The sequence below is a fragment of the Candidatus Poriferisodalis sp. genome (assembly GCF_965208555.1).
GTDB lineage: Bacteria > Actinomycetota > Acidimicrobiia > Acidimicrobiales > Poriferisodalaceae > Poriferisodalis.
The window spans coordinates 2,973,046-3,087,199 of record NZ_OZ242342.1 but is presented as its reverse complement, the minus strand read 5'-3'; the positions used below and the strand labels follow the sequence as shown (position 1 = coordinate 3,087,199).

Here is a 114,154-nt window from a genome sequence, read left to right as displayed (position 1 = left end):
ACAGCGACACCGTGTCGTTGCGGTGGGAGCTGTTGTACGCGGCGGCTGCGAGCAGGCCGGGGAGCAGCGATGGGCGCAGGATCGATTCCTCGGTTGCGAGGGGGTTCAGCAGCCTCACCGGTTCGGCATCGTCGATGCCAGCACGCCGCACGGCATCGGGTGCGAGGAAGGGATTGGGCATCGCCTCGGAGAGGCCCGCGCCGACGAGCACGCGGCGCAGGTCGCGGCGCAAGCCCTGAACTGGTGTGAGGCGCCCGGGCTCGGGTGAGCGGGGCACGGTCCGGCCGAGCCGCCCGTAGCCGTAGTGGCGGGCGACTTCCTCGGCCACATCGGTTTCAGTCTCGACATCCGGGCGGAAGCTCGGGATCGTCACCTCGAGGGTGCCTTCGTCTCCTTCAGCGGTGTCATCGGACGCAGCGCTCGTCATGCCGATCGGGTTGAGCAGGTCCCCGAGGTCGGTGGCGGTGAAGGGTCGCCCGAGCAGGTGGCCCATCCGGGCTGGACGCACCGCGACGTTCCTGTGTCCCGGCAGATCGCCGCGGGCGTCGAGGCGACCGCGGCACACCGACACACCGCCGGGCGTCACTCGGTCCAGCAGTTCGCAGAACCGGTCCAGTGCAATCGGCACCAGCTCGTAGTCGGTGCCGCGCTCGAAACGCATCGAGGCCTCCGAACGCAGGCCCAGCCGTTGGGAGGTGCGGCTGATCGACAGGCGATCCCACCATGCGAGTTCGAGCAGCACCGTTGTCGTGTCGTCGCTGATCTCGGTGTTCTCGCCGCCCATCACTCCCGAGATGCCGATGGGCCGGTCGTCCCGATCGACGATCAGGCCGTCGCCGGGGAGCATCTCGCGTTCTGTGCCGTCGAGCGTGACGAGACGCTCTCCCCCTGTACTGCGGCGTGTCCCCAGGTGGCCGCCGGGCACGAGCGCCAGGTCGTAGGTGTGGTTCGGCGTGCCCAGCTCGAGCATCACGTAGTTCGATACGTCCACCACGGAGTTGATCGGGCGCATGCCGCACAGGGTGAGCCGGGCCTGCATCCACAGCGGCGACTGGCCGATGGAGACGTCGGAGATGACGCGCACGCCGAATCGTCCGCAGAGATCGGCGTCGATGATCTCCACCGATGCCACCGACGAGATGTCCTGGCCGGTCTCGCTGAGGGACGGCTCAGGAATCTGGAACGGCACACCCAGGCGGGCTGCCAGATCGCGCGCGACCCCTGCCACCGACATCGCATCGGGACGGTTCGGGTTGACCTCGAGGTCGTACAGCACATCGCCGGCCAGGCCGAGCTGGGACATGAGCGGAGCGCCGATCTCCATGTCACCGGGCAAAATCATGATGCCGTCGGCATCGGCGCCCAGTTCGAGCTCCGCAGCGGAGCAGCACATGCCCTCGGAGGCCTCGCCGCGCATGCGCCGCTCACTGACCTGCAGGCCGTCCGGCAGCGTGGCACCGATGGTGGCGAGCGGCACGAGGTCGCCCACGGACATATTGAACGCGCCGCAGCACACCTGCAGCGCGCCGTCGGCCCCCTCACCGGAAAAGCCGGGCAGCTCGACGTCCACGAGCTGGATGCGGTCGGCCTCAGGGTGAGGCCGCAGGCCGGCCACACGAGCCACGACGACCCCGTCCAGCGACGGCAGGGTCCGCATCTCCTCCACCGCCATGCCGAGGTCGCTCAGGTGGTCGGCTAGCTCGGCAGGGTCGCCCTCGATGGGCGCGAACTCGCGCAGCCAGCTCAGCAGCACCTTCATGACGTCACGACTCCCTGCATCAGAACTGGCTGAGGAAGCGGATGTCGTTGGTGTACATGTCGCGCAGGTCGTCGATGCCGTGGCGCATCAGCGCCAGCCGGTCGATGCCGAAGCCGAACGCGAACCCGGTCCATTCCTCGAAGTCGATACCGCAGTTCGTCAGCACGTTGGGGTGCACCATGCCGCAGCCGCCCAGCTCGATCCAGCCGGTGCGCTGGCAGGTCTGGCAACCAGCGCCCTCGCAGATCACGCAGTTGATGTCGAACTCGGCCGACGGCTCGGTGAACGGGAAATAGGACGGTCGCAACCGCGACGAGATCGCCTTGCCGAAGTAGGCAGAGGTGAACTCTTCGAGCGTGCCCGCCAGGTCGGTGAACGAGATGCCTCGATCCACGACGAGGCCCTCGATCTGGTGGAAGACCGGCATGTGGCTGGCATCCGCGGTGTCACGCCGGAACACCCGGCCGGGGCAGATGGTGTAGATCGGCGGCGGCTGGGACTCCATGACCCGGATCTGCACCGGCGAAGTGTGGGTCCGCAGCACGACGTTGGTTGCCTCACCGCCCTCGCCGTCGCCGAGTTCGGTGCGCTCGCCCATGTCCAGATAGAGCGTGTCCCACATGGAGCGTGCGGGATGCGCGGCCGGCAGATTCAGCGCTTCGAAGTTGTACCAGTCGGTCTCGGCCTGGGGCCCCTCAGAGACCGTGAAGCCCATGCCCACGAACACGTCCTCAAGACGCTCCGTGGTCTGGGTGACCAGGTGAAGGTGGCCACGGCCCGGTCCGGACGGCGTCTCGGTGAGGTCCAGCCACTCACGCTGCAGCTGCTCCCGGCGTGCCGACGCGGCCAGCTCGTCGGCCGCCGCGGCGTGGGCTGCGCGCAGCTCCTGCTGCGCCTCGTTGAGCGCACGCCCGACTGCGGCTCGCTGCTGCGGCTCCAGCGTTCCCAGACCCTGCTTGATCCGCCCCAGTGCCGACTTGCGCCCGAACAGCGTTGATTCGATCCCTGCGAGCTCGTCTGCTGTTGACGCGTTGGTCACTGACAGCAGGCCGAGCGTGCGCGCCTCAGCGATCTCAGCGAGCAGCGCTTCGGGCGATGCCTCAGAGGAGGGGTTGGCGGCTGGGCCGTTCACGGCAGGCAGGGTACGAGCCTTCTGCGACGAACGGCAGGGATTCTCAGGCGTCGGCCCGCATCGCGTACATCAGCACGGCGGCGGCAACGCCGACGTTGAGCGAGTCCACCGGATGCTGCATGGGAATCGCGACGGCCACATCGGTGCCGCCGACCGCCTCGGCCGAAGGCCCATGCGCTTCGTTGCCCACCACGAGCGCCATGTGCTCGGCGGAGCGCAGTTCGTCCACCCCGACATCGCCGTCGGGAGCCGCACGCACACGCACATGGCCGGCATCGGCAAGGGCGTCGAGCACCTGGGCAGTGGGATGCCCGCGGCACACCAGCGGCCCGAAGGTCAGCCCTGCCGCACCGCGCAGCGCTTTCGGGCTCCACAGGTCGGTCGAACCGTGCGTGGCGATGACCGCATCGAAGCCTGCGGCGACAGCGCTTCGCACTACAGCGCCGGCATTGCCGGGGTCACGCACTGCTTCGAGCACCACCACCCGTGCTGCAGTTGCCGCCTCGTCAAGCGGCGCGTCGGCGAAGCGTGCGATTGCCAGCACGCCTTGGGGGTTCATGGCGTCGGCAAGCGGGTCCAGCACGTCTGCGGGCACCGGGTGGATCGCTCCGATCCGCTCCCGGTAGCCGGCGCCTAGGCGCGAAGCGTCGGGATGCTCATCGGGAGCGCCCGCCGGCGCATACCGGTCGACCAGCTCGGGGCGCGCGAACACGGCCTCGAGCGTGGCCCCGCTGGCCAGCGCCCCGTCGACCGCCCTGGGCCCCTCGACGACGGCCAGGCCTGAGGCGTCTCGCTGGCGCCGGTCGCGCACCAAGCGCGACAGCCGCGACAGCGCGGCCTTGGACGGAGGGTCGGGATCTGCGCCTGCTCGTTGCATCACCTGATGCTTGTCGCTCTTGTTCGCTGCGCTCACGGGGCCGCTGGGCCCCCCGATGGCGCAGTCGGCTCAGGAGTGCTCAGGCGGCTGTGTCCACTGCGCCGCCGGCAAGTGCAGTTTCGGCGCGCTCGGCGATCGCGGCGAACGCTTGGGGGTCGCTCACGGCCAGGTCGGCCAGGTTCTTGCGGTCGACGGCGACGCCTGCAACATCCAGCCCGTGCATGAGCCGGCTGTAGGTGGTGCCGTTCTGGCGCGCCGCAGCGTTGATGCGCTGGATCCACAGGCGCCGGAACTCGCCCTTGCGGGCCCGGCGGTCGCGGAACGCGTACTGCCCGCTGTGCATGACCTGCTCATTGGCCGCCCGGAACGATCTGCTCTTGTTGCCGTAGTAGCCCTTCGCCTTCTGGAGCGTCGCCTTGCGGCGGGTGCGACTCGCTACGGATCGCTTGACTCGTGCCACGGTGGTGTGTCCTTGCTAGTTCGGGATTGCCTGCGGTTGGTGTGGCTGGAGGCGCCGCTCAGCGGCCCAGCATGCGGTTGACCCGCTTGCGGTCAGCCGCCGACACCTCGCCCTCGAGCGCCAGCCACCGCTTGCGTGCAGATGACTTCTTCTCGAGCAGGTGGTTGCGGTTGCGCTTGCGCCGCACGAGCTTGCCGGAACCGGTGGTCTTGAAGCGCTTCTTGGCTCCGCTGTGGGTCTTCATCTTGGGCATGGTCTTGCTGCCTTGCTTGTGGGTTTCGATGGATGTGGCGCTGCGCGGCGGGTTGCACGCGCTCGCCGCAGCTCAGTCGCTGGGCGGGTCTGCGGCCTTGCGACGCTGGCGTGAAGCACGATCCGGGCTCAGCAACATCGTCATGTTGCGCCCGTCGAGGCGGGGGAACTGGTCGACCTTCCCGACATCGGCAACCGCTTCGGCCACCCGTTCGAGAATCTGGCCGCCGAGCTCGGGATGAAACACCTCACGTCCCCTGAACATGACGGTGACCTTCACCTTGTGGCCGTCCTCGAGGAACTTGCAGACCTTGGACGTCTTGGTGCCGAAGTCGCCGGTCCCGATCTTGGGCCGGTACTTCATCTCCTTCAGTCCGGCATGGGTCGCCTTGCGCCGCGACTCCTTTGCTCGCTGCGCCGCCTCGTACTTGTACTTGCCGTAATCCATGATCCGGCAGACCGGCGGGGCGGCGTTCGGCGCCACCTCGACGAGGTCCAAGTCCATATTGCGGGCGATTTGCAGAGCCTCGGGAACCGACTTGATGCCGATCTGCTCGCCGTCGGGTGCGACCAAGCGGACCTCGCGGACCCTGATGTCCTCGTTGATCCGGGCGTCACCGTCACTTGCGCGTGCTATGGCCGTACTCGCTTGTCCAAAGGACGCTCCTCGTCCACGCGGCGCCCTGTGCGAGCCCAGTACCGGAACGCGCCCTGCGGCGGTTCGGTGGGGGTCAGACCCCGCTTGTTCCAGTTGTAGGGGCCGTAGGGTAACAGCGCCGGAGAAAGCCAGCACAGCCGATCCGAGCGGGGAGATCAGCGATGAGCACGTTGTGGACACCGGAGGGTGAGCATCGCGTGCCCCGCGAGAACGCCGACGCGCCGCCGGCGCCGCCGGCCGACGAAGGAGGCGCCTTCAATACGGCCGACGAGGCAGAGGGCGGTGCCTTCGCCGGCGAACTCGACATCGATCCAGAGACCGGGCTGCCGATCGACCCGCGCACCGGCGAGCCGTTCGACCCCGAAGAGCTGGCCGAGATGCAGGAGCAGCTGCGCGAGGCCCAGGAACAGCTCGTCTCGGTGCCCGCGGCAGAGATCGTGCAGAACCACATGATGGGGCTGTTCGAGCTGGCCGCGCTGCACCTGCGGCGGGACCCGCCCGATCTCCCCGAGGCGCGGCTGCCGATTGACGCCCTGGGCCTGCTGGTGGACAACCTCGCCGACCAGCTGCCTGCGGGCGAGACGCTGCGGGGGGCGCTGCAGCAGATCCGGCTGGCCTACGTGGAGCTTCACAAGCGCCAGACGGCAGCCGAATAGGAACGGGACCCGAGACAGCCCGGCCTGACGGCACAGAAAATCGGCAGGGCACCGCAGGGCACCGCAGGTACCGTTACCGCCCGTGCTCAAGCTCGTACTCCCGAAGGGTTCGCTCGAAGAAGCGACCCTGCAGCTGTTCTCAGACGCCGATCTGCCGGTGCGCCGGAGCTCGGCGGTGGACTACCGCGCCACTGTCGACGACCCTCGCATCGACGACGTGCGCATCCTGCGGCCCCAGGAGATCCCGTCATATGTGGCCGACGGCCTGTTCGACTTGGGCATCGCCGGGCGGGACTGGATCGAAGAGACCAGCAGCGATGTGGTCTCGCTGGGCGAGCTTCGCTACTCCAAGGCCACCTCGCGGCCGGTGCGCATCGTCGTGGCGGTACCGCAGGACAGCGCCTTCGCTTCGCTTTCGGACTTGCCGGACGGTGTACGCGTGTCGAGCGAGTATCCCGAGCTGACCCGGCGCTTCTTCGCCGACCGCGGTGTCAACGCCGACGTTCGATTGAGCTATGGCGCGACCGAGGCCAAGGCCCCCGACATTGTGGATGCCGTGGTGGACCTGACCGAGACCGGGCGCGCGCTGCGCGCCGCCGGCCTGCGAATCATCGACGAGATCCTCACGAGCTACACCGAGATCTTCACCAACCGTGCCGCGTACGAAGACCCAGCCAAGCGCCGGGCGATGACGCAGATCAAGACCCTGCTGGACGGGGTGCTGGACGCTCGCGGCCGCGTGCTGGTGAAGCTGAACGTCGGGCGCGAGCATCTCGACGCCGTGGTGAATCTGCTGCCCTCGATGAAGGCCCCGACGGTGAACGAGCTGTGGGGCGGCGAGGCCTACGCGGTGGAGACCGTCGTGCCGAAGAACCAGATCAACGTGCTCATTCCCGAGCTGCTGGAACGAGGCGCGACCGACATCATCGAGATGCCGATCTCCAAGATCGTCCCCTAGTCGGCGAGCGGGGGCGCCTCTTCGAGTTCTTCGGCGACTTCGACTGCGCCGTCGGCCGCGTCGTCCATGAGGTGGCCCAAGCGCATCTTCTTGGTGCGCAGGTAGGCCCGGTTGTAGGGATTCGCGTTCGACGACGTCGGCACTCGCTCGACGACTTCCAGCCCGTAGCCCGACAGCCCGCCGATCTTGTTGGGGTTGTTGGTCATCAGCCGCATCCGCTGCACACCGAGCTCGGCCAAGATCTGCGCCCCGATGCCGTACTCCCTGCTGTCCACCGGCAGGCCCAGCTCCAGGTTGGCGTCGACCGTGTCGCGGCCAGCATCCTGCAGCGAGTACGCCGCAATCTTGTGACCGATGCCGATGCCGCGGCCCTCGTGGCCCCGCAGGTACACCAGCACGCCTGCGCCGGCTTCGGCGATGGCCTCGAGCGCACTGTGCAGCTGCGATCCGCAATCGCAGCGCATCGACGCCAGGATGTCGCCGGTCAGGCATTCGCTGTGAACGCGCACCAGCACAGGTTCTGCGCCCATCACGGATCCGTACGTCAACGCCAGGTGTTCGGTGTCGTCGAAGTCGCGGAAGACGTGGCCGGTGAACTCGCCGTAGATGGTGGGGATGCGGGCCTGCGAGATCGGGTCGACCAAGCGCTCGTTGACGCGCCGGTAACGGATGAGGTCGGCAATCGAGATGAGCAGCAGCCCGTGACGCTCGCAGAATTCGATGAGATCGGGCACGCGGGCCATGGTCCCGTCGTCGTTGACCACCTCGCAGAGCACTCCCGCCGGGTGGCAACCGGCCAGCCGGGCGAGGTCCACTGCGGCTTCGGTGTGCCCGGCCCGCTTCAGCACGCCGCCCGGCCGGTAGCGCAGCGGCAGCACGTGACCGGGACGGTTGAAGTCGTTCGCGTTGGACTTGGGGTCTGCCAGCAGGTTGAGCGTGCGTGAGCGGTCTGCAGCCGAGATCCCGGTAGTGGTGCCCTCCGCGGCATCGACCGTGACCGTGTAGGCGGTGCGCATGGACTCGGTGTTGACCGTCACCATGAGCGGAAGCGCCAGATCGTCGAGGCGCTCCCCCATCAGGGGCGCGCAGATGACACCCGACGTGTAGCGCACGAAGAACGCCATCGCCTCGGGTGTGGCGTGCTCGGCCGCCATGATGAGGTCGCCCTCGTTCTCGCGGTCCTCGTCGTCGACCACCACCACGATCTCTCCCCGACCGATCGCGTCGATCGCGTCGGGAATGGCAGCGAACGGCGACGCAGGAGGCGCGTCGTCGGCTGCGTTGCGGTCGGTCATGCCGGACTCACTTGCCTTCTGATGCGCCGACGCCGAGTGCGTCGGCTGGTGCGGTTGCTGCACCATTCTGCCCGAGCAGGCGCTCGACGTAACGGGCGAGGACGTCGACCTCCAGGTTGACGAGGTCGCCGGCCTGCGCGGTGCCCATGGTGGTCATGGCCATGGTGTGCGGGATGAGCGCCACCGAGAACTCGCATCCGCCCTCGTCGTCGTCGGTGATGTCGAAGCAGGTCAGGCTGATGCCGTTGAGGGTCACCGAGCCTTTCTCCACCAGGTAGCGGCGCAAGCTGCCCTCGGGCGGCACTGCGACGCGAAGGTCGGGGGCTGGGTGGACAATGGTCGCCACCCCGTCGACGTGGCCCTGCACGAGGTGCCCGCCGAGCCGGTCGGCGTAGCGCATGCAGCGCTCGAGGTTCACGGGGTCACCTTCCGCCAGTGCGCCCAGCGCAGTTCGCTTGACAGTCTCAGCGCTGACGTCGGCCTCCCACCAGCCGTCCCCCATCTCGACCACTGTCAGGCAGCAGCCATTCACCGCGATCGAGTCGTCGACAGCGGCGTCGGTGAGCACGAGCGCGGCAGTGAACCGGTACCGCTCGCCGTCGCGGCCGGCAAAGCTGCCGAGTTCTTCGACGAGTCCTGTGTACATCGCCCGTCCTTCCAGCGATCCGTTATCAGCTTGCCGGATGCCCGGCGGCGGGATCTGAAACGACGGTACCGGCCGCATGCCCGGCTGCCAGCATCGTGATGCGCACATCGGGCCCGACCTGCCGAAGCTCAGCGATGTCGCCGCGCCACAGCTCTCCGATGGTGGGCGCACCCTCGCCCGTCAGCATGGGCAGCCCGTCGTGGCCGCCCATGAGCGCCGGCGCCAGATAGATGACGTACTCGTCAACCAAGCCGGCCCGATGGAACTTTCCGGCAACACCGGCGCCGCCCTCCACCAGCAGCTCCACCACACCGTCAGCCGCCAGCCTGGCCAGCACCTCGCCTGGCGGCCCGCTCACCTCGGTGCACGGGTGGACGTTTGCCCCGGCCGGTACCGCGCCCAGCACGAAGCGTCTCGGATCGGCGCCCGGCGCATCCCGCACGGTGAGCGATGGGTTGTCGGCACGCACGGTTCCCGCGCCGACGAGCACAGCGTCGCAACGGGCGCGCAAGGCGTGCGCATCGGCACGGGCCTCGGGCGAGGTGATCCACTGCGACGTGCCGTCAGCGGCCGCAACCCGCCCGTCCATGGTGGCTGCCAGCTTCAGCACGACCCACGGCCGGCCCTCGCGCCGCTGGTGCAGGTACGGCCGAAGCGAGCATTCGACGGCGGCAGCGCCGACGCCATCATCGACCTCGATGCCTGCTGCCCGCAGCGCCTCGATGCCGCTGCCGGCCACGTTGGGATCTGGGTCGGTCACGCCGACGGCGACCCGGGCGATGCCGGCTGAGATGACCGCCTCGACGCACGGCGCTGTGCGGCCCGTGTGCGAGCACGGTTCGAGCGTGGTGGACAGGGTCCCGCCGGCTGGGTCGGCACCCGCGTCGCGGGCTGCATCCAGCGCAACAATCTCGGCGTGCCTGCCCGGTGGTGGCTCAGTGGCGCCCTCGAACGTCTGCCCATCGGCCGTGACGAGCACGGCGCCCACCCACGGATTCGGTGCCGTCGTGCCGCGCACGCTCTCCCCCAGCTCCACCGCACGATTCATGCGCGTGATGCCGTCGGCCGGCATCAGTGCAGCCGTTCGCCGGCCAGCAATGCGAGTGCGTGCGGGAGCACGTCGGCCACGGCCTCGAAGCACTCGACGCAGCCCTTGGTGGAGCCGGGCGTGTTCAGCACGATCGCGTGCCCGATGATGCCCGCGACGCCTCGGGAGAGCCGGCCCAACGGGTTCACCAGCCGCATCGCCTCGGCCAGGCCCGGGGCTTCCCGCTCGATGACGGCACGGGTGCCTTCTGGCGTGAGATCCCGCTCGGTGAAGCCGGTCCCGCCGGTCGAGACAATGAGGCCCTCGAACCGGTCCGACATCGACCGCAGGGCATCGGCCACCGTGTCGACGCCGTCGGCCACGACGCGTCGCTCGACCACCTCGTATCCGGCGCCAGCCAGCGCTTCGCCCAGCGCCTCGCCGCTGCGATCATCACGCGTTCCGGCGATCACGCCGTCGGAGACTGTGAGCACCTTGGCGGCGAGCTGGTGCTCGCCGTCGGGCGGGCTGTGAGCGTGATGATGTGCCGCATGCGATCCGGCCATCGCGGCAGGCTACCGACGCTCATGTGAGCGTTCCCCTGGCCGACTCGCTGCACCCGTCGGCAGACCCGGCGGCTCGCTTCGCCCCGTCACTAACCTGCGGTCATGGCATATGCGAGCGGCCGGACCTACCTCGATGCCGACAGCCACCTCATGGAGCTGCCGGACTTCCTGCAGTCACACGCTGAGAGCGACATGGCGGACCGTCTCCCGCTGATCGAATTCTCCAGCGCAGGCGAATCGGTGAACAACTTCGAGGCGGCGGGCGGCAGCCGTTCGCACACGCCCGAGACCGTGGCCGATCTTGTCGCGATGGGAGACGACCTGATCCGGGGACCGAAGGGGTACCACGCGCTCGGAGCGTTCAACTCCGCCGAACGCACGACGGCGCTGGACCTGCTGGGCTTCGACCGGCAGTTCGTGTTCGCCACCTTCAGCGCCGGCGTGGTGTTCGACCCCAAGCTGGACCACGACGTCCGCTACGGCGCGGCTCGTGCGCACAACCGCGGCATGGCTGAGTTCTGCGCCGACGACGACCGCATGATCGGCGTGGCGTTGCTGCCGCTCGACGACCCCCAGATGGCGATGGACGAGATGTCGTTTGCCCTCGAGGCGGGGCTGGGTGCCATGTGGGTGCCGCACCGTCCTGCCGGTGGCAGGTCACCGGGTCACGACGACCTCGACCCGGTCTGGGCGCAGATGGCTGAAGCCGGTGTGCCGTTCCTGCTGCATGTCGGCGGGAACCCGCTGCAGATCGCGCCGGAGTGGATGAACACGGGTCGCCCCACGCCGACGGATTGGCTGGGCGGCGGCGAGAACGTCCGCGGCAAGGACATGGTCGCGCTCCACCATGCAGCCGAGACATTCGTGGGGGTGCTGGTGCTCGACGGCGTGCTGAGCCGGCACCCGAACCTGCGCGGCGGGGTCGTGGAGCTCGGCGCAGCCTGGGTGCCCCAGATGCTGCGCCGGCTGGACGTGACCGTGGAGACCTGGAAGCGCTCCGAGCCTGAGCTCGCTGCGTTCAGCGAGCTGCCGTCGGAACAGGTCACGCGGCAGATGGCTTTCACGCCCTACCCCATCGAGGACGTCGGCGCGATGATCCGCGAGTCCAACGAGCACCTGTACATGTTCTCGAGCGACTACCCCCACATCGAGGGAGGCCGGAACCCGCTGGGCCGCTTCAACGCCTCGCTCGAAGGCTTCGACGGCGGTGTGCTGGACCGGTTCTTTGCCGACAACATGGCAGAGCTGATCGGCGATCGGTCCTGACCCCGGACGTCCGCCGATCCGTGGTATCCCCGCGGCAGGAACCGTTCCGGCCCCGAGGAGGAATCGAGGTCACCTATGACAGCAATCAGTGAAGTGAGCCGCGTCGTCACGTTCGATCTCGACACCGTCCGCGTTGTGCTGCACGTGCTGGCGGTGACGGTGTGGATCGGCGGCCAGATCGTTGTCGGGGCGGTGGTGCCGGTCGTCGGGCGTGCCTTCCCGGGCTCGGGCAAGGTGGCAGCGAAGGCCTTCTCACGCGTGGCGTGGCCCGCATTCGGCATCGCCGTGGCGACCGGACTGTGGGGCATGCTGGCCATCCCCAGCGAGGAGACGAGCACCGGCTGGTCGATGCTGCTCGGCATCAAGATGCTGCTCGTGCTGATCTCCGGCGTGGGTGCGCTGGTGCATCAGAACGCCGGCGACAACGTGGCCAAGCGGGGCGCCGGCGCCGGCGTGTCACTGCTGTGCGGCCTGACGGCGCTGCTGTTCGGCGTGATGCTGTAACGCTGGCACCCGGGGACGAGCGCGGCTACCAGACGGCGCCGGCGACTCGCAGGTCGAGCACTTCGTCGTCGCTGTAGCCCAGTTCGCACAGGATTTCGTCGGTGTGCTCGCCGTAGTCGGCGGTACCGCCGCGCACACCCCGGAAGTCGTCCACATCGAACATGGCCGGCGGGCCGACGAAGCCGTCGTCGAAGGTCACCATGTACTCGTTGGCCAGGATGTCCGGGTTGTTCGCGATGTCCGTGACGCGATTCACCGGCGACACCCAGGCCCCGCATCCCCGGATCGTGCGCCACCAGACCTCGGTGGTGTCGGTCTTCATGTGCTCGGCGAACAGCGGCGTGAAGTCGTCACGGTTGGCGATCACGTCCTCGAAGGTCGCAAACCGCGGATCGTCCAGCCACGACTCGATGCCGACGGCGTGGGCCAGCCCCTCCCACTGCGCCTCCTGCAACACGGCAAGCGCGATCCAGCCGTCCGCCGTCTCGTACACCGTGAACAGCGGGTTCCAGGCTCCGGAGACATCGAAGCGATCCATGCGCTGACCCACGTTCGCAGCGACGCCCACGGCCTGGCTGGTCAGCCAGAGCAGCGCCTGGGTCTGCGAGGTGCCCACCACGCAGCCCTTGCCGGTGCGCGCACGCTTGATCAGCCCGGCCATCACGGCCGAGGCCATGTTGGATCCCGTCAGGATGTCGCTGAGCGCGCCCGGCGGATAGGTGGGTTCGTCGGTGGGCGCGATCGCATCCATGAAGCCGGCGTGCGCCATGCCCACGGTGTCCTGGCAGAGGTCTTCGGCCAGCTCGCCTCGCAGACCGAACCCGCCGCCCCGGCAGTACACCAGCTGGGGATTGATCGCGAGCAGCGTGTCGGCATCTGCGCCGTAGCGGGCGAGACCGGCGGCCCGCAAGTTGGTGATGAATGCATCGGCGCCGCCGATCAAGCGCTCGAATACCGGGCGGCCTGCTTCCGAAGCAATGTCCAGCACCAAAGATCGCTTGTTCCGGTTGACGGATCCGTACAGCCATTCTTGGCCGCGTTCGTCGAAGGTCACGCCGAACAGGCTGGTGAAGCTGCGCAAGTAGTCGGCCTGGCCCACCTGCTCGATCTTGATGACGTCCGCGCCGAGCGATGCCAAGGTGAGGCCGCTTGTCGGGCCTTGCACGTACATCGTCATCTCGACGACCTGTATGCCGGCGAGCGGCGCCTCTGCGGCAGTCTCGTCGTGCATCGACCCTCCAGCCCAGCCTGCATATCGAAGCAGGCTCGCCGTTCACGCGCTTGACTTGTGCGAGCTCGAACTGCGAGCACGACCGGAGGGACGAGCCAATGACCGGATCCGACTACACCTGCTTCGACGTCGAGGTGAGCGACCACATCGCTCGCCTGGTCATGAAGCGCCCCGAGAAGGCCAACTCGATGATCCTGGAGTTCTGGAGGGAGCTGCCCCAGATCACCGACGAGATCTCCTCCGGCACAGACGCTCGGGTTGTAGTGCTCTCGGCGATCGGTCGCCACTTCTGCTCGGGCATGGATCTCGCAGTGTTCGGCGATTTCGACGAACCATCCAGCGGCGTCGGCGGCGGGCACAGCAGCCGGACACGAGCGCAGTTCCGCGACACCGCGTTGCGTGCGCAGCAGACGTTCAACGCCTTCGAGCAGAGCCGGCTGCCGGTCATTGCCGCCATTCAGGGTGCGTGCGTCGGCGGCGGGGTGGACATGGTTTCGGCCTGCGATCTTCGCTACGCCACCCAGGACGCGTTCTTCTCGATCCAGGAGATCAACATCGGCATGACCGCCGACGTGGGAACGCTGCAGCGCATGCCCAAGCTGGTGCCGGAGGGCGTCGTGCGCGAGCTGGCCTTCACCGGTCGTCGCATGAGCGCCGAAGAGGCGCTCGACCGGGGCTTCGTGAACGCCGTGTACGACGACCACGACTCGATGATGAAAGCGGTCGACGACATCGCAGCGGAGATCGCCTCGAAGAGCCCGATGGCGATCTGGGGCACGAAGCAGTCGATGAACTTCAGCCGCGATCACTCAGTGGCTGACGGGCTCGAGTACATCGCCACCTGGAACGCCGCGATGTTCGACACCGACGACATGGGAGAAGCCTTCCGGGCCCAGATGGAACAGCGCGACCCCGACTTCCCCGATCACCGTCCCATGAGCAAGGGCTTCGGCGCCTGACAAGGCGCGAATGAGATACAGCGCCTGAGGTGGCGCGAAGGAGACACAGCGCATGACTCAGCTCTCGCTGGTGCCGCTCGAATGCGGCTGGTTGTCGACCGCGACGGCGTCTGTCATCGCCGATGCCCCCGGCAATGTGCGGCTGCCGATTCCGAGCTGGCTGGTACGCCATCCCAGCGGCCAGACGCTGGTGTTCGACACCGGCATGCACCCACAGGTGCAGGACGGCGTCGGCACCCGCTACCCGCTGCTCGCGAAGTCCTTTGAGGCGGACTACTCATCAGACGACGAAGTGTCGGCCCGGCTGCGCAGCGTCGATGTCGACCCGGACGAGCTGACGTTCGCCATCTTCAGCCACCTGCACTTCGACCACTGCGGCGGCACCGAGCTGCTGCCCAACGCCCGGCTGATCTGCCAGCGGGCCGAGTGGGAGTCGGGGCATCACCCCAAGCTCATCGAGTACGAGGTGTACAAGCCCGAAGACTTCGACCTCGGCCACGACGTGCTGCTCATCGACGGTGAGCACGACGTGTTCGGCGACGGTTCGGTGACCTGCATCCCCACGCCGGGGCACACCGCCGGCCACCAGTCACTGCGCGTGGAATTGGACAGCGGCCCTGTGGTGCTCACCGGCGACTGCGTCTACTGGGAGGACGTGCTGGACCGGATGCTGCTGCCGCCGTTCGGGTTCAACCACGACATGCAGCTCGAATCGATGCAACGCCTGAAGTCGATGCGCGACGACGAGGGCTGCCGCTTGCTGTACGGGCACGACGACACCCAGTGGGCGACGCTGCCCCACGAAGGCGTCGGCCTGACCTAGCTCGCTCCCAGATCGGGCTGCCGGACTACGCCGGCGGATCGACGCGGTAGGAGCGGCGGGCGGTGCCCGCAAACAAGTCGGCACGTTCTGAGGGCGTGTAGCCGGCCTGGTCGCAGATTCGCTGGAAGGCGTTGAACAGCACGGTGTACGAGCAGCCCTGCTTGTCGACCGGGAAGTTGCTCTCGAACATGCAGCGATCCGGCCCGAAGGTCTCGATGGCGTGGCGAATGTCGTCGCTCCAGGTTGCTGCGACGTGCTCCGACGAGGGCGCTTGGGGCAGCCGCTTGAAGCCGACGCCGTAGATGCTCATGCCGATGCCGCCCACCTTGACGGTGACCTGGGAGTGGCGGGCGAGCGCCTCGAGCGCCGGCCGCACCACAGCGCGCACCTCATCACGGCGGTCGGCGTAGGGGCCGATGCCCAACGGCCCGCCGAGGTGATCCAGCACGACGGGCGTGTCGGGCACGGCGTGAACGAGCCCAACAAGCTCAGCGACCTGCGGGTGGAACATCCAGCCGTCGAAGCTGAAGCCCATCCGGCCCAGCGTTGCGTAGCCCGCCCGGAAGTCCGGGTCCGCCAGCAGCTCGGGCGGCGGTTTGGTGTGGCTCTCGCGGATCTGGTCGCTGCCGTCCCAGGCGCTGGCGTGACGGATGCCGCGGAACAGCCCCTCGCCTGCCTCGTCGTGTGCGGCCAGCACCTCTTCGACGGCGTTGCCGAGCGTCAGGTCGGCGAAGCTGACGATGGCCGAGATCGTCGCGCCGTCGGCCTCGGCAGAGATCGCCGCCTGTTCCCGCACGAACTCGGTCTCGCCGACCGGTCGCAGGTGCTCAGGACCGCTCGTGTAGTAGCCAGCAGCGCACTCCACAAACACCGTCTGGGTGACGTTGTGGCCCGCGCCGGTGTCAGCGTGCAGTTCGGGCACCAAGTAGGTGCCCGCCGGGAAGTCCCACAGGTGGTGATGCGGATCGACGATCTCCTCGTCGGCGTCGATCGGCTGCTCGATGGTGGCTGCGAGCCATGCGTCCTTGTCGCTTGCAGAGTCGTCGGCCATTGATGCGTCCCCTTCGCCTTCGCCCAGACTCGCCGCACACTACTTGCGCCCGCGAAAACGTCGCTCTGGCCCCGATCTGCAGTCGGGCCCCGTTGGCGTCTAGACGTAGTCCCAGGACTCGGTGGGCTCGAGGCCGTCGGGGGTGAGCTGCCACAGCGAGGGCGTGGCGATGCCGTCGGCGATGTCGAGATAGCCGACCGTGCCGAGCTGCGCACTGAGATTGCGGGGGAACGTCGGCGAGCCGGGGTTCACGCACAGCACGCCCGACAGCGTGTCGATGCGATGGACGTGCGTGTCTCCGTACACGCACACGTCGAGCCGCTCGTCGGCACCGAAATGCCGCTCGATGGCGTCGGCCACGGAATAGAACGACAGCTCCGGCACCGGCAGGTGGTGGGTGAGGCCGATGCGCACGCCGTCGAAGGTGTGCGCCCAGGCGTTGGCCAGCAGCGGATGGTCGGGCTGGACGTCACGGCCCGACGAGCCGTCGTCGCCGTTGCCGCGGGCCGCCCAGGTAGGAGCGATCTCGTTGAGCCGGTCGACGACAGAGATGTCGTAGATGTCCCCCGCATGCAGGATGGCGTCGCACCCGTCCATTGCTGCGTACGCCTCGGGCCACAGCTCCGGCGCGGCCTCGGGGATGTGCGTGTCCGAGATCAAGCCGATGCGCATCCGGTCACGCTACGGGACCGACCGCCGAGGCGGCGGGCCTGCCCTCGCTGCTCAATCGAAGCGGGCACCGTCGGGCAGGCGGGCGCCACGCAGCCAGGCGTGCGCGTCGATGGCGCCTCGGCCGGCGGGCTGAACAGTCGCCAAGCGGATGAGCCCGTGGCCGGTCGCTACAGCGTCGCCGGCGAGCGTGCCCGGCGGGCCATCGTGAGCAGCGGCGCTCTCGGGCGGGGCATCGTGGACTGCGTCTCGCGACGAATCGGCCGGTCGGCCCGCACGGATGATGAAGCGCTCGCCGTCGAGCGTGGTCCATGCGCCGCCGACCCGGATCTGGCGGTCGATGAAGACCGCCGGCTGTGACCAGTCGATCCGCCGATCCTCCGTCGTGAGCTTGCGGGCGTAGGTCGGGGTGCCCGACTGGGGCTGCGGTGTGGGCAGCCCCTCTGCCAGCGATGCCGCGAGACGGTCTGCCCCCTCGCTGGCGAGACGCCCGCGCAGGCCCGCCGCTGTGTCGGCGAGGCCGATGGGCGCCTCGTGCTGCCAGTAGACGGGCCCCGTGTCGAGCGAGGGCTCCAGCGCCATGAGCGACACACCCGTGCGATCGTCGCCCGCCAGCAGCGCCCGCTCAATCGGGGCGGCGCCGCGCCAGCGAGGCAGCAGCGAGAAGTGCAGGTTGAGCATCGGCGTCACCGCGAGCAGCTCGGCGGCGATGAGCTGCCCGAAGGCGACCACGACGGCGCAGTCGGCGCCACAGCTCACGAGATCTGCCGGCTCGTGACTCACCGCCAGCCCGATCTCTGCCGCGGCTGCGCCCACAGGGCTCGGCGCATCGCTGCCTCGGCGGCTGCGGCGACGCGGGGCGCCGGTGACTACGACGGGGATCTCGAAGCCCGCCCCGGCGAGCGCTCGCAGCGTCGGCACGGCGTCGTCGGGTGTGCCCGCGAACGCCACGCGGCGAGGACACGGCGGGACGGAGGGCGGCTGCCGGGTCTGCGGGGCCTCGCTGTCCACGTAGACGGTCTGCTTCGGCTCGAACTGCTTCAGCCGTCTGCCGTGCTGCGGCCCACGAGCGGGACGGGACCGTTCGACGCTGGTCCGTTCACGCCGGACTGCAGCTGCGCGAGCTGGGTGCGCCAGTCGCGCAGGGCTTCCTTGCGCTCGGCCTTGGTGAGATGATCGACGAGCAGCACGCCGTCGAGGTGGTCGAGCTCGTGCTGGAACAGCCGGGCCAGCAGCTCGTCGGCCTCGATGCTGACCTCATTGCCATCGAGGTCACGCCCGACGATGTGCACCTGCTTCGGCCGCACGATCTCGAAGGTCAGGCCCGGCACCGACAGGCATCCCTCGGTGTAGGTCCACTCGCCATCGCTCTCGACTATCTCGGGATTGATGAGCGTCTGGGGGCCGTCGCCTTCATAGAGGTCGAAGACGAACAGCCGACGCTGGATGCCCACCTGCGGCGCCGCGAGGCCGATGCCCTCGGCGTCGTACATCGCAGGCAGCATGTCGTCCACCATGCGCGCCACACGACCGTCGATGTCGGTGATCTCGGCGGCCCGCTGGCGCAGTACGGGGTCGCCCATCAGCCGGATCTCGAAAGCGCCTCCCATCGATTTCGCAGGCTACCGCTGCGCTCGCGGGCCCATTCGGCGCTCGATCCCGGAGGCTGAGTCCTAGGCTCGGCCGCCGTTGTGATGTCCGAGCAAGTCAGGGCGGAGGGCCGATGGCGGAGATCCTGAAAGAGGCAACATCCAAGGGCGCCCACGGAGCCGATCCTGCACTGGCCGAGCGTGTCAGCTCCCTGATCGACACCATCGCAGAACGAGGCGAGCAGGCGGTGCGCGAGATGTCGGAGGAATTCGACGGTTGGTCGCCCGGGGAGTTCCGCCTGAGTGCTGAGCAGATCGACGAGATCATCCACGGTGTCGACCCCGGCACTCTTGGCGACATTCGCTTCGCCCAGACCCAGATCCGCAACTTCGCCGAAGCCCAGCTCGCATCGCTGGGCGATGTCGAGGTGGAGACGCTGCCGGGCGTGATGCTGGGCCACAAGCACATACCGGTGGGTTCCGTGGGGGCGTACGTGCCCGGCGGGCGGTACCCGATGGTGGCCTCTGCACACATGAGCGTGCTGACCGCGAAGGTGGCCGGAGTGCCGAGAGTGGCAGCCTGCACTCCCCCGCTGAACGGCGGCGTTCCCGCGGAGACCGTCGCGGCGATGCACCTTGCAGGTGCCGATGAGATCTACCTGCTGGGCGGTGTGCAGGCCGTGGCCTCGTTGGCGCTCGGCACCGAGTTCGTCGACAAGACCGATGTGCTGGTCGGGCCGGGCAATGCGTTCGTGGCCGAGGCCAAGCGGCAGCTGTACGGGCGCGTCGGCATCGATCTGCTCGCCGGGCCGACTGAGACGCTGCTGCTGGCCGACGAGACGGTGGACGGCGAGATGTGCGCCACCGACCTGCTTGGTCAGGCCGAGCATGGTCCCACGTCGCCGGCCGTGCTGCTGACGACATCCCGGCAGCTGGGCATCGACACGCTCGCCGAGGTGGAGCGACAGCTCAGCACCCTGCCGACTGCAGACATCGCATCGGTGGCGTGGGCCGACTACGGCCGGGTCATCGTGTGCGGCGACGCCCGGGAAATGCTGGATCTGGCCAACGAGCTGGCGTTCGAGCATGTGCAGGTCATGACCGGAGACGACGATTTCTTCTTGGAGAACCTGACGAACTACGGAGCGCTGTTCCTGGGACCGATGACGAACGTGTCGTTCGGCGACAAGGTGATCGGCACCAATCACACCCTGCCGACTCAGGGAGCGGCCCGCTACACGGGCGGACTGTGGGTCGGCAAGTTCCTCAAGACCGTGACCTACCAGCGGGTGACGGATCCGGCGTCAAGCGTGCTGATCGGCGAGTACTGCAGCCGCTTGTGCGCCATCGAGAACTTCGCGGGCCATCAGGCGCAGGCCGACATCCGGGTGCGTCGGTACGGCGACTTGGCCGCGGCTCGGGCGTGAGCACGGTGGGCGATCCGGGCATCGCCGTTGTCACCGGTGCCAGCGGCGGCATCGGCTCAGCGATTGCGGTGCGGCTGGCGGCGGATGGCCTGTGTGTCGTTGCCGGCTATCACTCGGCCGCTGAGCGGGCCACCCAGCTGGTCGCCGGGCTCGCGGGCAGCGGGCACCGTGCCGCGCAGATCTCGGTGCTCGAACCCACATCGCTCGCTGCTCTCGCAAATCTGCTCGCCGACGGCCCGGGCCGTGTAGATGTGCTCGTCAACTGTGCCGGGGTGACGCGACCGGTACCGCACGATGATCTGGACGACCTCGACGACGAGTTGATCGACCGCATCTTCGCGACCAACTGGCGTGGCCCGTTCGCCACCGTCCGCGCGCTGCGACCCCTGCTCGAGGCCGCGCCCAGCCCGGTGGTCGTGAACATCTCGTCGGTGTCGGCGGTCACCGGACAGGGCTCCAATGTCGCCTATTGCGCCTCGAAGGCTGCGCTGGACAGCATGACGCGCTCGCTTGGTCGGGCGCTGGCGCCGCAGATCCGGATGGTCTCGGTGTCTCCCGGATGGGTGCTGGGCGAGTACGCGAGCCGCATGCCCGCCGGCGTGCTCGACGTGCAACGCGACGCCACCCCGCTGGGCCGGCTCGCGACGCCCGACGATGTGGCCGCGGCAGTGAGCGCGGTGGTGCATGACCTGCCGCTCACCACCGGAGCAGTGATTCCCGTGGACGGGGGACGGCCACTCGGAACGCACTGAGCAGCGCTGCAGCGTGATCCGCCCGGTCACGCTCGCATCGGGTCCACAGCGACCCGCAACCGCCCGCTGGGGCGCTCGGCATCGACCAAGGCATCCAGCAGCGCAGCGCGATCGTCGCTGCGGATGCGCCACGTCCCGTCGGCTGGTCCGGCGATGTCGAGCGCTCCCGCTTGCGGGCTGGCCGACAGGTTCTCGATGTAGCCGGGCGCCGCGACGCCGGACACGAGCGCCCACGCTGAGGCCGGCGGCTGGCGCATCTGAGCCCTGCGCTCGTACTCGCTGCGGATCCAGTCGCCCGGATCGGAATCGGCCGCGGCGACGAGCACCGGGTGAGCGGGCAGGCGGGTCTGCACGAGGATCCGGCCGCCGGCCGAACGCGGTCCGACCAGCCGCGCAGCGCGCACCAGCAACGCGAATGCCTCCTCAGCGGCTCGGTAGCGGGGTGCCATCAGTTCTTGGTCGAAGTCCACGAAGGCCACGGTGTCCGCCGAGCGCACGCGGTGGAGTGCCGCTTCGGTGCCGATGTACAGCGCTGCTTCGGTGCTGGTCGGCAGACCCGCCTGGGGTCCGCCGTCACCAGTGTCCGACTCGCGTCGAACGCCCTCGCCGATCACCTGTACGACACGACGCTGCGTGAGGCGCTCCATCTCGGCAGCCACGCCCTTGACGCCGACCCGGGCGCGCCGGAATCTCGTCGCACCGCACGACTCGCACACCGCCGGCCGGGTCTCGCCCGAGTCGGGATCGGTGAACTGCTGCTTGTCCAGCCGCAACGCGCGACCGGTAGCGCGCGAGCGCGCCAACTCGCCGCAAGAGTTGCAGTAGGCCAAGCGCGCACGTCCCGTGCGGTTCAGCACGCATACGACGCGGCTGCCAGCGCGCAGCAGATCGGCGAGGGCTTCGCCGCACCACTCCCCCGTTGCGGGGTCGTCGCGCCGGCGATCGGCGATCTGCACCCGCGGCCAGGCGTCACGCTCGGCCGGACGCGCCGCGGTGATGACCGCCAGCTCAGCCTTTCCAGCGGCTTGTCCGCAATGTGCAAGAGCATCGGGCGAGGGCATCGGCCCGGCAAGCAGGCAGCGAGCGCCATCGCGGCGGGCTCGCTCGATGGCCACCTCTCGGGCATTCCATGTGGGCGCAGCCTCAGACTGGTAGGCCTCGTCATGCTCGTCGAGCACCAGCACCGCGTCGAGTCGACCGCACGGGGCCCAGGCCGCCGAACGCGTGCCGACGACGGCATGCGCCACGGCTGCCCGTGCCCAGTCGCGCGGCGCCAGTGCAGTCTCCACGCCCGCCCGGCGCAACCGGCCCGCGAGCTTGGCAGCCCACGCCACAGTAGGAACGAGCACCAGCAAGCGGCCATGCCGCAGTGCCTCGGTGACCAGCGGCCACTCGTCGGCACACGGTCCCAACCGGACCGCCCCCGGAACCGGCTGGTCCCTCGCCCAGGCCAGCTGTGCCCACTCGGGCGTGCTGATGCCATCGGGCCTGCCTGATCCCGCGGGCCCGCCGGCGACTGCGGCCGAGCCATCGTCTGCGAGCCCGCCTGACGAGAGAGACGGTGGGATCGCCGGCCAGCTTGCAGGCTCGTTCGGCACTCCGGCGACGACGCGGTCGGAGCTGGCAGTTCGCATGAAGTGGGCCCGGGTGCCTGCCCAGCGCCACGCTGCCCATCCGGCCAATTCGACCACGTGCGGCGGCGGGCCGACACCGACGACGCCGCTGATCGGCACCAGTTCGCGACCCGTGGGTGCTGCCGCATGGAGCGCCGTCACCCAGCCACGCAGGCGGCGACGATTGAGCACCACCCGCACGACGGTGCCGACGGTGACCTTCACACGGCCCGAGGCGAGTTCCGGCGGCAGCAAATACGTGAACTCGCGATCGATGGCCGGCTCGTCGACCAGCACCCGCACCGCCTGCTGCATCGTTGCAGTCTGCCCCGCCCCGCCCAGAGGCCGAGCGTCGCTCCCCCAACCCCGCAGCCAGTGCGGGAACCGGTGGTGCCTCGGCTGGGCGCAGTCGCGCCTCTGGGTTACAGGCCCAGCGCGGACTTGAGATCGTCGACGCGGTTGAGCTGCTCCCAGGGGAACGTCAGGCCATCAGAAGGCCGGCCGAAGTGGCCGTAGGCGGCCGTGGTCTTGTAGATGGGCTGGCGCAGATTCAAGTCGGCCAGCAGCGCCGCAGGCCGCAGATCGAACACTTCGGTCACTGCCGAGGCGATGGCATCGGGGTCCACATGGGATGTCCCGAACGTCTCGGTGAGCAGCGAGACCGGCTCCGCACGACCGATGGCGTACGCCACCTGGATCTCGCATCGATCAGCCGCGCCGGAGGCCACGATGTTCTTCGCGACCCAGCGAGCGCCGTACGCCGCCGACCGGTCCACCTTGGAAGGGTCTTTGCCGCTGAACGCTCCCCCGCCGTGACGGGCGTAGCCGCCGTAGGTGTCGACGATGATCTTGCGCCCGGTCAGTCCGGCGTCGGCGACCGGCCCCCCGCTGACGAAGCTGCCGGACGGATTCACCAGCAGCTCGAATTCATCGTCCGCGAACTGGGCGGGCAGCGTGGGACCGATGACGTGCTCGAGCAAGTCGGGGCGCATCATTCCGTCGATCTCGATGCCGTCCCGGTGCTGGGCGGAAACGACAACCGTGCGAAGCCCGATCGGCTCGCCGTCGCGGTACTCGAAGCTCACCTGCGTCTTGCCGTCCGGGCGCAGGTACGGGATGCGCCCCGACCGGCGCGCCTCGGTGAGCTGCTCGGCCATGCGGTGAGCCACATGGATCGGCAGGGGCATGAACGCATCGGTTTCCCGGCAGGCGTAGCCGAACATCATTCCTTGGTCGCCCGCGCCCTGCTCGGGAATGACGTCCTCGGTCGCCGCTGCTTCCGAGCTTCCGAAGACCCCCGTGGTGATCTCGGGCGATTGCTCGTCCAGGGCGATCATCACACCGCAGGTGTTGCCGTCGAATCCCAGTTCCCCGTGGTCGTAACCGATGCCGGTAATCGTCGACCGCACGACCTTCGGGATGTCGACGTACGCCTCGGTGGACACCTCGCCGGCCACCACGACGAGACCGGTAGTGACCAGCGTCTCGACGGCGACGCGGGCGTGCCGATCTTCAGCGATCAGCGCATCCAGGATGGCGTCGGAGATCTGGTCGGCCATCTTGTCGGGATGGCCTTCGGTCACCGATTCTGAGGTGAAGGTCCACTGGCTCACCGAGGCTCCAGATTCGATCGTGATCGGCCAGTCGTGCAGGCCTGCCGCACTGCTGTATGCAGCAGCGCGGCAAGGCTAGACGGACGGAGCCGAAACCCTGCGGCCAGTCAGGTACGGAGTTCGACCACCGTGTCGAGCACAGCGTCGGCCACCTCGCGCTTGGAGCAGATCGGCAGCGGTCGCATGGTGCCGTCGGCCAGCAGGATGGTCACGATGTTGGTGTCGTGAGCGAATCCTGCGCCGGCCGCCGAGACGTCGTTCGCCACCATCACGTCAAGGTTCTTGCGAGACAGCTTCTGCCCCGCGTTCTCGAGCACGTCAGCGGTCTCGGCCGCGAAGCCGACCAGGATCTGTCCGTGCGGTTTGCTGGCCCCCAGGCCAGCGAGGATGTCCTTGGTGTGCTCGAGCACGATGACCGGCGCCTGCTCACCCTCGCCCGCACTGCCCTTCTTGATCTTCTGCGGGGCCGCCTCCGCAGGACGGAAATCGGCCACTGCCGCTGCCATGACGATCACGTCCGCGTCCGCGTGTGCCGCCACAGCGGCGTCCATCTCGGCCGCCGAGGTGACGCGCACCTCACGTATGCCCTCGGGCGGCGGCAGCGGGGCGCTGGTCACCAAGGTGACGTCTGCGCCGCGATCCCGGGCAGCGGTGGCGATGGCGTAACCCTGCTTGCCCGACGACCGGTTGGCGATGAAGCGAACCGGGTCGATGGCCTCGCGGGTGCCGCCGGCAGTGACGGTCACGCTGACGCCCGCGAAGTCGCGGCGTGGCGACGGCGGCTGGTGGGCGGGATCGGGCTCGGGCAGCCCGGCGAGCACGGCCTCCACAGCCGCGAAGATCGTGGCCGGCTCGGCGAGGCGGCCGGTGCCGACATCCCCGCCGGCGAGCCGGCCCGCTTCGGGCACGACGATGTGGGTGCCCCGCTTGGTGAGCACCTCGATGTTGTGCTGCACCGCATCGTGCTCCCACATCTCGGTGTGCATGGCCGGGCACACCACGACCGGCGCCCGCGTGGCGAGCAGCGTGGCGGTGAGCAAGCCGTCGGATATGCCCGCGGCGTAGCTCCCGATGACCCGCGCCGTCGCGGGTGCCACGACGATCACATCGGCCGTCTGGCCCAGGGTCGTGTGCGGGATGGGGTCGTCCTCGCCGAAGATCGATGTCTGGACGCGCTCGCTGGCCAGGGCATCGAACGTGGCCCTGCCCACGAAACGCTGCGCCGCGGCGGTCATCACGGGGACGACGTGGGCGCCGGCGTCCATCATCAGCCTGCACAGAATGACGGCCTTGTACGCGGCGATGCCGCCGCTGACGCCGAGTACCACGCGGCGCCCGGCAAAGGGCGACGACGCAGGGGCAGGCAAGCTAGTCCTCGATGTCGGGAACGACCTCGAGCATCGCGGCATCAGCCTCCGCGGCCGCGAGCGCTTCGGCTTCCAGCCGTGCCCGCTCCTCGGGGTCGAATCGCTCGAACGTGATCTTGTCGGCGTCGATCTCCTCGAAGGCGATGGACAGCGGCTTGCGAGCAACCGACGCCACCTGCGGCGGCACAACCGAGCCGATTCCGCCGTCGAGCTGGTTGTAGTACGAGTTGATCTGCCGCGACCGCATGGCCGCCAGGCTCACCAAGGTGAACTTGGAGTCGACCTTGGAGAGCAGGTCTTCGAGACCTGGTGTGATCATGGTGTCGGTTGACTCAGTCATCGCAGCGTGAAGGCTACCGGCGGGACCGGGTGCGGTCCACGAATGCGGCGATCTCGCCCACCGTGCTGGAGATGTCCCGGTTCACCACGATCAGGTCGGCCATGCGGTAACCGACCGGCAGTTCTTCGTCGGCCTTGGCGAGCCGGCGCGCCACTTCTGAGTCGGGGTCGCCCCGGCGGCGCATGCGTCGTTCCTGCTCGGCGCGGCTCGGCGGCAGCACCATGATGACCAAGGCCGACGGATCGCGGTTGCGCACCGACACCGCTCCCTGCACGTCGATCTCGAGCACCAGATCGCGGTCGAGATCGGGAGGCGGCATGGGGGTGCCGTAGCGGTACTCGAAGAAGTCCGCCCACTCCAGGAACCCGCCGGCAGAGATGCGGGCTTCGAAGTCGTCGGCCGTCACGAACGTGTAGGCCTCGGCCGGCTCGCCGACCCGGCGGGGGCGTGTCGTCCAGGACCGGCTCAGCAGCAGCGTCGGGTCCCGCGCCACCAGCTCGGCCACAATCGTGCCCTTGCCGGCCCCGCCCGGTCCGCACACCACGTACAGCGTGACGTCCCAAGACGCGGTGGAATTCGCAGCGCCGGTGGGCGCCGGGTCGGTCATGCGACGGTATTCACGCGTCCGGGGCGGAATCCTGTGCGAAATGCTCGCTCAAACGGCGCCGCTGTGTCTCGCCGAGACCTCGCAGCCGCCGGTTGTCGGCGATGCCAATCTCAGCCATCAGGCGGCGAGCCTTGACCTTGCCGAGACCGGGCATCGACTCCAAGGCAGCCAGTGCCTTGAGCTTGCCGACGTTCTCGACACGGTCAGCTTCGGCCAGCAACTCGTCGAAGGTGAGCAAGCCCATCTTCAACCGATGCTTGACGTTTGCGCGGACCTCGCGGGCCTCCTTGGCCTTGGCCAGCGCCTCGGCACGCTGCTCGTCACTCAGTTCAGGCAGCGGACTCATTGTGGTGCAGTGTAGCTACGCGGCAGATAGCCCCTAGGGACACCGGGCTCAGCAGGGACTGAGTGCTACGACGCACCCAGCTCGGCGGTCACTTCGGCAACGATGGCTGCCGCCGCAGCGTCCGGATCGGGCGCAGCCGTGACGGCCCGGCCGATGACGAGCACGTCGGCACCGGCGGCAATGGCCGCAGCGGGGGTGGCGACACGGCGCTGATCTGCCTGCGCCGCCCCGGCAGGACGGATGCCGGGGACGACACGGAGCAGTCCGGGAGCCGCCGCCGAGACAGCGGGCAGGTCCGGAGCGGCGCACACGAGGCCGCCACAACCGGCTCGCTGGGCCAGCAGCGCGCGCTCCTTCAGCACCTCCGGCGGGGCGTCCGCGTCTGATGTGAGCACGGTGACGCCGAGTGCGATCGGCGCATCGGCGTTCGGACCCGCGCCGCCAGCGCCCGAGCCCTCAGCAGCGGCACCGCGGCGTGCACTGGCAGCGCCCTCGCGCAGGCCCCGGGCGCCCGCGGCCAGCATGTCCGGACCGCCCTGGGTGTGCAGGGTGAGCAGCCACACCCCCAGCTCGCCGGCGCGTCGCGCTGCCTGCTCCACAGTGTTGGGGATGTCGTGCAGCTTGATGTCCAGGAACACGCGGTTGCCCGCTGCCACGATGTCGCGGACGAGGGCGGGACCCTCGGCGGTGAACAGCTCCAGGCCGACCTTCATGACGCCGAAGTCGGAAGCGAAGCGCTCCACCAGCGCCATGGCAGCCGCCCGGTCGGGCACATCGAGCGCCAGGGCCAGCCGCTCGCGCGCGGTCATGGTGTGCGGTCGTCGCCCGACCGGTGCGCGCGCCCCGTCAGCTCAGCGGCAGCGCCGATGCCGTGCCGCTCGCACCAGCGCCGCAGCTCGTTGAGCACGCTGCTGGGCGCTCGCGGGTCCCAGAACGACGCCGTCCCCACCTGGACCGCACAGGCGCCCGCCGCCATGAGCTCCACGGCGTGCTCGCCCTTCGCCACCCCGCCGACGCCCACGATCGGCACGTCGCCGAGCGCCGCGCGGACGTCGTAGATGGCTCTCACCGCCACGGGCCGGATGGCCGGGCCCGACAGCCCGCCGCCGCCGTTGCCGAGCGTGGGCTGTGCAGTGGCTGGGTCGATGGACATCCCGAAAACGGTGTTGATGAGCGTGAGCGCGTGGGCCCCCGCGCCCAGAGCCGCTTCGGCGATCTCGACCAGGTCCGTCACATTCGGCGTCAGCTTGGCCCACACGGGCACACCCGCAGCAGTTGAGGCGCTGACAGCCTCGGCGGTTGCGACGGCATCGCAAGCGAACATCTGGCCTCTGCCCTCGAGGTTCGGGCAGCTCACGTTCGCCTCCAGTGCCGTGAGGCCGGCACCGGCGAGCGTCGCCGCCGCGGAGGCGTAGTCGGCCACGGTGCGGCCCCAGATGCTGGCCACCACGCGGGCGCCGGTGCGACGCAGGCGCGGCAGTTCGCTGTCGAGCCACGCCCCCGCCCCGGGGTTCTGCAGGCCCACTGCATTGAGCATCCCAGCGGGCGTGCCCACCACGCGCGGCGCCGGGTTGCCGGCCCACTCGAACGGCGACAGGGACTTGGTCACCACGGCGCCCAGCGAGGCAAGGTCGACGTACGCGCCGATCTCGGTGCCGTAGCCGGCCGTGCCGGACGCCGTCATCACCGGATTGGGCAGCTCCACGCCGCCGACTCGCACGGTCATGTCGACGCCCCCGCGCGGCACAGCCCGGGGCGGCGATTCAGACACGGCTGCGTCGCATCGACGCATCGAGCTCTGCGTGGAACTCCTGCAGCGGGCGCACCTGCAGTTCGCTGGCGAGCCACTCGCGCAGGCCCGTCGCGGCAGCGCGTGCGGCGGCCACCGTGGTCAGGCACGGGATGTGATGCGCCCGGGCGGCCGCCCGGATGTGACGGCCGTCGAGCACCGCACCCCGCCCCCGCGGGGTGTTGACGACCAGGTCGATCCGCCCTGCGGCGATGAGCTGCACGGAGTCCTCGCCGGGCGATGTCTCGCGGCCGTCGACGGACAGTTTCGCCACCTCGACCGCGACAGCCACGTCGCGGGCGCGCAGGTACTCCGCAGTGCCCGCAGTCGCCGCAATCTCGAAGCCCAGCCCTCTCAGCACGCGCGCTGCTTCGAGCCCCTCGGGCTTGTCGCGGTCGGCGAGCGTGAGCAGCACAGTGCCGCCCGACGGCAGCGCGTCTCCCGCCGCAATCTGGCTCTTGGCGAATGCCAGCCCGAAGGTGGCGTCGATGCCCATGACCTCGCCGGTCGAGCGCATCTCGGGACCGAGCACGGTGTCCACCGAGGGGAACCGGCCGAACGGCAGCACGGCTTCCTTCACCGAGACATGGCGCGGCATGCTCGCCGTGGCGGGCAGCTGGCCATTGCAGGCCCACCCGGGCAGCATCCCGGCGGCTACCAGCTCGTCCAGTGTCTCGCCCGCCATCACGCGCGAAGCAGCCTTCGCGAGCGACACGCCGGTCGCCTTGGCGACGAACGGGACCGTGCGCGAGGCCCGCGGGTTGGCCTCGATCACGAAGACCTCGCCGGACTTCACGGCGAACTGCACGTTCAGCAGCCCGATGACGCCCAGCGCCTCGGCCAGCCGGCGGGTGTAGGACACGATCGTCTGCTGGGTCTCGGTGCTCAGGCTCGGCGGCGGGATCGCACACGCGCTGTCGCCCGAGTGCACGCCTGCCTGCTCGACGTGCTCCATGATGCCGCCGAGCATCCAATCCCCCGTGCGGTCCCGCAGCGAGTCGACGTCCACCTCGATGGCGTCTTCGAGGAAGCGGTCGACCAGCACGGGCCGCTCGGCCGACAGCCCGCCCTCGCGCCCCAGCGAGGAGAACTGCGCCAGCTCGGCCATGGCCGCGGCCAGCTCGTCCTGGTCGTACACGACGGTCATGGCACGGCCGCCCAGCACGTAGCTGGGCCGCACCAGTGCCGGGAAGCCGATCTGCTCGCAGATTGCCGCCGCCTCGGCCGGGTCGGCGGCGGTGCCGCCCGGCGGCTGCGGGATGGCGAGCTCGGCGCACAGCGCGTTCCAGCGCTCGCGGTCCTCGGCCAGGTCGATGGAGTCCGCCGGCGTTCCGCACACCAGTTCCTCAGGCAGCTCAGACGCCAGCTTCAGCGGGGTCTGCCCGCCGAGGCTGACGATGACGCCGACCGGATCCTCGGCGTCGATGATGTTGAGGACGTCCTCGGTGGTGAGCGGCTCGAAGTACAGGCGGTCGGAGGTGTCGTAGTCGGTGGAGACCGTCTCGGGGTTGCAGTTGACCATCACGGTCTCGTAGCCGGCGTCGCGCAGGGCGAAGCTGGCATGCACGCAGCAGTAGTCGAACTCGATGCCCTGGCCGATGCGGTTGGGGCCCGAGCCCAGGATGATCATGCGCGGGCGGGTGCCGGGGCGGATCTCGTCCTCGTCCTCGTAGGTGGAGTAGTGGTACGGCGTGCGGGCGTCGAATTCGGCGGCGCAGGTATCCACCGTCTTGAATGTGGCGCGCACGCCCTCGTGCAGGCGGGCTGCCCTGATCTCAGACTCGCTCACCCCCCACAGCCATGCGAGCTGGGCGTCAGCAAAGCCCAGCTGCTTGGCCCGGCGCCAGGCGCGGCGGCCGAGCTTGCTGGGCCCGCCGGCCGCCTCCAGCGCCTCCCGCTCGTCGACGACCGCGAGCATCTGGTCCACGAACCACGGGTCCACGCCGGTGGCGGCGCTGATCTCGTCGACCGCGGTGCCCCTGCGCAGCAGCTCGCCCATCTCGAAGATGCGCTCGGGCGTGGGCACGCCAACGGCCTCGAGCAGCTCGACGGTGGAACGCTGCGCGTACTGCGCCTCGCCCGGGTCGGCGTTCAGGCCGAACCGGCCCTGCTCCAGGCTGCGCAGCGCTTTCTGCAGGCTCTCGGGGAAGGTGCGGCCGATAGCCATCACCTCGCCGACCGACTGCATCTGCGGCCCGAGCACCGGCGCCGCTCCGGGCAGCTTCTCAAAGGCCCAGCGGGGGATCTTGGTGACCACATAGTCGATGGTCGGCTCGAAGCTGGCGGGGGTCTCGCCGGTGATGTCGTTGGTGATCTCGTCCAGCGTGTAGCCCACGGCGAGCCGGGCGGCGATCTTGGCGATCGGGAAGCCGGTGGCTTTCGACGCGAGCGCCGAGCTGCGGCTGACGCGGGGATTCATCTCGATGATGATCTGCTCGCCGTTGTCGGGGTTGACGGCGAACTGCACGTTCGAGCCGCCGGTCTCGACGCCGATGCGGCGCATGCAGGCGAATGCCGCGTCGCGCATCTGCTGGTACTCCACGTCGGACAGCGTCTGGGTGGGAGCCACGGTGATCGAGTCGCCGGTGTGGACGCCCATCGCGTCGAAGTTCTCGATGGAGCAGATGACCACGCAGTTGTCGGCGTGGTCGCGCATCACCTCGAGCTCGAACTCCTTCCAGCCCTGCACCGACTGCTCGATGAGGATCTCGCTGATCGGGCTGGCATCGAGACCCTTGGCGGCGGCTGCTTCGAACTCCTCAGCGGTGTTGGCGAAGCCGGTCCCCTCGCCGCCCAGGATGTAGGCGGGGCGGATGATGACCGGCAGGCCGATCTCGCCGATTGCCTGGTGGGCCTCTTCGATGGTGTGCGCGATGGCCGAGCGCGCGCAGCGCAGACCGATCTCGGTCATCGCCTGGCGGAAGCGGTCACGGTCCTCGGCGGTGGCGATGGCCTGCTCCGATGCGCCGATCATCTCGACGCTGTAGCGGTCGAGCACGCCGCTGTGGCTGAGCTCGGTGGCCAGGTTGAGCGCGGTCTGCCCGCCGAGCGTGGGCAGCAGGGCGTCGGGGCGCTCGCGGGCGATGATCGCCTCGAGCACCGCTGCGTCGAGCGGCTCGACGTAGGTGGCGTCTGCGAACTCGGGGTCGGTCATGATCGTGGCCGGGTTCGAGTTGGCCAGGATCACCCGGTAGCCCTCCTCGCGCAGCACCCGGCAGGCCTGGGTTCCCGAGTAGTCGAACTCGCAGGCTTGACCGATCACGATGGGGCCCGAGCCGATGATGAGGATCGAGCTGATGTCGTCGCGGCGCGGCATCAGCCCCCTCCTCCGCAGCCAGTGCCTGCGCCGTGGCCGCCGCTGCCGTTGCGCATGCGGGGGCCTCCATGGAAGCTCGCCATGAGATCGGCGAAACGGTCGAAGAGGTAGCGCGAGTCGTGCGGACCGGGGCTGGCCTCGGGGTGGTACTGCACGGCGAACGCCGGCAGGTCGCGGCAGGCGAAACCCTCCAGCGAGCCGTCGTTGAGGCAGATGTGGGTTTCGTCCACGCCGGGCACCGAGCCGGACTCGATGGCAAAGTTGTGGTTCTGGCTGGTGATCTCGATGCGGCCGCTGGCCTCGTCACGCACCGGCACGTTGCCGCCGTGGTGGCCGAAGGGCAGCTTGTAGGACCGGCCGCCGAGCGCCAGGCCGAGCACCTGCTGGCCGAGACAGATGCCGAAGATGGGCACCCGGCCGAGCAGGTCGCTCAGCGCACCGGTGACGTCGCCGGCCATCTGCGGGTCACCGGGACCGTTGGACAGGAACACGCCGTCGGGCTCGCGCGCGAGCACATCAGCCGCAGTGGTGTGCGCCGGGACGACCTCGACGGTGGCGATGCGCCCGAGGTTGGCGGTGATGGCGCGCTTGATGCCCAAGTCGTAGGCCACTACCCGCCATGGCCCGCGGCCTGTGGTGTAGGGCTCGGCGGTAGTGACCTCGCTGACCAGATCGACGCCGGCGGTGCCGGGCTCGGCCCGGGCTGCTGCTGCGAGGCGCCTCAGTGCCTCGTCGTCGGAGGCGGGGCCGAACGCGCCCGGCATGGCGCCGTAGTCGCGCACGTGGCGGGTCAGGCGACGGGTGTCCACCCCGGCGATGCCGGCGATGCCGTGGCGGGCGAGAAAGGCGTCGAGGCTGGCATCGGAGCGCCAGTTGGATCGGCGGCGGGCAAGGTCGCGTATGACCACGCCGCGACAGAACGGCCGGCGTGACTCGGCGTCGGTCGGCGTGGTGCCGTAGTTGCCGATGTGGGGATAGGTGAACGCGATGATCTGGCCGGCATAGGACGGGTCGGTGATGACCTCCTGGTAGCCGGTCATCACGGTGTTGAACACGACTTCGCCCGAGGCAATGCCGTGCGGAGCCCCTGAGTTCCCGGCCATGGGCGCGCCGATCATCTCGCCCTCGAAGGTCGTGCCATCGGTGAGCACGAGCGCCCCGGGGACAGGGGCCACGGAGTCGTCTGAGGATGTGGTCATGGGGTCGTTCCTGCGGCGAGCGCAGCGACGGTACCGGCAGCGCTGCGCAGCGCGCCGTCGGCTACGACCAGGCGACCGTCCACCACCGTCGCCGTCACCATCGCGCTCATCTCGCGATGACGGTGAGGCGTGTTGCGCGCCATCGAGACCGAGCCGCGTTCGGCCAGTGTCCACGGTCGGTCGAGGTCGAAGACCACCAGGTTCGCCGGCTGGCCGGGCTCGATCGCCCCACCGCCGAGGTGCGTGACGCCTGCCAGTTCGGCAGGTCGCCAGGCCAGCGCGTCCAGCGCCGCTTCCAGGCTGATGTCCGGGTGACCGAGCACGATGGCAGCGCAGGTCTCCAGCGCCGCCACGCCGGGCAGCGCCTCGTCGAATGGCAGATCCTTCGCCTGCGGCGGCACCGGCGAGTGTCCGCTGACGACGGCGTCGATGGTGCGGTCGTTGACGCCGGCCAGCAGTGCAGTCCGGTCGGCTGCGGTGCGGTACGGCGGATCGGCCCGCATGAGCGTGTCGTAACCGTCTGCGTCGGCATCGGTGAAGAGGAGGTGCTCGGCGGCAACGGACGCGGAGACGTCCAGGCCTTCCGCCTTGGCGGCGGCCACCAGCTCCACCGTGCGAGCCGCGCTGATGCGGTCCAGGTGCAGCCGTCCGCCGGTGAGCCGTGCAGTGCCGATCGCCGCGCCGGCCGCCAGTTCCTCGGAGGCTGCCGGTTCCCCGGCCAGGCCCATGCGTGCAGACACCGCGCCTTCGGCCATGGCAGCGGTCCCGCCCAGATCTGCGGTGGCCGGGCGCACCGACACGGTGCCGCCCAGCGGCCCGGCGTACTGTAGGGCTCGGCGCAGCAGCCCGGTGTCCGCCAGCGGCCCCACGTCAGTGAACCAGCGGACGCCGGCATCGGCCAGCTCGGCCATGGGCGACAGGCGCTTGCCTGCCCGGTCGGCGGTGATCGTGGCGGCGGCGATCACAACGCAGCACCCGCCTGCGGCGTTGCGACGCAGCTCGGCGAGCTGGCCCAGCCGGTCGAGCGGCGGGTCGGTGTCGGGCTGTGCAAGCACTGCAGTGAAGCCGCCGAGCGCCGCTGCTGCGGTGGCAGTGGCGACGGTCTCGGCCTCCTCATTGCCGGGCTCGCCGAGGCGGCCGAAAAGGTCCACGAGCCCGGAGGCGACCACGCATCCTCTGGCGTCGAGGATGTGCGCCGAGCCGTTGCGGCTGGTGCCGGGCGGGTCCACGGCGGTGATCTCGCCGTCGAGCACGGTGATGTCCGCGTGCCGGCGGCCGGCGCGGTCGATGATCTCGCCGCCTGCGAGCACCAATGGCTCCCTTGCGGCCGGCAACTGCTGGTCGGCCATCTCAGGCACCGCCTCGCGGCGCCGATTCTGGGCCAGGCGCGTCATCGGCGGGCGTCTCTGGGTTCGGCAGCGCTGTGCCCGATCCGATCAGTCGGAACAGCACCGCCATGCGAGCGGCCACGCCATGCGACACCTGCTGGGTGACCAGCACCCGGCTGGCGGCAAGGTCCTCGAACACCGCGCCCGCTATCTCGATGCCGCGGTTCATCGGCCCGGGATGGGTGATGACCGCGTCGGGGCGCAGGCGCCGGGCTCGCTCAGCGGTGAGGCCGTAACGTGCCACGTACTCGGGGACCGATCCGATGAGCCCGTCCGCCATGCGCTCGCGCTGGCAGCGCAGCAGCCCCACCACATCGAGCTCGTCGAGCACGTCGTCGAGGCTGTGGGAGATCTCGACGCGCTTGGCCGCGTCGGGCGGGAGCCACGCGTCGATCCACTCCCGGGGCTGCGCGGGCAGCAGTGTGGGCGGCGCGACCAGCACGATGCTCGCGCCCAGCGCTGTGTAGGCCTCGATGTCGCTGCGGGCGACGCGGCTGTGGACGATGTCGCCGACGATGGCGATGCGACGCCCTGCCAGCGTCGGCTCATCGGCCGTGTCGGCGCCGGGCTGGCCGTCGCTCATCGGGTTGAAGTGCCGCCACAGCGTGTAGGCATCCTGCAGGCCCTGGGTGGGGTGTGCATGCCAGCCGTCGCCGCCGTTGAGGATCGCGACGCCGTCGTCGGCCCAGCGGGCGATCTGGGCGGGCACACCGGCACTGCGATGGCGGACGACCGCGGCATGGATGCCCATGGCCTGGACGGTCTCGAACGTGTCGCGCAGCGACTCGCCCTTGGCCAGCGACGATGAGGCAGCGGAGAAGTTGAGCACGTCGGCCGAGAGCCGTTTGGCGGCGGTCTCGAAGGCCAGCCGGGTGCGGGTGGATTCTTCGAAGAACAGCGTGGCCACGGTGCGCCCGCGCAGGGCAGGCACCCTGGGGATCGGCCGCCGGCCGACCTCCACGAAGCGGTCGGTGAGCGACAGCAGCTCGGCGATGCCCTCGGTGCCGAGCTCCTCCAGCGTCAGCAGGTGCCCGCTCATTTGCGCATCTCCCCCAGCAGCACGCCCTCGAGCGTGACGTCCACCATCTCCTCGCGGCTGGTGGGCAGGTTCTTGCCCACGAAGTCGGGACGGATGGGCAGCTCGCGGTGGCCGCGGTCGATCACCACGGCGAGCTGCACGGCTCGCGGCCGTCCGAAGTCGTTGAGTGCGTCGAGCGCCGCCCGGATGGTGCGGCCGGTGAACAGCACGTCGTCGACGAGCACCACGGTCATGCCGTCGAGGTCGAAGGGAATGTCGGTGACGGCTTCGGCCATGACCGGGCGCAGGCCGATGTCGTCGCGGTGCATGACCACGTCCAGCGTCCCGAAGGGCACATCGGTGCCGTCGATCTCGAACAGGAGGCGCACGATGCGCAGCGCTATCTGCACGCCGCCGGTCTGCAGGCCCACCACCACGACGTTGTCGAGACCCTGGTTGCGCTCGATGATCTCGTGGCCGATGCGGGTGAGCGCCCGGTGGACCCCGCTGGAGTCGAGAATGGTGGTCCGGGCAACGAAAACGCCCCCGTACGGGGGCGTCATGCGTCGCTCGCGGTCTGCCACGCGCAGGTCCTTCCTGTCCGTACGAGCCTCACCGGACCCGCTTCACGGTCAGAACCGCACCCTAGCGCGGGCCTGCCGCGACCCGGCGGGATTTTTCCTGTCCGTCGAGAGCTTCAGGTGCAGGCGGGAAGGGTGGTTCCGGCCAGGTCGGCGATGTCGAGCACATCGAGGCTGAGCGCATGGCGACCGTGTGCCGGGGCGAGGCCCTGAAGCAGCACGGGAGACCAGTCCAGCGATACGTCGGCTTGGACCGCATCACCCCGACGGCACACGGCGCAGGTCGGCGCGGCGCATCCCGGCGGCAGCGCGCAATGCTGGGACGCGTCGCTGCCGATGGCGCATGAGTCGAGCGTGCTGGTGGCGACCCGCCGGGCCTCGCTCGCAGCATGGTTGCGCAAACCGATGACCTGGGCGGTATCGGCAGCCGCCGCGCTGAACAACGCGCACATCGCGGCCAATGCGAGCGCAACCAGCGGGGTGCTCATGGCACGTTGCCCGATGCTGCGGGTATCGGCACGGCCGTCTGGAAACGAACAGTGTGGGCGAACAACGGCGAGACGGCCAATGGGCAAGTCACCTGCACGCTGACCGCCGCTGGCTGGGTGCCGGCGGACAAGCGATGCACCGATGCCAAGACGTCGTAGCGGGGATCCAAGGTGTCGCAATCGGAGATCGCCGCTGCGCCGACGACGCGCTCGGCGATGCCTGCGGCATGACCGTCCAGCGCAGCGTCGGTGGTGCCCGACGGAGGCGACGCGAGCGCGCTGGCGGCGTAGTGGGCAGCCTCGACGCCTGCGGTTCGGACGTTGGCTGAAGCTCGGGCGGCGTCGCCCGAATAGTCGACGAGCCATATGCCGAACACGAGGACCACCGCCACGCTGAGCATCCCGACGGTCTCATCCATATGCCGGCCTCCCCCACCCGAACACCGTGGTGCTCAGCACGGCGGTGCCACCGGTGCTCGCAGCGCCGCGCCTTCCGCTGTCGGCGGGCGGCGGCAGGCCACGCCGAGCGCGTTGCCTGCCCCCAACCAGCCGTCGGATTCGACGCGCACCGACACGATCACCGAACACGTCGGGTCCGCCCGCACCGCGACGGCCGTGGGCTGGACTGCGGCAAGCTGCACGGTGCGGTCCACGGCTGCCCTCGCTGCGGTGGCTGCCGCGCCGATCGGGAGACCCGCCTCGGTGCAGTCCCAGCCCGGCGGCACGAGGTCGGTGACGGCGATGGCCGCGGCGTCGGCCGCTCCCTGCGCCGCAGCGGCTCCGACCTGGCGGGTGAACAGCGAGATCACCAACGCCATGAACACCGTCAGCACACTGAACAGCCGCAGGACCGAGATCGAGCCATCCACGTCGGCCTACTGGTGCCCCGGGTCAGGCAGTGGTGCTCGTGCGCGCTGCGCCGCAAGCACCCGCTGGGGCGGCACTACGACGTCTTCGCCGTGCAGGCGCCGCTCGCCCACTGGCCGCCGACGGCCTTGCACAAGTTCTCGGTTTGGATCTTCGAGTACTCGACTGTGCCGTCGGTCTGAGGGGCATTTCTGCCGAGGGTGGTCCACATGACCGTCACCACCAGCACCGAGGCGGCGACGGCGGCGGCGATGAAGATCAGCTTGGTGACCGGTGAATCCATGTTTCTGCTCCTTGCCCGTTCGTGCGGGCGGTCGGGTTCGGGGCGTTGGGGGCCTCGCATGCGGCGCTCATCGGCTGCCTCACACCGAGGGCAAAGTCATGACGATGGTCACCATGACCACGGCGGACGCCACTACGGCGAGCAGCGAGGCGGAGGTGCCGACCGAGCGGCCGAGGCGGTCGATGGACTCGCGGCGGCGATCGTCCATGGCTCGCACGACACGATCCAGCACACGGTCCAACAGTTGCGATGCCGCAGCGCCCGAGCGCTCGGCAGCGTCCACCGTCCGCAGCAGCGATGCGGTCGGCGAGTCGGCCAGTTGCGCCGCGACAGCCGACAGCGGGTCACGCCCGCCGAGCACCGCCGCGTTGACGGCACCCGCCGCCGGTGCGAACGCAGGATCGCTGACGCGCTCGGCCGCGTCGAGCACCGCGACGCTGATCGGGTGCCCTGCCGCCACGAACAGCCGGATGCGGCGAAGCCACAGCAGCACCGCACCATCCAGCCGGCGACGATTGCCCGAGAGCGCCGAGCTCGCCACCAGCCCTGGTACTGCCCAGGCGACCGCAATCGCTGCCAGCAGCGACCATGCCAGCGCCAGCGCGGGCGACGCAGCGGCCTCTGAGGAGAATCGGCTGCTGGCAACGAAGGCGATGCCGACCGCGCTCACGGCGACCACCGCCGCCAGCATGGCCAATCGTGGCATCGTCCAGCCCAGCGCGGCCAGCCGCCGACGGTTGCGGCGACGCCGCTCGCTGTCTGCAGCCAATCCCATCGCCGCGGCGGCACCCAGCCCCGCGAGAGTCCAGAACACGAGCACCCCCAGCGACGACGGAGCCGCGCTCACCGGATCAGCTCCCAAGCCGACGCCAGCGGGCGGGCGCAGATGGCCGCTGCGATGGTGACTGCCGCGAGGCCGACCCGTTGGCCTTGAGGCCCGATCAGCCACGCCCACGCCTCGGGACTGACCAGGGCACTGCCGAGGGCGACGGCCGAGCCCAGTGCGGCCGACAGGCCGAGCTGGGGCAGGTTCGCTGCGACGTGGCGGTGGAAGTGGCGCGCGGTGGCCGCGTCCTCAGATGCTTCGGACTCGAGCACACCCAGGATGGGCACCCATTCGCCTCCGCTCGACGCGGCAACGGCAACGGCGTCGGCAAGCCACGCAGCGACAGCGCCCTCGGTGCCCGTCGCGAATCGCTGCGCGGCGGCCTCCACACCCGCGCTGCGGCACTCTGAGACGAACCGGGCAGCCGTATCGGCAATGGGGCCGGTAGCGAGTGGTGCCGCAGTCTCGAGCGCATCGACGACGGTGCGCGAGACCTGCGCTTGATTGGACAGGATCGACGCGAACTGCGCCACCGATTCCGCCGCGGCGACGCGGCGGCGACTGCGGACGATGACCGCCGCGCACCAGGCACAGATGCCGGCGACTCCACCCGCGAGGCCGGCGGCGCCGGGTCCGAACGCCACTCCGGCGACGAAGGCTGCAAGGCCGGTCACCGCCCACGGCCAGCGTGTCGGGCTGCCGTCGCGGCGGCCGGCCGCGGCGGCATCGGCGAGCACCAACCACAGCGCCGCAGCGCAGCCGGCCGCCCCGAACGCCGCGAGCCTCAGCATGCGCCGTCCTCGGCGACGAGCGCCTCGTACGGCGGCGGATCGTCGATCGGCACAAGCGGGCCCGGATCCCAGAGGACGCCACTCCGCTGTGCGCCGCCGCACGGTGCCGGGTCGAATGCAGGCGCATCGTCCTGCGGCATGAGCGACGCAGGGACGGCCGTCGACACGGCGGTCTTCTGCGGCGCCGCGGGTGCCTGAACCGCAGGCGCGGTCGATGACGGCACCGCTGCGGGGGCGGGCGCAGGCATGGGGCTCTCGTCGGATGCGCGAGCCGCCGGAGGCGATGCGGTTCCGGCGGGCGCGGGCGCCGCGAGGCTGGGTGTCAACGGAACATCGACGATCTGGGAGTACACGGTCGGCAGCTCCGCGAAGCCGCCTGTTTCAGGGAGACCGGCGGACGCATACACCTCGGCCACGCGGCCCTCGGGACGGCCGGCCGGGGTGGACCAGCGGTCGCCCGGCCGCAGCGCCCACAGGCAGGTCGTGGAGATCACGCCGGTGAGATCGTCGATGCCGGTGAGCTGGGTCACATCGGCAACCACCCGCTCCCCGGCATCGTTGCGGCCCATCCACACGCACAGGTCCACTGCAGCGGCAATCTGGCGGCGCGCATAGTCGGGTTCTGCGCCTTCGGAACAGGCGTAGGCCACGAGCTTCTCCAGGACGCCCGTGCCCGGCTGGGAGTGCAACGTGACCAGGCAGCCGTCGAGGCCGGAGGACATGGCGTCAAGCAGCGCCTCGCAGCCCTCGCCGCGGATCTCCCCGACCACCAGCTTGGCGGCATTGGCTCGCTTGGCATCGCGGATGTGGTCGGCCATCGAGTGGCGGCCGTGGCCGTCCTGGTTGGGATCCCGCGTGAGGCGCTCGTAGGTGTTGGGGTGGATCCCGTACTCGGCCAGCCGCAGTTCGGGAGTGTCCTCGATGGTGTCGATGCGTTCGTGGTCGGGCACAGCGGCGAGCAGCGCCTGGCACAGCGTGGTCTTGCCGCCGCCCATCGCGGCTGCGACCACCACATTGGCCCGTGCCCGACCTGCAATGGCCTCGATGAGCACGCTGCCCAGTTCGTCCGAGACGACGCCGAGGTCGTCGAGGCGCACGCGGCCAGCCATGTTCGAGCGCAGCACGACGTTGGGCGGGCTGGTCACGAATGCCTCAGCGTGGAGGCGCCAGCGATCGCCGACCCGCACATCGAGCCGGGGGTCGAGCTCGTCGAAGCGCTGCGGTCGATCGCCGGAATAGCTCGCCAGGAACCGCACCGCCTCGATCAGCTCGGCGTCGGCAGCGAACGGCGACGGCCGGCGCTCCACCCGGCCGTCCGCGTACTGCACCAACATCGACTCGCCGCCGCGTATCTGGAATTCCTCGACGTCAGGCTCATCGAGCAGCTCCGAGAGTGCGTCGGTGGCAGCGCGGGCGGCAGTGCGCCGCCGGACATCCCCGTCAGAACGGTCGAGCCGCTGCGGGGCACACGCCGATGCCGCCAGCGAACGTCCCAACCGGTACAGCTGCCGGTAGGCACGGTGCGTGTCCACCCGCTTGATGCGCACGATCCGCTTCGCTCCCAACGCTGCGGACAGCTCGCCGGTGGGATCGCTGCGCCCACCGGCGGCGGGCGGCAGCCACACCGCTGTGCGCGGTACGCCACCGGCAGCCGCAGCGCGCCACGCCTGCGCGGCGTGAGCGCTGCCGGCGGCACCGGAGGCGGCTCGAACGCCGGGTGCGCCGAGCAGCAGCACGACCTCGCTGGAAGCAGCGGCTGCAGCCGCGATGGCGTCGGGCTCGGCACTGCTGGTCAGCCACGCCACGCACGGCTCAGCGCTGCTGTCCGTGCGCGGCATCGACATCACATCGGCGCCGAGCCAGACCCGGCCCGCGACAGCGGACAGCCCGGCCTGCAGCGCATCGCGCACCCAGTCGCGAGCTGCGGGGTTCAGCGCCTCGTCGCACAGCACCAGCAGCACGCCTCAGCCCCCCGCCGCTCTGCACTCGGGCCAGCCGTCGGGCGGCGCCGGCCAGACCACCAGGCCGTCGAGCTCCGCGACGCGTGCGTAGCGCGCAGCGTCAGGGGGATCGACGTGCACCACGATGCTCCCCTCGGCACCGCCGACCAGGGTGGTCACGTCGAGCGCGCAGCCGCCCAGCACACCCGCCACCACGGCCCGGCTCCCCGGGCCCGGTCCTGGCTCGGGCCACGCAGAGGTGTCCGCGCTCAACCGGATGGCGGTGCGTGTGCCTGAAGCGGCCTCGGGCGGACCCAGCAGGGCAGGCGAGACGAAGATCCCCGCTGGCACGTCGAATGCGACGACGCTGCCCGCGATCGAGTCGGGATCGGCCAAGTGCCCGGCGAGCTCTTGGGGAACGGTCACCGCTTCGAAGGCGCCCGCCGGCTGGCCTGCGAGCCACGCTTCGGCGGTGATCGCCACCGGTGAGTGGGGAGGCTCGCGGTGCGGGCGGCCCCAGAGCCAGATGGCCGCGACGACGATGGCGACGATCGCCGCTGAGACAGCAACCCGCCACGGCTCGACGCCGGCGCGCCGCGCGCCCGCCGAGGCCGGCGCCGGATCATCGGTCCCGTAGCCGGGATGCGCCGGCGACGTCACGGCCGCGTGCCGCCCTGGGTGACCGTCACCCGACCGTCCGCGTAGTCGCTCACCGGCCGGATCCAATCCACCCCCGAAGCCAGCGTCGTCCAGCAGTCGCCGCCTGCCGGCGGGCTGCTCCCGCCCGAGCCGACCTGTCCCGGTGCGTGGGCGACCTCGAAGCAGGCGTCGAAGCGCCAGGCGTAGGCCCCCGGGTGGCTGAACAGCCAATCGCAGTCGGAGGATGCCGTGGCCGCGATGGCATCGGCCATCGCGCACACGACCTCGGTGGGAGCCGCACCGGACCGGTGCCACTGGCGCAGCAACTGCTGCTGATCGGCGGCAAGCGCCCTCCAACGCTCGACGAGATGCGCAGTGCTCGGTTCGGCCTCCATGCGCTGGCGCTCGGCGACGATCCACGGCCGCAGCTCAGACCAGGCGGTACGCACCTGCGTCACGGTCCACGTGCAGTTCGGATCGCTGATCTGCACGATGCGCGGCGCCCGCATCCAGCCGCGCCCCGGCGCCACCTGCAGGAACCGGCCGCCGCCAGGCAGGTGACGCTGGGGCGACGAGGCCACGTCGCCCGAGCGCACACGCGACTCCCACCCCAGCGCAGCCGCATCGGCGCGGGCCAGCGGCAGTGGCGGCAGTGACGCGCACTGCGGAGCGGGAGCTGTGGTGGGAGCCGTCGGCAGCGTCGTGGCCACCGTGACGTCGGGTCCGCCGCTGTCGGGCGGATCGCCCGCGCCGTCTCTGCCCTCCGGCCCGGCCGACATGGCGGTAGTGGCAGCAGTTGTCGACGGCGATGTCGTAGCCGTCGGGGACGCCTCCGCATCGGGCACCGGCAGGCAGGCGTAGTCGTAGGAGCCGTTGATGCGCGACTGCACGTATGGCGGCAGGGTGCCGAAGCTCGAGCAGTCGAAGATGCACACCCGGTAGGTCTCCGCACCGCGATCTGGGTGAACGTGCTCCTGGATCTGCGTGCCTGCCAGCTCCCCGATCGCCGGGCAGTAGGTGCGGATGGTGGTCTCCCCGCAGTTGCCGGGCGTCGTGCACTTGTTGAGCACATCGCTGGCGGTGACGCAGCTGCCGCCGTGGTCGGGCCGGTAGGTGGTGCCCTCGATGTCGTCGCAGATGCCGGGGTCGCTGTCCCAGGTGCGTCCGGGCAGCGCGTCGCACGCCACGTACGACAGCAGCCCGTCGGCGCAGCGATGGATGCCCAGTTCGGCGAGCCGATCATCGCTCTCGCCGGCCAAATGATGCAACGGCCGCGCCCCGCCGTCAGGCGAAGTCTCCGAGCCGCCGCTGTCCTCCTGGGAGGTGCCGGTATTCGTGCCAGAGCCGGGTGTGCTCGATTGGCACGTCAGCGCCGACGGGCCGGTGCCGCCCAGCGCGTCGCCGTAGCGGGGAACCGAGCCTGACGGGCAGCTCTGCGTCGGCGCAGCAGACGGCTGGCCCAAGACAGTGCGCTCGCACTGGCTGCCGGCGAGCTGCCAGCCTGACGGGCACGGGCCCTCTGTCGCCGCCGACGTCACCCACTCCACCACGGTCTCGAAGATCGGCTCGGTGGTGTAGTGGATGGTGGGCACTCGATCCCAGTAGCCGGTCTCACGCGTCTCGTAGATGGGCGTCTCGCTCCAGTAGCCGGGAATGGTGACCGTCTGGGTCGTCTGGTAGCCGTAGACCGGCACGTCTCGGCAGTTGTGCTGCTGGCCCGAGATCGGGTCGAAGTCGCAACGCCGGGTGGTGCCGGTCTGCACCCGCAGCGGCGGCACCAGCGGCTCCACGGCCGTCCGTGGCGGCATCCAGACGCGTTTCGTGCCGGTCTGGACTTGCTCGGTGCCAGTCGACACCCACACGTTCGCGTAAGTCGTGTGGCTGTACACCTGCCGGGTGCGCCCGGTGTTCACCGTGCTGGTCACCTTGGTCTGGCACACGTGGCCGCCGTACTGGCCGGGAACCTGTGTGGATCCCGCCGGACAGCTCGACGGGCGGAGCGCAGTCTCGGTTCGCTGCGTGAGGCATGACCCGCTAGCGCGGTCGAGCGCCATCCCCGCGGGACAGCTCAGCACCGGTGCAACCGAGGCCTGCGCACCGGCGGAGTCGCTGCGTGCCGCGATGATCGCCAGCGGCAACGCAGCCATCACGACAGTGAGCGTCCACCAAGCCGCGCGCCGGGCGGTCATGACGCGACCTCAGCCGGCGGCGCCTCGGCCAGCGGTGCTGCCTCAGGCCACCAGTAACGATCGGTCTGCGGCGGCCAGCCGGCCTGCGGGCACGGCGGCATCGGATGTGGGTAGGCCCGATCGGGCGGGGTGAGCGGCAGCAGTCCCGGCGGCCAGGGTCGCTTCGCACGCCGCTCGACGGGTCGCCCCAGTGCCTCGCCGATGAGGTCGGGATCCGGGGGACAGCCGAGGATCTGCTCGAGCGACTTGAACGGCGAGAGGTACATCCGCTCGTGCCAGCTCGCGCCCGGATCCCAGTTCGCCGCCGAGAGCTCCGAGGTGACCTCAGCTGCTGCCGTGACGGCGTCCTGCAGTGCCGCCCACTGCTCGGGAGTGCAGTGGGGCTCCAACTCGGGCCGTTGCAGCGCACCGTCGACCAATGCCCCGACGGGAATGCCGGTCTCGCACCAGAACGCCAGGTGCCAGCGGTGATCGCGGTGAGCGCGCCACGCCTCGGCCTGGGACACCTGCACCCACTCGCGCACAGCGACCCACTGGTTGCGCACGCCCGAGCCCCACGCGTGCGGATCGGACCAGTCGACGGCTTCGGCGTGAGCGTCCTTCTCGCCCTGCAGCCACTGCGCTGCGCTCGCGAAAGCCTCGCTCTCGCATCCGCCGTGGAACAGCGCACTGCGCAGCACGCGGTAGCTGAGCCGGGACCACGTCAGCCACATGGCTTCGACCTGCGCCCGATGGTCGGTGCCGGCATCGAGGCGCTCTCCGGTCGAGGCATCGACCAGGAAGGACTGTCCCGGCGCGTGGCAGATCACCGCGAGCGCGTGTCCCGCGGAGCTGAGGTCGGCTACCCAGGCCCGATCGACGGCAGGGGAGGTGAACTCGAGGCGCAGGCCCCGCGCCCACAGCGATTCGAGCTGGCGGGTGCGGTGCGAGGTGGTGTAGATGCCGGGCGTGATCGTCGCCAGGTCGCTGCAGGCCTCCCACAGCGTGTCGGGGCCGCGACTCACAGCGGCGTGACCGACGAGCGAGTCGGTGACGGCGCCCTGCGCTGCCCGTCGGGTGAGCCACGTCTTCGCCTGGGTGGACCAGTCGCCGGGGAAGAATCCCGCGTCGGTCAGGCCGTGGCCGCCGAGTGCAAGCTCCATCGGCTCGCCGGGGCTGTAGGCGAGCAGCTTGGCTATGTCATTCGTCGTGGTGCCCCATGAGTGCACGGGCCTGCCGCCGGGCGAGCGCATTCCCAGCATGAAGGCCTCGACGGCGGCGGCGGCCCGATCGCGCTGCTGGGCGCTGTAGCCCGCGTCGATCCCGAGCGTCTGCGGCGTCGGATGCGGCGGGCACAGCGCGGCGTGGTCGTAGGCGGCGCTGCGGTCGGCCGCAAGGTGGGTCTCATAGACGACCCCGGCTGGATCGATCACCAGTTCCCACGCCGACTCCGTGCCGGCGCGCCGCCGGGCAACCCGGCTGCCGTGATCGAAGGCCTTGCGTGCGGCCGCCAGGTACACCGGCTTGGCCTCCCATCGCTGACGCTGCTCGACGATGTGCCGTTGGCCAGCCGCTGTGTCCTCGAGCAAGGCCGATTGCGAGCCGGTCACGACGGGCTGGGCGACCGCCGGAGGCGGCGGGTAGGGCGGCCAGGGCACCCAGATGCGCCCGGCGCCGATGCTGACTCCCGAGGGCACATCGGGCGGCGGCTGTGGCAGGTGCACTGGGAAGCCGCCACCGCCGGCAGCGATCGGCCGTGCCTCGGTGGCCGGCTGCGGCAGGGACGCGCCGCCCCGCACCTCGTTCGTGGCAGCGCTCGGTGCCGCCGAGATGGGCGGGCCGAGATCGACCGGTTCTGCGTCGTCGCCGCCGCATGCGGCAGCGAGCACCACCAGCGCTGCTGCGACGCATGCTCGGCGACTGGCTCTTGCGTCTCGGCACGGGAAGACGGCCATCGCACTGCTCCTGAGAACTCGCTTCCCGCAGCCGCCTCGCCTTGTCGAAGCTGTTGCTGGGGTGCCAGTGAGTTCTACACGCGCTATGTCAGTCTATTCCAATGATTTTCGATCTATCTGATTTTCGACCTGTGGCGGCGGGCCCACAGGGCGAAGCCGAGCCCGATCGCCCCGTACCCGGCGTAGGCCACCACCAGCGGGGTCACCGAGCCGGCGATCATGCGATCGATGAGCATGGCCAGCACGGCGCCGCCGCCCATCGAGATCGTGCCGATCACCGCTGAGGCAGTACCGGCCAGCTCGCCCATCGGCCCCATGGCTTGGGCCTGGATCAGCGGGTTCACGAACGTGCGCAATGCATTGACGGCCACGATCACGGCGAACCAGCCGAAGAACCACGGCTGGCCGCCGGCTTGCCACGACCACAGCGCCAGCGCGGCCGACAGGCACACCGTGATCGGCAGCAGCGTCACGATCATCCGGTCGGCGCCGATCTGTGTCACCAGCCGGCTGCCGGTGAACACCACCAGCCCCATGAACACGCTCATCCCGGCGAAGTAGTACGCGAACACGTCCCCGCGGCCATAGACGTCATCGAACAGCAGCTGGCTGCTGCCCAGGAACGAGAAGAACGCGCCCATGTCGAACATCACGGCCAGCGCCGAGCCGATCGTGAGCCGGTTGGCGAACACCGCGACGACGGCCTCGCGGGTGCGGGCCAGGGTGAGCGGGCGGCGGCGCTCGGGCGGCAGCGACTCGGGCAGCCGGATGATCCACAGCGCCAGCACCACCGTGAGCACCATCGGGGCGCCCATCACCCAGCGCCACGTGCCCAGCGCCAGCACGGCTTGGCCCAGCAGCGGCGCAATGGCGGGCACCACCATGAACACCGCCATCACCGCTGACAGCACCCGGCCCAGCCGGTCGCCTTCGTACAGGTCACGGCCGATCGCCAGCGACAGCGCACGGGGACCCGCAGCGCCGATGCCCCAGACCAGCCGGCTGGCGATCAGCACGCCGAACGACGGGGCCAGCGCAGAGCCCAAGGCCCCCAGGGTGTACAGCGCCAGCCCGGCGTACAGCACCGGCTTGCGCCCGAAGCGGTCGGTGAACGGCCCGTAGAACATCTGCGCGCCGGCCATGCCGAAGAAGTAGAGGGTGACCGTGAGCGCCACCCGGGGCGAATCGGCAGCGAGCCCGAGGCCGAGCCGGATGTCGCCGAATGCGGGCAGCGCCATGTCGATGCCCAGTGCCGTGGTAGCGCTGATGGCGCCCAGCATGAAGACGAGTTCGCGTTCGGCGATCCGCCGCGGCTGCGGATCGCCCGCTGGGCTCACGTATCGACCGTCACGATCGGGCTGTCACCGGCCGTCGACGGCGGCAGCGAGCACGCCGTTCACCAGGGCCCCGCTGCGGTCGGTGGCACCCAGCCGGTGCGCCAGCTCGACGGCCTCGTTGATGACCACTGCCGCCGGGGCCGCCCCTCGCTCCAGCTCCAACAGACCTTGCAGCAGGATGAGCCGATCGCACACGCCGAGGCGCTGCGGCGTCCACCCCTCGTTCAGCAGCCCCCCAAGCCGCCCGGTCAGGGCCTCGCGCTGGGCGTCGACGCCGGTGGCCAGCTCGAGCGCGAACGGGTCGAGGTCGCTGACCTGCTCGGCAAGCACGTCGGCCAGCTCGCACGATTTCATCTCGGCCTCGTACAGCAGCTCCACCGAGCGCTGGCGCGCCTCGCGGCGGCGGGTCGGCTCGTCGGGAGCGGCGAACGGGTCGCCGGGGCGGCTCATGGCGGCGGGTTTCGACCCCGGTCAGCGACCCGGCGGCGTCAGCCGCGGGCCCGCTCGATGTAGTCGCCGCTGCGGGTGTCCACCTTCAGCCGCTCGCCCGGCTCGATGAACAGCGGCACCTGCACCACCAGCCCGGTGGACATCGTGGCCGGCTTGCGCGCGCCCGACACCCGGTCGCCCTGCACGCCGGGATCGGTGTCGGCCACCTCCAGCACCACCGACGCGGGCAGCTCCACGCCCAGCACCTCGTCGCCGTGACGCACCACCGTGGCGGTCTCGCCTTCCACCAGGAAGCTCGTGGCGCTTCCGGCCGCCGTGCGGCTGACCGGGAGCTGCTCGTAGCTGTCGGTGTCCATGAACACCAGCGAGTCGCCGTCGGCGTACAGGTACTGCATGTCGCGCTGGTCGATGACGGCGCGCTCCATGCGCTCGCCCGCCCGGAAGGTGCGCTCGAGCGTGGCGCCGGTGCGGACGTTCTTGAGCGTGGTGCGGACAAACGCGCCGCCCTTGCCCGGCTTGACGTGCTGGAACTCGGTGAGCTGGAACAGCCCGTCGGCGAGGTCGAGCGTCATGCCGTTGCGGAAGTCGGCGGTGGAGATGGCCATGTCAACGCCTCGGAATCAGCCTGGGTGGTCGGAGGTTCGCAGCGGGACGGTACAAGCACCACTCGCTGTCACGACGGCCCGCCGGCTTCGTCGTCAGCGGCGAGCCCGGGCTCGGTCCCCTCGGCGGCGGCACGCGCCGCTTCGATGGCCAGCGCCACCGCCTGCGGGTAGCCCGCGCCGCCCTGGCCCGCCACCCGTGCTGTCGCCAGCGGCTCCACCACCGAGTGGTGCCGCCACGGCTCGCGCTCGCGGGGTTCGGACAGGTGCAGCTCCACGATCGGGCCCTCGAAGGCGGCCAGTGCGTCGTGCAGCGACCAGCCGTAGTGGGTCAACGCGCCCGGGTTCACCACAATGGCCTCGACCCGGCCGATGCCTGCGTGAATGGCATCGACGAGGTCGCCCTCGTGGTTGCTCTGGCGATGCTCGAGGTCCCAGCCGAGCTCGGTCGCGGCCCGGCGGGCGGCCCGCACGTGGTCGAGCAGGGTGTCGGTGCCGTAGATCTCGGGCTGGCGGGTGCCGAGCAGGTTCAGGTTCGGGCCCGACAGCAGCAGCAGGACGTGGCGAGGCATCTGTTTCAGCTCCTGCCTACATCCGCTCGAGCGCGCTGCGCAGCACGCCTGGGTCGACTCCGGGCACCGCTTCGAGGCCGTCGGGGCCGTCGAGCACGAAGGTGATGCCGTCGGCGGCTTTCTTGTCGCGCCCGAACAGCTCGATGATCTCGTCATGATCGACGTCCGGCGGCAGCTTCCAGCTCAGGCCGTAGGCATCCAGAACCAGCTCGTGCTCGGCCACCCGATCGTCGCCGATGCGCCCGAGCAGGCGAGCCACCTCCGCCGCGTAGCGCAGCCCGATGGCCACCGCCTCGCCGTGGCGCAGGTCGAACCGTCCGGCGATCTCGAGTGCGTGCCCCAGCGTGTGCCCGTAGTTCAGCAGCGCTCGTCGGCCGCTCTCGGTCTCGTCCGAGCTCACCACCTCGGCCTTGATGGCCACGCACGCCGCGACCCGCTCGTCGATGGGCAGCTCGGCGAGGTTGCCGCCGGACTTGGCGAGCCAGCGCTGCGCGGCGGGACTGCCGATGAAGTGGTACTTGGCCAGCTCGCCGAGGCCCGCCCGCAGCTCGCGCTCTGGCAGCGTGTCGAGCACCTCGGTGTCGCACAGCACCGCCGCGGGCTGCCAGAACGCCCCGACGAGGTTCTTGCCCTCGGCGAGGTTCACGCCCGTCTTGCCGCCCACCGCGGCGTCGATCTGGCCGAGCAGCGTGGTGGCGACATGGACTACCGCCACGCCGCGGTGGTACACCGCGGCTGCGAAGCCGGCCACATCGGTCACCACGCCCCCGCCGACACCTACGACGACATCGCGCCGCGTGAGACCGAAACGGGCGAACCCGCTGCACAGCTCGCCGATGGAAGCCAGCTCCTTGGCCTGCTCGCCGTCGGGAATCTCGAAGATCTCGAACGGGATGCCCGGGTCGACGTCGACGCCGATGCCCGGCTGGGTGACCACCGCAGCACGCTGCGCGCCGGCGGTCAGCTTGGACTCGCGCAGGACCGGCGCTAGTTCGTGGCGCGCGCCGGCACCGACCAGCACGGGGTACGAGCGGTCGCCCAGCGGAACGTCGACGCGGATGGTGCCCGACATCACGGGCGAGGGTACCGACGCCCTTACACGCTGAGCCCTGCCGGCACCGACCACCAGATCACCGCCAGCGCGCCGGCCACCAGCGACGGACCGAGCGCGAAGCGGTGGTCGGCGCTGCGGCCGAACGCGACGATCCCGACTGCACCCGCCACCGCAGCAATGGCGAACCCGGCCAGCAGCCCCGTAAGCACCGTCATGAGCCCGCCGAGACCCAGGTGCAGGCCCAGGTAGCCGCCGAGGCGCACATCGCCGTAGCCCAGGCTGCCGCGCGATGCCAGCCAGATCACGTGCATCAGGCCCCAGCCGGCCACTGCCCCGGTGGCCGCCAGAGCTGAGGCGTGCGCCAGCCCTGCGAAGCCGCCGTCGAGCACCGCGGCCGCACACAGCAAGGGGACCGCGACGGCGGCACAGGCACGCAGCAGCCGCGTGGGGATCAAGTGCGTGCGCAGGTCGACGGCGGATATGGCCACGCCGGCCCAGCCGAATGCCAGCAGTGGGGCGAGATACGGGTCCGCGCCGATCCGCAGCGCGAGCACTGCGCCCGTCACGATGCACGCCGCTGCCGTCATGATGGTCACGCTGATGCCTCCCCGGTCGCCGGCAGCCACGCAGGGCTGCGCTCGGGCCGGGGAGCTACCCGGCGATATCCAGGCCGACGGCTGCCCCCATCGCCCTCGTGGGTGCGTCGCGGCCGGTCCACATCTTGAACTGTTCGGCGGCCTGGAACAAGAGCATTCCCGTGCCGTTGAGGACCTGGGCGCCTGCTTCGTCGGCGACTTCGAGCAACGGCGTCACGGCCGGCATGTAGATGAGGTCCACGACCACTTGCCGGGGGTGCAGCAGCTCGGGGGCCAGCGGCATCGGATCGGTGCCGCGCATGCCGAGCGGCGTGGCATTCACGACCAGGTCGGCCTCTCTCACCGCGCCGGGGGCGCCGACCATCACCGACATCGAGCTGCCGACGCCGGCTGCCGACGCAGCCCTCTGGCCGAGCTCGGCTGCCTGCATGGCCGACTCCATCGAGCGATTCACAATCGTGACCGAAGCGCCCTCGCTCACCAGCGCCGCCACCACGGCGCGCGCCGCGCCGCCGGCGCCCAGCACCACGGCGTGCTTGCCGGCGAGCTCGACGCCCGCTTGGCTGCGCAGCGAGTTCACGAAGCCCGCACCGTCGGTGTTCTCGCCGATCAGGCGGTCGCCGCTGCGGCGCACGCAGTTGACGGCGCCCAGCATGGCCGCGGCGGGCGACAGCTCGTCGCAGGCGTCCGCCACCTCCGCCTTGAGGGGCATGGTCACCGACAGGCCGTCGATGCCCAAGGCGCGCATCGCGGCGACGGCACCTGCGCCGCCGCCCGCCGCCACCTCGAACGCCACATAGGTCCAGTCCAGGCCGAGGTGAGCGAACCCTGCGTTGTGCAGTGCCGGGCTCAGCGAGTGCCGCACCGGGTCGCCGATGACGCCCGCAAGGCGCGTGGTGCCACTCGGCCGCATCATGGGCACATTCTCGCCGTTGCGCGCAGGCTGCGGTGCGATCTCGCCGGCCAGCTCGGGAGCGCCGCTGCGCTCAGCCGCACAGGCCCAGCTCTTGGCACACCGCCTTGTCGCGCTGGAACTCCTCGTCGGTCTCGGAGAACGACAGCGTGCCGTCCGGCGAGGTCAGCACGAAGAACATCCAGGGCCCGTCGGCTGGGTTCAGCGCAGCTTCGAGCGAGGCGCGGCCCGGTGCGGCTATCGGCGTCGGCGGGAGCCCCACGAGCACCCGCGTGTTGTACGGCGAGTTGACCGCCAGCAGCTCCGCTGTGAGCTCGTGGGTGCCCACCACGTACACGACGGTGGCGTCCAGACCGAGCGACCACCCGCGTGCGAGCCGGTTGTAGATCACCCGCGCCACCTTGGCCCGGTCCTCGGGCCGTTGGGCTTCCCGTTCGATCATGCTTGCCACGATCAGTGCTTCATACGGCGTCAGGCCGACTCGCCGGGGAGCATCGTCGTAGCCCAGCTCGGTCAGCACGGCATCGAGCCGGTCCACCATCAGCGCCACGAGCTGCTCGGCGCTCGTCTGGGAGTCGTAGAAGTACGTGTCGGCGAACAGCTGCCCCTCGGCGGGCTCGATGACCCCGTCGGGCAGCGCGCCGGGCGCGGGCGCCACCAGCGAGAGCACCGGGCGCGCCCGCACCGCGGTGCGGAAGTCTCTGCCGTTGAAGCTCAGGCCGTCCACCTCGTCGAGAAGCTCGGCCATCTGCGCCACGGTCAGCCCCTCGAGAAGCGTCAGCGACTGCTGGGCGGCCTGCGCCACGCGGCTCGGCCCGGCTTCGAGCACTGCCATGGTCTCCCACACCGACGAGTTGGACTGGAACGTGTACTCGCCGGCTTGGAACGCAGGGCCGCCCTTGAACCTCACGTACCACTCATATGCGCGCGAGCTCGGAACGACGCCGTGCTCGGCAAGCAGGTCGGAGATGCTGGCCGTGCTCGAGCCGAGCGGAAGCGTCAGCACGATCTCGCCGGTGGGCTCGCCGGGCGGGTCGAGCTGTTCGGCGACCCAGCGGTAGGCACGGCTGCCCGCCATCCAGGCCACCACGCCGAGCAGCACCAGGAACAGCACAGCCCCCCAGGTGCCGGGCCCGCGCCGGGTGCTGACCACCTCGTAGTCGATCCCGCGGCGGCCGCTGACGGGCGGCGGGCCGTCGGCGCCGGCGTCGGCACCCGGCACGGCCGGGGGCGGCGACGAGGAGCGCTGCGGAGATGCGCCCTGCGGAGCCAAGCCAGGCTCAGCACCTGATGAATCGCCCGGAGACTGCAATCCGACCATGCCGGCGAGCCGTCCGGCCAGCCGCCGCAGTGCCGGCGACGTTCTCACGGCGGTCACGCGGCTCGTCTCGCTGCTGTCGTCAGTCACGGGCGTCGAGCCACGACTGCAGGATGACCGCAGCAGCCACCTTGTCGATGACCTTGCGGCGGGCAGGGCCCCGCACGCCCTGCTCGGCCAGCATGCGCTCGGCGCTCACGGTCGTATAGCGCTCGTCGTGCAACACCACCGGCACATCGAGCACTGCGGCGATCTCGTCGGCTTCGGTCCGCACGGCCGCAGCCGCCGGACCCTCAGTGCCGTCGAGCGATGTCGGCAGGCCGACCACGACCACCTCCGCACCCACCTCAGCGACCATACCTGCGAGCGCTTCGTGGTCTTGGGCACGCTCGCCGCTGCGTTCCAGGACCTCGTAGGGCACCGCCACTGCAGTGTCTGCCGGCGCAACGGCCACACCGATGCGCACCGAGCCCAGATCGACGCCGACAGCCCGCGTCATCGGGCCCGGCGTCTCACGTGCCGAGTGCCGCCGCTCGGGCTTGGGCCAGGGCGTCGCCGATGCCGTCAGGGTTCCGGCCGCCGGCCACGACCAGCGGCGGGTCGCCCTTGGCGCCGAATCCGCCGCCGACCGTCCGGGCTGCATCGCGCAGCAGGTCGCCGGCAGACAGGCCGCCGTCGGGATCCACCGCAGCGACCAACGCCACTCCCCCGGCGGCGGGCGCGGAGGCGAGCACCACGGCGCGAATGCCGTTCCGGTCGCGCACCGACACAGCCAAGTCTCTCAATGAGTCGCGCTCGAGGTCGCCGAGATCGGCGACCACAACGCCGTCGTCGGCCCCGGCCGCCAACTCGTCGGCCCGTGACGACGCCATCGACCGCTGCAGATCGCGTACCTGGCGACGGAGCTCGCGGGTCTCGTCCAGCCGTCGCTGCATGGCCGCGGCGAGCTCGTCGGGCTGGGCATTGAGCATCTCGGCCAGCGAGTCCAAGGTGTCCTCGGCGTCGGCGAGCCGATCGACGGTCGCCAGACCGGTGACCGCCTCGATGCGCCGCATGTTCGAGCCGATGCTCGACTCCGAGACGATGCGCAGGTGCCCGATGTCGCCGAGGGCCGCCACATGGGTGCCGCCGCACAGTTCCACCGAGTGCTCGCCCGCTTCGAGCACCCGCACGACGTCGCCGTACTTGTCGCCGAAGAACGCGATGGCGCCGATGGCCTGCGCGTGGCTCATCGACGTCTCGTAGTGGCGGCAGCGGCCGTTGGCGATGATCTCGGCGTTCGCCGCGCGCTCGATCTCGCGCAGCTGGTCGCGGCTGACGCCCTCGTAGTGGCTGAAGTCGAAACGCAGCCGGTCGGGCGCCACCAGCGAGCCTGCCTGCTTGACATGGTCGCCCAACACCTCCCGCAGTGCCCAGTGCAGAACGTGGGTGCCCGTGTGATTGCGGCGTATCGCAGCCCGCCGCTCGTCGTCGATCTCGGCGCTCGCCAGCGACCCGGCTTCGACACCCTCGCCGACGACGCGCCCGGTGTGACGGTGCAAGTCGGCGAGCGCGTAGGTGCAGTCGATCACCTCGATGCTGCCGCCGGGACCGGTGATGGTGCCGATGTCGCCGATCTGCCCGCCGCTCTCGGCATAGAAGGGCGTGCGGTCCAGGAAGACCTCGACCAAGTCGCCGGTTGCGTCGTCTGCCTCGGGCCGGTCAGCGGGCGGCACGTCGAAGACGGCGAGCACCCGCGCGTCGGCCACCGTGGAGGCATCGCGCACGAACTGGGTGGGTCCGAACTGCGCCAGGATCTCCCGGTAGCGCTCGTCCGCGAACGTCGGGCCGCCCGCCCGGCCGGCGCGTGCTCGCTCGCGCTGGCGTTCCATCGCAGCCTCGAAGCCGTCCCGGTCGAGGCTCAGGCCGCGCTCGGTGAGGATCTCCTCGGTCACCTCCACCGGGAAGCCGTGCGTGTCGTGGAGCAGGAAAGCGACCTCGCCGTCGAGCACTGTCGAGTCAAGCGCAGCGGTCGCCTCGTCGAGGATCTTCTGGCCCGCGGCCAGCGTGGTCCGGAAGCGCTCCTCCTCGCGGGCCACCACGTCGGCGATGAACTGGCGGTTCTTGACCAAGTCGGTGTAGTGGTCGCCCATGACGTCGACGACGATCTCGACCAGCCGCGGCATCACGACGTCGGTGACGCCGAGCACCCAGGCGTGACGCACGGCACGGCGGATGATGCGCCGCAGCACGTAGCCGCGGTCCTCGTTGGAGGGGAACACGCCGTCGGAGATGAGCATCGCCGTCGTGCGGGCGTGGTCGGCGAAGATGCGCATCGAGACGTCGGTCTCAGGATCGGCGCCGTAGGTCTTGCCGCAGATGCGCTCGGCTTCGGCCAGCAGCGGCGCGAACAGGTCGATGTCCCACGCTGCGGGCACACCCTGCAGCACCGCCAGGATCCGCTCGAGGCCGGCGCCGGTGTCGATGCCGGGGGCCTCCAGCGGCGTCAGGTCGCCAGTGCCGTCGGCCGCGAACTGCATGAACACCAGGTTCCAGATCTCGACGAAGCGGTCCTCGCCGCCGTGCGCGGGTCCCCCGCCGTCGCCCAGCTCGGGACCGAGGTCGTAGAAGATCTCGCTGCAGGGCCCGCACGGCCCCACATCGCCGGCCGCCCACCAGTTGTCCTTGTCGAGGCGCTGGATGCGCTCGGGCGGGATGCCGACCGAGGTCTGCCAGATGTCGGCGGCCTCGTCGTCGCTGACGTGCACGGTCACCCACAGCTTGTCCCGCTCGAGTCCGAGCACCTCGGTGACGAACTCCCAGGCCCAGGGGATGGCTTCGGCCTTGAAGTAGTCGCCGAAGCTGAAGTTGCCCATCATCTCGAAGAACGTGAAATGGCGGTTCGTGCGGCCAATGTCGTCGAGGTCGTTGTGCTTGCCGCCCGCCCGGACGCATTTCTGGATGGTGACCATGCGGCGCGTCGGCGGCACCTCCTCGCCGAGGAAGTACGGCATGAACGGCACCATGCCCGCCACCGTGAACAACAGCGACGGCTCGTGCGGGATCAGGCTCGCGGAGGCGCGGACTTCGTGGCCGCGCTCCGCCCAGAACGAGTTGAACGCTTCACGCAGTTCCCCAGCACGCATCGGAGCAAGGATAGCTATGGCCGCTTCGCGGCCTCCGGGGGCGCTCTAGGCGGCTTCGCGGCGGTGGCGGCGCTCGGCCCAGCGGCGGTCCCGCTCGTCGCGCAGGCGCTGCTCGGCATCGTGCATCTGGCGCTTGCCGTCCTCCCACGCTTCGTCGACGCGCCTGCGGCCGTCCTGCCACGCATCCTTGAGATCCCGGCGCACCCGGCGGGCCGTGCCCAGCACTGTTGCAGTGCCGCGCGCGGGCGCGTACCGGTCGATCAGGTTTCGCAGGCGTCGCTGCACCCACAGCGATGCGCCGGCACCCAAGCCGGCACCCAAGGTCAGCCAACGCAGTCGCTTGAACACCTCAGCGCTCCTCGGTCTGGCCGCTGGCGGCACCGCCTGCGCCGCCGGAGGCAGTCTCGCGCTCTTCATCGGCGGCCTTGTCGCGCAACCCTGTGCTGCCTGTCTGCGCTCCGCGTAGCACAGAAATTGCCGATCGCACCTTGTCGACAGGGGTTGCAGCAACCCGTGCGGTGGCGGCACCGGCCGATTCGGCCAGCCCGGCGACCTTCTGAGCGATGTTCAGCAGGTCACGCAGCCGGCTGATCTCGGCCTGGGCCATCTCGGCAGTGTCCGCCAGCTGGCCCAATGCTGGTCCGACCTTGGCGTCGAAGTCCTCCAGCTTGCGCCGCAGTTCCCGCATCAAGGCGAATGCCTGGGTCAGCACGACGATGAGCGCCACCAGCGCGATCAGGACGCAGACCGTCACCACCACCGCAGCGAGATCACCGCTGTTCACGAATCGTCCCCGTCATCCTGCACAACATCTCCATGCTCGCCCTCACGGGCGACGACAGCCAGCCCCAGCTCGTCGAGCTGATCCTGGGAGATGTGGCTGGGGGCGTTGGTGAGCGGATCAGCGCCGGACTGGCTCTTGGGGAACGCGATGACCTCGCGGATGTTCTCCTCGCCGCACAGCAGCGCTGCCAGGCGGTCGATGCCGAAGGCGAAGCCGGCGTGCGGCGGGGCGCCGTACCGGAATGCGTCCAGCAGGAACCCGAACCGCTCCTGGGCTGCGGCCGGGTCGATGCCCAGCAGATCGAAGACCTGCTGCTGAATATCGCCCCGATGGATCCGCACGCTGCCCGAGCCCAGCTCCCAGCCGTTGAGCACCAGGTCGTACGCCTGCGATCGCACGCCCAGCAGCGTGTCAGCGTCGAAGCCCCCGCCTGACGCCATGCGCGCCGAGGCCGCTGCGACCACGTCCAGGTCGTCGGCGTGGGGCATCGTGAACGGATGGTGCGCCGGGATCGGCAGGCCGTCTGCGCTGACATCTTCGAAGAGCGGGAAATCCACCACCCACAGGAAGTGCAAGCCGCCCTCGTTCACCGGGGGACGGCCCAGCTCGAGTCGCAGCAGGCCGAGCACCCCGCTGGCCCTGCGCCAGGTGTCGGCCACCAGGTAGCACATGTCGCCCGGCTCGGCGCCCAGGCGCTCCAGCACGCCGTCGATCTCGGCGTCTGACATGAATTTGGCGACCGGCGAAGTGACGGCCAGCCGGCCGCCGGCCCCGCTGCGGGCGCCGTCGGCCAGCGGCTCTCCGGCGCTGACCCTCATCCACACGAGGCCCTTGGCGCCCCAGCGCTGGCACTGCTTGGTGAGATCGTCGACCGCGTTGCGGCTGATATCCCCGCCGCCGGGCACCCGGATGCCCCGCACAGCCGGTGCCTTGAACGCGTTGAAGCCGGTCTCGGCGAACAGGTCGGTGAGCTCGACGAGCTCGAGCCCGAACCGCAGGTCGGGCTTGTCCGATCCGTAGCGGTCGATCGCCTCGTGCCAGGTGATCTCAGGCATCGCTGCGGGGCGCACGCCGGTGATCTCGGAAGCGGCTTCGGCAACTGCCTCGCTGATCACGGCTCGCACTTCGGCGCCGCTGGCGAAGCTCATCTCCAGGTCGAGCTGGGTGAACTCGAACTGGCGGTCGGCTCGCAGGTCCTCGTCGCGCAGGCAGCGGGCGATCTGGTAGTAGCGGTCGATGCCGCCCACCATGCAGAGCTGCTTGAACAGCTGCGGGCTCTGCGGCAGCGCGTAGAAGCGCCCCTGGTGCAGCCGGCTGGGCACCACGAAGTCGCGGGCGCCTTCGGGTGTCGAGGCCACCAGCGTGGGCGTCTCGACCTCGATGAACTCCGCTGCCTCCATCGCGCGGCGGATGGCTGCATTCACCCGTGCCCGATTCACCAGGTTGGAGTGCATGCGAGGGTTCCGCAGGTCCAGGTAGCGATGGCGGATGCGCAGCATCTCGTCGACCTCGGTGCGCCCGTCGATCTGGAACGGCGGCGGCTCAGATGACGACAGCACCTCGACGGTTGCGTCGCCAATCTCGATCTCGCCGGTGGCCAGGTCGGGATTGGCGGTGTCCTCCGGTCGTTCGCGTACTGTGCCCGTCACCGACAGCACGTACTCCGAACGCAGATCGTGAGCGTGGTCCACGACGCACTGCACGATGCCGGTGCGGTCGCGCAGGTCGACGAAGGCCAGGTGCTCGCCGTGCTCGCGGCGCCGGGAGACCCAGCCGCAGACGGTGACTACCCGGCCGATGTCGGCACGGCTCAGCCGCCCGCAGTAGTCGGTTCGCATCGCTGCGCCCATCACGTTCCACCTTCCGCATTGAGCTCGTCGAAGATGCGCCGCAGCGTGCCCAGCAGGTCGGCATGCGGCACGGTCTGCTGTGCCATGCCGGTGCTGCCGCCGTCGGGCCGGCGAAGCGGTCGCACGGTGACCGTGCCGGCGTCGATCTCGTCGGTTCCCACGATGAGCGCGATCTCGGCACCGGAGCGGTCGGCGGCGCGCATCTGCGCCCGCATCGACCGGTCGTCGAAGGCCCGGTCGGCCCTGATGCCCACCGAGCGCAGTTCGTGCGTGAGATCGCGCGCCGCTGCGCCGCCTGCCGTATCGATCACCCACACCTCGGCCCGCTGCGTCGGAACGTCGAACACGCCCTCGGCGTCGCAGGCCAGCAGCAGTCGTTCGATGCCGAGCGCGAACCCGATGCCGGGTGTCGGCGGGCCGCCCAGCGCCTCGACGAGCCCGTTGTAACGGCCGCCGCCGCAGACGGTGTCCTGGGCGGCGTCGAGGCTGGCGGCGCGGAACTCGAAGGTGGTGCGGGTGTAGTAGTCGAGGCCGCGCACCAGCTTGGGCTCCACTCGGTGCTCGATGCCGAGCGCAGTGAGGCCTTCGCGGACCCGCTCGAAGTGGGCTGCCGTTTCCGCGTTCAGGTAGTCGGTGATCTGCGGGGCTTCGGCGGCCACGGCCTCGGTCGCTGCGCGCTTGGAGTCCAGGATGCGAAGCGGGTGACGCTCGATCTTGTCCCGATCCTCGGGATCCACGTCGCCGGCCCGCTGCTGCAGGTATGTGCTCAGCGCTTCGCCGTATGCGGCGCGCGTGTCGGCATCGCCCATCGAGTTCACCAGCAGCGGCACCCGCTGCAGGCCGATTGAGTGGAAGAACTCGGCAGCGAGAGCGATGATCTCGACGTCGGCGTCCGCGTCGTCGGTGCCGAGCGTCTCCGCGCCGATCTGGTGGAACTGCCGGTAGCGGCCGGCCTGGGGTGCCTCGTAGCGGAAGAACGGCCCCTGGTACCAGACCTTCCACGGCGTGGTCGGGCGGTGCTGGGCGAACGCGCGGCACACCGACGCCGTGCACTCGGGCCGCAGCGCCAGATGGCGGTCGCTGCGGTCGAAGAACTCGTACATCTCCTTGCCGACCACGTCGGTGCCCTCGCCGATGCGGGCGAACACGCCGATGTCCTCGAAGATCGGCGTCTGCAGGTAGCCGAAGCCGGCGCGGTCGGCCAACCCGATGAACGTGCCCAGCAGCGCCACCCAGCGCCCCGATTCGGGCGGTGCCAGGTCGTGCGTTCCGATCGGCGTCCGGAACGATTTTCCGGCCGCTGCATCGTCGCCGTCAGGCGGGCTCGCGGGCGTCGAGGGAGTACCGGACATGACCAGCGCAGGTTACGGCGCTGCCGTCGCCAGTCCTAGCTGCCCAGGGCTTCAGTACTCGGTGCGGGCGAGGCCTTCGAGGGTGCGGTAGGCATCGAACACGCCGGGCACCTCGCGCAGGGCGGCCAGCAGCTGGTCCAGCAGGATCGGGTCACCGACCTCCACCTCGAACTGCATGACCGCCACCTGGTCGTCGCCCACGAAGGTGTCGCAGCTCGCTATCGACAGATCGTGGCGGCCCGACACCACCTGCACCACGTCGAGCAGCAGCCGGTTGCGGTCCAGGCCCCGAACCTCGAGTGCGGCGGCGAACTCGCCCGCCCAGCTCTCGTCCCATTCCACCTCGACCTGGCGGGCCCCCGACGCCGTTGCCAGCTCGGCCGCGTTGGCGCAGTCGGCCCGATGCACCGAGATGCCGCGCCCGCTGGTCGAGAAGCCCAAAATCTCGTCGCCGCGTACCGGGCTGCAGCACCGCGCCAGGCGCACCAGCGCGTCGTCGTGACCGTCGACGTGCACGCCGGCGGAGCGGCGGCGGCGCGAGCCCCGCTGCCTGGCGGGCCGGGCCGGCAGCTGCACGCCGTCGCCCTCGCCTCGCAAGTGGCTGACCAGCCGCTTGGCCACCGAATGGGGCCGCACGTCGCCCTTGCCGACCGCTTCGAAGAGCTGGTCCAGATCGGCCCGGCTGAACTGCTCGGCCACGGCGCGCATCTCGTCGCCGTCGATCAGCAGCGACGCCTTGAGCCCCTCGGAGCGCAGCTCGTCCGAGACGGCTTCCCGCCCGGCGGCCTCCCACTCGGACCGGTCCGAGCGGGCGAACCAGCGCCGGATGCTGTAGCGGGCCCGGGGCGTGACCGCGATCTCCAGCCAGTCGCGTGACGGCCGCGTCCCCGGGTCGTCCGAGGTGAACGCCTCGACGGTGTCGCCCGAGCGCAGCGGCCGATCCAGCGGCACCAGCCGTCCGTCGATCTTGGCGCCGATCAGCGAGTCGCCGATGTCGGTGTGAATGGCGTACGCGAAGTCGATCGGCGTGGCACCGGTCGGCAGCGTGACCACGTCGCCCTTGGGCGTGAACACGTACACCTCGCCGTGGCCGAGGTCGCTCGCGATCGTGCGCATGAACTCGGCCGGGTCGTCGGACTCGGCCTGCCACTCGACCAGCCGGCTCAGCCACGGCATGTCGGCCTCTGCAGCCGCGCTGCCGTGGCGCTCGGCCTTGCTGCCCTTGCTGCTGCCCTTGCTGCTGCCGCCGTTGCGCTCCGATTTGTAGCGCCAGTGGGCCGCCACGCCGTACTCGGCCCGCTGGTGCATCTCGTCGGTGCGGATCTGCACCTCCACAGCCGTGCCGGCAGGCCCCACCACCGTCGTGTGCAGCGACTGGTACAGGTTGAACTTGGGCATAGCGATGTAGTCCTTGAACCGGCCCGTGACCGGCTTCCACGTCGCGTGTATGGAGCCCAGCGCGGCGTAGGCGTCGCGGATGGTCGGCACCACCACCCGGATGCCCACCAGGTCGAAGATCTCGTCGAACGAGCGGTTCTTGATGACCATCTTCTCGTAGACGCTCCAGTGGTGCTTCTTGCGCCCGGTCACCGTGGCCTCGATCTTCATGCGGGAGAGCTGCTCGCGGACCTCCTCCAGCACTTGGTCGACGTAGCGCTCCTGCTCGGGGGTGCGCTCGGCCAGCATGCGGTCGATCTCGGCGTATCGCTTCGGGTACAGCGCTGCGAAGGCCAGGTCTTCCAGTTCGTCGCGCACCTGTTGCATGCCCAGCCGGTTGGCGAGCGGGGCGTAGATGTCGAGCGTCTCGCGGGCCACGTCGGCTTGTTTCGCGCCGGTCAGCGCCCCCACCGTTCGCATGTTGTGCAGCCGGTCCGACAGCTTGATCATCAGCACGCGCGGATCGTTCGCGATGGCCACCAGCATCTTGCGCAAGGTGGCAGCCTGCTGGGCCTGCTTGGATGCGAACCGCACCCGGTCCAGCTTGGTGACGCCGTCCACGATGGCCGCTACCTCGGGGCCGAACTCGTCGGAGAGCGCCACCAGCTCGACGCTGGTGTCCTCCACCGCGTCGTGTAGCAGTGCCGCGGCAATCGACGTGTCGTCAAGGCCGAGTTCGGCCACCACCCGTGCCACCGCCACCGGATGTGTGATGTACGCCTCGCCGGTCTTGCGTCGCTGACCCTCGTGCGCCGCCGCCGCCGCCTCGTAGGCCCGGATGATCAGCTCGGGCGATCGTTTGGGCCAGCGCTGGCGGTAGCGCTCGACCACCGGCGAGATGTCGGCCGCGACCGTGTTCGCGATGCGCCGCCACGGCAGCACGCGCGACACCGCAGGCATGGTCCTAGCCAAGCTTCTCGCAGCGGCGTCCGGCCGCTGCCCGGCCGAACACGGGAAGACTCACACCCTCATTGTGCCGTGCCCCGCCGACGGTCAGGGTCTTCGACGCCGGGAGCCGGAACTGTGTGCACGATCTCCATCAGTCCGTGGCACAATTGTGGCCATGTCGACCGAATCGCTGCGTACCGTGAGGGATCAATTCTCTGACTTCGTGGAGCGTGTGCACAGCCAGCACGAGCGAGTCGTCATCACTCGCAACGGATCGCCTGCAGCGGTGCTCATGAGCCCTCAGGATCTTGAATCGCTGGAGGAAACGCTCGCGATCCTGACCGACAGCGAGGCACTGCGCGAACTCGCGGCAGCCCAGCACGCCATCGCCGTAGGAGATGTCGTTCGCGGGGTGGAGGCGGTCCGGGCTCTCCGCGACGGATGAGCACAGCGCCCTACGACCTCGTCGTCGCAGGACCAGCAGCAGCAGCGCTCGCCAACAAGCTGCCAGAGGCCGTCGCCGCCGCCGTCATCGAGTTGATCACCGGACCGCTGCTCGAGGCTCCGCGGCACATCGGCGTGCCGCTGCGAGACGAACTCGAAGGGCTGTGGAGCGCCCGACGAGGCACCTACCGCGTCGTCTATCGCATTGACGACACAGATCGGATCGTCGAGGTCTTGCGCATCTCCCATCGCAGCGACGCCTACCGACCGGCAGGTTCTTGAATGCGATCCCCAAGCAACTCGTTGATTGGGCCGCTGGGGCGCTTGCCGTATCTTGGGAGCGTCGAGCGTGACGCGAGCCGGGACATCACCGTCTTCGACCTCTTCGAGAGCGCCGAGCGGATGATCGAGGCCCGCCTGCGCCGCGAGGACCCGGCAGTCACCCAGACCGACATCAGGGCTGCCATCGACGAATGGGCAAGCGGCGGCGATCGTCACCTCGACGCCGACGGCTACCTGCGCGAGGTCCCCGTGCCGGCCGACTGGCGGTGACCCGGCTCGACGAAGCGCTCGTGCGCTCAACAGAGCCATGCGGCGCGCTCGTCATTCGCTGGCGTCTACGGCGAATTGCGGCAGGTCGAACTCAAACTGACCTGCCGCACACTGCTCGATCCGCGACTCGAGCGCACTGCGCTCGGCTAGATCGACAGCCAGGTCCCAGCGAGTCTTGACGGCGATCCAGTCGGCTGCGTATTGGCAGCGATAGCCGGCGTCCGGCGGCCACCATTCGGCAGGGTCACGCGCTCCCTTGCTGCGATTTGTCGATGCGCTGACCGCGATGAGCGACCGTGGATCGCCGAGGTCGTTGGCGAACCGGGCCCACGTTGCCGCAGTCCACAAGTGCCCGCCGGATTCCCACGCTTCCGCCAGCGGCACGAGATGATCGATATCGAGCTCTGCCGCTTCCGTGACGACTGCGGAGTCATAGACCGAAAGCCAGTTGCCGTCGCTGCGCCGCTCGTCGCGCAGCACCCGCTCCCGGGTGGACAGGCCGCCGCTGTAGAGCCACCCGTTGAACAGCGCGTCCCGGTCGTAGCCGGAACGATGCTCTGCCGCAACGCGCAGCCGCTCGAACAGCCCGATGACGCTGCGACGGCGCTCGAGGTCCGCCGCTTCGGTCTCGGGGTCGCGAACGCTGGCTTCCGGAAACGTCACTTGCGGCAGCGCTGCAGCACCGACATCGTCCGGAGCAGCACCGCGGCTGTCGTCGCCGCTGTCGCCGATCTGACGCTCGGCCGTCTCATCGTCGGGAGCAACTGCGCCGTCCGTTTGGTCACGTTGCAGGTGAGTTGACGTCTCATCCGGCTGCGCGACCTGCGGGTCGCGTTCGGCAGCGATGCCTCTGTCTGTCAAAGGAATGCTGTCGGGGAGGAGGCTGCTGGTTGCGCGTCCACTCGGCTCCGCTGGACTCGAGTTCGCGCCTGCGGTGACTTGGTGAGCGGTCGGCAAGAAGGCCTGCGAATCCTCGGTGGCATCGCAAGCACCGAGCAAGACTGCGAGTGCGAGCATCGAAATGCACCGCGGGCGTCGGGGTCGCGGCGTACCGCAGCGCATCATTCGGCGTGCCACTCCCGAACAAGTTAGGACACCGGTCTCAGATTCCGCGTCGCCACGCCGCCTGATCAATGTGTGTATTTCCACATGTTCTGGGCAGAATTGTGTGTCGCCTCGCTGGCAGGTCAGAGGGGCTGTCACGTGGGGTTCGCCGAGTGTTCGAGAGGACGCGGTGTGTCAGACATGGGCCGCGACGCGGCGTACGACGGAGCATTCGACACCGTCATTAGCTCACAGTGGAACTCGATCTCAGAAGAGCAGCGAGCCGCTGCCGCCTCTAACAGCCGACGGGGGCGACTGGAGCCAGAAGCACCCGATGCCTTCGCGGTACACGACACTCGTCGCTACCAGCGAGGCCACGCAGATGTCTTTCGAGAGGTCTTCAACGAGGCGTACAAGGACTCGGGTCACGCCCCGCCAGTCAAGGGAGAGCGGCTGCTGGTGGTCGATATCGGCGCTGGCGCAGCGACAGTTGCAGTGGCCTTGCAAGAAGCCCTCGGCAATGCTCGACAACGACGAATCGAATATGTGGCATTCGATCCGAACCTGATGATGCGGGCACTCGGAGAGCGCATCCTCGGTCATGTCGCCAAGGGATTCAGATCGGCCAGGTACGTCCCAACGCTCGATGATCTCGACCCCAACGACGGCCACCGAATGCTCTTCGCATTCAGCTACGTAGCTCACCAAGATGCGGTGACCACTGATCACCTCGAACAGTGGGTGTCAGTCATCAAGGAAGCCGTCGATGCGGCTGACCGAGCAGTGGAGCTGATCTACACGACGGCTGCCAACCTCAGCGGTGACAAGTTCCCTGAACTCGGCGCAATGCTCAAACGAGCTGGCATCACACCAAAGACCAAGCCCGTTAGGGTCAAGGTTCAGAGACGATATCCGAGCATGGACGGCAGTGACGGGCGCGTGGGTTGGGACTGGCAAGACCGAAACTGGCAGGTGCAGGCGGAGCATTGGGTCCTGCGGTCATGAGCATGCGACTCTTTGCGCTGGATGAGGAGGCCGTCACCGCGCCTGACGGTCTGGAGTATTACCCCGACTTCTTGCAGCCTGCGGAGGAGAGCGATCTTCTTGAGATTCTCGCGAGGATTGACGGCGCCGAATGGCTCGCCGACATCTCCCGACGGGTGCTGCATTTCGGATACAAGTACGACTACTCAAGCCGCAACCTGGATGAATCGGCTTGCATAGGACCGCTGCCTGAGTGGCTAGACCGTCTGGCCCACAAAGTTCACGAGACCGCCTCGAGCGAAGCAAGACAGCAGCTCCGCGCTGCACACCCGTTCGAACAGGCGATCATCAACGAATACTTGCCTGGGCAAGGAATCGCTCCCCACGTCGACCGGGACTGCTTCGGCCCTGTCATCGCGACGGTCAGTCTGGGCTCAGCGACCAACATGGATTTCTGCCGTGATCAGACCGGCGAGAGTCATGTGCAGCGTCTCGAGCCTCGCAGCCTCGTCCTCCTGCACGGCGACGCGCGCTCGAAGTGGCGTCACGGCATCGCCAAGCGACGTAGCGACATATGGGATGACCACAGGGTGCCACGCCAGCGACGCGTGTCCATCACCCTCCGCACGATTGCAGATCAATAGAGGCGTCGGAGAGGCGAACAGTCCGTCACGCGCTGTGACCTGCGGCATTGCCTGAACCAATTGCGGCCTGAATGCCAGGCGCCAGATGTCAGTGTGCCATTCCGTACGCCTCTGAGCGGTCTTCTCTTTCCCATATGTTTGTCACAGACATGTGCAAATATGCACGAATGGCGATGTATGCCATGAGTTGGACGTGAATAGCGATCCCTTCAGCGATGACTCGTGGAGTCAGTCGCAACCCGGCACCGCCGCCGGACGCTCGGCGACGACATCATCCCGGGACTGGGACAACGCCGACCCGCTGAGCGAGTCGAGAGGCCCGTCTGCCTCGCGAGACCCACAGGGTCGACGCTCAAGCCGGGCTCGCTTTGCTCTCGCAGCCCTCCTCGCACTGGCTTCCGTGGGCGCCGCCATCAGTTCGGCCTCGTCTGGCACCAGCCGCGCGGCCAACGCCGTGTGCTTCGTTCTGGCTCTTCTGTTCTACGCCGGCACATGGATCCTGTACACCGCCAAGCGGGTCGAGTCTCACCTCGTCGGCGGCGGGCACCGCGTGCCAAGTTGGATCGCCGTACGACTCATCGCACTCGCGGGCGCGGTGTGGGCAGCGTGGAGCCTGGCTCAGGTGCTCGCGCTGTGAGCCGCCGTTGGGGCTGCCTTACGGCCAGCGTTCTTGCTGCCCTCCTGCTCGCGAGTGCCCTCACGCTCACCAGCGCTCCGCGCCACGCACAGGCACAAGCACAGGTGCCGGCTGTGTGCGATGCCACTGACGCGGTTCGCCTGCTGATGCTCTTCGACATCAGCGGCAGTCTCAAGGAGACCGACCCGAACGCGCGCCGACGCGACGGTGGCCTGGCTGCGCTCAGCGATCTCCAAAGACTGCTGAGGCAGCCGAGGTACGGCGAGGTACGGCTCTTCGTCGCCGCTGACAGCTTCGCGAGCGACTACGGCGAGAGTCCCTGGGTGCGCTTGACCGCGACTGCTGACTCCGCCGCGGCACAGCGCCTTGCTGCAAGCGTCGAAGATGTCGCGACGCGCGTCGACGGTGGCAATACCGACTACCGCGAAGCCTTGTCGGGTGCCCTGCAGCGCTTCGTCAACGAACCGCAGTCCGAATGCAAACGCATCTTCTGGTTTACCGATGGCGCGCACCACACCGACCCATCGGTCAAGTCCGTCCTGACCGACGAAGAATCCGGCCAGATCGATGAACTGTGCGCGGCCAATGGCGCTGCGGCCCGCCTGAGCGAGGCCAAGGTCGAGGTCACAGCCGTTCATCTCTCCTCACCCGGAAAGGGTGTCCCCGAGACCCTGCGGAGGCTGTACGGCAGGAGCTCGCGGCCATGTGCTCACCCCCTGATAGGCGAGATCGTCGACGTGTCCGAGGCCGGCCTGCTCGCAGACTCGCTCAGCGAGACAGTCGTCGACGACGCATTCGAATCCATCGAGCAACCTGCTCCACCCGAGCCTTGCGTAGGAGTGAGCAGCTCTGACGGGAGCCCAACTTGCGAATACGCGTTCCAGATCGACATTCAGACCCAGTCATTCGACCTGTTCATTCACCTGCGAGATCTTGACGAGCCTGACAGCATCGAAATCCTCATCCAGCGACCCGGCAGCGATCCCAGCAAGGTCGACTTTCCTGAGATATTCGCCGAGGCCGAACTACTGCACCGCCCCACATTCCTGCTCACGCATGCGCCGACGTTCAATTGGCGCAAGGTCAGAGCACACCAGGCCGCCCAGGCTTCAGTCGGCAGCTTGGGCTCGTCGCCTGTCGCCGGGTGGGAGGGTGAGTGGAAGGTGATCTTCCGCGGCCCGGAGCGATTGCTAGCGCGAGTCAGCCCGCCGCGCATTGAAGAAGAAGGCCTTCCCGAGTTACGGGCCTTCTACGAGCGGGACGAATTGCGTGGCGAGGTGATAACCGAGCATGGTCCGTTCCAGGGCCACGTCGAACTCAGCGTGGACGCACCCGAGACCAATCTGGACCGCCTGAGGGTCGGCCGAACCGACGGATACACGGTCATGGAAGATCTGCGCTGGTCGGCCTCCGACATCGCCAGCGAGCTCATGGAGGTGCCCGGCATGGTCGGTCACCTTGGCGAGACGCGCGGGATGGTTCTCGTTCAGGCGCAGCTCGTTCAGAACGTGGACTGGGGCGGGGAGTCGATTCCTTGGAATGTGCCCATGGCGACAGAATCGCTGCCAATTGAAGTCACCGGGGCCAGCGGATGGGGTGACGATTCCCCTCATCCATTCGTCGCCGACGTCACCCCCAACGATGAGCGGTGGTTGACACCGGCCGGATCCTTCACCGTCGACGCAGGGGCCGGCTCGCGCGATGGCCGCCTGGAGTTGGTTCGGGTTGAAGCTACTGCAGCGGATGGCCGCTCTCTCGAACTCAGCGGTATTGCATCGTGGCGCTGCGACGTGCCCGCCGGAGCACCTGACGGCGTCGTCGGTTGCCCTCCGATCCCCGTCGAGGTCGAGGCAAGCGACGACCTAGTCGCAGACTTTGTGTTCCACTTCACCGCACGTGTCATCGATGCCGAGGCATTGCTTGAGACAGCCGAAGCGCAAGGCTACGGCGACGAGGCGAGTCGGCGGTATTCCCCGATGCCGCGCACCGGGCAGGCATCGGGCATCGAGATCCGAGTCTCGAGCACCAGCGACACGCGGGCATGGTTTGTGTTGCTGCTCTTGACCATCGCGATGTTCGGATTAGGGCTGCGAGTGCACTCTGCGGCCCGAGTGCGTCGATGGCGGGCACTTGGGAACAGTCAGACGCTCGTCGCGCAAGTCAGGCTCGACGGCGATGAGCTCGTCCGGACCGACGGTCAAGCTGTCACGCCGGGGCCCGAGCAGATGACGCTTGCGCACGCCCTTACGCAACGAAGGACGCACGCCTCGGTCGGACCGGTGAGGCTGCGGACGGAATGGCTGACTGCGCTGCTCGGCAGCCGGCCCCGCATCACAGCGACGACTTCGCAGGGGGTGTGCTTGGCCGCGAAGGGCAGGAGGCGGAACCGCGGCATCGTAGGCACCGAGTTGCGTGACGGCTGGGCCATCGTGAAGCACGGGGAAGATTCCCGGTTGGTGATCTGGGATCTGGCACGGGACCCGTCTAATGCCGGGGACGGCGTCGAACGAGCCGCCCAAGCTGCTGCCAGCGCCTGCGTCCGCAGCAGGTTTCTCACGGCGGGCACCGAGGTGCAGCCGCGCGAAGAAGACGGCGAACCCGGCAACGAAGGTGAGCCGCCGCAGCAACCCGGCTTGGACTCGGGTCGAGACATGGACCCATTGAGCGCCGCACCGGCCGACCGGCCTGAGGCGTCCTCCGGGGAACGAATCGACCCGCTCGGAGGTGAGCCTGATGACCCCCTCGTCTAACCCCCGCAGAGTCGAGCCCGCGGCCGTGAACTCGAATGCGTCAACGAGACATGCCCCGATAGCAATGGAGACGAAACGATGCTCAGACCAGCAATCCTGATCGGTTGCGGTGGCTCCGGCTCGAAGGCGATCCGCTATGTGCGCGATGCCGTCGAACGGCGAATTCGACATGCTGGCTGGTCAGGCGAGATGCCGACCGGCTGGGAGTTTCTGGCGCTCGACACGCTGAACATCCAAGAGGACCCAACAGAGATTCCGCTGCTGCCTCAGTCCGACTTTCACTCAATCTCGCCTTCGCACAACAACTACCAGCGACTCGAGCCAGCGGTGCTCGCCCAGCACGAGCCATCGCGAGCTCGGACGCTGGTCGTCAAGGACGACAGCGGGCGGATCATCGCCTCGAAGAATGAAGGGGCCTACCTGGAACTCGTCGGATGGCGTCCACGACCGAGCGAGGTACGCGTGCCGCTGAAGACGGGGGCGGGTGCCAATCGCGCTATCGGGCGCTTCGCTGGAATCGACTCGCTCCACCACATTCTGGAACCGCCGATCAAGCGCGCATTCGAAGCCGCGGAGCAATCTTCAGGTGATCTCGCCCGGATCTCGGAGATGCTGCGCGTGCCGGTCAGACCTGGCGGAGAAGTGCCATCTCCAATGGTCGTGGTGTGCGCATCCATGGCAGGAGGCACCGGGGCCGGCGTCGCGCTCGATGTCGTGGAGATCATCAGAAACACTCACCCTGATGGTTCGTTTCCGTCACTCGTGCTGTTCACACCCGACATCTTCAATGAGCCCAAGTTCGACGCCCGCCGAAGTTCAATGGCAGGTAATGCGCTGAGTCTCCTGAGCGAGACGCTCAACGTCTACTGGGACAGCGAGCAGCAAGGCTTCCCGCTGTGGGCCGGGTCGCTCAATCAACCAGGACGCGGACCGCAAGCCACATTCCTAGTTGGCCGTCGCTCAATGCGCGGCGGCGATCTGGGCAATGCAACGTCTGTCTACAAGGCCGTAGGCGAGTCCTTGGCGAACTGGGTTACGAACTACTCCGTCCAAGAAGCGGTGCATCACTTTGTGACTGTCAACTGGGACGATCGAGCAGCCGACAGCCTCGGTGGCTACCCATTCGGCAAGCAGCACCAAACGGGCGCCGTGTCGTCATTCGGTGCCGCAACACTTTCGGTCGGTCGTGACCGATTCGAACGTTGGGCAACTGACCTGCTTGCGCGGGAGGTGCTGGAGGCGCTCGCACACGGGCACTTGCGCAACGAGTTGCAGGACCCGGGCCGCGGCAATCAACCCGAGAGCGTCATCATCGAGGAGTTAGCAGAGGTCGGGTCGGCGCACATCGCCCGCGGCGACGCCACAACGCCTCTCCGGCAGCGGGCCTCCGGAGACACGTCGCATCGCGGTGCTCTGTCGGCGGGCGACGCCTATGCGAATGACGATGCAGCGCGAAGTGAGCGCCGAAAAGTCGAATCAGATCTCCACGACGAGTTCCCGGCGAATATCGAAGGCAGTGGTGCCGATTGGCACTCGTGGTTGCAAAGCGCAGCGCAGCAGCGTCGCATCGAATCTCTTCAGCGCGCGAGGTCATTCGACGCAACGACCTGGGGAACCGAGATGCTGGCGGCAACGTGTCGGGCAGTCTCGGCAGTCGTAGCTCAGTCGTCACTCGAAGTCGCCCGCCATGCGGTCGAGCGAGCTGCCCAGTTGCTCAACGACGAGGCAGAGTCGCTCCGGCGACGCTCCGACGATGCGCGCCGCCAGTCCGACGACGAGCTCTCCGAGGCGCTTCGACGAATTCAGGAGGTGCCCTCAACCAACAGGGATTCTGCGACATTCAACGAAGTCGTGGCGGGGCTCGCGACAGGCATCGCACGCCTCTGGCTCGCCGAACGACTTGACATGGCTGCGATGGCCGTCGAAGCGGCGAACCACCGAGTCTTCTTTCCGGCCGGAGACACTCTGCGCATGGCCACGCGCAGCGTCGGCATCGCGCTCCAGCAACCCGAGGTGCAAGCGTGGCCGCGGGTCAACGACGGTGTGCCGCCTCCGTACCGTCCTTCCTCTGTAGAGCTGCCACTAGAGCAACATGACACTTGGCCAAGCCTGCTTGACGACCTCTGCGCGGAGGCCCAATCTCCGCGAACTGCTGCATCGCTGCCCGTCAATGCAGCCAGATTCGCCCTCGTCCTCGGCGACGACTCGACGGTGCCGCTTCTGTGGCCTCAGAATGGCGTCTGGTCGCCGACGGAAAGCAGCTTGGCTGCTTTCACCTGCCCTTCAGATGCCCAAGAAATCACAGAGCGGGTGACTAGTTGGACTCGCCGACCAAGCTCCCGATTCGATCGCTTCGTCAAGGAGGGGCTAGCTAGCTACTTGGCGGAGCGGGACCCGGTTACCGGCAGCGTTCGCGCTGACCATGCCGACCGTCTGGTAAGGCTCCGCGCTCAGTTGGGGGCGGCCAAATTGCAGTCTGCGCCGCTGGTGCGTATCGACCCAGCTGTGCACGGGGTGGTGTATCCCGGCCAACCGCCAATTGTCGGAGCTGAGGAGCTGCTGTGCGCTCCCTTTCCCTTTCCTGAGAGCCACCCGGCACATGACATCGCACGGCAGATCATCGGCGAGGACAACTACCAACTGGCGGACTCAGACGTGTCTTCGGTTCTGGTCTCGTCGTTTCTGAGCAAGCCCGTTCATCCGATGACCTTGGCTTCGTTTACGGAACCAGTCGCGGAGGCAGTCCTCGACACGGTCGACGATGAGGCCGAACTGCAGGCCTCATTCTGGCGATGGCGGCGCGCTCGTCGGCTTGACCAGTTCGTTCCTCTGCCTCGTGTTCTCCGTCAAGCGCTCATGCGCGGCTTCGCCGTGGCACGACTGTGCGGCTACGTCACGTCGGATACGTCGATGCCTTTGCTGATCAGCGGTGACGGCGGACCGGTCGAGTTCCCATACCCATTGCTCACCCAGGTCGAGAGCGATGATGTCCTGGCCGGACTGCTCGAGTCGTTCGGATTGGCGTTTGCATTTGTGAGCCGCGACAAGCTGGCGGCCTTTGAGTCCTACCGGCGCCTCCACGACCTTGGCGAGTCAGTCGGGAGTCTGCATGCCGATCTCGCCTCATGGCTTCAGACTGGCACCACGCCTCACGAGCGGGTCGACGAGCCACGCGCCGTCGGAGATAGCGCGGAGGAGCGCAGATCGGCCGCAGACAGATACCTGTCACTGAACTTGGAGCATCTCGAGAGCGTCGCAGCACAAGCGCTGTCGGGTAGCGAGAGCGAGACGAAGCCGCGCGACGGCCGCGCCGAGAGCGGTATCCCAACCCGAGAAGTCGTCGCGGAGGCAATTGGCTGCTACCAGCAGGTGAAGGATTCCCTACGCCACGTTGACGAGAGTCCTGTCGTATGACTCCCGCCACGCAGGGTCGAGACCTCCTCGCGCATACAGAGCACAGCCTCACGATCATCGTCGCCCGTGACATCAGCGGGCTTAGCACCGAGTTTGATGCATGGACACGCGCTGGCCTGCTGCGCCCGGTGGTGATCTGCGGTCGCGACGAACTCGCTCTGTCGACAGCTGACATCAGGTGTGAGACAAACGTCCGAGGAGACTGGTCAGAGATGGAGCTGTCAGACGCTCTCCGGCAAAGACCGGTCGAGTCGCTGACGGTCGCTGCTCTACGCCCGTGGACTCCTTCCGACACTGCCAAGAGCAGGCAGGGACTTGAGAACGAGATGCTTGTGCTCAGTCGCCTGCAGGATCGGTTCCGTATCGCAGATGTCGAATTCCGATCGCTGACAGTGTCCGTGCATGACGAGGCAACGTCGGTGGCGCACGAGACGTTCTCGCCTCAGTTCGACATGCACCTGATCCACGACGTCGATTTAATCGCTCACCATCGACTGCCCGCCGAAAGCGTCGTGACATCCCATGACGCCGCAGGCCGATTGACTCTGTGTGCGACGACCGCGTTGACGATGAGCGGTGCGTGGAGGTTCAGCCGAGGCCACCTGATCGAGACCGATCGCGGCGACGCGGCTGTGAACCCGATACGCGTCGTGCGCCCACAGGTCCGCATCGTATTTGCTGGTCGACTGCTGCGGGAGGCGTCAACAGGTCTGCTGCCGCTCGCTCCGCCCTGGCCCCTGCCCAGCGGCTCTGGTGCCGTGCGCGCACAGGCCGGTGCCGTGCCGCCGCCTCAGACTGCCGAGGCGATGTGCGCGAGCCTCGGACTCGATTTCAGCCCATTCGAGCCGGAGCCTCAACCCCGAGTTTCGTTGCCCGAACGACTGAGAGCGGCTTGGCACGCCCTCACCCAGGAGATTGCTCCACCGGGCGAGGCGACTGCAGACGAGCGAGCACTCGACGGGCTGCGCGACCACATCGTCGCCGGCAGGTGGAAGGGAGCAGGGCGAGATCGAGTCGACCCAATTGCACTCCGAAGGGACCTTGAGCGGTCAGGGCTGTCCCACCTGGTAGGCGGCGCACCGCGTGATCCAGTGCGTTGGGACGTTCTGCGGGATTTTGCCATCTGCCTCGTCGATGGCGGGGAACCCTCAGATGATGTTGTTCGGCACTTCAAGTTCCCGGTTGACGGTGAGGGCAGGCGGCTTGTCTGGAACGACCCGAACAGCATCATCGCTACCGATCCGCTGGCTGCGCCCGAAGACTGCGCGACTGCCGGGCCAACTGAGACAGCCGAGGATGCGCTGTTCGACACTTCTACCGAGGACAATCTGTTTCGACGGCTCCGGGACTATCTGGAGACTCAACTGCACAACGCAGCAGGACGATGCACCGGACGCCCAAGGACTCCAGAAAGAGAACTCGAGAAGTACGAGAAGGCGAGGTCAAGCGCAGCAAGGCTGCGTCGAGTTCGCAGCATCGTCGCCGGCCTAGTGACACTTGCTGCGTTCATCGTCATCGAACGGTGGATCGGCATCGTCGGCTCGCTGACCGACTTGATCGGGATTGGCACGATCGGCGGCAAGACCTCGAATCCGATCGTGGACATTCTCGTTGGCGTCACGGTGTCGCTCTTGGCGCTGCTATCGCTGGTGGTCACGGCATGGCGGGCCGGCATCGCGACGTTGGAGCACTATGACCTGCAGCGGTTGCGAAGATGGCACGTCGAGTCGGGGCGTCACCACGCCACCGAGGCAACCAGGCTGTGCGCTGCGTCCATCGAGTTTGACGACCATGCCGAGATCATCGCGGCCATGCTTCACCGCCCCTACAGCACTGGCCAGCCGAGCGCGGACGGGCGCATGGAGGTCGCCTCAATCCCCCACCCGTTCCCCATGATGATCGCCGCTGCGAACCCACTGCCCGAGCGTGTCGCAACCATGCGCCGACACGGACGCTCGGCGACAGTCGCCAGCGGATGGATCGGCGGCGTCTTCGCCTCGGCCTTGGACCGATGGCAGCAAGACTTTGAGGCCGCAGTCGCCGGCCCCTTCGACCATCCCGACGTCGACCACACGCCACCGGGCTTCGCGAGGCACCGAGACGCGCGCAGCAACGAGCCACTGCTCGGGCCTCGGGAGCACCTCGCGCAAGCCATCAAGGACGACGACGGACTTCGTCGTGAGATCACTTCCGACACAGTCAGCGACATGCTGTCGACGGCCCTCCCAGCCACTACAGATTCTCGAGGACCCGCCCGACGTCTGACTGAGCTGTTGGGTGCCGTCGCCGTGCCGAGTGCTCGCGCGCTCGACGGCCTGACCGTCTCCGAGTTCCTCAACCTGAGCAAGGAGCCAGACGACTTGAACTGGGAGATCCTTCGTCCCGGCAGCAGGCCGCCAGGCCAGCATCCATGGGGTCATCAGGTTCCGATCGAGATTCCCGAGGGTCCCGGACACCCAGAAACCCTCATCGCGTCATGCCGGGTTGTGATCTCGGACCCATTCCCCCCTGCCGACCTCATTGCCTGGGCACCCGACGGCTCTACGGATACAGCTCTTCGCGAGGAGACACCACCGTCTTCGGTGGTGTGAGGCCCGACGAACCTGTGTTCATCGGGCAGTCCGGCTTGCAAACTCGGCTGCATCGCCGGCCGATCTGGTCGCAGGCTCTCTGACGATCGATTCAGACCGAGATCCGTCCCGTTTGGCATCGGCCGCTCGGCTAGCCCCGCCTTGCTCCTCTGCCGGCACGGCCTGTAGGTGAGGACCGTCGCCGATCTGAACGTGTCACACCCCCCGCATACGGTCGTACCCATGACCAGTGGCACACACCTCAGGCACCAGTGGGGCGCCGCCGCAGCGGTGCCGGGGCTGCGCGTGCCGGAGGTGGATGTGGCTGGGCTGTGCTCGGGGAGCCTGCGGGAGCGGCTGGGCGAGATTGCCCGCGCCGAGTCACGGCTCGCAGCGATGAAGGCCGACGTGCTCGCCGAGATCGCCCTTCGCAGCGGTGATGGCGCCGCCGCGCACACCGTTGCAGATGAGATGGCAGTGTCGGGCCGCACAGCGCGCAACGACGTCAAGAATGCCGTTCGACTCCGCGAGCTCGACGCCACTCGCGACGGGCTCGCAGCGGGCACGGTCCCGGCCGGGCATGCGCAGGTCATCGCTCGCGCTGCCGGCGACGCACCCATCGACGAGGCGTTTCTGGCCGCGCGGGCCCAGCGCGAGGGCTACGACGAGTTCCGGCGCACTGTGGCCCGCCATGTCGCCGAGGCCAGCCGCGACGACGGTGCCTCGGTATTGGAGCGGCAGCGCCAAGCACGCAGCGGGACCGTCCGCACCCGTGCCAGCGACGGCATGACGGTGCTGCACCTCGAAGTCGACCCCATCACCGGCGCACGGCTCGGCACCGTCATCGCTGCCGTCGAAAGGCGCCTGTTCCGCAACGAAGACCCCGCTGCTCAGCGCACCCCCCAGCAGCGCACAGCCGACGCCGTCACCGAACTGCTGTTGGACCCGCACGCCAAGCGACCCGGCGGTGCGTCTCTGATCGTCGTAGCGGACTACGACATGGTGAACCATCAACTCGCAAGTGGGCGTCTCGCCGACGGCACACCGATCCCCATCGGCGAGATCGCCCGCATCGCCGTCGACGCGGACGTGCTGCCGACGATCTTCGAGGCCGCTACCGGAGACCTGCGCATGGGGCGCAGCCGCCGCACCGCCACCGAACTCCAGCGGGCCGCCCTGGCGCTGCGCGACAAGGGCTGCGTGGGATGCGGCATCCCGCCCGAACGCTGTCAGTACCACCACATCGACGAATGGCAGCACGGCGGGCCCACTGACTATGCGAACCTCCTCACGGTCTGCCACCACTGCCACAACGACAAGATCCACCAACAGGGCTTCACCGCCGAGTGGGACTCAGACAGGCCCGGCTACGAACTCCAGCCGCCGTGACCTGCATCGCATGACGCGGGCCTGACGCGGCGCATGGGCCGCTTGGATACAGCTACGAACTGGCACTGCCGAACGGAGATGTGCTGCGAACTCGCATCTCACGGCCGCCTGACCGCACCGTCTATGGCAGCGGGCTGTGGCTTCACATCCTGCGGGATCAGCTCCAGGTGGGCCAGCAGGAGTTCTGGCAATGCGTGAATGGCGGCATTCCGCCTCGGCGAAGCCAGCCCGTTGCCCCGGCGCAATCGATCCCCACCGAAGTGCTGTACCTGCTCAAGCAGCGAGTCGGCCTGAGTGACGACCAGCTAGCCGACCTGACTCCAGACTCGGCAATCGAGCGATTGCGGCAGTACTGGACAACCGGCCAGTAGAGCGTCAGCGGCGGCGGCCTAGCCAGGCTCGCAGCCAATCAGCCACGCCGTCGCAAACTCCGCAGTTCTCCTGCAATCTGCTGACCACGTGGCCTGCAACCTGTCAGGCAAAAATGCTGCAATATGTTAGGTAAATCTGCTGCAATCTGTTCGCTACGGTAGTACAGCCAGCTACACTGCAACAGTGGTCGTTGAGCAAGGCCAGCCATCGCCTCTGACGCCGAAGGGTTACCTGCCACGGGTGGCTGACATGGTCATGGCCCAAGCTCTTGCTGCAGCGCCCATCGTCGTCCTCGAGGGCGCCAGAGGAACGGGCAAGTCATGGACAGGCCTGCGCCACGCCCGCAGCCAGGTTCGGCTCGACAGCGATCCGGGTGCCCCCGAAGCCGCACTGCTGCGGCCCAAGAGCGTGCTGGAGGGCGACAGACCGCGGCTGGTCGATGAGTGGCAACTGGCACCGAGCCTGTGGAACGTGGCCCGACACATCGTGGACGCCGAGCCGGGGCCGGGGCAGTTCGTCTTCGCCGGCTCGGCCCATCCCCCCGACGATCGGACGCGCCACTCCGGCGCCGGACGCGTCATGCGAGTGCGAATGCGACCGATGTCCTTGGCGGAGTCGGGCGAATCCACAGCGCAGATCTCGATGGCCTCACTGCTGGAGGGAGAGGATTGCTCGGCCAAGTCGCCAGAGGCCACGATCGAAGATGTCACCGAGGCGCTGTGCCGCGGAGGCTGGCCCCGTCACATCGGCATGCCGGTGTCAAGTGCCCAAGCGCTATGCCGCGCCTATCTGGCAGAAGTCGCCCGTGCCGACATTCCCCGTCTGGGCCGCACACTGCACCGTCCCGAGCCTGTACTGAGACTCCTGGAGTCGCTGAGTCGCAACATCGCGACTACTGCGGCGGCGACAACGCTGTCGGACGACATAGCAGGCGACCGTCCGCCGTCGCGCGCCGCCGTGGCCGCATATCTCGAGGCACTGCGGCGAGTGTTCGTCGTGGAGGATCTGCCGGCATGGGCAGTGCATTTGCGATCTCGGGCCAGGCTGAGGCGATCACCCAAGCGCCACTTCGCCGATCCTTCGCTGGCGGCAGCCACCCTGCGCGCTGGACCTGAGCGCCTGTGGCGCGACACTGGCTATCTGGGTCAGGCCTTCGAGTCGCTGGTCGTACGCGATTTGCGTGTCTATGCGGAGGCCAACGACGCCACGGTGCAGCACTACCAGGACAGCAATGGTCACGAGCTGGACGCCGTGGTCATGCATGGCGACGGCCGGTGGCTAGCTGTGGAAGTCAAGCTGGGCTCGGGGGAACGGCTGGACGAAGCTGCGGCGAGTGTGAAGCGCACATGCCAGCAGATTGACGTATCCAAGGCAGGTGAACCAGCGAAGAAGCTGGTGATCACTGCCGCGGGCTACGGCTATGAGCGCACCGACGGCGTCTCAGTGGTGCCGATCACTGCCCTCGGCCCGTGAGTCACAGCCGCCCGTGTCGCGAGCGGCGGCGCACGATCGGCTAGCGGCGGCGGCCCTTTTTGCGGGGGCGGGGCGGGGCGCTGCGGGTGTAGCTCTCGGCGGCGAGCGCCTGGGTGGCAGCCTCCATCGAGTCGTGACGGCCGGCAGCGTCGGCCGCTGCCTGCGCGGCCGCCCAGCCGGGCTCGTAGCCCTTCAGCCACGCAACGGTGGGCATGGCCACGAAGATCGAGCTGTACGAGCCGACGAGCAGGCCGATCAGCAGCGCCGTCGCGAACTCCGCCAGGGTGCCGGCGCCGAGGAAGCCGGCGCCCACCACCAGCAGCGACAGCACCGGCAGCACTGACGTGATCGAAGTGTTCACCGATCGCGTCAGCACCTGGTTGAGCGACACGTTCGCGAGCGCGTGGTACGTGAAATGGCTGCGCGCCGGCAATGAGCGCTCGTTGGACTTCACGCGGTCGAACACGACGATCGTGTCGTACAGCGAGTAGCCCATGATGGTGAGGAACGCCACCACCGTCGCCGGCGTCACCTCGAACCCGAACAGCGCGTAAGCGCCGACGGTCAGCACGATGTCGTGCCCCACGGCGATCAGCGCGCCCACCGACATCTTCCACTCGAAGCGGAACCACAGGTACAGCGCTATCAGCACGAAGAACACCACGAGCGCCCGGCGCGCCTTGCCGGCCACCTCGTCGCCGAACGACGGGCTGACCTGCCGCGACGACAGGCTCTCCACGTCCACGCCGACGGCATCGGCCAGCGCCCCCGTCACCGCTGCGCTGTCGGCATCGGGCCCCAGCACGCCGCGCACCCGGAAGATGTCAGGCGCCCCGGTCACCACCACGAACTGCACGCGCGCATCGGGCACGCCGGCCGCGGCGGCCGCCGCGGCCACGTCGTCGGTGGACACGCCGCCGTCGGCTGTCTCGTCAGTCGTCAGGCTGTCGTCTGCCGTGTCGCCGGACCCGGCCCCCGCATCACCCGCTTCGGCGCTCTGAGCCTCCTCGGGCACCGGTATCTCCCACACCGAGCCGCCCTCGAATTCGATGCCGAGGTTCAGGCCCCGCACCAGCAGCGCCACCACGCAGACGAGCACGGCAATCGCCGAGCCGATCAGCACCTTGCGTGACAGGTGCAGGATGTCCCAGCTGTTCTCGCCTCGATAGAAGGTGCGCAGCGCAGCAATCACGGTGTGCCTCCCACCGGCCCTGCGCCTGCGGCAGACCCTGCGCCTGCGGCAGACACAGCCGCCGGGGCCGCGTCGCCGTCAGTCGGCGGGAGCACCCCGAGGCGCCGGGGTTCCTCGTTCACCAGCCGGCGGGCAATGAACACCACCAGCGGCCGCATGAAGAAGTACGACACGGCCAAGTCGATCAGCGTTGCCAGCCCGAGATACAGCGCAAAGCCGCGGACGGTGCCGCTGGTGAGCTGGTACAGCACGCCCGCGCCGATGAGCGATGCCAGGTCGGCCCACACGATGGTCGAGAAGGCGCCCTTGAAGCTGGCGTCGGCGGCAGAGCGAACCGCCCGGCCGCGGCGCACCTCTTCCTTGATCCGCTCGTAGTAGACGATGTTGGAGTCGACCTGGACGCCGATCGACACGATGATGCCGGTGGTGCCGGCCAGCGTCAGCGCCAGCCCCCGGCTCTCGCCGAGCCAGCTGATGAGCGACCACAGGATCGACCCGCTGATGGCCAGGCTGGCGACTGCGACGATCCCGAGCAGCCGGTAGTAGACCAGCATGTACAGGCCCACGAGGATCAGCCCGACGATGCCGGCGATCACGCCCGCACGCAGCGTTCCCTCGCCGAGCGTCGCCGACACGGTGCGCACGTCGTCCTGCTCGAACTCCACCGGCAGCGCACCGAAGCGCAGCGCGACCGCCAAGTCGCGTGCACCCTCCTCGTCGAACGTGCCCGAGATGACCGCCGTGCCCTCGAACTCGGTGGCGCGGATGACCGGGGCCGACTCGACCACGCCGTCGAGCACGATCGCCACCTGCTGCCCGAAGTAGCGGGCTGCTATCTCGTCGAAACCGACGGCGCCCTCGTCGGTGAGATCGACGTTGACGACCCACTCGTTGTTGAACGTTGCTGCTGCCTCGGCGACGGCTTCGCCGGTGAGCTCGGCCGGGCCCAGCACATATCCCACCGGCTCGCCTCGGCCCGGCAGCAGCACTGCCCAATCGGCGAGATCGTCCTCGGGAGCGGTGAACTCGGGGAACAGCTCGAGCCCGATGTCGGATGGATCGATCTCCTCCGCCTCGGAATCGTCGGCAGCCTCGCCAGTCTCTGAAGCGTCGCCATCAGCAGCTGCGTCTCCGGCCTCCGCCTCGAGTTCTGCTGCTGCCTCCGGGTCGATCAGCTCGAGCAGCTCCTGCGCTGTCATCTCTTGCTCATCGACCGACTCGTCCCCAGCGGCGTCGGAAGCCGACTCGTCCACGGACTCAGGATGCAGCGACGAGTTGTACGCCGTTGCGAGCTGCTGCGCTCCGCCGAAATCCACCTCGTCGAAGGGGTTGAACGTCAGCAGTACGGGCCGGAACCGCAGTTCCGCCGTCTGCCCGACCAGGTCGACGGCGCGCTGTTTGTCCTTGACGCCGGGGAGCTGCACCACCACCTGCTCGCCTTGGCGTGTGATGTCGGGCTCGGCCACGCCGAGTGCGTCGACACGCGACCGGATGATCTCGATCGCACGGTCGAGCTGCTCGTCGTCTGCTGGTGCCGTCGGCCGCAGGAGCACCTCGACGCCGCCCTGCAGCTGCACGCCCAGCACGGGCGCCCACCCTGCGGCCAGCACGCCCGCGAGCGAGCCGAAGCCGATCAGGATCGCGAGGAGCAGCGAGATGATCTGCGAACGGCGCACGTCAAACCAACGCGCCGATGCCTGCGCTCCGTGCTGCAGCCAGGGTCATTCCGATTCGTCGACGCCGTCCGATGCGGGCAGATCGTCTGCGCCTCCGCCGCCGGCAGAAGTGAGGATCTCGCCGATGGCACGGCGCTGCACCCGCAATTCCACATCGCTGTCCACCTCGAGGCAGACCACTTCGCCGGGCTCTTCGACCGCCACGATCTTTCCGATGACCCCGCCGACCGTGGCGACCTCGTCGCCGATGTCCGCAGCCCGCAGCATCGCGGCGCGCTCGGCGGCCCGCTTGCGCTGTGGCCGGATCATGAGGAAGTACATGATGGCGAACAGTGCGACGAGGATGATGATCGAACCCATGACGTGCTCCTCAGCGTGTCGTCACTCGGCGGCGCAGCGTACCGGGCTGCCACCGCAGGCAGCGGCTCAGCCCCAGACTTCGTTGACCTGCTCTCGAAACGCTGCGAACCGGCCGGCTTCGACGGCGGCGCGTGCGCCGGCCACCAGGTCGCTGAGAAACACGATGTTGTGCAGCGTCAGGATGCGACTGGCCGTCGGCTCGTTCACGCTCATCAGGTGCCGGAGGTAGCCGCGGCTGAAGCGGGCGCCGGGCCGAGGGCGCGCGCCGGGCAGAGGTTCGCCGGGGTCGAGCGGCGTGTCGTCTCGGGCGAATCGGGCGTTGCGAATGTTGATGCGACCCTGGGGCGTGAGCGCGGTGCCGTGGCGGCCGAGCCGGCTCGGCAGGACGCAGTCGAACATGTCCACTCCGGCCGCGATGGCGTCGACGATGCGTGCCGGGTCGCCGACGCCCATCAGGTAGCGGGGGCGGTCGGCAGGCAGCACGTCGGTGGCTGCGTGCAGGGCTGGGCCCATCTCGCGGCGCGACTCCCCCACTGACAGCCCGCCGATGCCGTAGCCGTCGAAGCCGATGGACGCCAGCGTTTCGGCGCTGGCGCGCCTGAGCTCGGGGTCGATGCCGCCTTGGCAGATGCCGAACAGCGCCTGCCCGCCGGCGCTGCCGTCACGGCGAGCAGCGTCCATGGCGGCCGCTGCCCTGGCCGCCCACAGATGGGTGCGCTCAGTCGCCTCTCGTACCTCGTCGGGGGGTGCGGGCAGCTCGGGGCAGATGTCGAGCGCCATCTGGATGTCGGCGCCCAATCGTCGCTGAGCGTCGACGGCGCCTTCGGGCGTCAGCCGCATCTGGGCGCCGTCGTAGGTCGAGCGGAAGGTCACGCCCTCGTCGTCCACCTTGGACTTCTGATCTGCGCCGCCGGGACGGCGGCTGTGCTCGTCTGCGCCGCCGGGACGGCGGCTGTGCTCATTGGCGCCGCCGGGGCGGCGGCCGAGGGACATGATCTGGAAGCCGCCGGAGTCGGTCAGGAAATGACCGTCCCAGCCGGTGAAGCCGTGCAGCCCGCCGAGCGCTTCCACAACCTCGACTCCCGGCCGTGCCAGCAGGTGATACGTGTTGGCCAGCACGACCTCGAGGCCGAGATGCTCGTAGTCCGTGGCATCGAGATGGATGACAGCGCCGCGGGTTCCCACCGGCATGAACACCGGCGTCTGGAAGGTCCCGCGGGCGGTCGTGACCTGCCCGCGTCGGGCGTTGCCGTCCGACGCCAGCACGTCGAAGGCAAGCCTGCGTGCGGCATCCGCCGCACGGGGCTCGTCACCCGACGCCGTCGCAGAGCTCATTGCGCGGCGCCGCGGCTCAGCAGCATGGCGTCGCCGAAGGACAGGAAGCGGTAGCCCTCCGCAATCGCAGCTTCGTACAGGCCGCGCCATCGCGGCCCGATGAACGCGTCGATCAGCAACAGCAGCGACGACCTGGGCAGGTGGAAGTTGGTGAGCATCGCGTCGACAGCCAAGAACTCAGCACCCCGGCGCAGGAACAGGTCGGTCCGGCCGCACACATCGGCGGTGCAAGCCTGCGCCGCCGAGTCATCGGCCGTGCCGGAGTCTCCCGCAGCCGCTGCCCGGAGCGGCCGTTGGCGAGCCGCAGCCTCGAGTGCCCGCACGGTGGTGGTGCCCACGGCGACGACCCGCTCGGCCGCAGCGCAGGCGTCGAGCGTCTGCGCGGACACCCGGTAGTGCTCGGCGTGCATCTCATGCTCGTCGGCGTGCTCGGCAGTCACCGGCGCGAACGTGGCCAAGCCGACCGTCAGGTCCACGGTCGCGATGCCCACGCCGTTCGAGCGCAGCGCATCCAGCACGGCTTCGGTCAGGTGAAGCCCCGCAGTCGGCGCCGCAGCCGAGCCGATCGAGCGGGCATAGACGGTCTGGTAGCGATCCGCCAGCGCCGCCCGGGTCGCCGCACTGTCGGCGGCATCGACGCCGAGGCGCGCGGCGATGGCGGCTCGCGTGGTGTCCGGGTCGATGTAGGGCGGCAGCGGCGCCTCCCCCGCGCGTTCGAGCAGTTGGGCCTGCGACACAGCGACAAGCGGCTGCTCGCCGACGAGCACACGCACCGCCCGCCGCTGCCGATCCAGGCGCTCGCCCACCACGACCTGCACGCTCGGGTCCCGCTCGGAGACCAGCACCGTTCCGTCGGCGATCCGGCGGGAGGGTCGCACCAGCGCCGCCCAGCCACGCTCGCCGCTGCGGCCAGCAGCCTGCGGAGGCTCGCCCGGCTCCGCTGCCAGCGGTGCCAGCAGCAGCACCTCGGCTGCGCCGCCGGTGCGCTTGCGAAGCGGCAAGCGAGCGGGCATCACCCGCGTCTCGTTGACAACCAGCAGATCTCCGGACCCGAGCAGCAGCGGCAGGTCGCCGATGGTCCGATGATCGGGCGCCTCGCCGGGTCCCCGGTCCACCAGCAGCCGGGCCGAGTCGCGCGGCTCGGCGGGAACGTGCGCTATCGACGACGGCGGCAGCTCATAGTCGAATTCGTCCATCCGCAGCCGCTGCGTGCTCATTGCTCGAACAATGATGCTGAGCCCTCGCCTAGGTCGGCTTCGGTGACCTGCGGCATATCCACACCGAGATGTGCGAACGCCGCGGCGGTGGCGATGCGACCGCGCGGCGTGCGTTGCAGCAGCCCGCGCTGGATCAGGAAGGGTTCGTACACGTCCTCGACGGTTTCGGTCTGCTCGCCGACGGTGATCGCCAGCGTGGACAGTCCCAACGGCCGACCGGCGTGGGTGACAGCGAGCGCGTCGAGAATCGCCCGGTCGACCTTGTCGAGGCCCAGCTCGTCGACGCCGAATGCTGCGAGCCCTTCCCGCGCCACGTCCACGTCGACGGCACCGCTGGCGCGCACCTCGGCGAAGTCGCGGACCCGGCGCAGCAGCCGGTTGGCGATCCGCGGCGTGCCCCGGCTGCGCGACGCAATCTCTGCGGCCCCCTCGGCGTCGATGTCCACGCCTAGGATCCCGGCCGCACGGGTCACGATGGCCGTCAGGTCGTCGGTGGAGTAGTAGTCGAGGCGTTCGACCAGCCCGAAGCGGTCTCGCAAGGGTCCCGAGATCAGCCCGGTCCGGGTCGTGGCGCCCACCAGTGTGAAGCGGGGCAGCTCGAATCGGATCGAGCGCGCAGCCGGGCCCTTGCCCAGCACGATGTCGATCGCGAAGTCCTCCATGGCCGGGTAGAGCACTTCCTCGACCACCTTGGGCAGGCGATGGATCTCGTCGATGAACAGCACATCGCCGTCGGCCAGATTGGTGAGGATGGCTGCGAGATCACCCGCCCGCTCCACGGCTGGGCCGGATGTCAGGTGCAGCGCTGCACCCAGTTCGGCGGCGATGATGCCGGCCAAGGTGGTCTTGCCGAGCCCCGGCGGGCCGGCGAACAGCAGGTGGTCGGGCGTTTGGCCGCGGGCCAGCGCTGCTCGCAGCGTGATGGCGACGTGCTCGCGCACTTCGGGCTGGCCCACGAATTCCTCCAGCGATCGTGGACGCAGCGAGGCCTCGGCGTCGCCGTCGTCTGCCGCCGAGCGGGCCGGGTCGGTGACGTCGCTGCGGCCCGGCGCTGGCGCCGCCGCCGATTCGTCGCGCCGGTAGCCCTCGGTGCGGGCGGGTCCGGCGCTCATCGCGGACCGAGCTCCTGCAGCGCCACGCGCAGCAGTGCGCCCGTGTCGGCCTCTGCGTCGTTCGCGGCAGCAATGGAGACCGCCGCCATGGCCTCACGCACCTCGGCCGGGCTGAATCCCATCTGGCTCAGCGCGGCGCGCACTTCGGCGACCGCTGAGCCCGCGCCGTCGCCGACCGGCGCCGCCTCACCGATGCTGGGGGTCGCCGGCGCGCCGAGCCGGGACTTCAGATCGAGCACCATCCGCTTGGACGTCTTGGCGCCGATGCCGGGCACCAGCTCCAGCGCGGCAGCGTCATCGGCGGCCACCGCCCGCCGCAGCTCATCGGGAGGCAGATGCGAGAGCACCGCGAGCGCCAGCGCGGGCCCCACGCCGTGCGCGCTCAGCAGGGCCTCGAAACAGCGCCGCTCGTCGAGCTCGGCGAAGCCGTAGAGATCCGACGTGTCCTCGCGCACGTGATGGTGGGCATACACGAAGCACTCGTCGCCGACCGGTCCGGCAGCGGCCAGCGTGGCCGGTGCGACGATGACGCGGTATCCCACGCCGCCGGCCTCGATCAGCAGCTCCCCGCCGGGGTCCTTGTCGAGCAGGCGCCCGCGCACCGAGCCGATCACGGCGGGGGCGTCGCTGCGTCAGAAGCGGGCAGCAGCACGCGCGCCCGGGCGTGAGTTGCGGCCCCGCGCCAGGGCGCCTGGGACAGGTGGCACAGCGCGACAGCCGCCGCGTCGGCGGCATCGGCCGGCTCGGGCGGCCCCGGCAGCGCGAGCAGCTCGCCGACCATCCGCTTCATCTGCTCCTTGTCGGCCCCGCCCCAGCCCGCAACGGCTTGCTTGACCTGGGTGGGCGTGTACTCGACCACCTCCACACCGGCTGCGGCCCCGAGCGCCATGGCCAGCCCGGCCACCTGCGCCACACCGATCGCCGTGCGGACATTGGCCTGGAAGAAGACTCGCTCCACGGCCACCACCGAGGGTTGGAACTCGGAGATGAGCGACCGCAGCTCGTGCATCTGCGTGGCCAGGCGGACCGCCTGCGGCTCTGCCGGGTCGGTGCGAATGACGCCCAGGGAAACCGCTTCGATGCGGGTGCGCTGCGTTCCCGAGCCCGAAATCTGCTCGACCACGCCGAATCCGCAGGTCGACAATCCGGGATCGATTCCGAGTACGAACATCAGTACGAACCGTAGCGTTTCGCGCCGTTACGGCCGGGTATGCGCGATACGCAACCGCCGGTCAGTTGGCGATCTGTTCGAGCAGCGAGTCGCTGATGTCGAAGTTGGCATACACGCCCTGCACATCGTCGTGATCGTCGAGCGCGTCCAGCACCGCCATGACCTGCTTGGCCTCCGACACGCTGGTGAGCTCGATGAGGTTCTGCGGGGAGTAGGTCAGGTCGGCCGACGTCACGGCGATGCCCGATGCCTCGATGGCCTCGCGCACCGCCATCGTGTCCGCAGCGGCGGCGGTGACCCGCCAGGTGTCGCCCTCGCGCTCGACGTCCTCGGCCCCCGCGTCGAGCGCCACCAAAATCAGCTCATCCTCGTCGGGCGCAGCGCCCGCTGAGTCCGATGCGTCCGGTGCTGCCGCCGGCACCACGACCACGCCCTTGCGCTCGAACTGCCACGCCACAGCGCCGGGCTCGGCGAGCGAGCCGCCAGCGCGTGTGAACAGGCTGCGGATCTCCGAGCCGGTGCGGTTGCGGTTGTCGGTCAACGCGTCCACGAACATCGCGATGCCGCCGGGTGCGTAGCCCTCGTAGGTGACCTGTTCGTACGACACCCCTTCGAGCTCGCCCGTGCCCCGCTTGATCGCGCGCTCGATCGTGTCCAGCGGCACCGAGTTGTCGCGGGCCTTCTGGTACATGGTTCGCAGCGTCGCGTTGGCGTCGAGGTCGCCTCCGCCCTCCCGGGCAGCCACCTCGACCTGGCGGATCAGCTTGGCGAACAGCTTCCCGCGCGCCTTGTCGGCGGCGCCTTTGCGGTGCTTGATCGTCGCCCACTTGGAATGACCGGACACAGACCCCCTCCCGATCGAGAGTGCGGAACAGCGTGCGCCACACGGCATGCGCTGAGTCGGGCCAGTCTGCCGGAAACGCGGGGCCGAATCGGGGCGAGTCATCGCAAAATCGAATATGAGGTATTCTTTTAGTGCGTGCTTGGGAGTCGAGCATGTGAGTGCAGCCGGGGATCAGCACTTGATCCCCGGCTGCCCCCCTCCCCCAAGAGCTCCCGTGATCGGGCGGGTCACGAGGCGAGCGCAGCCCTGCGGGCCTGCTCGAGGTGAGGCTCGCCGCGGCCGCGCTGCTGCTTGTCGCAGGCTGCAGTGCGGGGGCCCAGGCGTTGACTCCCGCAGCGGTGCCGCAGCCACAGCCGGAACAGTCGGTGCAGTCCGGAGCGGCTGCCGGCGCCGCACCTGCTCGCGTCCAGCCGCTGCGAGCTGACGCGACCCCCGTTCTCTACGCGGCTCCCGTGAAGCTGCGCCCGCAGCGCCCCGAGGCGGTCGTCGACACGGTGCCGCCCACCACGACAGCGGCCCCGGCACCCAGCGAGGTCACGTACTGCATGGCGAGGCTGGAATCGCTGAGGTCGCTGTTCGCAGCCATCACCAGCCGCCGACAGCAGGTCTCCGAGAATCTGGAGCGAGGAGACATCGCAGGCGCTCAAATGGCGTACGACGTCATGCGCTGGGCGACGGAAGACTTCCAGAGCGTCGGCGAAGCACTTGTCGAGCGCTGCAGCGCCATCGCGGCAGGTGACGCCGCCGAGGCGCAGGCTGCCGTCGACATGGCGCAGGCCCTGTGGCGCGCCGCCGAAGACGACTGTCGCGCCCGCCTCGCCGGCCTGGGACTCGACTGCGGGTGATCAGCCGATCAGCGGGCGCTGTCTGCGACCTCGATCAGCGCATCGGCAAGGCCCTCCAGCAGTGAGGCCTGCAGCGTCGGGTAGTCCTCGCTGAGTTCGGTCAGCTCGTCCGGGTCGTCGTCGAGGCAGAAGAGCTGGTCCTCGCCGGTGGAATGGCGGGTGTACTTCATGCCGTCGGCAATGAGCGTCCTCGTCTTGGCGGGCATGTCCCCCCACGAGCGCGCCGCATTGGGGATGTCGTCCTCGATCAGCACCGACTCCCGCACAGGAACTGCCGGGTCATCGAGCACCGGTGCCAGGCTCACGCCCTGGATGCCGTCGTAACCGTCCAGCCCTGCCAGGTCGAGCAGCGTCGGCCCCAGGTCCAGAGAACTGACAAGTGACGCTGTGCGCGCCGCGCGGCGGCCGGGGCTGGCGATCACCATCGGAACCTGCAGCGTGCCGCGGTAGTGCATGCAGCCCTTCAGGAACAGACCGTGGTCGCCCATCATGTCGCCGTGGTCCGAGGTGAACACCACGATGGTGTTGTCCCCGGCCCCGGCCCGCTCCACCGCGGCGAGGATCTGCCCGACGCAGTCGTCGATGAGCTCGATCATGCCGTAGGTGGCGGCGATCGCTGCGCGCGCCAAGTCATGATCGCCGCCGAGGCCGCATGGATAGACCCAGTACGGCTGACGGGACGGGTGCAGGCGCGCCGTGCGCTGCAGGTGCTCCGGCGCAGCATCGAGCGGATCGTCGACGGTGCGGGGCAGCGCCATCTCGTCGGGACGGTGCCGGTCGAACCACTTGCCCGGCGGGCACATGGGATGGTGCGGATCGGGAAAGGACGCCCAGGCCAGCCACGGCTCGCCCGCATGCGCTGCGTCGGCGATGAACGCCGCCGTCCGCTCCGCGACGAAACGGCTCGAGTGCAGCTCCTCCACATAGGTCGGCCGGTAGATCTGCCACCAGCCGCGGTGACGCCGCTCAGCCGGGCAGTCGGCCGTGTACGGCATCGCGAGCATCTCCAGCGACGCCCCCTTCTCCAGCGCCCAGCGCATGTGGTGCCCGGTGATGCGCGAGCCGTGGTCGATGGCCAGCTCGACGTGGCTGAACCCGTAGAAGCTGCTTGGGAAGTCGGGCTCGCCGCCGAAGTAGCGCTCGGCGTCTTCCAGCGTGTCCCATCCCGCCGGGTACGGGTCGTCGACGGCAGCCTGCAGCCCGCTCTCGACCACCGCATTGCGGCTCAGGCCGTGCTGCAGGTGCGACTTGCCGATCAGCGCGGTCCGGTAGCCGGCTTCGCAGAACTGCCGCACATGGGTGTTGGCGCCCCATTCCAGCGACCGGTCGTTGAAGATCACGCCGTGCGCCGAGGGCATGCGGCCGGTCATGATCGACGACCGGTTGGGCATGCACACGGGATTGGCCACCCAGGCGTTGTCGAACACCGTGCCCCGGGCGGCGATCGAGTCCAGGTGCGGGGTGCGCACCACGTCATTGCCGGCAAAGCCCGCATGATCGGCACGCTGCTGATCGGTGATGATGAACAGCACATTCGGCTGCGTCGCGTCGGCGCCGCCGATCACCGCTTGCCCGACTTGCCCGCTGCCGAGCGGATGTAGGGAATCACCGACTCGCCGGCGAGCACCGGCCCGCTCGTGTGCAGATGGCAGCGCACGTAGCCGCCGTGACGCGCAGCGGTGGCGTCGGGCATGAGCTCGGTGCAGATGTCCATCGCGACCGGGCACCGGTTCGCGAACGGGCAGCCAGGCGGCAGATCGGACGGGCTCGGCGGTTCGGCATCCTTCTTGAACGTCTGCCGCAGCGCCCTCCGCTCGGCCTGCGCAGCCGGGTCGGGCACTGGCACCGAAGCGATCAGCATCTCGGTGTAGGGGTGCGCCGGCAGGTCATAGACCCCCTCGGCCGCACCCTGCTCGACGAGGTAGCCCAGGTACATCACGCCCACGTCGTCGCTCACATGCCGGACGACATCGAGGTCGTGCCCGATGAACAGGAATGCCACGCCGGTGTCGGCCTGCACCCGGCGCAGCACATTGATGACCTGGCTCTGGATGGACACATCGAGGGCGCTGGTGGCCTCGTCGGCGATGATGAGATCGGGCTCCACCGCCAGTGCACGCGCAATCGACACCCGCTGGCGCTGCCCGCCGGACATCTCGTAGGGATAGCGGTCCAGGAATTCGTCGGCCAGGCCGACCTCGTCGAGCAGCTTGACGATGCGCTGCTCGCGTTCGGGGCCGGGCTTGATGCCGAAGTGGCGGGTGATGCCGTCGCCGACGATGGTGCGGACCTGGTGGACCTGATTCAGCGACGAGTACGGGTCTTGCAGCACCGCTTGGACCCGTTTGCGGAACGCCAGCTCCGATTCCCGCTGCACGTGCGTGACATCGACGCCGTCGAGCCGGACGGTTCCCGCGGTGACGTCGATCAGCTGCAGGATGGCCCGCGCCACGGTGGATTTGCCCGAGCCCGACTCGCCGACGAGGCCGAACGTGCGGTGGGGCTCGATGGCGAAGCTGATGCCGTTGACGGCCTTCACCGTGGGCATGGTTTCGCGCAGCAGCCGCTGGCGGCCCGCGAAGTGCACATGCAGGTTCTCCACCTCGAGAAATGGCTGCGTCATGCGCTCGTCTCCGCCCCGGGGCCGAACTCGAACTCGGCATGGCGCACGCAGCGCACCAAGTCGGCGCCGACGGCTTCCAGCAATGGCACCGAGGTGCGGCACTGATCTGTCGCGAACTCGCAACGCGGCGCGAACCGGCATCCGTCGGGCCACGCGGCTGCCGACGGCACGACACCGCCGATCACCGGCAGGTCCCCGTGGCCGCGGTGGCTCTGCGGCATGGTGCTCAGCAGCGCCTGCGTGTAGGGGTGGCGCGGCCGTGAGAACAGCGTCGAGACGGTTGCCGTCTCGACGACCTGTCCGGCGTACATCACCAGCACGCGATCGGCGGCATCCGCGATGACGCCCAGATCGTGGGTGATCAAGATGACCGCCATCTGGTGGCGTTCCTGGATCTCGGCCATCAGGTCAAGGATCTGGCCTTGCACCGTGACGTCCAGCGCCGTCGTCGGCTCGTCTGCGATGAGCAGCTTGGGCTCGCAGGCCAGCGCCATGGCGATGCCCACCCGCTGCGCCATGCCGCCCGAGAACTCGTGCGGGTACTGCTCGAGCCGGCGCTCCGGGTCGGGGACCTGCACCTCCGCGAGCAGCTCGGCGGCCCTCGCCCGCGCCTGCGGCCTGGTCATGTCGGTGTGGACGAGCAGCGACTGCATGAGCTGCCGCCCCACCTTGAGCGCCGGGTTGAGTGCCGCCACCGGCTCCTGGAAGATCACGCCGATGTCGCGCCCGCGGATCTCCCGCCATTCCGACTCGGGCAGGAAGGTGACCTCGCGACCGTCGAACGAGATGCTGCCCTGGCTCAGATAGCCGGGCGGGGGCGTGAGGCCCAGCGCTGCCAGCATCGTCATGCTCTTGCCCGAGCCCGACTCGCCCACGACCCCGAGCGTCTCGCCCGGGTACACCTCGAGCGACACGTCCGACAGCACCCGGTGAACGGTGCCTCCCGCGGCGGGAAACCCGACCGCCAGGTCCCGGATGGACAGCACGGCGCCGCTCGCATGCAGTTGCACCACCGGAGGCAGCGCGACCTGCCTGGGAACCGTCAGGGCGCTGTTGGCGGCGTCACGGCCGAGCGAGTCGCGGATGCCGTCGCCGAGCAGGTTGAACGCCAGCACCGTCAGCACCAGCGCCCCGCCGGCGGGCACGATCTGCCAGATCCCCTCCAGGCGGAAGTCGAGGCGTGCGGTGGCCAGCATCACGCCCCAGTCGGGGTCGTCGAGCTTCGCGCCGATGCCGAGGAAGCTGAGCGTGGCGCCGATCAAAATGACGGCGCCCGAGATGATGGCCACCTGCACGATCAGCGACGGCAGCAGGTTCGGCGCGATGTAGCGGCGCAGAATGGTCGCGGGCGACAGCCCGGTGATGCGGGCCGCGTCGACGTACAGCTCCTCCTTCTCCGCGAGGGTGACCGCACGGGTCAGGCGCGCGAACCGTGTCGCCATGGCGATGCCGACGCCGAGCATCGCCGAGGGCAGGCTCGGCTCCAGGATGATGATGACCGCCATCGCCAGCAGCACGATCGGCAGCGAGAACAGCACGTCGTTGATCCACATCACGATGCGGTCGACCCGTCCGCCCCGCCAGCCCGAGAACAGGCCCACCGGCACGCCGAGCCCCACGGCGACGACCATCGCGATGACGATCGAGTTCACGGCGAAGCGCGCCCCGTGTACCACCCGGCTGTAGAAGTCGCGCCCCTGCCCGTCGGTGCCGAGCCAGTGGTCCCAGCTGGGGCCCTCGAACGTCCGCGTCAGCGTCACGTCGCCGGCGTAGGGGTCGTGGGGTGCCAGCAGTCCCGGCCACAGCCACGCCAGCAGCAGCAGCGTCACCCACACGCTCGCCGCGACGGTCAGCGGGTTGCGGAACATCCGCACCCAGAACTGCGAGCGCGATCGGGCGGGCTGGGCCGACTGCGGCGCCGACGCCGCCATCGCCGTCGAGGCGTCGCTCACCGCTCCAGCCTCACCTTGGGGTTCAGTAGCCCGTAGCTGATGTCGACCAGCAGGTTGACGACCAGCACCACGATGCCCACGACCAGCATCGAGCCCTGCAGCACGGTGACGTTGCGGGTCTGGATGGCGTTGGTGAGCAGCGTGCCCATCCCGTTGATGTTGAACACCACCTCCACCGTGAATGTCAGCCCCAGCGCCGCCGCGGCGCGGAAGCCGATCGCCGTGACGGTCGGGATCATCGCGTTGGGCAGCGCGTGCTCCCCGATCAGCGACATCCGCCCGACGCCGCGCGCACGAGCGGCCAGCACGTAGCGCGACTGCAGGGCGTTGCTCATGGAGCTGCGAAGCTGGCGCTGCACCAGCGCGACGGTCGGCAGCGCAAGCCCGATGGCGGGCAGCGTGATGCTGCCGAGCCATCCCGTGATGCTCTCCGACGGCCGGGTGTAGCCGGCGGGGCTGAGCCAGCCCCACTTCACCGCCAGCCACCACGACAGCAGCATCGCCAGCACGAAGCCGGGGGCGGCGATGAGTGCCGCCGACGCCACCGAGAGCGCCCGGTCGGCGCCGCCGCCGGGCTTGACGCCCGAGACGATGCCCATCGCCATGCCGGCCGCCACCCCGATGACGAGGCTGTAGCCCACGATGCTCAGCGTCGGCCCGATGCGGTCGGCGATGAGGCTCCACACCGTGACGCTCTCGTTCGTCAACGACGTGCCGAGGTCGCCCGTGACGGCACTGGCCAGCCAGCGCACGAACCTGATCGGCATCGGGTCGTCAAGCCCGAGCTGGCGCTCGACCTGGGCGATGCACTCGATGGTGGCACCCTCGCCGCAGACCGAGCCGGCGATGGATCCGCGGGCTTCCATCGCGACTGCGATGGCAAACGAGATCACCGCTATGGCGAACAGCAGGGGGATCATCGCCAGCAGGCGGATTCCGATGTAGCGCGCCACGTGGTCCCCTCAGTCCATCCGGTGGGTGCGATACGCCGGGGGCCGGGTTCCGGGGGCACCCCGGCGCATCGCGACTCCTGACGTCAGCTCTTCGTGACCCCGTGCGGCCAGAAGTGGATCGGGATGCCCTGGGTGTGGTGCACGCCGTCAACACCGTCCTGGTAGGCGATCACCGTCGTCAAGGTGTTGTTGACGATGAAGATGCACTCTTCGAGCATGATCTTCCAGGCCGCCGCGACATCGGCCTCACCGTCGACGAAGTTCTTGCCTCTCGCTGCGGCAACCAGCTCCACGACGCCGTCAGGGCTGACCTTCGACGGGTTGAAGCCCGCTTCGCCGGTCCGTGCGACCAGCGACATCAGGGCGTTCGGCTCGTTGAACGGGATGATCTGGACCGGGTGCTGGCCTCGGGCGAGGCGCCCGAACATCTCGCCCCCGCTGGGCGGGTCCAGCGCCTCGTTCTGCATGGTGATGCCCAGCTCGGCGAGCGCGGTGCCCCACGCCGACGACAGCACCGGCCAGAAGCCGGCCGGCAGGTGGCCGTTGGTGAACGTGAAGCCCTCTTCGCCGGTGGCCTCGAAGCGCGCCTTGGCCGCTTCGATGTCGAAGTCGGGAACGTCGAGATCGTCGATCCATGCGTAGTCAGACGGTCCGGTCGCGAACTGGTTGTTCTCCGAGCCCGGCGCGTTCAGCCGCGCCTGGATGCCTTGACGGTTCAGCGCTTGGGCCATCGCGCAGCGCACTTCCCGGTTCGCCAGCTGCGGGATCTGCTGCCCTGTCCAGTCGGCCACCACGAATCCGATGCGGACGGTGAAGTTGCTGGTGACGTCGCCGGTGATCAGCAGGTCCAAGTCGTTGAGGAGCACCACCGATGCGTCGTACTGGCCGGCGTTGAAGGCGTCCACCCGGGCGATCTGGTCGATGGCCACCACCAGCCGCGCGGTCTCCAGCCCGACGAGGCCCGGCTGCCAGTAGTCGGCATTGGCGGCCAGGTCGATCTGGGTCAGGTCGGGGCTCGACTCGGACCAGGCGTAGGGGCCCGTGCCCATGGGAGAAGCGGCGGCATCGCCCAGCGACGCCGGCGAGACCATCAGGCCGGAGTTGCGGATCAGCCCGCTCAGCAGCAGGATCTCGCCGGGACCCTTCAGGTTGAACTTCACCGTGTGCTCGTCCAGCGCCTCGATGGTGTCCACAATGCCGAGCTGGCCGGCGACCGGCGGGATCACCTGCGGCGGGCCCGCGGTCTTCACGAACTCCACGTTCGCCACCACGGCGTCTGCGTTGAACGGCGCTCCGTCGTGGAAGGTGATGCCCTCGTGCAGGTAGAAGGTGACCTCCGTGCCGCTGTCGTTGGTCTCCCAGCAGCGCGCCAGCCACGGCACGACGCTGCCGTCGGCGTTCTGGCGCACCAGGCCCTCGTAGATCCAGCCGTAGTAGGCGAACGTCGCCGGTGTCTGGTCGTCGTGCGGGTTGAGCGAGTTCGCCGGCAGCGAGATCGCATAGACGAAGTCGCCGCTCGGGGCGAACGTGCCCGGCTCCAGCGGCGGCAGATCCGCCGCGCAGTTGGCGCCTTCGGCCACCACGACCTGTCCCAGGTCTGCGGGCTCGTCGTCTTCCTCTTCGACCGCCGCCGGTTCAGCCGCATCGGCATCGGCCGGCTCGTCGGCGTCGGCCGGGGCTGCGTCGGCACCGGCGTCGTCTGTCGCTGCGTCCTCGACGATCGCAGGCGCAAAACCGGTCTCGTCGCCGCCGCATGCAGCCGCCGCTAAGCCGAATGCGAACAACAGAGCAAGTGCTCGGGTCCATCTGCTTCGAGTCATCGACTTGTCCCTTCCGCCTGGCTGGTCCGAGCGGAGCTGCCGCATCTGCGTGCTCCCTGCGCTCGACAGCGAGTGTCACGAAGAATAATCGCGCTTCTTCGTTGGTCGGGGACCGGTCTCAGAACGCGGGCGCGGACGCGTGCCGCGACGCCGCGGAGGCCGCTCTAGGTCAGCGACGAGAACGCTTTGCAGAACCGGAGGGGGTTCTCGTGGAAGATCGCGCCCTTCTCGCTGTCGTCGAGCCAGCCGAACTCGTCGATCTTGGCCACGAGGTCGTCGGACGGCCGCCCGGTGCTGTCGCGGGTGGTGCCTGCGGCGCTGGGCACCTCGCTGCCGAAGCACATCCGGTGGGGCCCGAGCTGGCGTATGGCGGCGCTCAGGAACTCCGCGTCGTACGCGCAGGTGTCGTAGAACAGGTTGTCGACGAAGTCGTCGGCGACCATGTGCGCCCGGTCGGCTGACGGGTACCGCTCGATCACCCCGCCGCAATGGCAGATCAGCATCCGCAGCTCGGGGTGCCGGTCGAAAACGCGGCCCCGCAGCACGAACTGCTTCGCGTGGTACTCCTCGGCCTGGTAGTCGAGCTGGAAGCCCAGGAAGATGTCGTTGGAGCGCTCGTCGCGGTTGGCCGCCCCATGCACGATCAGGGGCACGTCCAGGTGCGCGGCGCGTTCGTACAGCGGGTCCCAGTAGCGGGTGTGCATGCCCGGCAGCGAGCGCGTCCCGCACGGATTCGGGCTGACGTAGGCCGCGACGAACCCCAGCTCGAGCACGCACCGGTTGAGCTCGGCCAGCATGTGCGTCGAGTCCTCGGCGTCGCGCCGCTGGGGAAGCTGTGCTGCAGCCAGGAACCGATCGGGCGCCAGCCGGCACTGCGCGTCGATCAGGTCGTTGATCAGCTCGGCGCAGGCTTCGATGATGTGCGTCGGCGCCCAGCCGAACTGCATCGGGGGCTTGGGCCCGATGATCTGCGCGTCGATGCGCCGCTTGTCGAGCTGGCGGATGTGCGCCTCCACCGCCGGCTCCAGCTCGCTGATGTCGTACGGCAGGATCGGCGGCATCGGGCCGGTCTTGACGGCGCTCGGCATGGGCGAGTTGGCAGCCAGCATCAGCAGCGCCGGCGTGTACAGGCTCAGCGGTGCCGAGACGTGCCCATGCACGTCGAGGACTTTGCGGCCGTCATGCATCGGCGCACCTCCGTTCGGGCCGGTCCAATTGGGGGGGGGGGGGGGGGTACCTGGCCGGTTGAGTTGCCACTGTCTGAAATCGATTCCATAACGAGAAGTATTCTTCTTAATCGCTCACGCCGCCAATGCACGCCGTTCATGAGGCGATTCCGCAGCGTTCGAGCCTCAGCCGCCCGGCACGACTCCCGAGGCGGCCATCGCCCACAGCACCGCAGCGGCCGTGCCGGCAGCCAGGTACGGCCCCAGCGGCCGGCTGGCACGAGCGCCGTGCCGCGCCATCACCACCAGCGCCTCGGGCAGCGCCGCAAGGAAGCCCGCGGCGAGGCCCAGCAGTGCGACATGCCACCCCCACCAACCGCACACCAGCCCGTTGAGCACGCTGAACCGGACGTCGCCGAAACCCATCGACGGCGGGTGGACGAAGTGGATCGCGAACACCGGCGCGCTGGCCGCGAATGCCCCGGCGAGCGCGCCCCACAAGCCTGACGGGTCGCCCCGGACCAGCGAGGCGGCGGCGTACAGCACCCAGACCGCTGCCGCTGCGGGCCAGATCAGCTTGGTCGGCAGCAGCCGCGTGCGCAGGTCGATCACGGCGAGTGCGGTCGCCGAGCCGAGCCACACCAGCAGTGCGGCGCAGACGAGTGCGCCAGTCCAGGTCACGGCGTTCCGTCGATCTCCCAGGGGCTTGACGCTGCCCGACGTCCCTCGCGGACGCCGGGGAAAAGTTGGAGAATAGTCATTCGTCTTCCAAGTACATTGGACAGACCGTGTCCGATCTCAGCCAGACGCCAGCAGCCGAGGCGACGGGCCAGCCGCGGCCCATCGTCATGCCCGGCGGCACCCGCAAGCGCCGCATGGGCCTGGCCCTGGTGGGTCTTGTGCTCGTGGCCGGCGCTGCGTTCGGCTTCTGGTACGTGCTGCAGACCGTCGACGAGCGCCGGCCCTACGTCGTGGCAGCGCGCGACATCGCGCGCTGGGACCGGGTCAGCTCGTCGGATTTCCGGCTCGTCAACGCGAACATCGGCGACGCCTCCGCGATGGTCGCCGGCCAGATGGGCGCCGTCTACGGCCAGTGGGCGACGGGCCCCATCCCCAACGGCACGTTCGTCACGCCGGGCATGTTCCGGCCGCCGCCGCTGTCGAGCGAGGCCGAGGCCCGCAGCATCGTCATCCAGGTCAGCCTGCCGGCCGAGGACGTGACCTACGGCGCGCTCGAGACCGGCGACACCATCGCCCTGATCGGCCGTGAGGCGCTGGCCGACCCGGCGCTGGGCCTCGGCACCGCAGAGAGCCTCGACGCCGGCTATGGGGCCCAGAATTCCGAGCTTGCGCTGCTCGGGGTGCTCCGGCTCGACAACGTGCAGGGCGGCAACATCATCTATGTCGTCGAGCCGGCACGGGCGCTCGAGATCCAGCGGCTGGTGAGCCGCTACCTCGCCGCCACCGACCGCCAGATCTGGCGACTGGGATTCGACCTGACGGCCGAGGACGTCCAGCGGGCTCTGGACGGCGGCGCCGATTTAGGAAACAATGGGAACGAATAGTCAGGGCTATTCCTCGACATGTTGACCGTCTACAGCACGTATGGATCGCCGGGCGCGTCCACCACCGCGGTTTATCTGGCTGCGCAGTGGGCGTCGTCGGGGCGCCAGGTGCTGCTGATCGAGACCGACGCTGCGGCCGGTTCGCTGAGCCAGAAGCTCGGCATCCAGTTCACTCCCGGCACCGCCTCGTTCATGGCGGCGGGCAAGCCGGTGACCTCCGCAGACCTGATCGAGCATGCGCAGGACGTGCTGTTCAACGACTTCCACGTCATGCCGACGCCGTCGAGTCCGTCCGGGGCCAAGGGGGTCGCCGAGAAGTTCTCGCGTCTCGGCGAGGAGCTGCGCGACATCTCCGACAACGAGATGGCCATCATCGTCGACGGGGGTCGCCTGACTGCCGATGCCCGCACGTCGGAGCTGACCACCAGCGCTGCCGCGGTGCTGATCGTCGCCCGCGACAACACCCAGCTGCCGAGTCTCGAGCATGTCAGCGGCGTCTTGGTCGACGATGCCGCCCTGCCCGGGCCGCTCGGCCTGGTGGCGACGGTGGGCTCGAGCCCGCTCAAGGACAGCGAGTGGAGCGCCAGTCACGGATTGAAGCTGGTCGGCAGCGTCGACCTCAGCACCGAGCGCGGCACCGATCTGTCGATGTTCATGTCGCGGGGCAAGCGCAAGTCGCGCAAGCTGCGCGGCAGCCTCGAGAAGCTCGCGGACGCGCTGTACGAGTACGCGTGCCCGGCGAGCGCTGCTGCGCCGCGCGCACGCCTGCCGGCCAATCGGCCCGAGCCCGACGCGTCTCCCACCGAGGGCCCCGACACGGCGCCCGCCGCCGACCCAGACTACCTGCTCGCCGGGGTGCCGCAGCCTGCCGCGCCTGCGCCGTCCCCGCCGATGCCACCCGCCGCGGCGATGCCGCAGCCGCCCGCTCCGGCCTACCCGCAGTACGACCCGTCGGTGCCCGCGGGCCCGCCGCCCGGTCAACCGCCGCCGTCGTACGACCAGCAGCCGGCGCCGTATGAGCAGCAGCCGCCTGCCCCGGCGGCCTACCAGCCACCGCCTCCCCAGCCCGGCTACCCCCAGCCGCCCTATCCCCAGCCGCCGTACCCCCCGCAGGGCTACCCCGACAGCGGCCACGCCGCGCCGGGCTACGGCCACGTACAGCAGCCGCCCTACCCCGAGCAGCACCAGCAGGCGCAGTACCCCGCTCCCCCGCCGGTCTACGACTACAGCGACCATGGCGGCCAGAGCCCGCCGCCCTATGGCCAGCCTGCGCAGGCCGGCCAGCCCCCGGCCCCGCCGGCGCCGGACGTGCCTCCGGTGCCGCCCGTCGAGATGCCGCCGCCTGAGGCACCCACCGTGCCGACGGGTTCGTTCCGCTCCTGGGCAGTGCAGCTCTTCGGCGAATCGGCCGGCGGCGACCCCGACGACAAATGGCCCAGCCCGGGAACCGGAGCCACGGCGTGAACGCCGCCGGGCACGCGCACGCAGGTGCTGCAGACGCGAACCAACGCCCTGCCTAGGCGGCCATGACCGACACCGCCGAACGTCGCCCGGGATTCGAGCTCTTCGAGCAGTCGCGCAACGACCTGCTGCGCCACTACCTCGAGCTGCAGCGCCAGAAGCTGCCCAGCGAGGTCATCGACGAGCGGCTGATGGCGGTGGCCGATCGGATCCTCGAGCAGAACGACACCGCAGCGGTGATGCGCGGCGCCACGCAGCTCGATGCCGAGAGCCGGCGCGAGTTCCGCGCGAACGTGCGAGGGCTGATGGGCGGCGGCGCGCTGGTGCCGCTGCTCGAGCGTCCCGACGTCGAGAACATCCACGTGCTCGGCCACGACACGGTGATTTTGTCGCTGGCCGACGGCCGCCGCGTCATGGCGCCGCCGCTGGCGGACAGCGAGGAAGAGCTGGTGACCATGATCCGTCACCTGGCCGCCACCGCCGGCCACACCTCGCGCCGGTTCGACACGGCCTCGCCGATCCTCGACCTGCGTCTGTCGTCGGGGCACCGGCTGTTCGCCGTCACCGCCGTGGCGGAGCGCACCTCGATGGTGATCCGGCGTCACCGCATGCTGACCGCCTCGCTCGACTTGCTGCTGCAGTCAGGCACGGTCACCCCGCAGATGATCCCGGTGCTGCGCGCGGCGGTGCGGCCCCCCGACCCAGCCAACATGCTGGTCGTCGGCGGCACCGGCGCCGGCAAGACCACGCTGTTGCGCTCGCTGCTGTCGGAGGTGCCCCAGTCCGACCTGATCGTGACGGTCGAGGACACGCTCGAGCTGCACCTGCGCTCGTCGGGCCTGCACGAGCGCACGCTCGCGCTCGAGACCCGCACCGCCAACACCGAGGGCACCGGCGAGATCACGATGTACGACTGCCTGCGGGCTGCGCTGCGGATGTCGCCCGACCGGGTGATCGTCGGCGAGGTGCGCGGCGGCGAGGTGATGCAGCTGTTGCAGTCGATGGGCATCGGCGTGGACGGGTCGCTCGGCACCATCCACGCGGGCAGCACCGAGGCCGCCATCAACAAGATCCTCATCTACGCACAGCGCTCGCCCGATGCGCCGACGCCCGATTCGGTGCTGAGAGAGATCGCCGAGGTGCTGCACCTGCTGGTGTACATCAAGAAGCTGCCCGACGGCCGCCGGGCCATCACCTCGATCCGCGAGGTCACCGGCTACGCCGACGGCGAAGTGCTCACCAATGAGGTGTTCTCCGCCGGCCCCGACGGCGTGGCCGTGTACACGCGGCCGTTCACGCCCGACGGCGAGGCGCTGGCGAGGCTGCAGGCATCGGGCTTCGACCCGTCCATGCTCGGGCCGCCCCAGCAGCCGATGGACGCCGCACCGTATGCCCCGGCCCCTGCGCCGGCCCCGCCGCCAGCTCCGCCGCGAGCCCCTGCGCACGAATACCGGCATCCCCAGAGCCAGAGCCGCTACCTGCCGTCATCGCCGGCACCCGCGGCGGGCCAGCCCCCGGCCCCGCGCGCGCCGCAGCCCCCGCCGATGCCGCAGCAGCAACCGCAGCCGAACGGCACCGTTCCGGCAACGCCTGCCATACCCCGCCAGCCCCACGCAGGGGGCTGAGCCGTGCACGGCTTCGCCTCGGTGGCCTTCGGTGCGCTTGCCGGCCTGGGCGCAGTCACGCTGCTGATCGGCCTGCTCAAGCTGCCCGCCCGCCCGCCTCGGCAACGCCTGCGCAGCTTCCAGACCAAGGAACTGCGGGCACGCACGCAGGGCGTCGACACACAGCTCCTGGGGAGCTTGGGCCTGGCCGTGCTGCTGGCTTTCGGCACGTGGTACGCCACCGGGTGGCCGGTCGCCGTGCTGATCGGCGCGGCCACCGGGTTCATCGTTCCCAGGATGGTCGCCGTTCCCCGCCAGCGCCGGGCGGTGGCCGACGAGATCGAGGCTTACTCGCAGTGGACCGAGCAGATCCGCGACCTGGTGTCGGCCAGCGGTTCGCTGTTCGAGGCGGTCACGCTGTCGGCGCCGAGCGCGCCGCCCATGCTGCGGCCTCACGTCACCCAGCTCGCGTCGCTGGCCGGCACGGTCGGCCTCGCGCCGGCGCTGGACTGGTTCGCCGCCCAGATGAAGTCGCCCTACGCCGACCGCCTGGTGCTGGGCATGAACATCGCCTGGGATTCGGGCGCCCGCATCACCGAGGCGTTCGAGAGCGTGGCCCGCGCCATGCGCAACGAGGTGGAGATGCGCCGCCGCAACGAGGTCGCCAATGCCCGCACCTGGACCCAGGTGGTGTCCATCACCGGCATCACGGTGGTGTCGGTGGTGCTGATGTTCGCGTTCAACCGGGGCTTCTTCGACCCGTTCGGGTCGCTGACCGGCCAGATCATCCTGCTGGCCGTCGGCGTGATGATCTTCGGGAACATCCTGTGGGTGCTGAAGCTGTCCGCCTCGGGGGCGCCGGTGCGGCTGCTTGACCAGCGCGAGCTCGAAGAGAAGCTGGCCGGGCTGGCGGCCACGACCGAGGCGGCGCAGTCATGACTTCGCAGGTGCTGGCGATGGGCGCTGTGGTGGGGCTCGGCATCATGCTCATCGGCTTGGGTCTGCGTCGCAGGCCGCCCCAGCTGACGCTTCCCGGTCTGGATGCGTCGGGGTCGGGCATGCGCGGGGCGACGCGGCGTGCGGCCGGCCGTGTCGAGCGCGACCTGCAGCGCAAGCAGCAGCTGGGCCAGGACGCGGCCATGGTGGGGCGAACGCTCGAGATCCACGCGCTGACGAAGCTGGGCGGCCTGGTCGCAGGCGCTGTGCTGATCATCGTCGTGTCCGTGATGTTCACGGTCGCCATGGGCGTGTCCATTCCGCCGATGCTGATCGTGGCGTGCGCTGCCGGCGGCGCGCTGCTGGGCTGGTGGCTGCCCGATTCGATGCTGAAGACCGACGCAGAGAAAGAGCGCGAGCGCTTCAAGCAGTCGTCGGAGGCGTGGCTGGAGCTGGTCGCGCAGCTCGTGACGGCGGGTTCCGACGAGCACGCTGCGCTCAACGCTGCGGCGCGCTGTTCCAATCAGCCGGCGTTCACCGCCATACGCGATGCGCTGGCCGAGTCCTCGGCGCTGGGCGAGCCGCCGTGGGACGGCTTGCGCCGGCTGAGCGAGTCGCGCCGGCTGCGGTTCATGGAGCCGTTCATCGCCGCGCTGGAGCTGGCGGGCACCACCGGTGCGGGTTCGCGGCAGGCGATCCTGAGCCAGGTCGAGGCGGCGCGCAACAAGTCCCTGGCCGAGGCCGATGCCGAAGCCGCATCTGCCAGCGAGAAGATGGGCGCTCCCCTGGCGCTCATCGGCGGAGCGTTCATGGTGCTGATGGGCTACCCGCCCCTCGCCGGCATCTTGAACTCCGACTCCATCCCCACCGGCTTCTGAGGAGTCTTTCGCGGCGACTGACCGCGTCGGATCGAACAACAGGCGCACAAGACGCGCGAAGCGGGCATGCCGAATATGCAGTGAACTGCGAATAGGATTGAGCGAGTAGCAAATCTGCCCAACAAGGTGCGCGAGTAAGATGCGGCCGCGATGATCGACGCGACCGACCTCCGGATCCTGCGTTTGCTGCATCAGGACAGTCGCGCCTCGTATCGCAGCATAGCTGACATTCTTGACGTAAGTCCCGGTACTGTTCGCAACCGAATAAACCAAATGCGCTCAAGCGGTCTTGTCGACTTCTATGCGCGATTCGACCATGAACAATTGGGGTTTGGTGTTCATGCTTTCTTGATATTGAACGCTGAACCGACTGCCAAGGACGACATTTCAGCAGCACTGCTTGACCTAGACGAAACAGGGTTAGTTGCGACTCTTGCGGGTCAATACGAAGTGTTGGTCGAGATTTACTGTCGCGATGTTGCACATCTCTTGGACTTGATCGACAAGAGAGTTCAGACAATAGCTGGCGTCACCCGCGTCTCAATGAACCTGGTAACAGCGACACAGCACGGAAACTGGCCGAATGCTCCAGACGCGATGGAGAGTTAACTCGGAACAGATGGGTCCGAAGGCATCGTGATGGGCGCGAGAGCCCTCATGATCCGCACGACCAAACGATCCCACTCAGCACGGCTCGGTCTTGAGAGCTCAGGCTCGCCGACGGACAGAACCAAGTTGGTTCCGAGACTGAAGGACAAACACGCTACGACCAGGCTGTCGGTTGTCAGTGAAGGGTCGATGACATCGGATGCTTTGCCTGCTTCAATCATTGACGCCAAAGTGCCTCGCTCAGCCGTCAGAAAATCCCGCAGACGGGCGCGAACTGCGGGAGAGTGCCTGCCCTGCTGGCAGGCTTCAAGAATCAAGCCGCGGTGACCATCCCGATTGGGCAACACCAAATTGGCACCGAGCAGCGACAGTTTCTGCTCTGGCGGCATCGCAATCTGGTCAACCAGTGCTGTCGCGCGTCGTGAGGCCGAAGTTTCGATCGCAGACAAGAAGAGCGACAGCTTGTCAGGCCAGTGCATGTGGATATCAGTGATGCTGAGAGCGCCTTCCAGAGCGATGGCTTCGAGCGTTGTTCCCTCATAGCCATTCTGGCCGAAACACTCAATCGCGGCATCAATGAGGTGCTGGCGAACACTGCAATCATCACCGAGCTCACAGCCATGCTGATGCGCCCCAGCGTCGCTGCTCGGCTGTTGTTCCATCTCGCAGTCACCTTTTGCAGTTGCAAACAATCGCCGACCATTTGCCACAATGTTCTGCTACAGCAGAACTCCGACGGTGCTTTTGCACACGCATAATAGCAGTTACTTGCAGATGATGCTGCCAGGCATATGTCGAGATCACAGGCCTGGAAGGAAGTCTGACATCATATGAATACCACTAGATATCACTGGAAATATCTGCTTCTTCCTTGAAGAACCCCTAGTTCAATGAACCGCCCCGTCCGCGGCCAGTTGTCGGTACGGCGATGTGCGCCACTCGTCACCGAATCTGTTCAAAGTGGATGAAATTGCTCGGCCAGTTCGAGTCGGTCCGCCGAATCGTCACCTCCGTGCGCAGATTGCAGCTGCCGTCGCCGTTGGAGTCCGATATGACGATGGTGTTGCCGTCATCCTCGACTCTCTCGACATAGGCCACGTGCCCGAATGCGGTCGTCGTCCATTGGGCGACTGAGCCCCGCCTCGGCTGCTGATCAACAGCGATGTCGACGGCGCGAGCTGCATCGGCCCACTGCGCTGCGTTTCCCCACTTGCGTCCGCACCAGGTCGTGCAGCTCCACGGCAGCTGGCCGGCACCGTTGTTGTCGTAGGTGTTGTGGAAGGGAATTCCCGCATCGTTCAGCCGCCAGGCAACGTAGGAGGTGCACTGTCGCTGCACCATGTTCCACCTGTCCGCGGCGTCCGGGCACCAGCCGAAGCCGTACTCGTAGTCGTGGGGATCGGCAGAGGAGATGCGGTCGCCAGAGGGCATCGGCGCTGGTTCGAGCGTCGTCGTGACGCTGGTGCGCACCGCGTCGCTCTCACCGGCGCTGTTGACGGCGATGACGGCAATCTCATAGGTCCGATGCACTGGCGCATGCACGCTGTGACTGGTGGTTCGAGACTCGAACGGCCAGCTCAGGAAGCCAAGCGAGTACACGATGCGGTACGAGTCGACCGGCGGCCCCACCGCGGCGTCCCACTCGAGAGTGACCCGGACCCTGTCCAAGGAGTGCGGGGCGGTGGCGACGCTGAGGCCGGTCGGCGGCAACGGGCGACCATCGATCCCGCAGCTTGAGGCGCATCGAGCTCGGATTGCGTCGACGCCGATGCTGGACCAGACAAGGCCGTTCTGTGCCCAGTGATGCTGCGACGCATTGTCCGCCAGCACAACGGTCACGTTGTTGCCGTTCGCGTCGAACTCGCCGAGAGACGTCCATTGGTTCTGCCCGCACTCGTGGAGCTGCGCTACCTCGCTTCGGTGGCTGGAGGCGCCGATCTGGATCTCATAGGTGACGGTCGCCGTCGCGTGGTTGCAGGGCACATAGACCTGCAGCTCTTGGCGACCGATCCGGGCGCCCATGTCCCAGACTGCCCAGTTCTCACGTTGAGCATCTCCGCCGATGGCATAGGTGTACCGGTAGTTGTTGGTGCCGTAGCCCATGCCTGTCTGGCCCCAGTACCAGTACTGATTCGGTCCCTCGAGGCGAGGATCATCGTTCACGTACCAGTCGGTCGGGTCCGCCTGTGCCGCGGCGTGCAGCGGCGCTCCCACGACCAGGAGCGTCGCGGCAACGAGCCCGAGCGCTGCGCGGCGCAGCTCACTGAGTCGCGGGATCCTCATACGGCGGACGCTCGCCGCGGCAGTCTGTCGGGACTGTGTCGATCGCACTGTCATGACCTCCCTAACCGATGCTCTCGATGCCCTCATCGGGGCCTGCGTCGTGCCCTGCCGGACTGCGTGCAATCGCCAGCGAGACGATCAGCGCTGCGACGCGTGCCTGGGTGTCCCAGCGGTCCGCGCCCGCGACGCGCTCCTGGGCCGCAAGGTCGAAATGGCGGGCCAGCCAGGCGTCCGGAATCGCTGCGGGCCCCCCGACGATGTAGACCTCCGCTGCCTGAGCAGCGCTCGCAACCTGGTCTGGGACCGGCGCGGCACCTGAACTCGGGTCCCCGGCGTCGATCAGGCAGCGGGACGTTCCGAGTATCGAGAGTGCCCTGAGGGCCTCAGCCAGCATGTTCGCAGCGGCCCGGTCCTCGACCACGCCGAGCTTGACGATGACCGCAGCTTCTTCGCAACTCGCATTGGGCGGCAGCTGCGGCGCGCTGGGCGGCGCCCCGTCGTACTGGCGGACCTCCTTGCCAGTTGCAATGGCGATGATTGCGGCGGCGACTGCTGCTTGGGTGTCCCAGCGATTGCCGCCGGCTATGCGGACGTAGTCGCTGATGCCCAGGGTGGATCGGAGCCAGGAGTCCGGGACCGCTGCCGGGCCGCCGACGACGAAGACCCGCTGTGCGCCCGCGGCGCCGCGTCGTGTCGCTGCATTCGCCGCCCCCGGGTCTGCGTCACCGACGTCGAGAAGGCAGCGGCCACCGGCGGACGGGCCTCGAAGCGCCTCTGCGAGCATGTTGGCAGCGGCCCGATCCTCGACCACGCCGAGCTTCGCCAGCACCGCGTTCGCGCTGCAGTCGGTGTTGGCGGGGAGATCGGGAACAGCCCATGCAGCGGACGCCGTGGTGATGAGCATCACCGCTGCAACTGCCGACGCCACGCATGCCCGCCGCCGGTGGCGTGAGCGAAGCCGCGGCCGGCAGCGCTCATTGTGAGCGATCGACCCCCCAGCGGAGCGAAAGTCAACGAGCAGTCGGCGAATCTCCATAATGGGCAACATTATCTGCACTGTAGTCGTCTTTGATTATTCGTGCAGTAGTGATCTAGCCCATAGTGAAATTTCTCCCCACTTCAACTGCCGAAAGGTCAATGCAGGTCAGTCGCTGCTGCCCGCGGTCACCGTGGCCGAGATCAACAAGCCCAGCGATGCGTAGACAGTCGGCTCCACCGAACCCGAAGCGGTCCCGCAGCTTCAACATCTGCCCAGTGACAGCTCCGCTGTCGCGCGTAAGAGGCGTGGCGTCGGCGCTGCGGGGGTGTTGCCGCTGGCCTGTGCGTTGAGAAAAACGAAGAATGATGCTTCTTCCTTGACATGAACCCATGGCCATGACAGCTTGGGCAGAACGTCAGCGCATGCTTGGTGGTAGTGCAGATCGCGTTGCCCCAAGCCCGACCAGGGAGGGGCGCGATGGCTGAAACGCTTGCATTGGCAGTAGGAGTACCGGCGGTACTCGCAGCGGCATTCTTGGCATCCCGCCGAAGTTGGTCGCCCGCCTACGCCGACAACCGAGGCATCGCCCTACAGACGGTGATCATCATCGTCGTGATGCTGGTCATCGCCGGCGGCGTCGCCGGGGTGCTGCTCAGCCGGGCCGGCGAAGTCCAAGACAACTTGGAGGCCGTGAACATCGGAATTGATCCAACAGACTCCTTCGAACTGTGCGACAGCACCGGTGAGAACCTCACCGGGGGCGGCGCGCTGACTCCCGGGAACACCCTCCTCGCTCTCTCAAGCAACGTCGCGGCGGTCGCGTTTGTCCCCACGAGTTCATGCTCCGTCTCCGGTCCTGCCGGCGCCTTCTCGTCGCAAGATTGCACGTCACGCGGAGGAGCGTTCACGTCGGACGCCGACAGCGTGCTGTGCATCTTCACCGTTTGATCTAACAGCTAGTCACCAGATGGCCCCGCCACTTGGTTCGGACGATCAGTCCGCTCCGGGTGGCGGGGCCATCTGCACTTAGACCGTGGCTTACGAGCCAAATCCTGCGCTGGCGTGGAGCGACGACGCAGCGACACAGGACGATCTGCATATGTTCACCGACCTCATTGAAGTCGGATGAGAAACACGTCGACTAGGAGTCTGGTTCGGCGCTCGCGCTGCATTCGTGAATCCGGCGAGGTCTTTCCGGTCGCCATCCTGTTCGGGGGGGTGCTGATCACGATCTTGATCGGCGTGCATGTCGTGCTGCATTCGCTAGCGAGCACTGCAGCCCAAGCGGCGGCCGACAGCGGTGTGGCGGCTGCGCAAGCTGCTCCATTGGGGGGCGCCACGGATCCCGCTCTGTGTCCGCCGCTGACTGACCTCGATACCGGGGGTGAGGTAGATCTTCTGACCTTCAGTGAGCGGCAATGTCAGGGCGCTTCCGCCACCTGGGCGGCCATGCGGGCCTCGACGAACATGGTCGGCCAGTACCAGCCACCAGCCGTTGTCGTCGATAACGAGGCCGGCGTGGTGAAGGTCCTCACCTTCGGCTCAATCGTGTCGCCAATGCTCGGCCAGATCGAGGTAATCGGTGTCGCCTGCGGCCCGCTCGACCTGGTTGGCAATAGTGCTCCGACGCGCGCCGACGCCGGGGCCTGCTGAGCGAATGGCGTGCTGACCATGGGGCGCATGCACTCCGGCAAGATCGGTGGCGGGGCGGCAACGGCAGGCGACGAGCGGGGCACGGGTACCGCCATCGGTGTCGCGATCATCTTCCCGATGCTGTTGCTGGTGATCGCCCTCCTGCAGGGCATCACGTTCACGTCGCGCACCGAGCAGGCGCTCCAGGCAGTAGCCGACCGGGCAGCGCACACCGCGTCGCTGTGCTGCCTGCTTGTGGGCGACGCAGCCGACGCGGCCCTGGAGAGCATCGCTGTGTACGCCGGACCCTGGAACCGACTGGACTGCCAGAACGATGTGACCGACGCCTCAGAAACCATCGTCGAATTCCGGGACGTCTCCCAGGCCGTCGTGTCTGAGACCAACAGTGCCGGTGACCCGAACGTTGTGCCCGTAGGTGGATATGTCAGGGTGCGCATGAACTGCGATCTCCCGCCGAGTCATGCGGGGGTGTTCCTGCCGTTGGTGGACATCAGCCGCTCCGTCGTCGGCGTCGCGACGATCGACCCGTTCCGGCACCGAATGCCGCCGGGACCATGAGCTGGCACTGGACGTCTGCGCGCCAGAAGCCGCTGCGCAGCAGGTCCCGCAACCGAGGCATGGCCGCCCAGGCCGCGCAGCGCTGTGAGCGCGACGAGCGGGGCGACTACTCGATGTTCATTGCCATCGTCGCGGCGGCGCTGCTGCTCTTCGGCGGCATTGCGTACGACGCGCCACGGCTCATCACCGCCCGGCAGCACGCCGTGCACAACGCCAACGAGGCAGCTCGGGTAGCTGCTGCCACGGTGGCGGCCGGCGGCACACTGGAACAGGCACGAGCCGCCGCCGACGACCGGATGGTCACGGCGGGGCCGCTGTACGGCGCGTTCACCGAGGTGGCGGCATTGGACTGCGTCGGGACTCGAGTGGAGGTGACAGTGCTCACCTCTTACACGAACCGATCCGTCATCGGCGTGTTCCGCCGGGAGCAGCTGATCGGTGCGACCGGTGCAGCAGAAGCGGAACTGGTGGGACCGGGCGGCCAGCCCGCGCTCGGCTACCTCCCCGAGTGCCCCCTGCGCGCCTGACCTGATGCCCCGGCTCTCAGATTCTGGACTCCTCGCTCGCCGTGTCCAAGCAAGCTCCAGTTACGTCTCGCTCTCTCCGCCGTCCGGATCTTCGTCGGTCGATTTGACCATCTGGTCAACCCATCGCACCTGTCGTGGTCCGAGCGGTTCCACGCTTATACGACCGCGAGCTCTTCCCGCGGGATCCAAATGCCGTGTGCCTCGAAGGTGATCGGTGTCGTCACGATCGTGCGCACCCGGTCGTAGTCATGGCAGCCGCCGGCGTGCTCTCCCACACCAGCCCGAAGTCATGCAGCAGCAGTCGCAGCCGCCACTCCTCGTCCTCCCTGAGCAGCGCCGGCTGTAGCACATAGGTGGTACTCTTAGGGCATGTCCGAAACGACGACTGTGCGTCTCAATGACGAGGAACGCGCATTGCTGGACGAGCTTGCTGCCGTGTACGGCGGCCGTTCAGGGGCGATCAAGCACGGGCTCCAGATGCTTGCCCAAGACCGGAATCGGCGGCTCGCTCTGGCGGACTTCATGGACGCATGGTCGGCTGAGTCAGGGCCGCCCGACCCCGAAGGCGTCGCAGCCATGCGCAAACGGTTCTTCTCAGATCGGTGATGATCGACGCAAGCTTGTTGATCGCCATTGATCGGGACGAGCCAGACGCGAAAGAGTTCATCGAGGCCACGCTCTTGGAAGAAGAGCCGCTGCGCACCACAGCGCCGGTCGTCGCACAGGTGTGGCCTGACGGCGCACGGCAGGCCCGCCTCGCCCGCTTCCTGCCGACGCTCGATATTCGCCCCTTTGCCTCGGATCAGTATCAGGATGTCGGCAAGCTGTTGCGGAGGTCGGGTACCTCCGATGTCGTGGACGCCCATCTGCTCGCCTGCGCCATCTACCTCGGAGATCGAATCATCACCGCCGACGTCAGCGACTTCGTGCAGCTCAGCGCCCATCTCGGCGCAGCCGCACCCCTCGCCGAATCCTGGCGCTGAGCGAGTCCTCCCGACGGAATTGTCAGCGTCGAACACCGCAGCCTCTTGCCCCGGCCGTCAATCGCTTGGCGGGCTCAGTTGCTTGAGGATCTAACGAGCTCAACCCGCTTCACGCCAGAGTGAGGTCGGTCACGTGCCGCACCCCAGGCAACTCACCGCTCGTCAACCGGCATTTTCGCTTGCCATGTACAGGCAAGCTCCAGTTACGCACCGCTCTTTCAGCCGTGCGGATCCTCGTCGATCGCCGTGACCATCTGGTCAACCCATCGCACCTGCCGTGGCCCGAGCGCTTCGCCCGGGAACACTCGGGCCACGATCCCCGCAACGTCGTCAGCAGAGCTGATGTTCCCGTGTCTCAGCAAGCGGCGGAAATCGGACTCGTCAGTTCGACGTGCCGAGCGTGCCTTCATGGCGATCATGTGCTCAACGGATGCGGCGACAACGGACAGACCCGGCTGCTCATATGCGATTGCACCGTGCCGGTCATGCTCTCGTGGCATGTACATCGTCGCCTGTTCGTTGATCCATGTCGACGGCCAGCCACGTTCGCTGGCGATCTCATGCGCTGCCCGCATGACTTCGTCGTAGCCGGCAGAGATCGACGCATCGACGTCACGAGTAAGGCGGTGCTCGTCGTACATCAACGCCATGGCCGCTCCGCCGGCGACGTAGATGCGGGCGACCACGCCTCTGCGAGACAGCCGCCGCGCAAGATCGTCCAGTGCCTCCCGGATGTCAGCTGCGCCGAGCGGTTCCACGCCTAAACGACCGCGAGCTCTTCGCGCGGGATCCATATGCCGTGAGCCTCGAAGGTGATCGGTGTCGTCACGATCGTGCGCACCCGGTCGTAGTCGTGGCAGCCGCCTGCGTACCAGAACGCCCGCAGATGGCGTTCGCGCTGCTGCGTCCACGCGGGCGGCTCGATGCCGTCTTCGATGCAGCGATGCTCCGCGTAGGCAGCCAGGAACGCATCCCAACGCGGATCCACGCTGTCGGGCTCGCGGCTGACAAGCGCCAATCGCTGCCCGGCCGGCGTGCTCTCCCACACCAGCCCGAAGTCATGCAGCAGCAGTCGCAGCCGCCACTCCTCGTCCTCCCTGCGCAGCGCCGGGACGTAGCGCCACAGAGCGTTCGGCGGCTGGTCGCTCTGCCCCGGGCTGTTCGCGCCGTCGTCAGCGGCGTCTGCGCTGCCGAGACCGGCCATGGCAGCCAGCGTAACGGCACCGGAATTGCCAGCCGCCGAACGCCGCAGCCCCTCGCTCCGCCCGTCAATCGCTTGGCGGGCTCAGTTGCTTGATGATCTGTCTGGACCGGCCCGTGTCGCGCCGGCTCGAGTGCGAGCAGGAGTCGGAGGGGCGAGTGGACACAGAGAAGAAGAGTGTGGATTATTCTTTGAAGTGCTGTGGCTCGACGTGGATTCCTCTCGCGAATGTTCCGCCGACGTCCGAAGGTGGCCCAGGAGTCCGACGCGGCTCTGAACCCTCGGACTGAACGGCGAGGCAAGAAGCGCAAGAAGGCGCCCCCGCCGGGGCCGCTGCCGGCGTCCGAACTGCCCGACGGCGGCGGCGACGATGCCGCGGGCGGCGAGTCCTCCGAGCCGTGGTACCGGCAGTCGGGCCCGCTGTTCGACGAGTCGTTTAACGACAGTCCGCCCTCCCCTGCCCCGCAGCCGCCCGACAACGAGGCGGGCGCAGAGTTCACGCCGCCGCTGCCTGCCGACCCGGCCGCCATACCGTCGTCGGTGCCGATGATCCAGCGGGTCGGGCAGGTGACAGACCCCGGGCCGCTCTCTGAGGAGATGCGCGGCGCTTTCGGTCCGACCTCAGAGGGCGGCGACGAACCGGCGACCGAAGACGAGCCTGCAAGCGAGGCATCGGCAGACGACGAGGCGGTCGCGGAAGATGCGCTGGCCGACCCATCGGCCGAATCGGCGACGGAGGAACCATCGCCGTGGATGCCGCCCATGGCAGCCACGCCCCGCGCCGAGCCGGGCATCAGCTTCGACAATGGCGACGGCCAACCGCCCGAACCGCTCATCGACTTCGACGCCGACGACGCTGTCGCGGATGCCGAACCCGAGCAGATCGGCCCCGCCGACGACGGCCTCGCAGATGCCGCGCCGGAAGAGTTCGACGTTGGCGACGATGCGGCAGACGCGGCGGCCGAGGATGCGGTACCGGACGATGTCAGCGAAGGCGAGATCGCGCTGCCGGCCGAAGCGCCGTCGAGCGAGATCGCTCCGGCTCAGCACGAGCCGCCCATGGTGGTGCCGGTGCGGGGGTACTACATCGCCCGCACCGAGGACACGCTGCGCAGCGTCGCCGCACAGTTCCTCAACGCCCCCGAGCGCTGGTCGGAGCTGCGGGCACTGAACGCGGCCTATCCCGGCATCGCCGACCTCGATCCTGACGAACTGGTGCCCGAGGGGGCTGCGCTCGCCCTGCCCGGCGATCCCCTGCCATGGGGCCGCCCCGACCCGGTGTACCTGTGGACGCTGGCCGAGACGTTCCTGTACACGGCCTGGGGCCGCGAGCCGTCGCCCGAGGAAGTGGTGCCGTTCTGGCGCGGCCTCACCCAGGGCGCCTTGCCCGAGGGCGAGCAGTCGCCGCTCGGCATCGAACTGCCCGATGTCGCTCAGATTGCGGCTCGCAGCGCAGAGAGCGATACCGAGGCGCCTTCTGAGACCGAAGCAGCGCCCGATGCCGACGTGCCCCCGATGCCGCCGGCGGCCTTCGAGATGCCCGCAGCAACCGAGCACGAGGGCGACATCGAGGACGTGTACCTCGAGGTCGAGACTGACGTCGAGGTCGAAGCCGACCTCGACGAACCGGTCGCTGTCGAGATCCCAGAGGACGCGCCGAGCGACGAGCACCAGGCAGAACTCGATGAAGACCTCGTCGACGAGGACGAAACCGAGGCAGCGGAGAGCGTCGAGCCAGCGGTCGACCTCGAAGCCGCGATGCCAGTCGAGTCTGAACCTGACACCTCGGTTGTCGAAGACTTCGACCCGCTCCAAGCGCTTCTCGCCGAACCGCCCGATGCCGGTGTCACGTTCGAGATCGAGCCGGTGGACGAGGCACCCCCGGCCGAGGATCTCGAACCCGAAGCTCCCGAAGCCGCAGAGGCCGTCGAAGCGCCTGCCGACATCGTCGAGAAAGTTGCTGATGAGGCCGACGTCGAGGTCATCGTCGATGCGCCTGTCGACATCGTCGAACAACTCGCTGATGAAGCCGAGGCCGGCGCCGCAGATGTCGTCGATGCTCCACCGCCGGTGGTCGACACTGCCGAGTTGACCGGCCTGGTTCAAGCAGTCGAGGAGGCCATCGAGGCCGCCGAGCTGCCGCACGACGATGACATCGTCGACGCTGAGATTGTCGACGAGGTGGCGGCCGAGCCCGCATATGTTGAGCCCGAGCTGCCCGATGCGGAACCGCTCGTCGACGAGCCGTTCATCGACGAATCGCTGCTCGTTGGGCCGCCCGTGGCAGAACCGCCGCCCGCTGAGGCACCGGTGGCAGAACCGCCACTTCCCGAGGCGCCGCCGGCTTCAGCGACGGTGGACGGGCCGCCGCCTGCGTATGCGGAACCCCCGGCAGCCGCGCCGCTCGAG

General features: G+C 68.9%; 109 protein-coding genes (2 of these 109 running past the window's edge). 34 read left to right on the top strand and 75 right to left on the bottom strand.

Annotated elements, in window-relative coordinates; translation table 11 throughout:
• From pheT to infC, 6 genes are all read right to left on the bottom strand, one after another.
• Nucleotides 1-1,759, bottom strand: the 5' portion of a protein-coding gene (gene pheT, locus ACOGXE_RS14200) for a phenylalanine--tRNA ligase subunit beta (protein WP_419931555.1). 656 nt of this gene lie to the left of the window's left edge; the window shows 1,759 of its 2,415 coding nt (coding positions 1-1,759); the start codon lies at nt 1,757-1,759; its stop codon lies beyond the left edge, outside the window.
• A 19-nt stretch (nt 1,760-1,778) separates the two neighbouring features.
• Nucleotides 1,779-2,831: a phenylalanine--tRNA ligase subunit alpha gene (gene pheS, locus ACOGXE_RS14195; protein WP_419933527.1), complete on the bottom strand. Its 1,053-nt coding sequence runs from the start codon at nt 2,829-2,831 to the stop codon at nt 1,779-1,781.
• A gap of 103 nt (nt 2,832-2,934) precedes the next feature.
• Nucleotides 2,935-3,768 (bottom strand): TrmH family RNA methyltransferase, encoded by an 834-nt coding sequence (locus ACOGXE_RS14190; RefSeq protein ID WP_419931554.1) that lies wholly within the window; start codon nt 3,766-3,768, stop codon nt 2,935-2,937.
• A 79-nt stretch (nt 3,769-3,847) separates the two neighbouring features.
• Nucleotides 3,848-4,228, bottom strand: a complete 381-nt coding sequence (rplT, locus tag ACOGXE_RS14185) for a 50S ribosomal protein L20 (RefSeq protein WP_419931553.1) — start codon at nt 4,226-4,228, stop codon at nt 3,848-3,850.
• 58 nt (nt 4,229-4,286) lie between these two features.
• Nucleotides 4,287-4,481, bottom strand: a complete 195-nt coding sequence (gene rpmI, locus ACOGXE_RS14180) for a 50S ribosomal protein L35 (protein WP_419931552.1) — start codon at nt 4,479-4,481, stop codon at nt 4,287-4,289.
• 72 nt (nt 4,482-4,553) lie between these two features.
• Nucleotides 4,554-5,054, bottom strand: a complete 501-nt coding sequence (infC, locus tag ACOGXE_RS14175; RefSeq protein WP_419931551.1) for a translation initiation factor IF-3 — start codon at nt 5,052-5,054, stop codon at nt 4,554-4,556.
• Between the two features lie 245 nt (nt 5,055-5,299).
• Here infC and ACOGXE_RS14170 point away from each other — a divergent pair, with 245 nt between their 5' ends.
• Complete coding sequence (locus tag ACOGXE_RS14170; RefSeq protein WP_419931550.1) at nt 5,300-5,794, top strand: hypothetical protein; 495 nt, start codon at nt 5,300-5,302, stop codon at nt 5,792-5,794.
• Nucleotides 5,795-5,876: 82 nt separating this feature from the next.
• A complete protein-coding gene (hisG, locus tag ACOGXE_RS14165; RefSeq protein WP_419931549.1) occupies nt 5,877-6,752 on the top strand; it encodes an ATP phosphoribosyltransferase in 876 nt (291 codons plus the stop codon).
• Here hisG and ACOGXE_RS14160 read toward each other — a convergent pair.
• The 4 genes from ACOGXE_RS14160 to ACOGXE_RS14145 are packed head-to-tail and all read right to left on the bottom strand — an operon-like array spanning nt 6,749 to nt 10,286.
• Nucleotides 6,749-8,047, bottom strand: a complete 1,299-nt coding sequence (locus ACOGXE_RS14160) for a bifunctional 3,4-dihydroxy-2-butanone-4-phosphate synthase/GTP cyclohydrolase II (protein ID WP_419931548.1) — start codon at nt 8,045-8,047, stop codon at nt 6,749-6,751. The genes hisG and ACOGXE_RS14160 overlap by 4 nt on opposite strands.
• Nucleotides 8,048-8,054: 7 nt before the next feature.
• Complete coding sequence (locus tag ACOGXE_RS14155) at nt 8,055-8,693, bottom strand: riboflavin synthase (RefSeq protein ID WP_419931547.1); 639 nt, start codon at nt 8,691-8,693, stop codon at nt 8,055-8,057.
• 25 nt (nt 8,694-8,718) lie between these two features.
• Nucleotides 8,719-9,765 (bottom strand): bifunctional diaminohydroxyphosphoribosylaminopyrimidine deaminase/5-amino-6-(5-phosphoribosylamino)uracil reductase RibD, encoded by a 1,047-nt coding sequence (gene ribD, locus ACOGXE_RS14150; protein ID WP_419931546.1) that lies wholly within the window; start codon nt 9,763-9,765, stop codon nt 8,719-8,721.
• A complete protein-coding gene (locus ACOGXE_RS14145; RefSeq protein WP_419931545.1) occupies nt 9,765-10,286 on the bottom strand; it encodes a MogA/MoaB family molybdenum cofactor biosynthesis protein in 522 nt (173 codons plus the stop codon). The genes ribD and ACOGXE_RS14145 overlap by 1 nt, the downstream gene beginning before the upstream one ends.
• 102 nt (nt 10,287-10,388) lie before the next feature.
• Between ACOGXE_RS14145 and ACOGXE_RS14140 the strand changes: the two genes are divergently transcribed.
• Together ACOGXE_RS14140 and ACOGXE_RS14135 are read left to right on the top strand one after the other, a co-directional pair.
• Nucleotides 10,389-11,552: an amidohydrolase family protein gene (locus tag ACOGXE_RS14140; protein WP_419931544.1), complete on the top strand. Its 1,164-nt coding sequence runs from the start codon at nt 10,389-10,391 to the stop codon at nt 11,550-11,552.
• A 75-nt stretch (nt 11,553-11,627) separates the two neighbouring features.
• On the top strand, nt 11,628-12,056 hold the full coding sequence (locus ACOGXE_RS14135) for a hypothetical protein (RefSeq protein ID WP_419931543.1): 429 nt from the start codon (nt 11,628-11,630) through the stop codon (nt 12,054-12,056).
• A gap of 25 nt (nt 12,057-12,081) precedes the next feature.
• Here ACOGXE_RS14135 and ACOGXE_RS14130 read toward each other — a convergent pair whose 3' ends face one another.
• On the bottom strand, nt 12,082-13,287 hold the full coding sequence (locus tag ACOGXE_RS14130) for a CaiB/BaiF CoA transferase family protein (RefSeq protein WP_419931542.1): 1,206 nt from the start codon (nt 13,285-13,287) through the stop codon (nt 12,082-12,084).
• Nucleotides 13,288-13,385: 98 nt separating this feature from the next.
• Between ACOGXE_RS14130 and ACOGXE_RS14125 the strand changes: the two genes are divergently transcribed.
• A complete protein-coding gene (locus ACOGXE_RS14125; protein WP_419864365.1) occupies nt 13,386-14,246 on the top strand; it encodes a crotonase/enoyl-CoA hydratase family protein in 861 nt (286 codons plus the stop codon).
• Nucleotides 14,247-14,298: 52 nt separating this feature from the next.
• Entirely contained in the window at nt 14,299-15,069 is a 771-nt protein-coding gene (locus tag ACOGXE_RS14120) for an N-acyl homoserine lactonase family protein (RefSeq protein WP_419931541.1), read from the top strand.
• A 25-nt stretch (nt 15,070-15,094) separates the two neighbouring features.
• Here the strand turns inward: ACOGXE_RS14120 and ACOGXE_RS14115 are convergent, their stop codons facing one another.
• The 4 genes from ACOGXE_RS14115 to def all read right to left on the bottom strand — a co-directional run bounded on the left by ACOGXE_RS14115 (nt 15,095) and on the right by def (nt 18,399).
• Complete coding sequence (locus tag ACOGXE_RS14115; protein ID WP_419931540.1) at nt 15,095-16,120, bottom strand: amidohydrolase family protein; 1,026 nt, start codon at nt 16,118-16,120, stop codon at nt 15,095-15,097.
• Nucleotides 16,121-16,219: 99 nt separating this feature from the next.
• Entirely contained in the window at nt 16,220-16,792 is a 573-nt protein-coding gene (locus tag ACOGXE_RS14110) for a YfcE family phosphodiesterase (protein ID WP_419931539.1), read from the bottom strand.
• Nucleotides 16,793-16,843: 51 nt separating this feature from the next.
• Nucleotides 16,844-17,740, bottom strand: coding sequence for a methionyl-tRNA formyltransferase (locus tag ACOGXE_RS14105; protein ID WP_419931538.1), 897 nt, complete (start codon nt 17,738-17,740; stop codon nt 16,844-16,846).
• A gap of 89 nt (nt 17,741-17,829) precedes the next feature.
• On the bottom strand, nt 17,830-18,399 hold the full coding sequence (gene def / locus ACOGXE_RS14100) for a peptide deformylase (protein WP_419931537.1): 570 nt from the start codon (nt 18,397-18,399) through the stop codon (nt 17,830-17,832).
• A gap of 113 nt (nt 18,400-18,512) precedes the next feature.
• On the opposite strand from def, the gene hisD reads away from it, so the two are divergent.
• Nucleotides 18,513-19,805 (top strand): histidinol dehydrogenase, encoded by a 1,293-nt coding sequence (gene hisD / locus ACOGXE_RS14095; protein ID WP_419931536.1) that lies wholly within the window; start codon nt 18,513-18,515, stop codon nt 19,803-19,805.
• The gene (locus ACOGXE_RS14090) at nt 19,802-20,557 is read left to right on the top strand and encodes an SDR family NAD(P)-dependent oxidoreductase (protein WP_419931535.1); all 756 of its coding nucleotides are present in this window, start codon (nt 19,802-19,804) and stop codon (nt 20,555-20,557) included. The genes hisD and ACOGXE_RS14090 overlap by 4 nt, the downstream gene beginning before the upstream one ends.
• Before the next feature lie 26 nt (nt 20,558-20,583).
• Here ACOGXE_RS14090 and ACOGXE_RS14085 read toward each other — a convergent pair whose 3' ends face one another.
• The 38 genes from ACOGXE_RS14085 to ACOGXE_RS13900 all read right to left on the bottom strand — a co-directional run bounded on the left by ACOGXE_RS14085 (nt 20,584) and on the right by ACOGXE_RS13900 (nt 61,981).
• A complete protein-coding gene (locus tag ACOGXE_RS14085) occupies nt 20,584-22,485 on the bottom strand; it encodes a hypothetical protein (protein WP_419931534.1) in 1,902 nt (633 codons plus the stop codon).
• A 107-nt stretch (nt 22,486-22,592) separates the two neighbouring features.
• Nucleotides 22,593-23,783 carry a methionine adenosyltransferase gene (metK, locus tag ACOGXE_RS14080; RefSeq protein WP_419931533.1) on the bottom strand — a complete coding sequence of 397 codons (1,191 nt, stop codon included), beginning with the start codon at nt 23,781-23,783 and terminating at the stop codon, nt 22,593-22,595.
• Nucleotides 23,784-23,890: 107 nt separating this feature from the next.
• Nucleotides 23,891-25,150, bottom strand: coding sequence for a bifunctional phosphopantothenoylcysteine decarboxylase/phosphopantothenate--cysteine ligase CoaBC (coaBC, locus tag ACOGXE_RS14075; RefSeq protein ID WP_419931532.1), 1,260 nt, complete (start codon nt 25,148-25,150; stop codon nt 23,891-23,893).
• 1 nt (nt 25,151) lies between these two features.
• Nucleotides 25,152-25,490 (bottom strand): DNA-directed RNA polymerase subunit omega, encoded by a 339-nt coding sequence (rpoZ, locus tag ACOGXE_RS14070; protein ID WP_419931531.1) that lies wholly within the window; start codon nt 25,488-25,490, stop codon nt 25,152-25,154.
• 13 nt (nt 25,491-25,503) lie between these two features.
• Nucleotides 25,504-26,097 carry a guanylate kinase gene (locus ACOGXE_RS14065; RefSeq protein ID WP_419931530.1) on the bottom strand — a complete coding sequence of 198 codons (594 nt, stop codon included), beginning with the start codon at nt 26,095-26,097 and terminating at the stop codon, nt 25,504-25,506.
• A gap of 10 nt (nt 26,098-26,107) precedes the next feature.
• Nucleotides 26,108-26,443 carry an integration host factor, actinobacterial type gene (gene mihF / locus ACOGXE_RS14060; protein WP_419931529.1) on the bottom strand — a complete coding sequence of 112 codons (336 nt, stop codon included), beginning with the start codon at nt 26,441-26,443 and terminating at the stop codon, nt 26,108-26,110.
• Between the two features lie 65 nt (nt 26,444-26,508).
• Nucleotides 26,509-27,252 carry an orotidine-5'-phosphate decarboxylase gene (gene pyrF, locus ACOGXE_RS14055; RefSeq protein ID WP_419931528.1) on the bottom strand — a complete coding sequence of 248 codons (744 nt, stop codon included), beginning with the start codon at nt 27,250-27,252 and terminating at the stop codon, nt 26,509-26,511.
• Nucleotides 27,249-28,169 (bottom strand): dihydroorotate dehydrogenase, encoded by a 921-nt coding sequence (locus tag ACOGXE_RS14050; protein ID WP_419931527.1) that lies wholly within the window; start codon nt 28,167-28,169, stop codon nt 27,249-27,251. Before ACOGXE_RS14050 ends, pyrF begins: the two co-directional genes overlap by 4 nt.
• A 37-nt stretch (nt 28,170-28,206) precedes the next feature.
• Entirely contained in the window at nt 28,207-31,548 is a 3,342-nt protein-coding gene (carB, locus tag ACOGXE_RS14045) for a carbamoyl-phosphate synthase large subunit (RefSeq protein WP_419931526.1), read from the bottom strand.
• Entirely contained in the window at nt 31,548-32,747 is a 1,200-nt protein-coding gene (gene carA, locus ACOGXE_RS14040; protein WP_419931525.1) for a glutamine-hydrolyzing carbamoyl-phosphate synthase small subunit, read from the bottom strand. Before carA ends, carB begins: the two co-directional genes overlap by 1 nt.
• Nucleotides 32,744-34,141: a dihydroorotase gene (locus tag ACOGXE_RS14035; RefSeq protein ID WP_419931524.1), complete on the bottom strand. Its 1,398-nt coding sequence runs from the start codon at nt 34,139-34,141 to the stop codon at nt 32,744-32,746. Before ACOGXE_RS14035 ends, carA begins: the two co-directional genes overlap by 4 nt.
• Nucleotides 34,098-35,174 carry an aspartate carbamoyltransferase catalytic subunit gene (locus ACOGXE_RS14030; RefSeq protein ID WP_419931523.1) on the bottom strand — a complete coding sequence of 359 codons (1,077 nt, stop codon included), beginning with the start codon at nt 35,172-35,174 and terminating at the stop codon, nt 34,098-34,100. Before ACOGXE_RS14030 ends, ACOGXE_RS14035 begins: the two co-directional genes overlap by 44 nt.
• Nucleotides 35,171-35,716 (bottom strand): bifunctional pyr operon transcriptional regulator/uracil phosphoribosyltransferase PyrR, encoded by a 546-nt coding sequence (pyrR, locus tag ACOGXE_RS14025; RefSeq protein ID WP_419865469.1) that lies wholly within the window; start codon nt 35,714-35,716, stop codon nt 35,171-35,173. Before pyrR ends, ACOGXE_RS14030 begins: the two co-directional genes overlap by 4 nt.
• 134 nt (nt 35,717-35,850) lie before the next feature.
• The gene (locus ACOGXE_RS14020; protein ID WP_419931522.1) at nt 35,851-36,222 is read right to left on the bottom strand and encodes a hypothetical protein; all 372 of its coding nucleotides are present in this window, start codon (nt 36,220-36,222) and stop codon (nt 35,851-35,853) included.
• Nucleotides 36,219-36,641: a hypothetical protein gene (locus ACOGXE_RS14015; protein WP_419931521.1), complete on the bottom strand. Its 423-nt coding sequence runs from the start codon at nt 36,639-36,641 to the stop codon at nt 36,219-36,221. Before ACOGXE_RS14015 ends, ACOGXE_RS14020 begins: the two co-directional genes overlap by 4 nt.
• Nucleotides 36,642-36,674: 33 nt before the next feature.
• Nucleotides 36,675-37,091: a hypothetical protein gene (locus ACOGXE_RS14010; protein WP_419931520.1), complete on the bottom strand. Its 417-nt coding sequence runs from the start codon at nt 37,089-37,091 to the stop codon at nt 36,675-36,677.
• A 74-nt stretch (nt 37,092-37,165) separates the two neighbouring features.
• Nucleotides 37,166-37,372, bottom strand: a complete 207-nt coding sequence (locus tag ACOGXE_RS14005; protein WP_419931519.1) for a hypothetical protein — start codon at nt 37,370-37,372, stop codon at nt 37,166-37,168.
• Between the two features lie 79 nt (nt 37,373-37,451).
• Nucleotides 37,452-38,219, bottom strand: coding sequence for a type II secretion system F family protein (locus tag ACOGXE_RS14000; protein ID WP_419931518.1), 768 nt, complete (start codon nt 38,217-38,219; stop codon nt 37,452-37,454).
• Nucleotides 38,216-38,989 (bottom strand): hypothetical protein, encoded by a 774-nt coding sequence (locus ACOGXE_RS13995; protein ID WP_419931517.1) that lies wholly within the window; start codon nt 38,987-38,989, stop codon nt 38,216-38,218. Before ACOGXE_RS13995 ends, ACOGXE_RS14000 begins: the two co-directional genes overlap by 4 nt.
• A complete protein-coding gene (locus ACOGXE_RS13990; protein ID WP_419931516.1) occupies nt 38,983-40,950 on the bottom strand; it encodes an ATPase, T2SS/T4P/T4SS family in 1,968 nt (655 codons plus the stop codon). Before ACOGXE_RS13990 ends, ACOGXE_RS13995 begins: the two co-directional genes overlap by 7 nt.
• A gap of 3 nt (nt 40,951-40,953) precedes the next feature.
• Nucleotides 40,954-41,589 (bottom strand): hypothetical protein, encoded by a 636-nt coding sequence (locus ACOGXE_RS13985; protein ID WP_419931515.1) that lies wholly within the window; start codon nt 41,587-41,589, stop codon nt 40,954-40,956.
• A complete protein-coding gene (locus ACOGXE_RS13980; protein ID WP_419931514.1) occupies nt 41,586-43,757 on the bottom strand; it encodes a hypothetical protein in 2,172 nt (723 codons plus the stop codon). The genes ACOGXE_RS13985 and ACOGXE_RS13980 overlap by 4 nt, the downstream gene beginning before the upstream one ends.
• Nucleotides 43,754-45,691 (bottom strand): hypothetical protein, encoded by a 1,938-nt coding sequence (locus tag ACOGXE_RS13975; RefSeq protein WP_419931513.1) that lies wholly within the window; start codon nt 45,689-45,691, stop codon nt 43,754-43,756. Before ACOGXE_RS13975 ends, ACOGXE_RS13980 begins: the two co-directional genes overlap by 4 nt.
• A 113-nt stretch (nt 45,692-45,804) precedes the next feature.
• Nucleotides 45,805-47,028, bottom strand: coding sequence for a multidrug effflux MFS transporter (locus ACOGXE_RS13970; RefSeq protein WP_419931512.1), 1,224 nt, complete (start codon nt 47,026-47,028; stop codon nt 45,805-45,807).
• A 24-nt stretch (nt 47,029-47,052) separates the two neighbouring features.
• The gene (locus ACOGXE_RS13965) at nt 47,053-47,478 is read right to left on the bottom strand and encodes a transcription antitermination factor NusB (RefSeq protein WP_419931511.1); all 426 of its coding nucleotides are present in this window, start codon (nt 47,476-47,478) and stop codon (nt 47,053-47,055) included.
• A 38-nt stretch (nt 47,479-47,516) separates the two neighbouring features.
• The gene (gene efp, locus ACOGXE_RS13960) at nt 47,517-48,083 is read right to left on the bottom strand and encodes an elongation factor P (protein WP_419931510.1); all 567 of its coding nucleotides are present in this window, start codon (nt 48,081-48,083) and stop codon (nt 47,517-47,519) included.
• Nucleotides 48,084-48,151: 68 nt separating this feature from the next.
• Entirely contained in the window at nt 48,152-48,652 is a 501-nt protein-coding gene (locus ACOGXE_RS13955) for a type II 3-dehydroquinate dehydratase (RefSeq protein WP_419931509.1), read from the bottom strand.
• Between the two features lie 16 nt (nt 48,653-48,668).
• A complete protein-coding gene (locus ACOGXE_RS13950; RefSeq protein WP_419931508.1) occupies nt 48,669-49,724 on the bottom strand; it encodes a 3-dehydroquinate synthase family protein in 1,056 nt (351 codons plus the stop codon).
• A gap of 23 nt (nt 49,725-49,747) precedes the next feature.
• Nucleotides 49,748-50,332, bottom strand: coding sequence for a hypothetical protein (locus ACOGXE_RS13945; RefSeq protein ID WP_419931507.1), 585 nt, complete (start codon nt 50,330-50,332; stop codon nt 49,748-49,750).
• A gap of 25 nt (nt 50,333-50,357) precedes the next feature.
• Complete coding sequence (aroE, locus tag ACOGXE_RS13940; protein WP_419931506.1) at nt 50,358-51,218, bottom strand: shikimate dehydrogenase; 861 nt, start codon at nt 51,216-51,218, stop codon at nt 50,358-50,360.
• Between the two features lie 70 nt (nt 51,219-51,288).
• Nucleotides 51,289-52,623: an endolytic transglycosylase MltG gene (gene mltG, locus ACOGXE_RS13935; protein WP_419931505.1), complete on the bottom strand. Its 1,335-nt coding sequence runs from the start codon at nt 52,621-52,623 to the stop codon at nt 51,289-51,291.
• A complete protein-coding gene (ruvX, locus tag ACOGXE_RS13930; protein WP_419931504.1) occupies nt 52,616-53,032 on the bottom strand; it encodes a Holliday junction resolvase RuvX in 417 nt (138 codons plus the stop codon). The genes mltG and ruvX overlap by 8 nt, the downstream gene beginning before the upstream one ends.
• 13 nt (nt 53,033-53,045) lie before the next feature.
• Nucleotides 53,046-55,658, bottom strand: a complete 2,613-nt coding sequence (gene alaS / locus ACOGXE_RS13925) for an alanine--tRNA ligase (protein ID WP_419931503.1) — start codon at nt 55,656-55,658, stop codon at nt 53,046-53,048.
• A gap of 45 nt (nt 55,659-55,703) precedes the next feature.
• A complete protein-coding gene (locus tag ACOGXE_RS13920) occupies nt 55,704-56,006 on the bottom strand; it encodes a hypothetical protein (RefSeq protein WP_419931502.1) in 303 nt (100 codons plus the stop codon).
• 1 nt (nt 56,007) lies between these two features.
• Entirely contained in the window at nt 56,008-56,442 is a 435-nt protein-coding gene (locus ACOGXE_RS13915; RefSeq protein ID WP_419931501.1) for a hypothetical protein, read from the bottom strand.
• Entirely contained in the window at nt 56,439-58,292 is a 1,854-nt protein-coding gene (aspS, locus tag ACOGXE_RS13910; RefSeq protein WP_419931500.1) for an aspartate--tRNA ligase, read from the bottom strand. Before aspS ends, ACOGXE_RS13915 begins: the two co-directional genes overlap by 4 nt.
• Nucleotides 58,292-59,644 (bottom strand): histidine--tRNA ligase, encoded by a 1,353-nt coding sequence (hisS, locus tag ACOGXE_RS13905; RefSeq protein ID WP_419931499.1) that lies wholly within the window; start codon nt 59,642-59,644, stop codon nt 58,292-58,294. The genes aspS and hisS overlap by 1 nt, the downstream gene beginning before the upstream one ends.
• Nucleotides 59,645-59,695: 51 nt before the next feature.
• Nucleotides 59,696-61,981: a RelA/SpoT family protein gene (locus tag ACOGXE_RS13900; protein ID WP_419931498.1), complete on the bottom strand. Its 2,286-nt coding sequence runs from the start codon at nt 61,979-61,981 to the stop codon at nt 59,696-59,698.
• Nucleotides 61,982-62,144: 163 nt separating this feature from the next.
• Here ACOGXE_RS13900 and ACOGXE_RS13895 point away from each other — a divergent pair, with 163 nt between their 5' ends.
• From ACOGXE_RS13895 to ACOGXE_RS13885, 3 genes are read left to right on the top strand one after another with little or no spacing between them, the layout of a single operon-like run.
• Nucleotides 62,145-62,414: a type II toxin-antitoxin system Phd/YefM family antitoxin gene (locus ACOGXE_RS13895; protein ID WP_419931497.1), complete on the top strand. Its 270-nt coding sequence runs from the start codon at nt 62,145-62,147 to the stop codon at nt 62,412-62,414.
• Nucleotides 62,411-62,695, top strand: a complete 285-nt coding sequence (locus tag ACOGXE_RS13890; RefSeq protein ID WP_419931495.1) for a type II toxin-antitoxin system RelE family toxin — start codon at nt 62,411-62,413, stop codon at nt 62,693-62,695. Before ACOGXE_RS13895 ends, ACOGXE_RS13890 begins: the two co-directional genes overlap by 4 nt.
• Nucleotides 62,696-62,737: 42 nt before the next feature.
• Nucleotides 62,738-62,965, top strand: a complete 228-nt coding sequence (locus ACOGXE_RS13885) for a hypothetical protein (RefSeq protein WP_419931494.1) — start codon at nt 62,738-62,740, stop codon at nt 62,963-62,965.
• A 51-nt stretch (nt 62,966-63,016) separates the two neighbouring features.
• On the opposite strand, the gene ACOGXE_RS13880 is transcribed toward ACOGXE_RS13885, so the two are convergent.
• Nucleotides 63,017-63,826: an HNH endonuclease family protein gene (locus ACOGXE_RS13880; RefSeq protein WP_419931493.1), complete on the bottom strand. Its 810-nt coding sequence runs from the start codon at nt 63,824-63,826 to the stop codon at nt 63,017-63,019.
• 642 nt (nt 63,827-64,468) lie between these two features.
• Between ACOGXE_RS13880 and ACOGXE_RS13875 the strand changes: the two genes are divergently transcribed.
• The 9 genes from ACOGXE_RS13875 to ACOGXE_RS13835 all read left to right on the top strand — a co-directional run bounded on the left by ACOGXE_RS13875 (nt 64,469) and on the right by ACOGXE_RS13835 (nt 78,242).
• The gene (locus ACOGXE_RS13875) at nt 64,469-65,014 is read left to right on the top strand and encodes a hypothetical protein (protein ID WP_419931492.1); all 546 of its coding nucleotides are present in this window, start codon (nt 64,469-64,471) and stop codon (nt 65,012-65,014) included.
• Nucleotides 65,011-65,637 carry an alpha-ketoglutarate-dependent dioxygenase AlkB gene (locus tag ACOGXE_RS13870; RefSeq protein ID WP_419931491.1) on the top strand — a complete coding sequence of 209 codons (627 nt, stop codon included), beginning with the start codon at nt 65,011-65,013 and terminating at the stop codon, nt 65,635-65,637. Before ACOGXE_RS13875 ends, ACOGXE_RS13870 begins: the two co-directional genes overlap by 4 nt.
• A 400-nt stretch (nt 65,638-66,037) precedes the next feature.
• A complete protein-coding gene (locus ACOGXE_RS13865) occupies nt 66,038-66,274 on the top strand; it encodes a hypothetical protein (protein ID WP_419931490.1) in 237 nt (78 codons plus the stop codon).
• 113 nt (nt 66,275-66,387) lie between these two features.
• On the top strand, nt 66,388-69,024 hold the full coding sequence (locus ACOGXE_RS13860; RefSeq protein WP_419931489.1) for a hypothetical protein: 2,637 nt from the start codon (nt 66,388-66,390) through the stop codon (nt 69,022-69,024).
• A 78-nt stretch (nt 69,025-69,102) separates the two neighbouring features.
• Nucleotides 69,103-72,438 (top strand): tubulin-like doman-containing protein, encoded by a 3,336-nt coding sequence (locus ACOGXE_RS13855; RefSeq protein WP_419931488.1) that lies wholly within the window; start codon nt 69,103-69,105, stop codon nt 72,436-72,438.
• Between the two features lie 1,490 nt (nt 72,439-73,928).
• Nucleotides 73,929-75,029, top strand: a complete 1,101-nt coding sequence (locus ACOGXE_RS13850) for a hypothetical protein (RefSeq protein WP_419931487.1) — start codon at nt 73,929-73,931, stop codon at nt 75,027-75,029.
• Nucleotides 75,030-75,251: 222 nt separating this feature from the next.
• Nucleotides 75,252-76,397 (top strand): DUF222 domain-containing protein, encoded by a 1,146-nt coding sequence (locus ACOGXE_RS13845; protein ID WP_419931486.1) that lies wholly within the window; start codon nt 75,252-75,254, stop codon nt 76,395-76,397.
• Nucleotides 76,398-76,477: 80 nt separating this feature from the next.
• Entirely contained in the window at nt 76,478-76,768 is a 291-nt protein-coding gene (locus ACOGXE_RS13840) for a hypothetical protein (protein WP_419931485.1), read from the top strand.
• Between the two features lie 250 nt (nt 76,769-77,018).
• Nucleotides 77,019-78,242, top strand: a complete 1,224-nt coding sequence (locus tag ACOGXE_RS13835) for an ATP-binding protein (protein ID WP_419933526.1) — start codon at nt 77,019-77,021, stop codon at nt 78,240-78,242.
• Between the two features lie 40 nt (nt 78,243-78,282).
• Here ACOGXE_RS13835 and secF read toward each other — a convergent pair whose 3' ends face one another.
• The 9 genes from secF to ACOGXE_RS13790 all read right to left on the bottom strand — a co-directional run bounded on the left by secF (nt 78,283) and on the right by ACOGXE_RS13790 (nt 87,149).
• Nucleotides 78,283-79,434 carry a protein translocase subunit SecF gene (secF, locus tag ACOGXE_RS13830; RefSeq protein ID WP_419931484.1) on the bottom strand — a complete coding sequence of 384 codons (1,152 nt, stop codon included), beginning with the start codon at nt 79,432-79,434 and terminating at the stop codon, nt 78,283-78,285.
• Nucleotides 79,431-81,110 carry a protein translocase subunit SecD gene (gene secD / locus ACOGXE_RS13825; protein ID WP_419931483.1) on the bottom strand — a complete coding sequence of 560 codons (1,680 nt, stop codon included), beginning with the start codon at nt 81,108-81,110 and terminating at the stop codon, nt 79,431-79,433. Before secD ends, secF begins: the two co-directional genes overlap by 4 nt.
• Before the next feature lie 45 nt (nt 81,111-81,155).
• Nucleotides 81,156-81,470: a preprotein translocase subunit YajC gene (yajC, locus tag ACOGXE_RS13820; RefSeq protein WP_419931482.1), complete on the bottom strand. Its 315-nt coding sequence runs from the start codon at nt 81,468-81,470 to the stop codon at nt 81,156-81,158.
• Nucleotides 81,471-81,536: 66 nt separating this feature from the next.
• Nucleotides 81,537-82,805, bottom strand: a complete 1,269-nt coding sequence (tgt, locus tag ACOGXE_RS13815) for a tRNA guanosine(34) transglycosylase Tgt (protein WP_419931481.1) — start codon at nt 82,803-82,805, stop codon at nt 81,537-81,539.
• Nucleotides 82,802-84,022 carry a tRNA preQ1(34) S-adenosylmethionine ribosyltransferase-isomerase QueA gene (gene queA, locus ACOGXE_RS13810; RefSeq protein WP_419931480.1) on the bottom strand — a complete coding sequence of 407 codons (1,221 nt, stop codon included), beginning with the start codon at nt 84,020-84,022 and terminating at the stop codon, nt 82,802-82,804. The genes tgt and queA overlap by 4 nt, the downstream gene beginning before the upstream one ends.
• On the bottom strand, nt 84,019-85,134 hold the full coding sequence (ruvB, locus tag ACOGXE_RS13805) for a Holliday junction branch migration DNA helicase RuvB (RefSeq protein ID WP_419931479.1): 1,116 nt from the start codon (nt 85,132-85,134) through the stop codon (nt 84,019-84,021). Before ruvB ends, queA begins: the two co-directional genes overlap by 4 nt.
• On the bottom strand, nt 85,131-85,748 hold the full coding sequence (gene ruvA, locus ACOGXE_RS13800; protein ID WP_419931478.1) for a Holliday junction branch migration protein RuvA: 618 nt from the start codon (nt 85,746-85,748) through the stop codon (nt 85,131-85,133). Before ruvA ends, ruvB begins: the two co-directional genes overlap by 4 nt.
• Complete coding sequence (gene ruvC, locus ACOGXE_RS13795; protein ID WP_419931477.1) at nt 85,745-86,305, bottom strand: crossover junction endodeoxyribonuclease RuvC; 561 nt, start codon at nt 86,303-86,305, stop codon at nt 85,745-85,747. Before ruvC ends, ruvA begins: the two co-directional genes overlap by 4 nt.
• Nucleotides 86,306-86,366: 61 nt before the next feature.
• Nucleotides 86,367-87,149, bottom strand: coding sequence for a YebC/PmpR family DNA-binding transcriptional regulator (locus ACOGXE_RS13790; protein WP_419931476.1), 783 nt, complete (start codon nt 87,147-87,149; stop codon nt 86,367-86,369).
• Nucleotides 87,150-87,601: 452 nt separating this feature from the next.
• On the opposite strand from ACOGXE_RS13790, the gene ACOGXE_RS13785 reads away from it, so the two are divergent.
• A complete protein-coding gene (locus tag ACOGXE_RS13785) occupies nt 87,602-87,994 on the top strand; it encodes a hypothetical protein (protein WP_419931475.1) in 393 nt (130 codons plus the stop codon).
• Between the two features lie 8 nt (nt 87,995-88,002).
• On the opposite strand, the gene ACOGXE_RS13780 is transcribed toward ACOGXE_RS13785, so the two are convergent.
• From ACOGXE_RS13780 to ACOGXE_RS13750, 7 genes are all read right to left on the bottom strand, one after another.
• Nucleotides 88,003-89,559 carry a sulfatase gene (locus ACOGXE_RS13780; protein WP_419931474.1) on the bottom strand — a complete coding sequence of 519 codons (1,557 nt, stop codon included), beginning with the start codon at nt 89,557-89,559 and terminating at the stop codon, nt 88,003-88,005.
• Nucleotides 89,556-90,617, bottom strand: coding sequence for an ABC transporter ATP-binding protein (locus ACOGXE_RS13775; protein WP_419931473.1), 1,062 nt, complete (start codon nt 90,615-90,617; stop codon nt 89,556-89,558). The genes ACOGXE_RS13780 and ACOGXE_RS13775 overlap by 4 nt, the downstream gene beginning before the upstream one ends.
• Nucleotides 90,614-92,569, bottom strand: a complete 1,956-nt coding sequence (locus ACOGXE_RS13770) for a dipeptide/oligopeptide/nickel ABC transporter permease/ATP-binding protein (protein ID WP_419931472.1) — start codon at nt 92,567-92,569, stop codon at nt 90,614-90,616. The genes ACOGXE_RS13775 and ACOGXE_RS13770 overlap by 4 nt, the downstream gene beginning before the upstream one ends.
• Entirely contained in the window at nt 92,566-93,522 is a 957-nt protein-coding gene (locus tag ACOGXE_RS13765; RefSeq protein ID WP_419864301.1) for an ABC transporter permease, read from the bottom strand. The genes ACOGXE_RS13770 and ACOGXE_RS13765 overlap by 4 nt, the downstream gene beginning before the upstream one ends.
• 83 nt (nt 93,523-93,605) lie before the next feature.
• Nucleotides 93,606-95,342, bottom strand: coding sequence for an ABC transporter substrate-binding protein (locus ACOGXE_RS13760; protein WP_419931471.1), 1,737 nt, complete (start codon nt 95,340-95,342; stop codon nt 93,606-93,608).
• Between the two features lie 164 nt (nt 95,343-95,506).
• On the bottom strand, nt 95,507-96,529 hold the full coding sequence (locus ACOGXE_RS13755) for an amidohydrolase family protein (RefSeq protein ID WP_419931470.1): 1,023 nt from the start codon (nt 96,527-96,529) through the stop codon (nt 95,507-95,509).
• 165 nt (nt 96,530-96,694) lie between these two features.
• On the bottom strand, nt 96,695-97,189 hold the full coding sequence (locus tag ACOGXE_RS13750) for a prepilin peptidase (protein ID WP_419931469.1): 495 nt from the start codon (nt 97,187-97,189) through the stop codon (nt 96,695-96,697).
• A gap of 107 nt (nt 97,190-97,296) precedes the next feature.
• Here ACOGXE_RS13750 and ACOGXE_RS13745 point away from each other — a divergent pair, with 107 nt between their 5' ends.
• The 6 genes from ACOGXE_RS13745 to ACOGXE_RS13720 all read left to right on the top strand — a co-directional run bounded on the left by ACOGXE_RS13745 (nt 97,297) and on the right by ACOGXE_RS13720 (nt 103,561).
• The gene (locus ACOGXE_RS13745) at nt 97,297-98,073 is read left to right on the top strand and encodes an SAF domain-containing protein (RefSeq protein WP_419931468.1); all 777 of its coding nucleotides are present in this window, start codon (nt 97,297-97,299) and stop codon (nt 98,071-98,073) included.
• Nucleotides 98,074-98,091: 18 nt separating this feature from the next.
• On the top strand, nt 98,092-99,537 hold the full coding sequence (locus ACOGXE_RS13740) for a tyrosine-protein kinase family protein (RefSeq protein WP_419931467.1): 1,446 nt from the start codon (nt 98,092-98,094) through the stop codon (nt 99,535-99,537).
• A gap of 62 nt (nt 99,538-99,599) precedes the next feature.
• Nucleotides 99,600-101,159: a CpaF family protein gene (locus tag ACOGXE_RS13735; RefSeq protein ID WP_419931466.1), complete on the top strand. Its 1,560-nt coding sequence runs from the start codon at nt 99,600-99,602 to the stop codon at nt 101,157-101,159.
• Nucleotides 101,160-101,162: 3 nt separating this feature from the next.
• Nucleotides 101,163-102,077, top strand: coding sequence for a type II secretion system F family protein (locus tag ACOGXE_RS13730; protein WP_419931465.1), 915 nt, complete (start codon nt 101,163-101,165; stop codon nt 102,075-102,077).
• Complete coding sequence (locus ACOGXE_RS13725; RefSeq protein ID WP_419931464.1) at nt 102,074-102,952, top strand: type II secretion system F family protein; 879 nt, start codon at nt 102,074-102,076, stop codon at nt 102,950-102,952. The genes ACOGXE_RS13730 and ACOGXE_RS13725 overlap by 4 nt, the downstream gene beginning before the upstream one ends.
• A gap of 150 nt (nt 102,953-103,102) precedes the next feature.
• On the top strand, nt 103,103-103,561 hold the full coding sequence (locus ACOGXE_RS13720) for an Lrp/AsnC family transcriptional regulator (protein WP_419931463.1): 459 nt from the start codon (nt 103,103-103,105) through the stop codon (nt 103,559-103,561).
• On the opposite strand, the gene ACOGXE_RS13715 is transcribed toward ACOGXE_RS13720, so the two are convergent.
• The 3 genes from ACOGXE_RS13715 to ACOGXE_RS13705 form a co-directional block, all read right to left on the bottom strand.
• Complete coding sequence (locus ACOGXE_RS13715) at nt 103,558-104,223, bottom strand: TetR/AcrR family transcriptional regulator (RefSeq protein ID WP_419931462.1); 666 nt, start codon at nt 104,221-104,223, stop codon at nt 103,558-103,560. The genes ACOGXE_RS13720 and ACOGXE_RS13715 overlap by 4 nt on opposite strands.
• A gap of 280 nt (nt 104,224-104,503) precedes the next feature.
• Nucleotides 104,504-105,844 (bottom strand): CHAP domain-containing protein, encoded by a 1,341-nt coding sequence (locus ACOGXE_RS13710; RefSeq protein ID WP_419931461.1) that lies wholly within the window; start codon nt 105,842-105,844, stop codon nt 104,504-104,506.
• Between the two features lie 61 nt (nt 105,845-105,905).
• Complete coding sequence (locus ACOGXE_RS13705; RefSeq protein ID WP_419931460.1) at nt 105,906-106,772, bottom strand: hypothetical protein; 867 nt, start codon at nt 106,770-106,772, stop codon at nt 105,906-105,908.
• A gap of 648 nt (nt 106,773-107,420) precedes the next feature.
• On the opposite strand from ACOGXE_RS13705, the gene ACOGXE_RS13700 reads away from it, so the two are divergent.
• From ACOGXE_RS13700 to ACOGXE_RS13675, 6 genes are all read left to right on the top strand, one after another.
• Complete coding sequence (locus ACOGXE_RS13700; RefSeq protein ID WP_419931459.1) at nt 107,421-107,771, top strand: hypothetical protein; 351 nt, start codon at nt 107,421-107,423, stop codon at nt 107,769-107,771.
• Nucleotides 107,772-107,948: 177 nt separating this feature from the next.
• The gene (locus ACOGXE_RS13695; protein ID WP_419931458.1) at nt 107,949-108,476 is read left to right on the top strand and encodes a hypothetical protein; all 528 of its coding nucleotides are present in this window, start codon (nt 107,949-107,951) and stop codon (nt 108,474-108,476) included.
• Nucleotides 108,477-108,494: 18 nt separating this feature from the next.
• Nucleotides 108,495-109,034, top strand: a complete 540-nt coding sequence (locus ACOGXE_RS13690) for a hypothetical protein (RefSeq protein ID WP_419931457.1) — start codon at nt 108,495-108,497, stop codon at nt 109,032-109,034.
• Entirely contained in the window at nt 109,031-109,561 is a 531-nt protein-coding gene (locus ACOGXE_RS13685) for a hypothetical protein (RefSeq protein WP_419931456.1), read from the top strand. The genes ACOGXE_RS13690 and ACOGXE_RS13685 overlap by 4 nt, the downstream gene beginning before the upstream one ends.
• Before the next feature lie 369 nt (nt 109,562-109,930).
• Nucleotides 109,931-110,167 carry a hypothetical protein gene (locus ACOGXE_RS13680; RefSeq protein ID WP_419864287.1) on the top strand — a complete coding sequence of 79 codons (237 nt, stop codon included), beginning with the start codon at nt 109,931-109,933 and terminating at the stop codon, nt 110,165-110,167.
• Nucleotides 110,167-110,544, top strand: a complete 378-nt coding sequence (locus ACOGXE_RS13675; protein ID WP_419931455.1) for a type II toxin-antitoxin system VapC family toxin — start codon at nt 110,167-110,169, stop codon at nt 110,542-110,544. Before ACOGXE_RS13680 ends, ACOGXE_RS13675 begins: the two co-directional genes overlap by 1 nt.
• A gap of 218 nt (nt 110,545-110,762) precedes the next feature.
• On the opposite strand, the gene ACOGXE_RS13670 is transcribed toward ACOGXE_RS13675, so the two are convergent.
• On the bottom strand, nt 110,763-111,302 hold the full coding sequence (locus ACOGXE_RS13670; protein ID WP_419931454.1) for a nucleotidyl transferase AbiEii/AbiGii toxin family protein: 540 nt from the start codon (nt 111,300-111,302) through the stop codon (nt 110,763-110,765).
• 2 nt (nt 111,303-111,304) lie between these two features.
• Complete coding sequence (locus tag ACOGXE_RS13665; protein WP_419864284.1) at nt 111,305-111,748, bottom strand: hypothetical protein; 444 nt, start codon at nt 111,746-111,748, stop codon at nt 111,305-111,307.
• A 225-nt stretch (nt 111,749-111,973) separates the two neighbouring features.
• Here ACOGXE_RS13665 and ACOGXE_RS13660 point away from each other — a divergent pair, with 225 nt between their 5' ends.
• Nucleotides 111,974-114,154, top strand: the 5' portion of a protein-coding gene (locus tag ACOGXE_RS13660; RefSeq protein WP_419931453.1) for a hypothetical protein. The gene runs 1,167 nt beyond the window's last position; only the first 2,181 of its 3,348 coding nucleotides appear in the window; its start codon is at nt 111,974-111,976; its stop codon lies beyond the right edge, outside the window.

Bases quoted from the DNA above. Each gene is read 5' to 3' on its own strand.
- alaS (WP_419931503.1), bottom strand. From the start codon at position 55,658: ATGCGTGCTGGGGAACTGCGTGAAGCGTTCAACTCGTTCTGGGCGGAG.
- ACOGXE_RS13775 (WP_419931473.1), bottom strand. From the start codon at position 90,617: ATGACGCAGCCATTTCTCGAGGTGGAGAACCTGCATGTGCACTTCGCG.
- ACOGXE_RS13695 (WP_419931458.1), top strand. From the start codon at position 107,949: ATGAGAAACACGTCGACTAGGAGTCTGGTTCGGCGCTCGCGCTGCATT.
- hisS (WP_419931499.1), bottom strand. From the start codon at position 59,644: ATGTCCGGTACTCCCTCGACGCCCGCGAGCCCGCCTGACGGCGACGAT.
- aspS (WP_419931500.1), bottom strand. From the start codon at position 58,292: ATGGGCGCAGCGATGCGAACCGACTACTGCGGGCGGCTGAGCCGTGCC.
- efp (WP_419931510.1), bottom strand. From the start codon at position 48,083: ATGGCCATCTCCACCGCCGACTTCCGCAACGGCATGACGCTCGACCTC.
- ACOGXE_RS14170 (WP_419931550.1), top strand. From the start codon at position 5,300: ATGAGCACGTTGTGGACACCGGAGGGTGAGCATCGCGTGCCCCGCGAG.
- ruvB (WP_419931479.1), bottom strand. From the start codon at position 85,134: ATGAGCGCCGGACCCGCCCGCACCGAGGGCTACCGGCGCGACGAATCG.
- mihF (WP_419931529.1), bottom strand. From the start codon at position 26,443: ATGAGTCCGCTGCCTGAACTGAGTGACGAGCAGCGTGCCGAGGCGCTG.
- ACOGXE_RS13755 (WP_419931470.1), bottom strand. From the start codon at position 96,529: ATGCATGACGGCCGCAAAGTCCTCGACGTGCATGGGCACGTCTCGGCA.
- ruvX (WP_419931504.1), bottom strand. From the start codon at position 53,032: ATGACGCGGGCTGTCGGCGTCGATCTGGGCTCGGTGCGCATCGGTGTG.
- ACOGXE_RS13675 (WP_419931455.1), top strand. From the start codon at position 110,167: ATGATCGACGCAAGCTTGTTGATCGCCATTGATCGGGACGAGCCAGAC.
- ACOGXE_RS13890 (WP_419931495.1), top strand. From the start codon at position 62,411: ATGAGCACAGCGCCCTACGACCTCGTCGTCGCAGGACCAGCAGCAGCA.
- ACOGXE_RS14115 (WP_419931540.1), bottom strand. From the start codon at position 16,120: ATGGCCGACGACTCTGCAAGCGACAAGGACGCATGGCTCGCAGCCACC.
- ACOGXE_RS14130 (WP_419931542.1), bottom strand. From the start codon at position 13,287: ATGCACGACGAGACTGCCGCAGAGGCGCCGCTCGCCGGCATACAGGTC.
- ACOGXE_RS13740 (WP_419931467.1), top strand. From the start codon at position 98,092: ATGTTGACCGTCTACAGCACGTATGGATCGCCGGGCGCGTCCACCACC.
- ACOGXE_RS14155 (WP_419931547.1), bottom strand. From the start codon at position 8,693: ATGTACACAGGACTCGTCGAAGAACTCGGCAGCTTTGCCGGCCGCGAC.
- ACOGXE_RS13690 (WP_419931457.1), top strand. From the start codon at position 108,495: ATGGGGCGCATGCACTCCGGCAAGATCGGTGGCGGGGCGGCAACGGCA.
- ruvC (WP_419931477.1), bottom strand. From the start codon at position 86,305: ATGTTCGTACTCGGAATCGATCCCGGATTGTCGACCTGCGGATTCGGC.
- ACOGXE_RS14135 (WP_419931543.1), top strand. From the start codon at position 11,628: ATGACAGCAATCAGTGAAGTGAGCCGCGTCGTCACGTTCGATCTCGAC.
- ACOGXE_RS14085 (WP_419931534.1), bottom strand. From the start codon at position 22,485: ATGCAGCAGGCGGTGCGGGTGCTGGTCGACGAGCCGGCCATCGATCGC.
- ACOGXE_RS13760 (WP_419931471.1), bottom strand. From the start codon at position 95,342: ATGACTCGAAGCAGATGGACCCGAGCACTTGCTCTGTTGTTCGCATTC.
- ACOGXE_RS13965 (WP_419931511.1), bottom strand. From the start codon at position 47,478: ATGAGCCGCCCCGGCGACCCGTTCGCCGCTCCCGACGAGCCGACCCGC.
- yajC (WP_419931482.1), bottom strand. From the start codon at position 81,470: ATGGGTTCGATCATCATCCTCGTCGCACTGTTCGCCATCATGTACTTC.
- carA (WP_419931525.1), bottom strand. From the start codon at position 32,747: ATGACCACATCCTCAGACGACTCCGTGGCCCCTGTCCCCGGGGCGCTC.
- ACOGXE_RS13845 (WP_419931486.1), top strand. From the start codon at position 75,252: ATGACCAGTGGCACACACCTCAGGCACCAGTGGGGCGCCGCCGCAGCG.
- ACOGXE_RS14110 (WP_419931539.1), bottom strand. From the start codon at position 16,792: ATGCGCATCGGCTTGATCTCGGACACGCACATCCCCGAGGCCGCGCCG.
- ACOGXE_RS14030 (WP_419931523.1), bottom strand. From the start codon at position 35,174: ATGAGCGGGCACCTGCTGACGCTGGAGGAGCTCGGCACCGAGGGCATC.
- aroE (WP_419931506.1), bottom strand. From the start codon at position 51,218: ATGATGCGGCCGAGTGGCACCACGCGCCTTGCGGGCGTCATCGGCGAC.
- def (WP_419931537.1), bottom strand. From the start codon at position 18,399: ATGGGAGGCGCTTTCGAGATCCGGCTGATGGGCGACCCCGTACTGCGC.
- ACOGXE_RS13900 (WP_419931498.1), bottom strand. From the start codon at position 61,981: ATGCCTGCGGTGTCGCGCGTGCTGCCGTGGCGGCGCATCGCGAACACG.
- ACOGXE_RS13895 (WP_419931497.1), top strand. From the start codon at position 62,145: ATGTCGACCGAATCGCTGCGTACCGTGAGGGATCAATTCTCTGACTTC.
- rpmI (WP_419931552.1), bottom strand. From the start codon at position 4,481: ATGCCCAAGATGAAGACCCACAGCGGAGCCAAGAAGCGCTTCAAGACC.
- ACOGXE_RS13955 (WP_419931509.1), bottom strand. From the start codon at position 48,652: ATGCCTCGCCACGTCCTGCTGCTGCTGTCGGGCCCGAACCTGAACCTG.
- ribD (WP_419931546.1), bottom strand. From the start codon at position 9,765: ATGCCGGCCGACGGCATCACGCGCATGAATCGTGCGGTGGAGCTGGGG.
- ACOGXE_RS14050 (WP_419931527.1), bottom strand. From the start codon at position 28,169: ATGACCGTGCGAGTCGGCGGCGTGGAGCTGCCCAATCCGGTGATGACG.
- ACOGXE_RS13870 (WP_419931491.1), top strand. From the start codon at position 65,011: ATGAGCATGCGACTCTTTGCGCTGGATGAGGAGGCCGTCACCGCGCCT.
- pyrR (WP_419865469.1), bottom strand. From the start codon at position 35,716: ATGACGCCCCCGTACGGGGGCGTTTTCGTTGCCCGGACCACCATTCTC.
- ACOGXE_RS13855 (WP_419931488.1), top strand. From the start codon at position 69,103: ATGCTCAGACCAGCAATCCTGATCGGTTGCGGTGGCTCCGGCTCGAAG.
- ACOGXE_RS13665 (WP_419864284.1), bottom strand. From the start codon at position 111,748: ATGGCCGGTCTCGGCAGCGCAGACGCCGCTGACGACGGCGCGAACAGC.
- ACOGXE_RS14160 (WP_419931548.1), bottom strand. From the start codon at position 8,047: ATGACCGACCGCAACGCAGCCGACGACGCGCCTCCTGCGTCGCCGTTC.
- ACOGXE_RS14125 (WP_419864365.1), top strand. From the start codon at position 13,386: ATGACCGGATCCGACTACACCTGCTTCGACGTCGAGGTGAGCGACCAC.
- ACOGXE_RS14120 (WP_419931541.1), top strand. From the start codon at position 14,299: ATGACTCAGCTCTCGCTGGTGCCGCTCGAATGCGGCTGGTTGTCGACC.
- ACOGXE_RS14035 (WP_419931524.1), bottom strand. From the start codon at position 34,141: ATGACGCGCCTGGCCCAGAATCGGCGCCGCGAGGCGGTGCCTGAGATG.
- carB (WP_419931526.1), bottom strand. From the start codon at position 31,548: ATGCCGCGCCGCGACGACATCAGCTCGATCCTCATCATCGGCTCGGGC.
- ACOGXE_RS13995 (WP_419931517.1), bottom strand. From the start codon at position 38,989: ATGCTGAGGCTCGCGGCGTTCGGGGCGGCCGGCTGCGCTGCGGCGCTG.
- ACOGXE_RS14015 (WP_419931521.1), bottom strand. From the start codon at position 36,641: ATGGATGAGACCGTCGGGATGCTCAGCGTGGCGGTGGTCCTCGTGTTC.
- ACOGXE_RS13735 (WP_419931466.1), top strand. From the start codon at position 99,600: ATGACCGACACCGCCGAACGTCGCCCGGGATTCGAGCTCTTCGAGCAG.
- ACOGXE_RS14140 (WP_419931544.1), top strand. From the start codon at position 10,389: ATGGCATATGCGAGCGGCCGGACCTACCTCGATGCCGACAGCCACCTC.
- hisD (WP_419931536.1), top strand. From the start codon at position 18,513: ATGGCGGAGATCCTGAAAGAGGCAACATCCAAGGGCGCCCACGGAGCC.
- ACOGXE_RS13710 (WP_419931461.1), bottom strand. From the start codon at position 105,844: ATGAGGATCCCGCGACTCAGTGAGCTGCGCCGCGCAGCGCTCGGGCTC.
- pyrF (WP_419931528.1), bottom strand. From the start codon at position 27,252: ATGACCGCGCGCGAGCGGCTGGCCCTGGCGCTCGATGTGCCCGACCGG.
- tgt (WP_419931481.1), bottom strand. From the start codon at position 82,805: ATGAGCTCTGCGACGGCGTCGGGTGACGAGCCCCGTGCGGCGGATGCC.
- ACOGXE_RS13950 (WP_419931508.1), bottom strand. From the start codon at position 49,724: ATGTCGGGCACCATCCGCGTCGACGTTCCGCTGGGCGACCGCTCGTAC.
- ACOGXE_RS13720 (WP_419931463.1), top strand. From the start codon at position 103,103: ATGATCGACGCGACCGACCTCCGGATCCTGCGTTTGCTGCATCAGGAC.
- ACOGXE_RS13715 (WP_419931462.1), bottom strand. From the start codon at position 104,223: ATGGAACAACAGCCGAGCAGCGACGCTGGGGCGCATCAGCATGGCTGT.
- ACOGXE_RS13685 (WP_419931456.1), top strand. From the start codon at position 109,031: ATGAGCTGGCACTGGACGTCTGCGCGCCAGAAGCCGCTGCGCAGCAGG.
- ACOGXE_RS14005 (WP_419931519.1), bottom strand. From the start codon at position 37,372: ATGGATTCACCGGTCACCAAGCTGATCTTCATCGCCGCCGCCGTCGCC.
- ACOGXE_RS13725 (WP_419931464.1), top strand. From the start codon at position 102,074: ATGACTTCGCAGGTGCTGGCGATGGGCGCTGTGGTGGGGCTCGGCATC.
- ACOGXE_RS13975 (WP_419931513.1), bottom strand. From the start codon at position 45,691: ATGGCCGTCTTCCCGTGCCGAGACGCAAGAGCCAGTCGCCGAGCATGC.
- ACOGXE_RS13835 (WP_419933526.1), top strand. From the start codon at position 77,019: ATGGTCATGGCCCAAGCTCTTGCTGCAGCGCCCATCGTCGTCCTCGAG.
- rpoZ (WP_419931531.1), bottom strand. From the start codon at position 25,490: ATGACTGAGTCAACCGACACCATGATCACACCAGGTCTCGAAGACCTG.
- ACOGXE_RS14065 (WP_419931530.1), bottom strand. From the start codon at position 26,097: ATGACCGACCCGGCGCCCACCGGCGCTGCGAATTCCACCGCGTCTTGG.
- queA (WP_419931480.1), bottom strand. From the start codon at position 84,022: ATGAGCACGCAGCGGCTGCGGATGGACGAATTCGACTATGAGCTGCCG.
- ACOGXE_RS14020 (WP_419931522.1), bottom strand. From the start codon at position 36,222: ATGAGCACCCCGCTGGTTGCGCTCGCATTGGCCGCGATGTGCGCGTTG.
- ACOGXE_RS14145 (WP_419931545.1), bottom strand. From the start codon at position 10,286: ATGGCCGGATCGCATGCGGCACATCATCACGCTCACAGCCCGCCCGAC.
- ACOGXE_RS14190 (WP_419931554.1), bottom strand. From the start codon at position 3,768: ATGCAACGAGCAGGCGCAGATCCCGACCCTCCGTCCAAGGCCGCGCTG.
- ACOGXE_RS13680 (WP_419864287.1), top strand. From the start codon at position 109,931: ATGTCCGAAACGACGACTGTGCGTCTCAATGACGAGGAACGCGCATTG.
- ACOGXE_RS13980 (WP_419931514.1), bottom strand. From the start codon at position 43,757: ATGACCGCCCGGCGCGCGGCTTGGTGGACGCTCACTGTCGTGATGGCT.